Source organism: Nocardioides sp. NBC_00163 (assembly GCF_045206295.1).
Taxonomy (GTDB): domain Bacteria; phylum Actinomycetota; class Actinomycetes; order Propionibacteriales; family Nocardioidaceae; genus Nocardioides.
In genome coordinates this window covers 3,789,135-3,901,419 of the sequence record NZ_CP108155.1, presented here as the reverse complement: position 1 = coordinate 3,901,419, position 112,285 = coordinate 3,789,135, and the positions used below count along the sequence as shown (strand labels likewise).

The following is a 112,285-nucleotide window of genomic DNA, read 5'->3' as shown; positions in this document are numbered from 1 at the left end:
CCAACCCGGCAGCCATCAGCTGGCCGTTCGGGTCACCGATCGCGACGGCAACGTGCAGAGCGACGCGCGAGCCACCCCGTTCCCCGACGGGTCCAGCGGGATCCAGGAAATCGTCGTCACCGTCACCTGATCAGAAATTGGCGAAATCCGATTCGGCCACCGTGCCGAAGCCCTCATGACAGCAAGAGACCAACCCTCGAAAGGCTCTCCCAATGAAGCTCAACACGATCACCCGCACCGGCAGCGTCGCCGCGTCCATGGCGCTCCTGCTGGGTCTCGGTCTCTCGGCATGTGGTTCGGAGGACTCCGCGTCCGGCAGCGAAGGCGGGTCCAGCACCTCCGAGTCGACCGAGGCGGCTCCCGAGGAGTCCGAGAACATGGAGGCCGGCGCGCAGACCTTCGGCGAGGGCTGCAAGCTGATCCCCGCCGACGGCGAGGGCTCGTTCAACGGCATGTCCACGGCCCCGGTCGCCTCCGCGGCGAGCGCCAACCCGCTGCTCACGACGCTGGTGTCGGCCGTCGGCCAGGCCGAGCTCGTCGACACCCTGAACAGCGCCGACGCGCTGACCGTCTTCGCCCCGACCGACGACGCCTTCGCGAAGATCCCGAAGGCCGACCTGGACGCCGTCCTGGCCGACAAGGAGACGCTGACCAAGGTCCTCACCCACCACGTGGTGGCCGGTCAGCTCGGCCCGGACGAGGTCGCTGGTGAGCACGAGACCCTGGCCGGCGACATGATCACCGTCGAGGGCGAGGGCGAGGAGTTCACCGTGGGCAAGGAGAACGCCAAGGTTCTGTGCGGCAACATCCCGACCGCCAACGCCACGGTGTACGTCGTCGACACCGTTCTGATGCCCTGATCGGGACATCGGACCGGATATCCGCGAGGATCGATACATGAGACCGCTCAGCTCAGTTCCCTCCGGCGACTCGTCGCCGGAGGGAGCGGGGTCCCCGGGGCTTCCCGAGCTCCTCCGTCGCGTCGCCAGAGGCGATGAGGCCGCCTTCGCCGCCCTCTACGACGCGACCTCCGCCCGTGTGCACGGACTGGTGCTGCGAGTGGTGCGAGACCCGGCTCAGGCGGAGGAGGTCACCCAGGAGGCGTACCTCCAGGTGTGGCGTACCGCCAGCCGGTACGACGAGAACCTGGGCAGCGCCCATTCGTGGCTGCTGACACTGGCCCATCGTCGTGCCGTCGACCGGGTTCGATCCGCGGAGTCCGCCGGCCGCAACGACACGGCCTACCACGGCACCACCCAGACCCCGCCCCATGACACGACGGCCGAGGCCGTGGAGACCTCCTTGGAGGCTCGCCGCGTCCACACGGCCCTCGAAACCCTGACGGCAGTTCAACGTGAGGCGCTACAACTGGCGTACTTCGGTGGTTACACCCACACTGAGGTCGCCGCCATGCTCGACCTGCCGATAGGCACTGCAAAGACCCGAATCCGGGATGGACTGATCCGGTTGCGCGACGCGATGGGAGTGAGCCGATGACCGCGCATGACATTCACGCCCTCTCCGGGGCGTACGCCGTCGACGCCCTCGACGACATCGAGCGCGCCCGGTTCGAGGAGCATCTCGCCGTGTGCGCCGACTGCCGTGACGAGGTGGCCAGCCTGCGCGACACCACCTGGATGCTCGGCGGCCTGACCGACACCGCTCCCTCGCCGGAGCTGCGCGACCGCCTGCTCGCCGGCATCAAGGAGATCCGGCCGCTTCCACCCGAGACCGCGCCGAAGCACAGAGCGATCGAGACTCCTGAGCCCTCGGACGCGTCGTCCGACCCTCGCCGGTTCGGTTGGCGTACGTTCGCCGCCGCGGCTGCGGTGCTGGCCGTCGTCGGCACCGGCACGGTCACCGCCGTCGAGCTGCTCCGCGACGACTCCAGCCAGACCATGACGACCGCGGAGCGGGTCCTGAACGCGAAGGACGCCACGACCGTTGCCATAGACCTGCCCGGCGACGCCCGGGCCAGGGTGGTCCGATCGGTCTCGGAGAACAGGGCCGTGCTGGTCACCTCCAACATGCCGGCCGCGCCGACCGGCAAGGTCTACGAGCTCTGGCTCCAGCACGACGACGTCATGGTCCCCGCCGGCGTGATGCCCGCCGGCAGTGACCAGACCGTCGTCCTGGAGGGTGACGCCGGGGACGCGAGTGCGGCCGGGATCACCGTCGAGCCCGAGGGAGGCTCCGACGAGCCGACGTCGGCCCCGATCGCGTTGTTCGACTTCGCGCAGGCCACCTGACCTGCGCGAAGTGGGGAACCGGCCGGCTCAGGCGTAGGGGTCGAGGGAGACCCCGGCCGGCTTCCCGCCCGCCAATGCGTTGCCGAAGCGCGCGTCGGTGAGCTTGAACGTGGCGGCGCCGAAGTCGGCCGCGGCGAGGCGGTCGCGGATGCCGGCCGGGTAGTTGTCCCAGCCGACCAGACCCTTGACCTGCCAGACGCCCTCGTGGTTCTCGGGCGGCTCGTCTCCGCCGCCGGTCTTGGGGAAGCGGAAGCAGTGGGTGCTGCCGCCGTCCTTGTGATAGACGGCCTTGGGGTGCGTACCGCCCTCGAACTGCAACTCGGACTCAGACTTGATCTGGTAGCCGGAGTGCTGGGAGACGGACATGAACCTCGCGTGGCCGTCCTGCACCCACACGATGATGTGCTCCCAGTCGTGCCGGTGGCCGGCCGAGCCCGGGCCCCACGAGACCTGGTCCTTCTCGAAGTAGTAGCCGTAGAGGTACGCACACCAGCCGTTGTTGCACTTCGAGCGGGAGTAGACGTTGGTGCTCTGCAGGTCGGAGAGGTCGCGGCACTGGCCGTTGACCGTGCCGCCCATCGCCAGGCCGCCGTTGAGCGTGGCGTCCGGACCGATCGCCGGGGTGCTGTAACAGCCGTCGGTGTCGAAGTCGAGCGCCGGCTGCCAGGTGCGGTCGCCCTCCGGCGCCGAGGCCGGCAGCGCCGAGGGCGGGGCGGCCCAGGCGGCCGCCGGAACGAGGGAGAGGAGTGCGGCGAGCGGAAGCGCGACGGCGAGCTTGCGCGTGAGTCGTTTCCCGAGAGTCATGTGCGGTCCCTTGTTCGTGGGGGAAGGGGGTGCACAGATGCAACCAGTGCCGCGATCGCGTGACAACCCCTTGCGTGTGAACGCGCCGGTAACGCTGCTCGCCGGCCCTGGTTGGATGGACCGGTGGACGCAACGCAGTGGCAGGAACGGATCGTCTCCGAGCTCGCCGGCCTCGGCCAGCAGGAGTTCGTGATCATCGCTGAGCCCTCGCCGTCGGTGCCGGACCCGACAGGCCTCCTGGCCCGGCTCAGGTCGAAGGCGTCACGGTCCGCCCCGCCGTCTCGCTGGGGGCAGGTGCTGTGCGTGGACTCGATCCTCTACGCGGAGTTCGCAGGTACGCAGCACATCGGCGGCACCTGGGAGGCCTCCGCCGAGCAGCACGAGGCGCTTCGCGCGGCCGGTTGGCTGACCCCCGACGAGACCGACCCGGTCGCCCCGGCGTCGGCCGTGCCGCACTACTGGCGCACCGTTCCCCAGGCCGAGGCAGCGCTCGTCGCCGGGCTCCTCGTCGACGCCTTCCGCATCCTCGGCGCCGACTTCGCGACCCTTGGTATCCGAAGGGATCAGTAGGCGCCGAGCTGCTCGCAGAGCATGCGATAGAAGACGGTGTTGGTCATCGGCGTGAGCCTGTCCTCCAGCGCGAGGTGGAGGCCGTCGGGGCCGTTGATGCCGGCGAGCTGCCAGGGGCCGACCGTGATCGACCAGGCGGTGCGGGCACCGAGCTCGGTCAGGACCACGTCGCGAGCGTCCTGGTCCTCGCTCAACAGCTCGGCCATCCGGGCGGTCGGGAACGGGCGTACCGACCCGGCCGCGCCCTTGACCGGGCGGATCTTCAGGGTGCGGACCAGGCTCGGGACCAGGTGACCTCGCGGGAGGTCGAGGGGCTGCGTACGCGTGCCGTCGACGCCGAGCTCGAGGTGGATGCCCGTGGGGTCGACCGCGGCGCGGTGCTCGAGGCGTCCGCCGGGACCGGCGAGGACCCAGACGACCTCCGTGGCAGCGGCGCTCATGCCGGGCTCCAGGTCGCGGCAGCGGCGTCGATCTGGGCGGCCCAGGTCGCATAGTCGCTGGTCAGCACGGTAGCGGTCAGGGTGTGGCCGACTCCGTCGATCGCCACGAACCACTGCTCCATGGTCAGCGCGGAGCCGCCCGGCCCGTCGTACATCGCCAGCCGCCGCCCCGCCTCCTGCCCGGCGATCGTGAGGCGCTCGAGGTCGATCGGCGTGTAGCCCGGCATCATCTCGGTGAAGGCCATCTCGGAGCCGACCTGCCAGTCGCGGAACCCCAGCTCGCCGTTGGTCTGGGCGGTCACCGTGAGGTTGGAGCGGAAGGTGCCACTCGCTGGCGCGAGCGCCAGGAAACGTACGCCCTCGGGTGGCTCGACGCTCTCCCAGCCCTCCGGGATCGTCATCGTCGTCTGATCAGACAAGGTCACTTCTTTCCCGCGGTGCGCTTCTTCTTCGGGCGCGACTCGCGATACCACTTCGGCTTGATGAACGACGGGGTGGGCACGATGACCAGCAGCGGATAAACGAGGCAGGTGAGCAGGAAGAGCCCACCGATGATCGTCCATGCCGCGGTCTGCTCCGGCACCAGCCCGAAGGCCGTCGAGCCGGTGATGGCCAGCGCGGAGATGCAGGGCAGATGGATGAGTACGACGTCCTCGCCCACACCGCCCCGGTTCCACGCGGTCGCCCAGGAACGGGCACGAGCCGAAAGCCCGAGATGTTGCCAGATGCTGACCCCGGCGCCGATGACGCCGGCGGCGAGGATGAGTGCGGCCCAGATCATTGCGGTCCTAGTCCCAGAAGGTGATGGCGTCGCCGACATCGGAGGCTACCTCGCCGGCGCCCTCCGCGAAGTCGCTGACCCCGTCGACCACGGCCTCGCCGAGCTCACCGGCCTCGTCGACCACGAAGTCGGCCGCCTTGCCGGCCAGCCCGGAGCCGATCGCACCACCGATCACGCCACCCACGACACCGCCGATGACCGTGCCCGGGCCGGGGAAGATGCTGCCGATAGCGGCACCGGCCTGGGCCCCGGCCCAGGCCCCACCCGCGGCACCAGCAGTCGTGATCGCCGACGTGCTCACCGTGCGGCTCACCCGCTCCGTCGTCGACAGCGACGGGTCGTCGGCGTCCTTCTGCCACTGCTCCCACCCCGAGGCGCCGGCCGTGACCACCCAGCCGGCCCGGGTCGCCCACTTGCCCGCGGTCAGCCACTTGCCGCGTACGGCTGCCTTGTTGGCCTTCGCGTGCCAGTTCTTGTCGTTGAGAACCTTGGCTGCCCGCTCGAGCTTGGTCAGGCTCGACGGACTGGCGAACCGGCCGTTCACCCGCGGCTGGAACGTGCCGTAACGGCTCTTCACCATCCAGTCGACGCCGACACCGGCGCCCAGACCGGCCAGCCCCAGAGCGTACGCACCGATCTGCATGCCGTCCGAGAAGTCCTTCGGCAGCAGGCCCAGGTCCTCGAGGCGGTCCTCGATCCAGCCGTCGCCGGTCGACTTCGAGATCGCCTTGCCGAGGTCCTCGTGAGCGTTGTCCTCGTCCTTGCGAGCCGTCTCGACCCGGCTGACCAGGTCGTTCCACTTCTCGACCTTGGTGTTGTGAGCCTTGACTTCGCCCTCGGAGGCGTCCTCGCCCGGGTCGGTCGGCGGCGAGATCATGGTGCCGCTGACGGTGAGCCCAGCGCCACTGGCCTCGGTGCGGATCGTCGACATCTTGGTCTCGACCGCCTTCAGGTCACCCGAGAAGGTCGAGAGGCCCTTGCCCATGGCCTCGATCCGCGACTCGAGCTGACGCAGGTCGCTCTTGCGCCTCTCCGCCTTCGACTCGAAGGCGGCGCCGGCCTGGCCCTTCCACGAGCCGGCAGTCTTGATCGCCTTGCCGAGATCGGCGAGGGCCTCACCGACCCCGTCCTTGGCGGTCGTGCACGCGTCCGCCGCTGTCTGCGCTTCCGACGCGTCGCCGTAGACCTTCGTGTCCATCGCCTCAGCCATCTCAGTTGCCCCTCACCCTCTGCTCCTGGCGCCGGCCCGCATCGCCGGCCCCGTGATCGGCCGTGGTCGCATGGTCGAGAGCGTTCTGTACGCCGTCGCTGAGTGACCCGAGGCCTTCCGCCATCCCTCCGACGGCTGCCGCCAGCGACGCGAGCGCGGTCGCGACCTCGGAGGACGACTCGCCAACGTCAGGCGTCTTCTGCAGCGGCTTGGCCTCCTTGAAGAGATCGCCGCCGGCGGTGTCGAGCGTGCTCTTGATGGACCTGAGATCGTCGGGATTGACGTGCATGTCGTCGTCACTCATGCCTTCGTCCTACCCGCTTTCGCCGATTTCAAACACGACGAAAGTAAAAAGCCCTATAGGGCGGCCGCCTCGGCCGGGCTCCGCACGTCGTGCTCACCCTCGACGAACCTGCGGGAGAGCACGGCGAGCGCCTCATCGAGCTTCGCGTCGTCGGCGCCCCAGTCGGAGAGCTCGGTGGCCAGCCACTGCTTGAACGCCGCGACCAGCTTGTCGAGCTCCTCCCTGCCCGCCTCCGTCAGCGCGTACGCCGTCTCGTCGCCGTGGAGGTAGCCCTCCGCCGCGGCGGTGGCGAATGCCGGTGCCAGCACCGCGCCCGGCATCCCGAGGCGATGGCCGATCGCGACCAGCGAGGTCTCGCCGCCGACCCACTCGCGGATCCCGATCTGGCGTACACACCACGCGGTCGCGGCGTCGAGATCGATCGCCGACTCCCGCAGCATGGTGAAAGTCTCCGGCGGCTGGCGGCGGACCAGCTGGGCGACGGCGGTATCGAGGCGCATCGCGCTGTCGGAGGAGTTGGGCATCGCGAAGCCGTCGCCCGTGTCGGTCGCGGCAGCCCTCGAGGTGCCGCGTAGGGGCACTTCCTTGAGGAGGAGCGCGACCACGAATGCCAGCCCGGCGACCGGGACCGCGGCGAGGAAGACGATCTGCAGCGTCTCCGCGTAGGCACCGATGATCGGTGCGCTCTGGGCGTCGGGCAGCGCGTGCAGCAGGGCGGGTGTCGCGACTTCGTTCGGGGAGACTCCGGCCGAGGCGAGGGCGGAGGGGAGCCGGTCGGCGAGCCCGTTGGCGTAGACGGTGCCCATGATCGAGGCGCCGAACGAGCTGCCCATCGTCCGGAAGAAGGTCACGCCGGAGGTCGCGACGCCGAGGTCCTCGTAGGCCGCGGTGTTCTGCACGATGATCGTCAGGATCTGCATGCTCAGGCCGACGCCCATGCCCATGATCAGCAGATACAGCGACATCATCAGGGTGCTGGTGTCGGCGTCCATGGTCGAGAGCAGATAGAGCCCCAGCGCCATGATCAGGGCACCGGCGACCGGGAAGATCTTGTAGCGGCCCGTCCGGCCCACGATCGAACCCGCCACTGTCGATGTCACCAGCAGACCGATGACCATCGGCAGGGTTCGGATCCCGGACGACGTCGCGGAGACGCCGTGGACGTACTGCATGTAGGTCGGCAGGTAGGTCATCGCGCCGAGCATCGCGAAGCCGACGATGAACGAGAGCACGACGCTGACCGTGAACACCCGGTCCCGGAACAGCCGCAGCGGCAGGATCGGAGAGACCGCCCGCGACTCGACCCAGACGAAGATCGCGAACGCGACCGCCGAGCCGATGAACAGACCGATGATGGTCGCCGATCCCCAGGCGTACTCCGTCCCGCCCCAGCTGACGGCCAGCGTCAGCATCGAGGCGCCGAGACCGACGAAGAGGATGCCGAGGTAGTCGATCGAGGGGCGCTTGCCGCGGGCGATCTGCGGCAGCGTGAGGCTGGCGATCGCAATCACGGCGATGCCGAGCGGCAGGTTGATGTAGAACGCCCAGCGCCAGGAGAGGTGGTCGGTGAAGAGACCGCCGAGGAGCGGCCCGAGGACGGTGGTGGCACCGAAGACCGCCCCGAGGGCGCCCTGGTACTTCCCTCGCTCCCGCAGCGGGATGATGTCGCCGATCAGCGCCGTCGCGGTCACCATCAGACCGCCGGCACCGATGCCCTGCACGGCTCGGGCACCGATCAGCCAGGCCATGTCGGTCGCGAACCCGCACGCGGCCGAGGCGAGGATGAAGAGCCCGGCGGAGACCTGCAGCATCAGCTTGCGGCCGAAGAGGTCACCGAACTTGCCGGCGAGCACGGTCGCCACCGTCTCGGCCAAGAGGTAGGACGACACCACCCATGACAGGTGTCCGGCACCCCCGACGTCGGCCACGATCGTCGGCAGCGCGGTCGACACGATCGTCTGGTCGAGCGCCGCGAGCAGCATGCCTAGGAGCACGGTGCCGAAGATGAGATTGATCCGGCGCCGGCTCAGCTGAGGCTCGACGTCCGACGCCGCCTGCGGTGCTGCCATTGCGACCCCCACGGTCTCGACTGGAATCAAACTAGGCCAAACTCCAGGTCGGGGCGAGGGGCCTCGCGGAGTGTCAGGCAGCCTCCTCGTGGTGGTCGGCCAGGTCGCGGATGAGGCTCGCGGCCGGCTCGTGGACGAATTCGGCGAACCCGCCGAGCGCGGAAAGGCCCTCCAGCGGCACGCCCGCGCCGAGCGCCGTGATCGTCTCCGGTCGCATCAGCCACGCGGCCAGACACGCGGGATAGTCGGCAGGATGGTTGAACAGCTCGTCGAGCTCGACCAGGCCGTCGTCATCCGGATTCCTGAACGCATGCAGACCCGCGTCCATGGCGAGGTTGACCAGTCCGTACGGAATGTCGGTGAGCAAGCCGTAGTCGCGCAGCCCGCGGTGGGTCCAGATCTCCCCCGGCTCGTGCCCCGGCCTGCCAGTCCTGTCCCGCAGCGCGTCGATCCACCGCTCCGGCTCATCCGCGACGGCGTACGCCACCTCCTCAGGCACCCGCAGCGGCGCCGTCTCGAACATCAGGCCGTCATCGATCGGCACGATCCTGCCGATCACGCACTCCCCGTCATCTACGAGCAGTCCGGCACCGATGTTGATCGTGGTCAGCTGCTCTCCGGTCCGCGGATCCTCCCAGAGCAGGTGTCGCGGCTCGTGTCCCAGCAGCCGTAGGCCACGCATCGGCGCCCGCGCCCACTCCCAGATCCGGTCGGCACCGGCGATGAGGTCGCCGGACGCGTTGTGGCGCAGGAACGCCTCGAGCCCGCCGAGCTCGTAGAGGAAGGTCTGCCGGTAGACCCAGTCGCGATCCAAGATCTGGATCCGGTCGTCCTCCCGGTCACGTCCGGGGTCAGGGCCGCCACGGACGTCCAGCGCGACACGGATCGCCTTCGACATCCGCCACTGGTTGCGCGCGTGGGTGCTCTGCAGCGCCTGCGCGACGATCCATCGCGAGTGCGCCCACCTCGGCATCAGCGCCTCGAGCAGCCGCAGCTGTTCCAGCCGCTCGAGGCGCGACGGATGCCAGAACTGCTCCTTGTCGAGCTGGTCGCTGGTCGTGTGGATGATCTCCAGGGCCGACTTCACGTCTCCGCGGGCCTCGGCGTCGTTCACCGCGAACATCGCCGGCCAATAGGGACTGTCGACGACCTTCTCCGCGAACGACCGCCGCCGCGGATCTCCGGGCCTGTTCGGTGGACGAGGTGACTTCTCACGCTTCTTTCGTTTGGGCATGACCCCAGCAGACCCCGGATCCCTACGCCCCGCCAGCGCCTATCACCGGCCTGTGGATAACCCTGTCCCGGAGCTCGCCTGTGGACAGTGAACGGCCCGCCGATCAGGCAAGAGCGAGGAAGAGCTTCTCCATCTTCTTGGTGTCGACACTGTCGCGCCCGCCCTCGGCGAGGCACTTCTCCAGCCCGGTGGCGACCAGCGCGTAGCCGCCCCGGCTGACCGCCTTGTTGACCGCCGCGAGCTGGGTCAGCGCGTCTTCACACTCCGAGCCCTCCTCGAGCATCCGAATCACGGACGCGAGGTGTCCGTTGGCCCGCTTGAGTCGGGTGATGACGGCCTTGATCTCGTCAGGCTCGAGCTGCATCGGTGTCCATCTTCTTTCCTGTGAGCGTCTCCAGCCGGCCGAGAAGCCGCTGGCATTCAGGGATTCTATAACCCCCCGGGGGGTTATGCTACCGTCGTCGACGTAACCCCCCGGGGGGTTACGGAAAGGAGTCAGCATGACCACCACGACCGACCACGGCTCACCCCACGGCAAGAGCGTCCTGCGGGACCTGGGGCCGCTCCACCAGGAGCTACGCCGTGCCATCCCCGACGTCTACAAGGGCTGGGGCGGGCTCTCCAAGGCGGCCTTCGCCGATGGTGCGCTCGACCGCAAGACCAAGGAGCTGATCGCCTTCGCGATCGGCGTGGTCGAGGGCTGCGACGGCTGCATCGCCTCCCACGGCCAGGCCGCCGCACGCGCCGGCGCGAGCCCCCAGGAGGCAGCCGAGGCGATCGGCGTCACCTTCCTCATGCACGGCGGCCCCGCCACCATCCACGGCGCGCGAGCCTTCGACGCGTTCTGCGAGTTCGTCGACGCCCTCGACGCCGGCGAACCTCCCGCCTGACACCGACCAGAACCACAGAAGCAGGAACCGAACAATGTGTCGCCCCGTCCGCTGCAAGAAGTGCAAGAAGACCACCTGGGCCGGCTGCGGCCGCCACATCTCCGACATCAAGGCCTCCGTACCCGCCGGTCAGTGGTGCCCCGGCCACTCCGCCGATCCCAAAGACCCCAACGGCACCTTGCTGAGCCGCATCCTCGGCCGCTGACGTCTCGGCGTCTCCAAATAGGTCCGGTCCCGCACCCTTTCCTCGGGTGCGGGACCGGACTCATTCAGTCTTCAGGCTCAGCTGCAACCGGAGGTCGAGCCGCAGCCCTCGCAGACGTAGCAGGAGCCGGCGGGGCGCATCTTGGTGCCGCAGGTGAAGCAGAGCGGGCTGTCGATGGCCATGCCACTGATCGACTCGAGCAGCTCGGCGGTGGTGTGGGCGGTGGCCTTGGGCGCCTCCTCGACGACCTCGGCCTCCTCCTCGACCTCAGCCTCGACCGGCTCGGCGACAGGAGCGGCCTTGCGCTCCGGAGCCGGCTTCTGGACCAGTTCGGCGGCGGTGGTGCCGTTGCCGAGCTGCTCGTAGGAGCCGGTCTCGAGGTAGCGCTGACGCTCGTCGGCGGAGTAGATGCCGAGAGCAGAGCGGTCCTCGAAGGACATGTAGTCCAGCGCCAGGCGGCGGAAGACGTAGTCCATGAGCGACTGCGCCATGCGTACGTCCGGGTCGTCGGTCAGACCGGCGGGCTCGAACTTCAGGTTGGTGAACTTGGAGACGTAGGTCTCCAGGGGCACGCCGTACTGAAGGCCGACGGACACCGCGATGGAGAAGGCGTCCATGACACCGGCCAGGGTCGAGCCCTGCTTGCCGAGCTTGAGGAAGACCTCACCGAGCTCGCCGTCGGCGTGGGCACCGGAGGTCATGTAACCCTCGGCGCCACCGACCGTGAAGGAGGTGGTGCGCGAGACGCGGGACTTCGGCAGGCGCTTGCGGGTCGGCGCGTAGACGATCTTCTCGATGATCTTCTCGATGACCTCGGGCTCGACCTCGGCCTCAGCAGCCACGGCGGCGGTGGAGAGACCCTGGTCCTTCTTGGCGCTCTCCGACTTGCCGTCGGCCAGCGGCTGGCCGACCTTGCAGTTGTCGCGGTAGATCGCGGTGGCCTTCAGGCCCAGCTTCCACGACTCCATGTAGACCTGCTCGATCTCCTCGACCGTCGCGGTCTCGGGCAGGTTGACGGTCTTGGAGATCGCACCGGAGAGGAACGGCTGGGTCGCCGCCATCATGCGTACGTGGCCCATCGGCTGCAGCGCACGCTTGCCCATCGCGGTGTCGAAGACCTCGTAGTGCTCCTGGCGCAGGCCGGGGGCGTCGATGACGTGGCCGTGCTCGGCGATGTAGGCGACGATCGCCTCGATCTGCTCGGGCTGGTAGCCCATCTTCTTCAGCGCGCGCGGGATCACCTGGTTGACGATCTGCATCGAGCCGCCGCCGACGAGCTTCTTGAACTTGACCAGCGAGAAGTCGGGCTCGATGCCGGTGGTGTCGCAGTCCATCATGAAGCCGATGGTGCCGGTCGGAGCGAGCAGCGAGGCCTGGGCGTTGCGGAAGCCGTTGACCTTGCCGATCTCGACGACGTCGTTCCACACGCGGGTCGCCGCGTCGATGATGTTGCGGTCGACCGGGTTGATCGAGCGGACCGCGTCGTTGGCGGCCTGGTGCTTGCGCATGACCCGCTGGTGGGCCTCGGCGTTGCGGGCGTAACCGGCGTACGGCCCGACGACACCGGCCAGCTCGGCCGAGCGCTTGTAGCCGGCACCGGTCATCAGCGAGGTGATGGCGGCGGCCATCGTGCGGCCACCCTCGCTGTCGTAGCCCAGACCCATCGCCATCAGCAGCGCGCCGAGGTTGGCGTAGCCGATGCCGAGCTGGCGGTAGTCGCGGGTGGTCTCGCCGATCGCCTCGGTCGGGAAGTCGGCGAAGCAGATGGAGATGTCCATCGCGGTGAAGACGACCTCGCAGGCCTGCTGGAAGCGCACGGCGTCGAAGGTGTCGTCGTCCTTGAGGAACTTCAGCAGGTTCAGCGACGCCAGGTTGCAGGAGGAGTTGTCCAGCGACATGTACTCCGAGCACGGGTTGGAGCCGGTGATCCGGCCCGTCTCCGGGTTGGTGTGCCAGTCGTTGATCGTGTCGTCGTACTGCAGACCCGGGTCGGCACACTCCCACGCGGCGATCGAGATCTTGCGGAACAGCTCGCGGGCGTCGATCTCCTCGATGACCTCACCGGTCGTACGCGCCCGGAGGCCGAACTTCTTGCCCTCCTCGACGGCGCGCATGAACTCGTCGGAGACGCGCACGGAGTTGTTGGCGTTCTGGTACTGCACGGACGAGATGTCCTTGCCGCCCAGGTCCATGTCGAAGCCGGCGTCGCGCAGTGCGCGGATCTTGTCCTCCTCGCGCGCCTTGGTCTCGACGAACTCCTCGATGTCGGGGTGGTCGACGTCGAGCACGACCATCTTCGCCGCGCGGCGGGTGGCGCCACCGGACTTGATGGTGCCCGCGGACGCGTCGGCGCCGCGCATGAAGGAGACCGGGCCGGAGGCGGTGCCGCCGGAGGACTTCAGCAGCTCCTTGGAGGAGCGGATGCGGGAGAGGTTGAGACCGGCACCGGAGCCGCCCTTGAAGATCAGGCCCTCCTCCTTGTACCAGTTCAGGATCGAGTCCATGGAGTCGTCGACCGAGAGGATGAAGCAGGCCGAGACCTGCTGGGGGGACTCGGTGCCGACGTTGAACCAGACCGGCGAGTTGAAGGCGAAGTGCTGGTTGACCAGCAGCCAGGTGAGCTCACGGCCGAAGAGGTCGGCGTCGGCGTCGGAGGCGAAGTAGTCGTTCTCCTTGCCGGAGGCGACGTAGGTGTTCACGACCCGGTCGATCAGCTGCTTCAGGCTCTGCTCACGCTTCTCGGTGCCGAGCGCGCCGCGGAAGTACTTGGTCGTCACGATCGTCGAGGCGTTGATCGACCAGAAGTCGGGGAACTCCACGCCGGTCTGCTCGAAGACGGTCGCGCCGGTCTTCCAGTTCTTCTGGACGACGTCGCGCCGCTCCCAGGTGATCTCGTCGTAGGGGTGGACGCCCTCGGTGCTGAAGATCCGCTCGATCTTCAGCCCAGCGCCTGCCTTCGCCGATGCCTGTGCCTCTGCTGCCGTGTCTGTCATTTCGTTCCCCCTGTTGTCATCGATCGCTGTGCCGTACTGCTGGTCGGTGCTGATGGTGGAGTCCTTGCTCTGTTCTATCTGTTTCCGCTGGCTGTGCCGTTGATTGGCCCGAGCAGGTCGCTTCCCCACGGCCTGCCCGGGCCGGTCTATGTGTCCCGTGGGACCTAGTCGGAGCCCACTGGGGCCTCGACCGGATGTTCTGCCTCGAAGTCCTGGACTTCCCGTTCCGTACGCAGCATCTGGATCTCACGCTCGAAGTCCTCCACCGACCCGAAGGCCCGGTAGACGCTCGCGAAGCGCAGGTACGCCACCTCGTCGAGCTCGCGCAGCGGCGCGAGGATCGCCAGCCCCACCTCGTTGCTGGGAACCTCGGCCAGCCCCTGGCTGCGCAGCGCCTGCTCGACCTCCTGGCCGAGGCAGGCGAGCTGGTCCTCGGTGACCGGCCGGCCCTTGCATGCCTTGCGTACGCCGTGCACCGCCTTGTCGCGGCTGAACGGCTCCGCTGCGCCGGAGCGCTTGGCCACCATCAGCTGCATCTGCTCGACGGTCGTGAACCGCTTCCCACATTCCTGGCAGACCCGGCGGCGCCGGATCTGGCCACCGTCCTCGGCCACGCGGGAGTCGAGCACCTTGGTGTCGCTGTGTCGGCAGAACGGACAGTGCACGGTAGAGCCCCTCTCGTGAGACCTGTGGATCCAGGCCGTCTCATTGGCGGCCCGAGCCTGTGGAACCTGTGGATATGAGCGTGAGTCCCTGTGGAACAACACCCCCATCGCTGTGGGCCATCCGCCCGTTCATGTGAACTAGATGTGGATAACTACAGCGGTGTAACTACTAGATGTAGTGGTAACCGTACGCCCGCCCCCACGACGATGCAAGCGAGCGTCGGGTTTACCCGCGTGCCCGGCGTGTCGCCGGTCAAACACCGAAAGATTCCGGTTCAGCGGCGACGGACTGGCCTGGATGAGTAAGAATGACCCCCGTGACAAACATCTCCGGAGGAAATCGCGTCGGGTCGCGGAGAGGCACGCGCCCCAGAAGCGGTCCCCGGCCACCTTTCATCTTGCCTGCGATCGCGACACTGGCCTTCCTCGTCATCTGGGGAGTGCTCGTGTGGGTCGCCGTCGGTTTCGGGGCCGACGCACGGGGAGGCGATTCCGGCGCCTGGGCGAAGCTCGCCATCGCGGCGGTCGTTGCAGTCGCCTGCCTCTTCCTGACCTTCACCTTCGCCGGGAAGGCCTGGCGGGCCTTCTCCGGCTCCCCCACCACGCCACCCACCGACGACTACGCCGGAAGCCACTCCAACGCCTACGTCGAGGAGCAGGACTACTCGGCCCCGGCCTACGCCGACCAGGCCTACCCTGAGCAGGCTTACCCGGAGCAGGACTACTACGGCACCGGCTCCTACGGCTACGACGACACCGGCTACGGCCGGCACAGCTCCGACACCGGGAGCCAGCCGCCCTACGGCGACACCTCGAACCGCTCGGCCTACACCGACACCGGCTCCCAGTCGCCGTACGGCTACCCCAGCAGCGATCAGGGCTACGGCAACACCGGCAGCCGGGCCGCCTACGGCGCATCGTCCTACCAGCCGCCGACCAGCCCGCCGCCCACCCCACAGCCCTACTACTCGAGCCCGCCGACACCGACGTCGACGCCGCAGAGCACTCCGGGGTACGGCTCGCAGGGATACGGCACGGACAGCTACCCCACTCAGCAGGCGGGCTCCCCGCAGTATCAGTCCGGCGCCTACCAGACCCCGACCGGCTACGGCCAGACCGGCTCGCGGGCTCGACTGACCCAGGACCCCGCCGCAACCCAGGCGATGCCCTCCCAGCGTCAGCCCCAGGACCCGCCGGTCGAACCGGACGACGAGTGGCCGCCGCGGCACGGCACTCGCAACAAGCAGTGGCCGCCGGCCGAGCCGGACAGCCCCTACCGCGGGCGCCACTGACCCGACGCAGCGAGAGTGCTGCAGACGCTTCCCATCGTCTGCAGCACTCTCACTCTTTTTCCCGGTAGCCGGCCGCCAGGGTCGAAGGAGCAGCCGGACATCTGTGCGGCGCCTAGGGCGCGGTCGGAACGATCAGCGTCTGTCCGGACACGAGCATCGAGGACTCGAGACTGTTGAGCTCCTTGATCCTCTGCTCCATCTCCCGAATCGAGGAGTCGGTGCCGGCGACGGCCTTCGAGGAGATGTCCCAGAGCGTGTCGCCATCGCCGACGACCATCGCGTGGGCGGTGGAGGAGGGACTTTTGTCGGCACCGTTCTCCACGGCGAACGCCACCTTCGCCCCGATCAGCGCGATCCCGAAGAGCACGACGAGCGCGAATGCGAACACGACGACTCGTCCGCGACGAGTGAGTCGCACGGTCGAGCGACGCACCTCCGGCGCCGGACGCGGTGGCTCGGCTACGGGCAGCACATAGACTGTTGCACTCATCTCACGGCCTCCTGATCACCAGTCTCTCGATCACGTGTTCGATCGAGCACATGTTCGAAGGTAGATCACGTGTTCGAACAACGCAAGTAGCGACCCCAAGAATTTTCGAACGCCGACACGCGCCGACCACGAGGTCGAACAAATGTTTGATGTCGTGGTGCCAGAGGGACTAATGTGGTGACATGACCACGCAGAAGACAGGCACCGGATCAGGCGGTTCGAAGAAGAGCCGCGTCCGCGAGCTGCCCGACGGGCCGCCGGACGCGACCGGGCTCACGCCGCGTCAGCAGCGCATCCTCGCTCACCTGCGCGACAGCATCGAGCAGCGCGGCTACCCGCCCAGCATGCGCGAGATCGGCGCCGCGGTCGGGCTGACCAGCACCAGCAGCGTCGCCCACCAGCTCCGCGCGCTGGAGCAGCGTGGTCTGATCCGCAAGGACCCGAAGCGACCGCGCGCCCTCGAGGTCTTCCTCCCGGAGGTGATGGCCCACCGCAAGGCCATGTCCGGCGAGGAGCCCGAGTCGACGATCACCGCCGAGGCCGACATCAACCCCAACCCCGACGCCGCCATGGTCCCCCTGGTCGGGCGGATCGCGGCCGGTGGCCCGATCCTGGCCGAAGAGACCTCGAGCCAGCAGAGCATCGAGGACGTCTTCCCGCTGCCCAAGCAGCTGGTCGGCAACGGCGATCTCTTCCTGCTCTCGGTCTCCGGTGACTCGATGGTCGACGCGGCGATCTGCGACGGCGACTTCGTGGTCGTGCGCCAGCAGCCGACCGCCGAGAACGGCGAGATCGTGGCCGCGCTGATCGACGGCGAGGCCACCGTCAAGACGCTCTCCCGCAAGGACGGCAAGGTCTGGCTGCTGCCGCACAACGCTGCGTACGAGCCGATCGACGGCACCCACGCGACGATCCTCGGCAAGGTGACGGCGGTCCTGCGCAGCCTCTGAGTCCTGCGCCACCTCCCGGAACGAGTCCGGGAACACTGCGTGAAATCCAGCCGCCGGCCCATGACAGGGCCGGCGGCTGCGTCGTTCCCTACAGCGTGACCCAGACGCAGATCGACCGCCGCACCCTCATCGCCGCCGGGCTGGCGACCGCCGCGGGAGCGGGAGCCATCGCGCTCCCTGAGCCCGGCGAGGCCGCCAGCGGCTCGCTCAACCACTTCCAGCACGGCGTCGCCTCCGGCGACCCGCTCCCGGACCGCGTGGTCATCTGGACCCGGGTCACGCCAACGACGGACGCGACTCCCGGGTCCGGGCAGGGCGAGGAGGTCCTGGTCCGCTGGGAGGTCTCGCCCACCGCGGACTTCGGCCGCGTCACCGCGAAGGGATCCCAGCAGACGGGTCCCGACCGCGACCACACCGTGAAGCTCGACGTCACCCGCCTGGCGCCGGAGAGCTGGTACTTCTACCGCTTCACCTACAACGGCCAGACCAGCCGCGTCGGCCGCACCCGCACCGCTCCGGCCGCGGACGCGGTCCCGGAGAACGTACGTTTCGGGGTGGTCTCCTGCTCCAACCTGCAGGCCGGCTGGTTCGCGTCCTACCGCCACCTGGCCGCCCGCGACGACCTGCACGCGATCCTCCACCTGGGCGACTACCTCTACGAGTACGGCCCCGGCGAGTACGGCTACGGCATGGCCAACGAGGACGTCCGGCCGCACGAGCCGGCCCACGAGATGCACACGCTGGCCGACTACCGGATCCGGCACGCGCAGTACAAGCGCGACGTCGACCTCTCCGCCGCCCACGCCCGGCTGCCCTGGATCGTCACCTGGGACGACCACGAGTCGGCCAACGACGCCTGGCTGCTCGGCGCCGAGAACAACGAGCCCGGCGAGTACGACTGGATCGACCGCAAGACCAACGCCAACCAGGCCTACGACGAGTGGATGCCGCTGCGCGTCGATGGCACAGCGACGGTGGAGACCGACGGCCATCTCCACGACCGCATCTACCGGCGGCTGCGTTTCGGCAACCTGCTCGAGCTGAGCATGCTCGACCTGCGCTCCTACCGCTCCCAGCAGGTCGCCCGCACCGACCTCGCCGGCGTCGACGACCCCGACCGCACGATCACCGGCGACGAGCAGCTGGAGTGGCTCAAGGACGGCCTGCTCACCGACGCTCAGTGGAAGATCGTCGGCAACCCGGTGATGATCGCGCCGGTCACCTTCGGTGCGCTTCCGAAGAGCCTGATCACCCCGGTCAACGACGTCACCGGCCTGCTGCCCGACAACGGCATCGCCTACAACGTGGACCAGTGGGACGGCTACACCGCCGACCGCACCGAGCTCTTCGAGCACATCCGCAACAACGCGATCACCGACACCGTCTTCGTCACCGGCGACATCCACTCAGGTTGGGCCTGCGACCTGCCGTACGACTCCGCCGTCTACCCGCTCGGCAAGACCGCCGGAGTGGAGTTCGTCGCCACCTCGGTGACCTCGAACAACCTCAAGGACATCCTCGGTGCGCCGCGCCGTTCGGTCAGCCTGACGGTCGAGAGCATCATCAGGACCGCCAACCGCCACGTCCGCTACCTCAACTTCGACGACCACGGCTTCTCCGTCCTCGACGTGACCCGCAACCGCGCCCAGATGGACTGGTACGTCATCGGCGAACGCAAGGACTCCAATACTGCCGCCACCTGGACCAGGTCGTACGCCACCGCAACCGGAAGCAACAGGCTCCATCACGTCACGCAGCCCGTCTAGGCCATGTCCTAGGCCGTGTCCGCCGGACACAGCGGCACTCTGCGCTTAGACTGCCCAGGTCTGTCTTCCCGAACGTCTGGTATCTCATGCGAAACATTGCCCGCCGGATCAACCGTAAACAACGATCCCTCGTCTTGATCGCAGGCATGGTCGTCGCGACGTTCGTCGCCACCATGCCCGCAACCGGTTCGACGCCGGCGACCTCGGTGAGGACCGGCGGTGACACCAGCGCCGAGCAGCCGGTGACGGAGAAGGCGGCCCGGGAGGCGCTCGCCGCGGCCAAGAAGGTCAAGCGGAACCAGTCGGTGCGCGGCACCCGGCAGGTCGTGCCCGGGCGGCACGTCGCCGGCCGGCCCGACGCGACCATCGCGCTGACCGACCTGTGGAACGCCAAGGATGCCCTGGACGGCTCCAACAAGGCCGCCGCGCGGGAATTGCTCGCCCGCCCGCGCACCGCGGCCCAGACCTGCAGCGACGCGGTCTGCGTCCACTACACGCCAGGCAAGGGCGGCGACCGCGCCTCGACGACGTACGCGACCCAGGTCCGTGACGTGGTCACGAAGGTCCACAACCTCTACGTGCAGGCGGGCTACCGCAAGCCCGCCGCCGACAAGGCGGTCACTCCGGGCAAGGTCGACATCTACCTGGAGAACCTCTACGACGAGGGCTACTACGGCTACTGCGCGCCCGAGACTAAGGTCTCCAAGACCGCCGCGACGGCCTACTGCGTCCTGGACAACGACTACGCCACCAGCGAGTACGGCTCGTACAACACGCCCACCGAGAACCTCCGTGTGACCGCCGCTCACGAATACTTCCACGCCGTCCAGTTCGCCTACGACGCCGGCGAGGACCGCTGGATGATGGAGTCCACCGCGACCTGGGTCGAGGACGAGGTCTACGACAGCATCAACGACAACCGGCAGTACCTGGGCTACGGCCAGCTCGAGGACCAGCGCAAGCCGCTGGACAACTCCTACGCCTCCAACCTCGGCATCTACGGCAACTGGATCTTCTTCCGCTACCTCTCCGAGCGCTTCGCCAGGGAGCGGGGTGGCCTGCCGGCCGTGGTCCTCGATATCTGGAACCGAGCCCCGTCGACCTACTCCACCCTCGCCATCCGCCGGGCGCTCGCCGACCGCGGCACCACCCTGAAGACGCAGTACACCCGCTTCGCCGCCGCCAACCTGGCACCCTCGAAGACCTACAGCGAGGGCGGCGCCTACTACGCGCCGGTCTACGACGGCCGCACCGCGCTGCCCGCCAAGCGACAGACCGTCGACGGCAAGTTCACGCTGAAGCACCTCACCTACGCCTCGCAGCGTCTGGTCCCGAAGAAGGTGGGCAAGGGCTGGAAGCTGCGGGTGAAGGTCGACCTGGCCCGACCCAGCGCCAACGCCGCCGTGGTCAGCATCTTCCGCACCGACGGCACCCGCGGCGTCTACTACCTCAAGCCCAACAGCAAGGGCATCGCCACCAAGACCATCGAGGGCTTCTCCTCGAAGCGGATCCGCAAGGTCGAGGTCACCTTCGCCAACGCGAGCAGCAACTTCAAGTGTGGCCAGGGCACCGCGTTCTCCTGCCACGGCGTCGCGACCCCCGACAAGGCCACCCACCGCTGGTGGGCGAAGACCTACCGCTGACCCAACCCACGCCGAGTCGGCTCGTCTTGACGAGCCGACTCGGCGTGCATTTCGGTCAGGCCGAGGCCATCTCCGAGAGCCGCTTGAGGGCCTTTCGTACAACGTCGGGGTCGGTGGTGGCCCACATCGGCGGCAGGCTGGCCTTGAGGAATCCGCCGTAGCGGGCGGTGGCGAGGCGGGCATCCAGGACGGCCACGACGCCACGGTCGGTGGTGGTGCGGATCAGCCGGCCGGCGCCCTGCGCGAGCAGCAGCGCCGCATGGGTGGCGGCGACCTGCATGAACCCGTTGCCGCCGGCCTTGTCGGCCGCCTGCTGCCGGGCCGACATGAGCGGGTCGTCGGGCCGCGGGAACGGGATCCGGTCGATGATCACGAGCTGGCAGGTGTCGCCGGGGACGTCGAGGCCCTGCCACAGCGACAGCGTGCCGAAGAGCACCGTGTGCGGGTCGGCGACGAACTGCGCGGCGAGTTCGGGCAGCTGTGCGTCGCCCTGGGCCAGCGTGGTCAGGTGAGGCAGCTTCTGGCGCACGACCTCGGCGGCGGCCTCGGCGGCACGACGGGACGAGAAGAGCCCGAGCGTACGTCCGTCGGCGGCGTCGACGAGGTCGACGATCTCGTCGAGGGTCTTGGCGCCCATGCCGTCGCGCCCGGGAGGAGGCAGGTGGCGGGCGACGTAGAGGATCCCCTGCTTGCCGTAGTCGAACGGGCTGCCGACATCTAGGCCGATCCACGGCAGCACGTCATCGGTACGCTGCGCCGCGGCGCCCACCGCGGTGCGCTCCTCCGCCTTGAGCCCGAGGGATCCGGCCACGGGGCCGAAGTCGCCGCCGAGCTTGAGGGTCGCCGAGGCGAAGACGACAGTCTTCTCGGTGAGCAGCTTCTCGCGCATCTGCGCCCAGACCTGCAGCGGCGCGACACAGAGCCGGGGCGGGATCCGGTCGCCGCCCTCGTTGAGCCAGATCACGTCGTGCTCCGACGCGGCGGCCATCCGCTCGGCGGTGGTGAAGACCTCCTGCAGGCCGCCCTTGGCCTGTTGGAAGCCGGGGTCGGCGCCCTCGGAGTCCTTCGGCTTCGGCAGCGCGGAGATCGCGGACCGAGCGGCATCGCGCACCAGCACCAGGGCGTCCGAGACGACCTCGGGCAGCGTGATCAGCCGGCCGGGTGAGGTCTCGTTGATCGCCGCGCGCAACGCGTCGGACGCATCGGCGAGGTCATCGGCCTCGGAGCCCTCGATGTGCTTCTGGGCCCGCCGGGCGGCCCGCTCCACCTCGGCCGCGGTCAGCTCGTCGGTCGCCGCCTGGGTCACCCGGGCGACGAGCTCATGGGCCTCGTCGATCACGACGGCGTCGTACTCCGGGATCATCGGCACGCCCTCGATCGCGTCGATCGCGAGCAGGGAGTGGTTGGTGACGATCAGGTGGCTCTTCTGGGCCTTGTCCTTGGCGACCTCGGCGAAGCACTCCTCGCCGAAGGGGCACTTGGCCGCGCCGAGGCAGTCGCGGTGGTTGACGGAGACCTGGCGCCACTCGCGGTCGGTGTGGCGGGGCGCGGAGTCGCGCTCGCCGCTGCCGCCCTTCTCCGCCTGCTTCTCGGCCCAGCCGCGAAGCTCGAGGACCTTCTCCGCCATCGGGCCCAGCGGGACGTCGACCAGGGTGCCCTGGTCGTCGGGGGCGCCCTCGCGCACCCGGTGGAGACAGGCATAGTTGGAGCGGCCCTTGAGGACGGCGTAGGACGCGTCGATGCCGGGGCGCGAACCGATCGCCTTGACCAGGCGCGGCAGGTCACGCTCGACGAGCTGGTGCTGCAGCGCCAGGGTCGCGGTGGCGATCACGACCCGGCTGTCGTGGAGCAGCGACGGGACCAGGTAGGCCAGCGACTTCCCGGTGCCGGTGCCGGCCTCGACCAGCAGGTGCTCCTCGTCGGCCAGGGCCTGGGCGACCGCGTCGGCCATCAGCACCTGACCCTCGCGGGTGGCCCCGCCGAGGGTCGCGACCGCATCCGCCAAAGCTTCACGTACGGGCGTCTGGGAGGCGGTCTCGGTTACGGTCACCCGGGCCACTTTAGCCGTGGGCGGGGACAGTCTCCGATCGGCTCTCCGCGATCCGGCGGGCGACGATCTCCCCGAACTGCATGTGGCCCGCCACCGTCAGGTGGGTGTTGTCCGCGAGCATGGGCAGTTCGAGGTCGAAGACGTTGATGTACGTCACCCCGTACTCCGCCGAGACCCGCCGCATCATCTTGTTGACGACCCTGATGGCCTTGGCGCGGGAGTTCACCTTGGGCGCGCTGAGCACGATCACCTCATGGCCCTTCAGCTCGTCCAGGGTGGCCCGGAAGCCCTTCTCGACGTCGTCGAGATCGCTCTTGGAGTCGTTGATGCCGCCTTCGAGCACGACCAGGTCGGCCCCCTGCGCCACCGCGTCGGGGACACGCTCGGGGAACGAGATCGGGCCGCACCGCTCCATCAGCTCGTGCGAGTAGCCGGTGCCGCCGAAGCCGGAGACCCGCACCTCGCCGTCGAGATAGCGCGGCCAGGAGAGCCCGGGGTCGTCCAGCCCGAAGCCAGAGGCCCAGGAGTCACCGATCACCACGACCCGCTCGCCTGCTCCGGTCACCACGGAGGCGCGGGTCACCGACTCGGCGGCCAGCCGGGTGCACAGGTCCTGGGTCACCTCGGCCTCGTGGTTCGCCTTCTGCCCTGGGAGGGCGGCGTCGTCCTGGCTGCCACAGCCCGCGAGCGTGGCCACCAGGACAGCACCAGCCAGCGCGCTCACGATCGTGGCGCGCGCCGCGTGGCGTACCTCTGTCCGCATCCCTGCCCTCTCCGAGACTGATCGTCCCAAGTGTGCGGGACGATCCTGGCATCACCAATCTCGAAACGCCGGATCAGAGTGCGCGCTCCGCGCTCAGTTCGTGTACGCAGCCAGCTCGCCGGCCAGGTCCGCGTTGGCGCGGCCCTTGACGACGGTGCCTTCGGCGGTGTGCTCGAGGTGGTCGATCTCGCCGTGCTGGTGGATCCGGTTGACCAGGTCACCCCGCTCGTAGGGAACCAGCGCGGAGAACTCGACGCCCGGCCGCGGCAGGTCGGTCTCGACGGCCTTGATGGCCGCGTCGATGCCCTCGCCGGTCTTGGCCGAGACCGCGACCGAGTGAGGTTCGGCGCGCAACAGCCTGGCGATCACCAGCGGGTCGGAGATGTCGGCCTTGTTGATCACGACCAGCTCCGGCACCTCGCTGGCACCGATCTCGGCGAAGACCTCACGCACCGCCGCCAGCTGACCCTCGGGGTCGGGGTGGGAGCCGTCGACGACGTGCACGACCAGGTCGGCGTCGGCGACCTCCTCCAGCGTCGAGCGGAAGGCCTCGACGAGCTGGTGGGGCAGGTGACGCACGAAACCGACGGTGTCGGACATCGTGTAGACCCGCCCGTCCTCGGTGGTGGTGCGGCGGGTGGTCGGGTCCAGGGTCGCGAAGAGCGCGTCCTCGACGAGCACCCCGGCACCGGTGAGCCGGTTGAGCAGCGACGACTTGCCGGCGTTGGTGTAGCCGGCGATCGCGACCGCCGGGATGTGGTGGCGCTTCCGGTCGGCACGCTTGGTGTCGCGGGTGCCCTTCATCGCCTTCAGCTCACGGTTGAGCTTGGCGATCTTGGTGTTGATCCGGCGGCGGTCGGTCTCGATCTTGGTCTCACCGGGACCACGGCCACCGATACCGGCACCACCGGCGACGCGGCCACCGGCCTGGCGGGACAGGTTGCCACCCCAACCACGAAGCCGCTGCTTCATGTAGCTGAGCTGGGCGAGCTCGACCTGTGCCTGGCCCTCGCGGGACTTGGCGTGCTGGGCGAAGATGTCGAGGATCAGCGCGGTCCGGTCGACGACCTTGACCCCGGTGCGGTCCTCGAGGTTCCTGAGCTGGCTCGGGGCCAGCTCGCCGTCGGCGATCACGGTGTCGGCGCCGGTCGCGGCGACGATCTCCTTGAGCGCCTCGACCTTGCCGCGTCCGATGTACGTCGCGGGGTCGGGCGCCTGGCGACGCTGGTAGATCGCCTCGAGCACCTCCGAGCCGGCCGTCTCGGCGAGGAGCGCGAGCTCGGCCAGGGAGTTCTCGGCGTCGGTCTGGGTGCCGCCGGCCCACACGCCCACGAGCACCACTCGCTCCAGGCGAAGCTGGCGGTATTCGACCTCGGTGATGTCCTCGAGCTCGGTGCGCAGGCTGGCGACGCGCTTGAGCGCGTGCCGCTCGGCGAGCTCCATGGCACCGACGGTCGGGTCGATGTCTTCGGGATCCTCGTCGGCATAACCCGACTCGCTGTACCCAATTTCTTGGTTGTCGTCGAGCGCGTCCCAGTCCTCGGTGGCCTCGAGCTCGTCAGCGAGTGAAAAATCGTGTGCGTTGTTCGTCATATACCAACAAGGATACGGCGCCGCACCACCCGGGGGACAATGCTTATCCACAAGCCCGATCCGGGGCCGGTCTCAGCGTTGCCCGAGCGCCTCTCGAAGGACCTGCCCGACGTCCTCCGGCCGATCGGCGACGTACGCGGCCCCGCCGGTCGCATCGGCGATCGCCTGCAGCGTACCGAGGTCGGCGTCGGCGGTGATCCCGATCCCCAGGACGCGGACCGGCCGCCGTGGGTCGGAGGCAGCCTCGAGCTGGCGTACGAGCTCGGCCACGTCGATCGAGTCGGGGTCGTCGTTGGTGCCGTCGGTGAAGAGGAGCACGTCGTTGGAGGCCAGCGGGTCGTAGGAGGCGACCGCGGCCTGATAGGCCGCCAGGGCGGTGTCGTGCAGGGATGTGCCGCCGCCGGTGCGCGCGGTGAGACCGGCGATCTCCTCGGTCAGCTGCGCGCGCTGGTTCTTCGAGGCCAGCTGACGGGTGGGGACGAGCACCTTGTGGTCGGCTCCCAGCGTGCCCTCGGTCTTCTCGGAGAAGGCCCAGAGCCCGATCGCGGCGCCGCCGGGAAGGAGATCGACGGCCTCCGAGGCCGCCTCCTGGGTGAGCTGGAGGCGGGTGGTGGCGCTGTCGGGAGCGGTCGGCCACGCCATCGAGCCGGAGACGTCCATGACCGCGATCGCCCGGGTCGGCCGAAGCCTGGCGCTCCACTCCGAGGCCGTCTCCGCGACCGCGGCCGAGTCGACGCGGGTGTACGCGCCCACGTTGGGCGCCGGTTTGCCGGCTCCGGTGGTGCGGAACCCGGCCTGGGTCAGCGCGGTGTCGGTGGCACCGCTGTCGAGCACCCTGGCGAAGCTGGTGATCGAGGCGGCGATCGAGTTTCGGCGCGAGGCGTCCGCGGTGATCAGGACCGGGTAGTCGAGGACCACCGTGCCCTCCTTCGGGGCACTGGCCTTCAACGTCGGCGCGTACGTCGACCACTGCTGCTCGCTGGTCGCGGTCACTCCGCCCATGACCGTCTGCAGCTCGGCCAGGCGTCCCGAGTCGGTCGGCCCGGCGCCCTCCTCGCCGGAGGCGAGCCGCTCTGCGAACGGCTCCAGCTTGGCCTCGCTCTGGGGCTTCCCCCGGCTCGCGACGGCCGTGCCGAGAGCGCTCATCATCCGCTGAGGGTCGCCCATCAGCAGGTCGTCCTCGGCGAAGGCCTCGGCGTACGAGGTGCGGGTGAGCCCGTCGCCGGAGACGAGCACGACCGGCGAGGAGGCCATCGAGTCCCGCAGCGTCACCGGCTCGGCGGCCGGGTCGACCCGGTCCAGCCAGACCGAGGAGTCGGGGATCCACACATCGGGGAGATCGCCGTCGAGCGCCAGCGGCGCAAGGACCTGGTCGGCCTTCGCCGACTCCACCTCGATCTGGCCACAGCCGGCGTCCTCGAGGATGTTGCCCACTGCGGTCGCCGCCTCGGGAGCCACCGCGACCGTCATCTCCGGGCCGAGACAGGTCCGGTCGTCGGTCGAGTCCGCGTTGCCGTTGGCGACCAGCGCGGTCGCGATCAGGCACACGGCCAGTACGCCGGCCGCACCGGCGATCACCCCGATCGTCTCCCGCGTCAGTCGTGGCTCGCGCGGGGGCTCGCCCGTTCCCGCCGGCCCCGTGGGCTCGTCGGACTCGATGATCGCGAGCGCTTTCGACGTACTGGTGTCCGCCTTATCGGACATGCGAACTCCTTGCTCCGACATTCCGCGGAGCGGTCTGAAACTGTCCGCGGCTGGCGCACACATTAGCGGTGCGCCAGCCGTCGGGGTACATCTTGCCTTCAGTTACTTCGGTGGCATCCGGATGCCACCGTCGACGCGGATCGTCTCGCCGTTCATGTAGTCGTTGGTCAGACACTCCACGACCATGCTGGCCAGCTCCGCCGGCTCACCGAGCCGGTGCGGGAACAGCACGCTCTCGCCGAGCTTGGCCTTGAACGCCTCCGACTCCGGGCCCTCGCCGTAGATCGGGGTGTCGATCAGCCCCGGGGCGACGGTGTTGACGCGGATGCCGACCGCGGCGAGGTCGCGCGCGAGCGGGAGGGTGAGGCCGACGACGCCGCCCTTGGACGAGGAGTAGGACACCTGTCCGATCTGGCCGTCGAAGGCCGCCACGCTGGCGAGGTTGACGATCGCGCCACGCTGCCCGTTGGCGTCGGGCTCGTTGCGGCTGATGTAGGTCGCGGCCTGGCGGCACATGTCGAAGGTGCCGATCAGGTTGATCGCGATGACCTTCTTGTACGCATCCAGGTCGTGCGCCGAGCCGATCTGGCCGTCGCGTCCGATGGTGCGCTGCGCCCAGCCGATCCCGGCCGAGTTGACCACCGCCTTCAGCGGCGCGATCTCCACGGCCCTCTCCACGGCGTTGGTGATCTGGTCGGTGTCAGTGACATCGACGGGCACGAACAGGCCCTTGATCTCCTCCGCCAGGGCCTCGCCCTTGTCCTTCTGCATGTCCGCGACGATCACCGTCGCACCCTTGGCCGCCAGCGCCCGGGCGGTCGCCGCCCCGATCCCACTGGCCGCACCGGTCACGATCGCTGTGCTATCAGTCAACTCCATGGGCAGCACCATAGACGTGACCACCCTCACGATGGTGAATACCCGTTAACCGTCTCGCAGTCAGAGCGCGGTGGTGCCTTCGGCGATCAGGACCGCCGGCCCGGTGAGCAGCACCCGGTCGTCGGTCGTCCAGGTGACGTGGAGCGTGCCGCCAGGAACATCGACCCGGTACGTCACATCAGCATCGCGCGCGATCGCGAGACCGTCGGCCTCGGCGGCCGCGACCATCACCGCGCATGCTCCGGTGCCACACGAGCGGGTCTCCCCCGCGCCGCGCTCGAAGACCCGCATCGCGACGTGACGCTCGGCGACGCGTTCGAAGAACTCCACGTTGACTCCGTGCGGATAGACCGCCTCGTCGAAGATCGGGGAGTCGTAGAGGTCACCGACGGGACCGTGTGGGTCGATCGAGTCGACCTCGGCGGCGGCGTGCGGGTTGCCCATGTCGACGTTGCAGGCCGACCAGAAGTGGTGGGCGACGGTGACCTGGGTCGACCCGAGCAGCTTCGGCGAGCCCAGGTCGGCGGTCCAGACGTCTCCGGACGCCCGGAGGGTCTTGTCGCCCGCGCGGGTCGCGAAGGTGACCTCGTCGCCGGCGAGCCCGGCGGAGCGCAGATACTCCGCGAAGACCCGAGTGCCGTTGCCGCACATCTCGGCCCGGGTGCCGTCGGCGTTGCGGTAGTCCATGAACCACTCGGCGTCGCTGACCGGACGGTCCTCACCGGTGTAGGCGGCGGTCCGGATCACCCGCAGGATCCCGTCGCCGCCGATGCCGGCACGGCGGTCGCACAGCGCCCGGACCCGGTCGGCCATCGCCTCGTCCGAGAGGGCGCCGTGCACCGACCCGTCGACGTCGGGCAGCAGCACGAAGTCGTTCTCCGTGCCGTGTCCCTTCAGATACGGGTAGGACATCAGTAGAGGGACTTCGAGTAGGTGTCGGTGCGGTAGTAGTCCTCCATCTCGGCAAGCGTACGCGGGTCGTTCTCGACCTGCTTGGCGATGACCGCACGCTTGGGGAGGTGGTCGGGGTCCCACGTCTCCGGGTCCCACAGGCCCGAGCGCAGGAACGCCTTCGCGCAGTGGAAGAAGATGTCGTCGATGTCGACGACCAGGGCGAGGATCGGCCTCTTGCCCTTCACGACCATCTCGTCGAAGAACGGTGCGTCCGAGACCAGCCGGGCACGGCCGTTGATCCGCAGCGTGTCGCCGCGGCCCGGGATCAGGAAGTTGAGCCCGACGTGCGGGTTGGCCAGTACGTTGCGGTAGCCGTCGACCCGCTTGTTGCCCGGCCGCTCCGCGATCGCGATCGTCTTGTCGTCGATGACGTGCACCAGCGACCCGGCCGGGTCCCCCTTGGGCGAGGCGTCGCAGTTGCCGGCGGTGTCCGACGTCGCGAGCACGCAGAACGGCGTCGCGGCGAGCCACTGCCTGTCGATGTCGAGGAGCGCCGGGCGCCCCTTGGTCGCTGCCCGCTCGTGCGGCACGCCGACCAGGTCGACGAGCTCCTCGATTGTGCTGATCTCAGTCCAGGTAGGGGTCACGGCCTCAGGGTACGAGGCGGGCGCGCGGGCGGCCGAATCATTTCGCCGCTCGCTCAGACCGTCGGGACCTCGCCCCGGCGGGCCCGCAGCCACTCGATCGGGTCGCCCCGGTCGACCTCGACACCGGCCATCCGGAGCATCATCCGGGCCAGCAGACGCCGATGGGCTGCGTACGTCAGGACGTGGGCGACCACCGAACCGATCTGGAAGCTCTCCGGCGGCTCGCACAGGGCGTCGATGAGCCGGTCCTCCCAGGCCCCGCGCCGCTCGATGTCGCGTACGACCGCCAGCCACCGCGCCGCCACGGCCTCGTGCCGCTCGACCAGCGCGACGACCGAGTCCGTGCGGCTCCGGACCGGCATCGCGAGGCCCTCGATCGAGGCCACCCAGCACTCCTTGGCCCACACCGTCGCCTCCAGAACCTGCGCGAGCGACTCCTCCGGGCCGTCCCACTCCAGCACCTCATGGCCGGCCAGCCGCACCTGGGTGAGCACCTCCGCGGGCAGTCCCTTGGCGAGGTCGAGCAACGCTCGGGTGTCGTCGAGGTCGTGCAGGACAAGCTGCTCGGTCAGCGGAGAGAGCACCCGCTCCTGGGAGTCGACCCACAGCGACTCCGGCGGATGGAAGTGGATCCCGTTCGGCGCCGGTAGCCAGTGGCTGAGCGCGGCGGTGCTCGGGGGGTGCCCGAAGGCCTTCGCATAGGCCCGCGAGAACCCTTCCACCGACTCGTACCCGGCGGCCCAGGCGGCATCGGTCACCGTGCCACCGTGCTGCAGCTGCCACGCGGCCCGCTCCAGCATCACCCGCCGCCGCATCGCCACCGGCGGCTCGCCCGCGCCCCGGGAGAGCAGCCGGTTGAAGTGATAGGGCGAGGTGTAGGCGTCGCCGGCCATCTGCGCCAGCGTGCGCGGCTCTCCGGCGTCGGCACCGTCGAGCACCGCGTCGAGCAGCTCCCGCAGCCGGTCACGCTCGTTCCCTCTCACGGTGCCACCTCCCGCACGGCCGCGACGGCCTTCTCCATACGGGACGGATCGTCGTACGAGACCCATACGACCCGCGGATCCTTGCGGAACCAGGCGTCCTGCCGGCGTGCGAACTGCCTGGTCTTGATGGCGGTTCTCTCCACGGCATCCTCCAGCGTCGTCTCCCCCGCGAGATAGGCGGCGACCTCCTTGTAGCCGATGGCCTTCGACGCGGTCCGCGACCGCCCCAGACCGGCCTCCAGGAGCCGGGCCACCTCGTCGATGAACCCGGACTCGAACATCTCCGAGACCCGCTGCCGGATGCGTACGTCCAGAGCTTCCCGGGAGATGTCGACGCCGATCTGGATGGAGGCCGGGTCGTGGTAGACCTGCTCGGGCAGTCGTGCGCTGAACGGCTCACCGGTCAGCTCGATGACCTCCAGAGCGCGTACGACGCGGCGACCGTTGTCGATCTCGATCCGCTCCGCCGCGACCGGATCCAGGGCTCGCAGGCGGTCGTGAAGTGCCTTCTCGCCTGCGGTTTCGAGCTCCTTCTCCAGTCGCTCACGCACCTCCTCCGAGGTCCCGGGGAACTCGAACCGGTCCAGGATCGCTCGCGTGTAGAGAGCACTGCCGCCGACCAGCACGGGTGTCTTCCCAGCCTTGCGAAGCGTCGCGATCTCCTCGCGCGCCAGTGCCTGGAAGTCGGCGACGGAGGCCGGTTCGGCGATGTCGAGGAGGTCGAGCAGATGGTGCGGGATCCCGCGCCGCTCCGCGACCGGCAGCTTCGCCGTCCCGATGTCCATGCCGCGATAGACCTGCATCGCGTCGGTGTTGATGATCTCTCCCCCGAGAGTCTCGGCGAGGTCGAGCGAGAGCGACGTCTTCCCTGCTGCGGTGGCTCCGACGACGGCCACGATCGGGGTGGCGGACAGGGGAAAAGATCCCAAGTCGCGTAGTCCGGATGACCCATCCGGGTCGCGTGTCCCCCTGTTGCTGTCGTACTCCATGCAGTTAGTCTGGCCGCAAGTTGGCTCAAACGGGGAGCCACCGATCCAGAGGGGGGAAGCATGAGCTTCTTGGACAAGGCAAAGGATCTCATCGGGCAGGGCGTCGACAAGGTCGGTGCCGACAAGGTCGGCGAGGGCCTGGACAAGGCCGGTGAGTTCGCCGATGAGAAGACCGGTGGCAAGTTCAGCGACCAGATCGACCAGGGCGTCGAGACTGCCAAGAACGAAGCAGAGAAGCTGGACGGCGGCAACTGAGCCCTCCACACGCCACGAGGCGGGGAGCGACCCACACCGGGTTGCTCCCCGCCTCGCGTTTACGTCCCGTTACACCCAGCTGACTTTTTGCGTGTCGACTTTCGAAACACTGTTACGAACCTGTTGCGACTCGTGCCGTCACCTGGAACGGTCTAGACCGTCTCATTCTCGTCTCACCGAATGAGGCAGCCGGGGGGGCGGACGTGCGATGCACGTTCGATTCCGGTCCAATCACAACTACTCGGAAGTGTGGACCAATATGTCTGAGAACTACGGCAACAGCGACGAGCAGCAGAACTACGGCCAGGAGGGTGGCTTCGGCGGCCAGGAGTCCAGCGAGGGCTCGTCCTACGGCTCCGACGAGGGCTCGAGCGAGGGCGGTTCCTCCTACGGCGAGCAGTCCAACGAGGGCGGCTCCTACGGCGGCGGCGAGCAGTCCGAGGGTGGCCAGAGCGAGGGCGGCTTCGGCGGCCAGGAGCAGTCCGAGGGCTCTTCCTACGACTCCGACGAGGGCTCGAACGAGGGCGGCTTCGGCGGCGAGCAGAGCCAGTCGCAGTACTGATCCAGCACTGCTGATCACACACGGATCGAGCGCCGGGCCCGCAAGGGACCCGGCGCTCGGCGCGTATGTCAGGCGACGATCAGGCGCGGTACGCCACCCACCCGTCGATCATGCGCTGCACCTGACCCGGCGTGAACTCGTCCATGCACGCGTCCTCGGTGTAGTCCATGAAGTTGTGGATCGGGTCGAGGCCCGGAGCGGTGCAGGTGTCGGAGCCCTCCGGGCAGCCGAAGGCCGGCGCGGCCTCGGCCGGGGTGTCGGCGACCTGGTCACCCTTGCCACGACAGCCACCCTGGAAGGTGTGGTAGAGGTGCAGCCAGTGGCCGACCTCGTGGGTTGCCGTGTCGCCCTCGTCGTACGGGGCCGCCGAGCCGCCCGGCAGCGACTCGCCAAGGATGACCACACCGTCCTGCGACCCGATGTTCTTGGTCGGGAAGGTCGCCCAGCCGAGCAGACCATCGTCGATCTCGCCGATGTAGACGTTGAGCGCGTTGTCACCGCCCTGGCGCAGGGACGACTTCATGTCCCGCTCCCCGGTCGAGCCGGAGATGATCGGGTACCAGGCCGGGTTGATCGTGGTCTCCTGGCCGGCCACCTCGAAGGAGAACGGCGTGCCGGCGTACGCCGCGTTGAGCACGTCGATCTGGGCGTCGATGTTCGCCTGCGGGACGGCGCCGGTGGTGGCGTTCTCCTGGATGACGTGGATGTAGGTCGGGATGGTCGTCGCGGCGAGGTTGGCGCTGCCGCCCTTCTTCCCCTGCGCGGCCAGCGCGCTGGAGAGCGCCTTCTCCTTGGCGTCGGCCTGCTTAGCGGTCAGATGGTTCGTGTCGCGGACCTGCTTGGCCCCTTCGGCGACGCGGGCGGCGCCGACCTCGTGCGGGTCGAAGCAGGCATCTCCTCCTGCGGACGCCTGCATGGCGCCCGCTGGGGCCGCGGCTGCCAGGCCTGACGCCACGAGAACACCGAGTGCGCCCATCGCCGCTGCTCTGTTGACCAGCTTGGGAATCGACATGGGGGTATCCCTTCCTGAGACAAGTTGCCTCAGGCTAGAGCAGGAATACCCTCAGGGGGAGGGGTACTACGGAGAATTTGCTGTTCGTGCGGCAGCCAGCCGAACGATCATCCGCACGCCGGCGCAGCGGGCAGCGGAGCGGGAACGCCGACCGACGGCATGCCGAGCCCGACCGAAGCGGCCTCGGGCTCGGGGCGGCCCTGGCGCGCCTCCCAGGCGTCACCGGAACGGGTGCGGCGTACCTCGAGCACGGGGTTGTCGGCGACCAGGTGGTGCGGGGCCGCGTAGGTGACCTCGACCTTCACCATGTCGCCGGGACGTACGCCCTCGGCTCCGGCCGCGTTGAAGTGGACCAGCCGGTTGTCGGGAGCACGACCGGAGAGCCGGTGGGTCTCGGCATCCTTGCGGCCCTCGCCCTCGGCGACCATCAGCTCGAGCGTACGTCCGACGTTCTTCTTGTTCTCCTCGTAGGCGATCTCGTTGACGAGGTCGACGAGCCGGCCGTAGCGGTCCTTCACGACCTCGGGAGAGATCTGGTCGGGGAGATCGGCGGCGGGGGTGCCGGGACGCTTGGAGTACTGGAACGTGAAGGCGGAGGCGAAGCGCGACTCACGGACCACGTCGAGGGTGGCCTGGAAGTCCTCCTCGGTCTCCCCCGGGAAGCCGACGATGATGTCGGTGGTGATCGCCGCGTGCGGGATCGCCGCGCGGACCCGCTCGATGATGCCGAGGAACTTGGTCGACCGGTAGGAGCGGCGCATCGCCTTGAGCACGCGGTCGGAACCCGACTGTAGCGGCATGTGCAGCGACGGCATCACGTTGGGCGTCTCGGCCATCGCGTCGATGACGTCGTCGGTGAACTCGGCCGGGTGCGGGCTGGTGAACCGGACCCGCTCCAGTCCCTCGATCTCCCCACAGGCGCGCAGCAGCTTCGAGAAGGCCTGCCGGTCGCCGAACTCGACGCCGTAGGCGTTGACGTTCTGGCCCAGCAGGGTCACCTCGGTGACACCCTCGGCGACCAGCGCCTCGATCTCGGCGAGGATCTCGCCCGGTCGTCGGTCCTTCTCCTTGCCGCGCAGGCTCGGGACGATGCAGAAGGTGCAGGTGTTGTTGCAGCCCACGCTCACCGACACCCAGGCGGCATAGGCCGACTCGCGCTTGGTCGGCAGCGTGGACGGGAAGACCTCGAGGGACTCCAGGATCTCGACCTGGGCCTCCTCCTGCACCCGGGCCCGCTCGAGCAGCACCGGGAGCGAGCCGATGTTGTGCGTCCCGAACACCACGTCGACGTACGGCGCCTTCTTCGTGATCGTCGCGCGGTCCTTCTGCGCGAGGCAGCCACCTACGGCGATCTGGAGGTCCGGGTTGGCCTCCTTGATCGGGGCCAGGTGGGAGAGGTTGCCGTAGAGCTTGTTGTCGGCGTTCTCCCGGACCGCGCATGTGTTGAAGACGACCACGTCGGCCTGCGTGCCCTCGGTCGCCTTCAGATAGCCAGCATCCTCCAGCAGCCCGGAGAGGCGCTCGGAGTCGTGGACGTTCATCTGGCACCCGTAGGTGCGGACTTCGTAGGTGCGCACCGCCGAAGCGGAGCCAGAGGCGATCGACGTAGTCATAGCGCCTTCAAGCGTACGACCGCAGGGGCCGCGTTGAGGAATCCAGCGCGGATGACCGGTGCAGCGGGCGTACCGAATCTTGTTGGTTATCTGGTTGTAACCGATCCCGGGGGCCAAGTCATAGATGTGCAATGCAGGATGTGGTTAGGTCTGCGGCATGACCGTGCTTGACACCGAACCCGCCAGCGCACCTTCGGGAGACGCCTTGGTGGTTCTTGACCATGTCGACAAGCACTACGGCGACCTGCACGTGCTCCGGGACATCAACTTGGAGATCAAGCGTGGCGAGGTCGTCGTGGTGATCGGGCCGTCGGGCTCGGGGAAGTCGACTCTCTGCCGCGCGATCAACCGCCTGGAGACGATCGACTCGGGCACGATCAAGCTCGATGGCAAGGAGCTGCCAGCAGAGGGCAAGGGCCTGGCCAAGCTGCGCGCCGAGGTCGGGATGGTCTTCCAGAGCTTCAACCTCTTCGCCCACAAGACGATCCTGCAGAACGTCACGCTCGGCCCGATGAAGGTGCGCAAGCTCAAGAAGTCCGCGGCTGAGGCCGAGGCCAAGAAGCTGCTCGACCGCGTCGGCGTGGGCGTCCAGGCGAGCAAGTACCCTGCGCAGCTCTCCGGTGGTCAGCAGCAGCGCGTCGCCATCGCCCGGGCGCTGGCGATGAAGCCGCAGGTGATGCTCTTCGACGAGCCCACCTCCGCGCTCGACCCGGAGATGGTCAAGGAGGTGCTCGACGTCATGGTCAGCCTCGCCAAGGAGGGCATGACGATGATCGTGGTCACCCACGAGATGGGCTTCGCCCGCGTCGCCGCCGACCGCGTCGTCTTCATGGCCGATGGCCAGATCGTCGAGTCGAACACCCCGAGCGAGTTCTTCGACAACCCGCAGTCCGAGCGCGCCAAGGACTTCCTCGGCAAGATCCTCAAGCACTGAACGTACGTCTCGGGTGAGCCCTGGGCTCGCGAACCCTGCAACGCACCAACCCTTAACTCCAGAAGGTGGAAACGATGAAGTTCACGAAGATCGCCGCGACCCTGGGCGCTCTCGCGCTCACGGGCTCGCTCGCTGCCTGTGGTGGTAGCGACGACACCGGCTCCGACGCCGGCGGCGACAAGATCAAGATCGGCATCAAGTTCGACCAGCCGGGCCTCGGTTTCAAGGAGGCCGACGGTGACTACTCCGGCTTCGACGTCGACATGGCGGAGTACATCGCCGAGGGCCTGGGCTACGACGACGACCAGATCGAGTGGGTCGAGGCCGTCTCCGCCAACCGCGAGACGTTCCTCAAGGACGGCTCGGTCGACATGATCCTGGCCACCTACTCGATCACCGACGAGCGCAAGGCAGAGGTCGACTTCGCCGGTCCTTACTACGTCGCCGGTCAGGACCTCCTCGTCCGCGCCGACGACTCCTCCATCGCGGGTCCGGAGGACATGAAGGGCAAGAAGATCTGCTCCGTCACCGGCTCTACCTCCGCCCAGAAGGTCAAGGACGAGTACGGCGCCGTGCCGCAGGAGTTCGACTCCTACAGCAAGTGCATCAACGCGCTCCAGGGCGGCCAGATCGATGCCCTGACCACCGACGACATCATTCTGGCAGGCTACGCCGAGCAGTTCCCCGGTGAGTTCAAGATCGTCGGCCAGCCGTTCTCCGAGGAGAACTACGGCGTCGGCCTGCCCAAGGGCAGCGAGGACCGCGACAAGATCAACGACCTGATCGAGAAGTCCTTCGAGGACGGCGCTTGGGAAGAGGCGTTCAACGACAACCTCGGCAACTCCGGCTACGAGCTGCCGGAGCCGCCGACTGTCGACCGCTACTGAGCGAGGCGTTCAGCCAGACCCGAGTCGGCGGATCCTGACCCTATTGCTCGCTTCGCTTCGCACGAAGCGGGTCAGGATCCGCCGACTCGGGGCGAGCCATAAGACGGACCACCAAAGAACCGAAAGTACCCAATGGACCTTTTCTCCGAGTACGGGTCGGCCATCCTCGAAGCGTTCGGGCTGACCCTGAGACTCGCCGTCTTCAGCGGTGTCTTCTCGCTCCTGCTCGGCGTCGTACTAGCCGTTTTCCGTGTCTCCCCGGTGCCGGTTCTCCGCTGGGTCGGCGCCGCGGTCGTCTACACGTTCCGCAACACGCCGCTGACGCTGGTGATGTTCTTCGCGCTCTTCGGGCTCGTTTACCAACTCCACATCTACGGCCCCCCAGACGAAGTCACGCTCTCACTGAGCGAGCAGAATTTCTGGATGGCCGTACTGGCGTTGTCCGTTTACACCTCGACGTTCGTGTGCGAGGTCCTCCGGTCCGGGATCAACACCGTTCCGCTGGGTCAGGCAGAGGCAGCACGGGCGATCGGCCTCACCTTCTCCCAGAATCTCCGGTTGATCGTCCTCCCGCAGGCGCTCCGATCGGTGCTCAGCCCGCTGGCCAGCGTCATTATCGCGATGATCAAGAACACCACGGTCGCCGTCACCATCGGGGTCGTCACCGCCACAGGCGTCAACGAAGCGTCCGGTCAGATGCGGACGATGATGGAGAACGAGGCCGACCAGATTGTGCTGATCTTCATCATCTTCTCGATCGGCTTCATGATTCTGACCCTGCCGGTCGGCTTCCTCGCCGGTTGGGCATCCAAGAAGTTCGCGGTGATCCGATGAGTGCCTCTGTTCTCTACGACGCTCCCGGCCCCCGCGCCAAGGCCCTCAACTGGGTTTACTCGGCGATCGCGCTCGTCGCGCTCGGTGCCGTCGGGTGGTTCATCTACTCGAAGTTCGAGGAGACCGGCCAGTGGGAGGCGGAGAAGTGGACGCCTTTCCTCGACGCCGATGTCTGGAACAACCTTCTGATCCCCGGCCTGATCGGCACGCTGAGCGCGTTCGCGGTCGGCTCGGTGCTCGCGCTGGTCTTCGGGTTCGTCTTCGCCGTCGGGCGGATCTCAGACCTGAAGATCATCAGTGTCCCGTGCGGTGTCGTCGTCGAGTTCTTCCGCGCGATCCCGATGCTGCTGCTGATGTTCTTCATCTACTTCATGCAGCCCTCGCTCGGGATCACGCCGACCAGCATCTTCTGGGCCGTCGTGCTCGGTCTGATGCTCTACAACGGCTCGGTCATCGCCGAGATCATCCGCGCCGGCGTGCACGCGCTTCCAAAGGGCCAGAAGGAGGCTGGCGTCGCCATCGGGCTGACGCAGGGCCAGGTCATGCGTACGATCCTGCTGCCACAGGCGGTTCGGTCGATGCTGCCCGCGATCATCGCTCAGCTCGTGGTGCTGTTGAAGGACACCGCACTGGGCTACGTGCTCGGCTACAGCGAGCTACTCAGCCAGGTCAAGCAGCTCGACGGCAACTTCCACAACCTGATCCCCGCAGCGATCGTGGTGGCAGTCATCTACATCGTCCTGAACACGATCCTGGGCCTGGTGGCCACCTGGATCGAGGCACGTACGCGGCGGGTGGGACACACCGCCGGCCCCGTCGGCCACGCCGAGGATCCGAACCTCGACGTCAACGCGCCGCATCTCCTCAACGAGGAACCGCCGACCAAAATCTGAACCCTCCGTACGCCGCAACGGCCCGCTGCCTCTCTCGGGCAGCGGGCCTCCTCGCTTACGGAGTGGGATCTTTCTAGAACCACATTCTCAGCGGGGAGGCCTGGACCGCATACATCGACACCGCGTTGACCTGATATCGCCGTGGCCCGAATGAACAAGCGGCCGGGATACGCACCTATCGGATTGAAGAGCATGGGCGCGGGGTTGCTGGCCGGCTACGCCCGATTCCCCAAACGGGAGTCCTAGGTCGCCAAGTAAATGGACTCCGCGGCCGTGCATGAGCGACTCATTCGGCGCGCCGCCGCATCATATGCGCATGCCTTAAAGAACATCGCGCCGGGCTCGGCCAGATTTTTGGTGCACTTCACCCACCTGCCGGCTCCAAGCCTGTTTCTGCAAACGAACTTCGTGGTACGCGATCCACCGGCGATCACAGACACTCTCGCGATGGCCGAGCGTCCGTCTGCTCTCATGTCTTTGACCCACACGACGTCACCGGCGCGTCGCCAGCAGGCGACTGCGCTTGATCCGCCAGCGTCAGCGTAGCTGTTGCACGTCATTCCCCGAGTTGAGGGCGCGCCAGAAGCTGACGACGGTGTGATCCAACTGAAACCAGCGAAATTGGCGGGCACCCCCCACGCCGCGAACGCCGATCCCTGCCCAAGACTAGGAGAAAGGGCGATCGCCAGGGAGAGAATGGCCAACGACAGTAAGCGAAGAAGTCCCGAATTCATTCTCCTTTAATATCAGCCAAATGGACCCTAGGAGACGGAAACGCGTAAAGACCTTCTAGCCACGCGAGAGGCCCTGAGACCCGGGATTGGTTGGGCAAGAGCGCTGATGCACGGGCCACAGAGTCGACGAACCATCCCGGAGACGCCACCACATTGGCGCGCTCTTACTTCTTCTTCGGGGTCACCCAGAGGTTGATCGTGCCCTCGATGGCCACGGTGCCGTCCTCGCGGATGCCCTTGACGCGCACTGCGAGGTCACCGTCGGCGGTGTCCCACTCCTCCTGGTCGGTCTCCGCGATGCAGGTGATGTCGGTGGAGGCCTTGGCGGTGTAGGAGACGGTCATCCCCTTCGGGATCCAGCGCTTGTCGCGCGGGATGGTGACCTCCGCAAGGGCACCCATGGCCATCTCGAGACCGTTGCACAGCGCGATGGCGTGAACGGTGCCGATGTGGTTGTGGTTGCCCTTGCGGTTGGGGACGATGACCTCGGCGTAGTTGGGTCGCAACTGGTTGACCAGCGGGTGGATGGACCCGAAGTAGGGCGCCTTCTTCGCGAACGCGACCGAGAATGCTCGCTTGCCGACAACCGGGACACGGTTGAAGGACTTCCAGAGGTCGTAGAGCTGGCTCATGGCAGTCAGGTTACCCGAGGGTAACCTCCTCCCCTCTCCTGGCCCGAGATCAGGAGAGGGAGAGGAAGACCTTCTCGAGCTCCTCGATCTGCTCCGGGCGATCCCCGTCGGCGTGCGCGCGGCGCAGCTCGTTGGAGAGCAGCGCGAAAGCCGCCTTGTCGAGGGCGCGAGTCACTGCCTTGAGCTGGCCGACCACATCGGCGAGCTCACGGCCGTCTTCAATCATGCGGAGCACGCCACCGAGCTGGCCTTGAGCCCGGCGGACTCGATTGACCACGCTCGTCGTCTCCGCGTCCCGAGGCTGGGGGACGGTCACGTCGTCAGTCAAAGTCTTGCCTTCCATCGTTTCTGGCATCATTCCTGGCTCGTTGTTGTATCCCCCGGGGGACAACGGTCCAGACCAGTTGGCGTTACGGTTCTTTTTGGTTGATTCCGGTTTTCGCCTACACGGGACGGAAGTTCGTGCTAGTTGCCCGTCGGCCACACGATCTCGACGCGGTTGCCGAACGGATCACGGACATGAAAGCGCTGGAAGCCCTCGGCGTTGTAACGCTGGCTCCAGTCGACGTCGAAGCCGAGGTCGGCCAGCCTCGCGCCCATGGCCTCCAGGCCTGCCTCGGTCTCGACCGCCAGCGCGGGATGGGCCTTGGCCTGCGGTCGGTGCGGATCCTCGACACCGAGGTGAATCTCCGCGCCGCCCGGTGAGCGGAACCAGGCGCCACCACGCTTCGCCAGCTCGGCCGGCTTCGGGACCTCGGTCAGCCCGAGCCCGTCGGCATAGAAGGTTCGGGCCTCGTCCTCGTTGCCGGCGGGCATGCCGACCTGTACGTGATGGATGCGCATCATGCCTCCAGTCTGCGGGCGACCACGAAGACGCGACGGAACGGGAGCAGGACGAAACTGTTTCCTACCGAATCGTTTCGTACCGGATAGGCCCGTGCCAGACGGTTCTTGAGCTCCTCGGCGAACGGCTCGAAGAGACCGGCCCCCTCCAGCGCGGCAGCGGTGGGACGGAGGCTCGTGCCGGCGATCCAGGTGAAGACCGGGTCCTCGCCGGTCAGCACGTGGAGGTACGTCGTCTCCCAGGCATCGACCTCGAAGCCCGCTTCCACCAGGACGTCGTAGTAGTCGGCCGGGTCGTGCGACCCGGGCGCCTCGAGGTGACGGGTGTGCTCGGCGTACGGCCCCTCGGCGGCGAGCTCCTCGCGGAGCCGGTGGCTGGGCTCGTCGAAGTTGCCCGGGACCTGGAAGGCGAACCAGCCACCCTTCCCGACCGCGCCGGCGAGCGCAGGGAGCAGGTCCAGATGACCAGGGACCCACTGGAGCGTGGCATTGGAGAGGAGTACGTCGACCGATCCCGACACCGCCGAGTCGGCCCAGTCACGAAGGTCCACCACCGCGAAGTCGACGCCGTCGATGGTCGAGCACGCCTTGTCGATCATCGGCGCACTGGAGTCGAGGCCGACAACCCTGGCCTCCGGCCAGCGACCGGCCGCGAGGGCGGTCAGGTTTCCGGGACCACAGCCGAGGTCGACCACGGTCTTCGGACGATCCGCGTCGACCCGGCGAAGGAGATCGACGAACGGCCGACCTCGCTCGTCGGAGTAGGTCAGGTAGCGCTCGGGATCCCATGCGGTCATGGCGTACGTCCTCTCGATTTCTCTTGACGTCAAGATATTCAGATCGTCCCTCCGACTTGTCTCGATGTCAAGATTCTCGATGGGGTGAACTTGGGCTACGCTCTCGCCATGCGCGACGAAGTCGACGACCTGAGCGAGGCCTGGGCACACGAGCGGCCCGACCTGGACCTGGGTCCCGTCGAGATCTTCTCGCGTCTCTCCCGCCTCTCGCGTCACCTCGACCTCGCTCGGCGCGACGCATTCTCGGGTTCAGGGATCGAGTCGTGGGAGTTCGACGTACTGGCCGCCCTGCGCCGAGCGGGCGACCCCTACGAGCTCTCACCCGGCAGGCTGCTGCGCGAGACCCTGGTGACCAGCGGGACCATGACCAACCGCGTCGACCGGCTCGCCTCGCGCGGTCTGGTCGAACGGCTGCCGGACCCGGCCGACCGGCGGGGCGTCCTCGTCCGGCTCACCCCCGACGGCAAGGCGACCGTCGACAGCGCCTTCGAAGCGCTGCTCGCAGCCGAGCGGGAGTTCCTCGACAGCCTCTCCGGCGACCAGCAGAGCCAGCTCACCGACCTCCTGCGCCGCCTGCTGGTCCCCTTCTCATCCTGACGAACTCCCCGCCGCGCGGATCCGCGAGCCGTGTAACACGCTGTTCGTAGGACTATCCGGTCGTTCTCATAGGGCGAGTAGTCGTACGAACAACGTGTTACACGCTGCGCGAGCCGCCGACCAGCACTCCCTCGGAGGCGCTACTCCAGGACTTCGGCCGCTTCGAGCCACTCCAGCTCGAGGTCGTCCTTCTCCGCGGCGAGCTGATCCAGCTCAGCGCTGAGCTCGGCGAGCCGGGTGTAGTCGTTGACCGACTCGGCCATCGCGAGCTCGAGCTTCTGCTGCTGCTCGCCGATCCGCTCGAGTTGCTTGTCGATCCTGGCGATGACCTTCTTCGCCGCTCGCTCGTCGGCGGAGCCGGGCTTGGCCTTCGACGGGCCACCCACTGCCGTCTCGGCCGACGCGCGTGACGCCTCGGCCCGCGGGGCTGACGCCTCGGCAGGGATGGGGAGGCGGCGCTCGAGATACTCGTCGACGCCACGCGGGAGCATGGAGATCTGGCCGTCGCCGAGGAGGGCCCAGACGGAGTCGGTGACGCGCTCGAGGAAGTAGCGGTCGTGGGAGACGACGATCAGGGTGCCGGGCCAGGCGTCGAGGAAGTCCTCGAGGACGTTGAGCGTCTCGATGTCGAGGTCGTTGGTGGGCTCGTCGAGAAGCAGAACATTCGGCTCGGTCAAGAGCAGGCGCAGCAGCTGGAAGCGGCGGCGCTCGCCGCCGGAGAGGTCGCCGATGCGGGTGACCAGCTTGTCGCCGGTGAAGCCGAATCGCTCGAGCATCGAGGTCGCCGAGAGCTCCTGGCCGTCTGTCGTCTTGGTGACGCGCTTGATCGACTCGACGGTCGGGAGAACCCGCGCCTCCGGGTCGAGGTCGTCGAGCTGCTGGGTCAGGTGCTGGAGAGCGATGGTGCGGCCGTGGCGTACCTTCCCCACCGCGGGCGGGAGGGAGCCGTCCAGCAGCGACAGCACCGAGGTCTTGCCGGCGCCGTTGACGCCGACGATGCCGATCCGGTCGCCCGGACCGATGCGCCAGGTGGCGTGCGACAACAGCTGCCGCTCGCCGCGGAAGAGGTCGACGTCCTCGACGTCGATGACGTCCTTGCCGAGCCGCTGGGCAGCGAACTTCTGCAGCTCGAAGCGGTCGCGCGGCGGAGGTACGTCCTCGATGAGCTGGTTGGCGGCGTCGATGCGGAACTTCGGCTTCGACGTACGCGCCGGGGCGCCGCGGCGCAGCCAGGCCAGCTCCTTGCGGACCAGGTTCTGGCGGCGTACCTCGGTGGCGGCGGCCTGACGGGACCTCTCGGCCTTGGCGAGGACGAAGGCGGCATAGCCACCCTCGTAGGCGTCGACCTGGCCGTCGTGGACCTCCCAGGTGAACTGGCAGACCTCGTCGAGGAACCAGCGGTCGTGGGTGACCACGACGAGCGCGGACGAGCGCGCGGCCAGGTGTGAGGCGAGCCAGGCCACGGCCTCGACGTCGAGGTGGTTGGTGGGCTCGTCGAGCACGATCAGGTCGTGGTCCCCGAGGAGCAGCTCGGCCAGGGCGCAGCGACGGCGCTCGCCACCGGAGAGACCCATGACGGAACGGTCGAGGTCGATCCCGGCCAGGAGCTGCTCGACGATCTCACGGAGCACGGGGACGCCGGCCCACTCGTGGTCGGACCGCCCGCCGAGCACCGCCTCGCGGACGGTGTGGGAGTCGATGAGCTGGTCACCCTGGTGCAGGAACCCGACCAGCAGGCCACGCTGACGCGAGACGCGACCGGAGTCGGGCTCCTCCAGACCGGTCATCACCTGCAGCAGCGTCGTCTTCCCGTCGCCGTTGCGGCCGACGATGCCGATCCGGTCGCCGGCACTGATGCCGAGGGAGACGTCGTCGAGGAGGGGCCGGATGCCGTACGCCTTGGAGACGTGCTCGAGGTTGAGGAGGTTCGCCATATCGTCTCCCATTGTCCCCGAGGGCGGTGAGGCAGCCAGCATCGCGGCGGCCACCCAGCGGCACACCGGGCGGACGAAGCGCCCCTGACCTGCTTAGACTCGGTGCAATGGCCGAGAAGACGCTCCGTGAGCACACACAGGGCTCGCGTCAGATGATCCTCGAAGCAGCGCTGCGGCTGGCCGCCGAGCGCGGCTATGTCGGCACGACGATGGCGCAGGTCCGCCGCGCGACCGGTCTCCCGCCGTCCTCCCTCTACTGGCACTTCTCCAACAAGGACCAGCTGCTCGCCGAGGCGCTCGAGCACGGCTACACCCGCTGGAACGACATCGCCCCGCGGTGGGAGCCGACACCGACCGGCGACGACCTGCGCGAGGGGCTGCTGGCCAACCTGCGGCGTACGACGTCGGACATCCACGGCGCCAAGGCCGACTGGTGGCGGATGGGCCTCATGCTGGCGCTCGAGTCCGGACCGACGGTCGGCGACGGTCCGCGCGAGCGCTTCCTCCAGATCCGCACCCAGACGCTCGCCGAGTTCGAGCGGTGGTGGGCACAGGCGGTCGACCTTCCGACCGCGCACATCGAGACCCTCGCGCGGCTGACGCTCGCCGCCCACGACGGTCTCTTCATCCACGCCCAGACCGACGAGTACGCCGAGCTCGACCCGCTCCGGCAGCGGCTCGCCGACGGGCTGGCCGAGGTCGCGGAGCACCTCCGTAAGCAGGACCCGGCCGTCGTCCCCGAGACCGTGGAGCTGCCGCCGGTGACGTACGAGGGCAGGAGCAGCAGCCGCGAGAAGCTCGTCGCGGCAGCGCTGGAGGTCGCCGCCGAGAGCGGCTACGAGGGCGCCTCGATCAGCCGGATCTGCGCCGCGGCAGAGCTGCCGGCCTCCTCGGTCTACTGGCACTTCACGAACAAGGACGACCTGTTCTCGGCCGCGGTCGACGACTCCTACCGCGCCTGGATCAGCACCCAGTCCTCCTGGCAGCCGCCGCCGAGCGCGGACTGCGACTGCGCCACCGAGCTCCCCTTGATGCTGAGGCCACTGGTGGCCAGCCTGCGCCGGCTGCCCCCGTTCCTGCGGATCGGCTTGATGCTGGTGCTGCCGAAGCGGTCCGAGCCACTTCCCGGCCGCGACCGGTTCCTTGCCGTACGCCGCCAGTCGCGCGACGACTTCACCGGCTGGTTCCGTGGAGCTCTCGGTGACGACGGGTCGGCGCACGCGGACGAGATGGCCGCGCTGCTGCTGGTGATCGCAGACGGACTTCTCTTTGCCGAGGCGCTCGACAGCGCCGACATGCCACCGGCCACGACCTCGGACCTGCTGGCGCGACTGGTGACGGCTACGCCGTTTCATACACAGATCAGTCACTGACCTACTACCGTAGGTCCACAGAGGGTTTACGGCGCTAACGGGCGGAAACGCATCGAACTGTATGCCGTGTCATCTATTTCCGCAGGTCAGGAATGAGATTTATCCAACATTTGCTCCACAACCTCCGGAACGATCGTTACAGTGACTGCTGTCACAGAGAGTTGGAGGCCCCAGATCCCCCCTTCGTGGTGCCTCCGTCTCAATTAAGGAGATCCCCCCATGAGCGTCACTGCTATCCCCACCCTGGCTAGTCAGCACGACCATGAAGGTGCCCCGAGGACGACCTCCTCGGCGACCCCGTCTGCGACGAAGGCCCTCCAGATCCTGGAGGCATTTCTCGGAGCCGGCCCCAAGCTCGGTGTCAGCGAGATCGCTCGCACCGCGGGGCTTCCCAAGTCCACCGCGTTCCGCCTCCTGCGCCACCTCGAGCAGAGCGGGTACGTGGAGCGCACCGGCCGCCACTACGTACTCGGCCGGCGGCTCTTCGAGCTCGGCAACGCGGTGCAGATCTGCCGCCCGCAGGGCATCCGGGAGACCGCGATGCCGCATCTGGCCGAGCTCTACGTGGCGACCGGCAAGACCGTGCACCTCGCCATCCTCGAAGGCACCGACATCGTCATCCTGGAGAAGATCACCGGTCGCGGTGGCATCCAGCCGGACACGTACGTCGGCGGGCGAGCGCCCGCAGCCTGCTCTGCCCTCGGCAAGGCGATCCTCTCGTTCAGCGACCGCAACCACATCGCGGCCGTACTCGAGTCCGGCCTGGTGAGGCGCACCCGCCACTCGCACGGCGACCCGGCGAAGTTCCTCGCCGAGCTCCGCCGCGCCAACAGCGAGCGCATCGCCTTCGACCGCGAGGAGGCCCAGCTCGGCATCGTCTGCGCCGCGGTCCCGATCATGATCGAGGGCCGCGCCATCGCCGCCGTCTCCGTCTCCGGCAGCGCCGCCGGGTTCAACGCCGCCAGCATCACCCGGCACCTGCGCCGCGCTGCCGCCGCGATCTCCGACGAGGTCGTCTCCAGCGCCGCCTGACCCGGCCGAGGCGTCGCGTACGTCGGTCGAGACGTCACGCACGTCGGCCGAGATGGCTCAGCGCTGCCATCTCGGCCGACGCGGCTGACGCCTCGGCGGGGTGGGGTCAGTAGGTGACGACGTGGGCGCCGGCGACGGGGCCCGGGGCCGTCCAGACGCGGTCGTACGCCTTGGCCTGCATCGCTCCGGCGACCTCGCGGGCGTGGGCGGCGTCGCGGCACAGCATCAGGACCGTCGGGCCCGAGCCGGAGAGCTGCACGGCCAGGGCACCTGCCTCGGCGCCATCGGCGAAAGTCTGGGCGAGGTCGGGACGTAGTGCGAGCGCCGGGGCCTGCAGGTCGTTGGTGAGCGCCTCGGCGAGGAGGGCCGCGTCGCCCTTCTCCAGCGCCATGAGCAGGCTCTCGGGCACCTGCGGGTCGCCGACCTCGGTCCCGGCATGCTCGTCGAAGGCGCGGTAGACCGCGGGCGTCGAGAGTCCCTGCTCGTTGCCGACCGCGACCCACCACCAGGCACCGTTGTCGGTGACCGGCTCGACGATCTCGCCGCGGCCGCCGCCGATGGCGGTGGCGCCGATGAGCGCGAACGGTACGTCGGAGCCCAGCTGCCCCGCCAGGCTCAGCAGATCCTCGTCGGAGGTCTCCAGCGACCACAGGCGGTCGAGGGCGACGAGCGTCGCGGCCGCGTCGGCAGATCCACCGGCGAGGCCGCCGGCGACCGGGATGCCCTTGTGGATCGCGACGTTCGCGGCCTTGTCGATGCCGTGGTGGGCGGCGAGAGCCTTGCCCGCCCGCACGACGATGTTGTCCTCGCCGGTCGGGATCTCGCCGAGCGCGATGTGGTCCTCCGCGGTGAGCGTGACCTGCCACGCGGCGGCCTCGCTCACGGTGACGTCGTCGTAGAGCCCGATCGCCTGGTAGACGGTCGCCAGCGGATGGAACCCGTCCTCCCGAACCGGCCCGACGCCGAGGTGGAGGTTGAACTTCGCGGCCGCGCGGACGGTGATCGTCATGAGGGAACCTTTTGCAGCGATTCGGTGATGCGTACGAAGTCCGCGATGGTCAGCACCTCGCCGCGCGCCAGCGGGTCGATCCCGGCCGCGACCAGCGCCTTCTCGGCGGCGTCGGCGGAGCCGGCCAGAGGCTTGAGTACGCCGCGCAGCGCCTTGCGACGCTGCGCGAACGCGGCGTCGATGACCGCGAAGACCTCTTCGCGCGAGACGGCGGTCGACGGCGGCTCACGGTGACGCCAGTAGACGAGGCCGGAGTCGACGTTGGGCGCCGGCCAGAAGACGTTGCGGCCGATCGCGCCGGCGCGGCGTACCTCGGCGTACCAGGCGGCCTTGACCGAGGGGACGCCGTAGACCTTGGAGCCCGGCTTGGCCGCCAGCCGGTCGGCGACCTCGGCCTGCACCATCACCAGCCCGTGGCGCAGCGAGGGCAGCAGCGCCATCAGGTGCAGCAGGACCGGCACCGAGACGTTGTAGGGCAGGTTGGCGACCAGGGCCGTGGGCGGCGGACCGGGGACGGAGTCGACCCGGAGGGCGTCCGCGCGGAGCAGGCGGAACGCGTCGGCCTGGTCGGGGGCGTACTCCTGGATGGTTCTCGGCAGCCGCTGCGCCAGGACCTCGTCGATCTCGATCGCGGTCACCTTCGCGCCGGTCTCGAGGATGGCGAGGGTGAGCGATCCGAGGCCGGGGCCGACCTCGACGACGACGTCGTCGGCGCCGACGCCGGACTCGCGCACGATCCGGCGCACGGTGTTGGCGTCGATCACGAAGTTCTGCCCGCGCTGCTTGGTGGGGCGGAGATCGAGCTCGGATGCGAGCGACCGCACCTCCGCCGGGCCCAACAGGCGCGGCGGGGTGCGGTCGGTCATGGGTACAGACTATGGCCCGAGGGCCGAAAGAGCCTTACTGCGGCAGACCGAGCTGCTGCGAGCAGTGCGGCCAGGCGCCGTAGCCACCGTTGGCGTCACGGAGCTTGCTCGCCACCGCGATCTGGGTCTCGCGGCTGTTCTCGCTCGGGAGGCCGGAGCCGCCGTAGGCCTGCCAGGTCTGCAGGTTGAACTGCAGACCGCCGTAGTAGCCGTTGCCGGTGTTGATCGCCCAGTTGCCACCGGACTCGCACTGCGCGAGCTGGTCCCAGACGGTGCTGCCACCGGCGAAGTTGGCCGCAGGGGCTTCCTTCTCCTTGGTGCCTACCTTGACGATGCGCGGCTCGGCCTTCTCGAGGACGTTCTGCTCGAGGACCTTCTTGGAGACGGCCTCACCGTTCTTGAGGACGATGCGGTACGTCACCGAACGGACCCCGTCGGAGCCCTCCTCGACGACCTCGGTCTCACCCTCGTACATCGAGGAGTCCTCGCGTTCCTCGACCGGCGCCTCGACGGTCTCGCGGGCGACCTTCTGGTTCTTGGCGGAGAAGTCGGTGAAGACGATCTTCTGACCGGTCTTCAGAGCCTTGTCGGAGGCCGGGGAGACCTTGTCCCGGCGCTCGAGGTCGACCCCGAGGTCCTTGAGCGCGTCGCCGACGGTCAGCGCGGTCACGCTGACCTTCTTGGCCTTCTTGCCGGCCAGCTCGACCTTGACGTTCTTGGGAGTGACGACGTCGAGGGACATCCCGTCGCGGCCGATGTAGGCACCACGGCTGGTCGAGAGCTCCGCCCGGTCGTAGTCACGGCCGAGCTCAGCGAGAGCGCCGCCCACGGTGGTCGCGGTGACCCAGTGGTCCTGGGCCTTGCCGTCGACCTCGAGGCTCAGCTGACGGGCGTAGCGGACGCTGATCGCGCTGCCGTCCTCGACCTCGGTGTCGACCGATGGGGCAACCGCGTCACGGTCGCCGATCTCGATGCCCTCGGCCTCGAGGACCTCACCGACGGTGTCGGCGTTGACGCTGACGTCCTTGGCCTTGCCGTCGACCGAGACGATGACATCGGTCTGGGAGGTCTTGACCCCGTACGCCGCGCCGCCTGCGGCGACCACTGCTGCGGCGAGTCCGCCGACCAGAACAGCCTTGCGGCGGCGGGTTGAAACGATGTTGCGGAACCACGAGTTGGTGCTGCTGACGGGCACGATGCTCCGATGTTCGTTCTCCCCGGGCACGGGCGAACGGTGTTGCGAGATCAGGTGATCTACGCGCTGAGGCCCACCCCCAACACCGTCCGGATCTATCCCGATCCCGGCTATCTCGCCGGACAGCGGAACAAATACGGTCGGTTAAATGCAAGTCCCCCGCCCGATCCGCAGGCAATTACAAGCATGCAATCTCGGCATCAAATGAGGGCCAGGGAGTGCTGTCAATACCTGTCGTAACGAATGACAGGTGTGCGATTCAACACGTCGAAATCGCTGGTCAAGCGGGTCGATCAGAGCGCATGTCGTAATCCCGCCACGAAATTTCGTTCCCTCTGGCCAATAGGCGACAAATCCTTTACAGGTAACTCCATTGCTTGGTGTTGTACTCCGAAGCCATCTCTGTCGTGATGGCCCGTCGTGCCGGTCAGTTCTCGGGGAAGGCAGATGTGCGCGATGTCACCAGACTCCGGAGGAACGATGAACAGACGCCTTACCAGCGTTCTCGCCGCGGTTGCGGTCGCCGGCGTGACGCCGGTGGCCCTGACCCACTCGTCGGCTAGCGCCGTCGAGGACTCGGGGACCCCCGCCGCCGCTGCTGCGGTGAAGCAGAAGGTCGATGACAAGCCCGACGCGCTCAACACCAAGCGCCGCGAGCTCAAGACCAACGCCGCCACCGCCGTCGCCACGGGCGAGAAGCAGACGGTCACCAAGAACGGCAGCGAAGTCGTCAAGATGGGCTCGGGCAAGAACACCCGCTGGGTGGAGCACGAGCCCACCGAGAAGTCCCAGCTGCTGAGCTTCCTGGTCGAGTTCGGCGACGGCGGCAACCCGGCCTTCCCCGATAACACCTCGGGCCCGCTCCACAACGAGATCGCGCCGCCCGCCGAGAACGACAACTCCACCTACTGGGAGGAGGACTTCTCCCGCGAGCACTACATGGACATGTTCTTCAACCAGAAGAAGGGCAAGGAGTCGTTCCACAACGTCTACAAGGAGATGTCGAGCGGCCGCTTCGACCTCCAGGGTGACGTCAGCGACTGGGTGACGCTCCCGCACGCGGAGTCCTACTACCAGAACGACAAGGGCGACGAGACCGCCGCCGCGATGAAGAACTACGTCCAGGACAGCGCCAACGCCTGGTACGACGCACAGAAGGCGGCCGGCAAGACCGACGCCGAGATCACTGCGTACCTCCAGGACTACGACATCTGGGACCGCTACGACCTCGATGGCGACGGCAACTTCAACGAGGCCGACGGCTACATCGACCACTTCCAGGCGATCCACTCCGGTGCGGGCGAGGAGGCCGGCGCCGACCCGTGGACCATCTGGTCGCACCGCTGGGCCGCCAACGCGTCCGGCTCCGACGGCCCGGCCGACTTCCCGAAGGCCGGCGGCGTCAAGATCGGTAACACCGACATCTGGATCCGCGACTACACCACCGAGCCCGAGAACGGCGGCCTGGGCGTCTTCGCGCACGAGTTCGGCCACGACCTCGGTCTGCCGGACTTCTACGACACCGCGGGCGGCGAGAACGGCACCGGCTTCTGGACCCTGATGAGCTCGGGTTCCTGGCTCGGTCACGGTGACGGCACCATCGGCACCACCCCCAACCACATGGGCGCCCCGGAGAAGCTCTTCCTCGGCTGGCTCAACTACGACACGGTCGAGGCCGGTACGTCCAAGAAGCTGACCCTGGGGCCGAGCTTCCACGACACCGGGGCGAAGACCCCGCAGGCACTCGTGGTCAACCTGCCCGACGGGCAGACGACCCACGACGTCGGCTCCGGCACCTCGGGCAAGACGTTCCTCTATTCCGGCAAGGGCGACGACCGCACCGCCACCGCGGTCAGCCCGGAGATCGCGGTTCCCGCGGGCGGCACGCTCTCGGCCAAGGTGAAGTACGACCTCGAGGCGGAGTACGACTTCACCTTCCTGGAGGCCTCCACCGACGGCGGCACCACCTGGTCGACGCCGCTGGCGACGAACCTGTCCTCGGCCGAGTACAACAACGGCATCCACGGCACCTCCGACAGCACCTGTGACGGCAACTGCGCCGACCACGACCCGCAGGAGTACGTGGACCTGACCGCTGACCTGGCGGCGTACGCGGGTCAGAACGTGAAGCTCCGCTTCCGCACCGCGAACGACGGCGGCGTCGCCTACTACGGCTTCGCCATCGACGACCTCTCGGTCGGCTCGGCCTACACGACGGACTTCTCGTCCTTCGACGGCTGGACCAACAAGGAGTACATGGGCATCACCGACGGGACCTACACGTCGACGTACCCGCGCTTCTACATCGCCGAGAACCGGCAGTACAAGGGCTACGACAAGACGCTGGCCGAGGGTCCGTACAACTTCGGCTACGGGGTCACCGCGCCTGACAAGGTCGACCACTACGCCTACCAGGACGGACTGCTGGTCTGGTACCAGAACGGCGCCTACGGCGACAACAACACCTCGGAGCACCCCGGCGGCGGCCAGGCGCTGGTCGTCGACTCCACCGTGGGTGTCCAGAAGTGGTCGGACGGCACCCTGTCGCGCAACCGGATGCAGGGTTACGACTCGACGTTCGATGTCGACCGCACCGACCGGCTCCACCTCGAGAACGAGGTCGCCGGTGCTCCGAGCAACGTCCTCGACGTGCCGCGGCGCAAGAGCGTGCCGACCTTCTACGACAGCTCTGAGACGGCCTACTGGGACGCGTCCAACCCGGCGCACTCCACCAAGACCGCCGGCAGCGGCGTCAAGATCAAGGTGCTCTACTCGGACGAGCGCAGGGGCACGATGAAGATCAGCGTCTCCTGACCTGATCACAGCAATGAGAATGGCCCGAGGCGATCGCCTCGGGCCATTCTCATGTCAGTGCCGGTGGGTCACCAGGTGCCGCCGAAGGCCGTCTCGGTGTTGGTGTTGACGGCGTTGCACAGCGCCTCGAGGTCGTCGCCGCGTACCTCGGCCATCACCCGCATCGTGGCCGGGATCATGTAGCTGGAGTTGGTCGCGCCGCGGTGCGGGTGGGGCGTCAGGAACGGGGCGTCGGTCTCGACCAGGATGCGGTCCTGGGGGGTGATCGCGAGGGCGTCGCGGAGGTACTGCGCGTTCTTGAACGTCACGGTGCCGGCGAAGGAGAGGTAGGCGCCCCGGTCGAGGCACTGACGGGCGAACTCAGGATCACCGGAGAAGCAGTGCATCACCCAGCGCTCGGGCGGTCCGACGCTGTCGATCACCTCAAGCACCGCCGCGTGGGCGTCGCGGTCGTGGATCATCAGGGTCTTGTCGAGACGCTTGGCGATGTCGATGTGGCGCCGGAACGAGTACGCCTGGGTCTCCCGGCCCTCCTCGTCGGTGCGGAAGAAGTCCATCCCGGTCTCCCCCACCACGCGCACCTTGTCGTGCGCCCCGGCGAGCTTCTCGATCTCGTCCAGCGCGGCCTCGAGATCGGGCTGGCGAGGAGCGTCGTTGGGGTGGAGCGCCACACCGGCGACCATGTTGTCGTACGTCTCGGCCGCCTCCACCGCCCAGCGCGCTCCCGGCAGGTCGCAGCCGATCTGGACCACCCTGGTCACGCCCACCGCCGCCGCCTGCGCGAGCGCCTCCTCGACCGGGAGACTCTCGTCCCCCCTGACGATGTCGAGGTGGGTGTGGTTGTCGACGACCGGTGCGGGCAGTGGCTCGGGTGCCGGGGCGAAGCTCATGCTCCCAGTCTTCTACACGCTCTTGTGGACGAGGTCGTAGACCTCGCGTTTCGGTACACCGGCGAGCCTGGCCACCTCGGCGATGGCTTCCTTCTTCGTGTGACCCTCACCTTCCAGGTCGGCCACGGCGGCGCGGAGGCTGTCGGGGTCGCTTCCGATCTCGGCGGACGGGTCGGCGCCGGTGACGACGATGGTGACCTCGCCGCGTACTCCCTCGGCGGCCCAGTCGACGAGCTCGGCCAGTCCCCCGCGGCGTACTTCTTCGTGGGTCTTGGTCAGCTCGCGGCAGACGGCGGCGGCGCGGGTGTCGCCGAAGGCGTCGCGCATGGCTTCCAAGGCGGCCTGGGTGCGGTGGGGGGCTTCGAAGAAGACCATGGTGCGCTCCTCCTTGGCCAGCGAGGCGAGGCGGCGCGAGCGCTCACCGGCCTTGCGGGGCAGGAAGCCCTCGAAGCAGAACCGGTCGACAGGGAGGCCGCTGACGGCCAGGGCCGTCAGGACGGCCGAGGGGCCGGGCACCGCGGTGACGCGTACGTCCTTCTCGACCGCGGCGGCGACCAGGCGGTAGCCGGGGTCGGAGACCGAGGGCATCCCGGCGTCGGTCACCAGCAGCACCCGGTTGCCGTCGAGGAGATCGGCGAGCAGCGTGGGCGTACGTGAACTCTCGTTGCCCTCGAAGTAGGAGACGATGCGACCCTTGATTTCGACGCCGAGATCCGTCGTCAGTCGACGCAGCCGGCGGGTGTCTTCGGCGGCGATGACATCGGCGGTGGCGAGCTCGGAAGCCAAACGGGGTGGGGCATCCTCGATGCGCCCGATCGGGGTTGCCGCTAGTACGAGCACGCCATCGTTTGGATCTACCACACCGATATTGTCGCAGGCTTATAAGGTTCCCTCGTGACGACGACGGTGACCGAGGAGCCGGAGCCCATGGAGGGCCTGGCCAGCACCCCCTCTGGTCACTTCCTTCCGACCGCCTGGGAACGCGCCCGGCGCCGCATCAACGGCTCGCCGCGGGCCGGCTGGGCGGCGACGATCGGGATCACCGCGCTCGCGTTCCTGCTGCGGCTGTGGCACCTGGGCACCCCGAAGGTCTTCGCCTTCGACGAGACCTACTACGCCAAGGACGCCTGGGCGCTGCTCGAGTTCGGCTACGCGCGCAACTTCATCGAGGGCGCCGACGAGAACATCCTGGCCGGGCAGCTCGAGGGGCAGTTCGCCGACGGGCCGTCGATGATCGTCCATCCCGACGTCGGCAAGTGGCTCATCGCGATCGGCATCAAGCTCTTCGGGATGGACCCGTTCGGCTGGCGGATCGCCTCGGTCGTGGTCGGGTCGCTGCTGGTGCTGCTGACGATCCGGTTCGTACGCCGCGTCTCCGGCTCCATGATGCTCGGTCTCGTCGGCGGCATCCTGATCACCTTCGACGGGCTCGCGTTCGTGCTCTCGCGCCTGGCCCTGCTCGACCTCTTCGTCGCCTTCTTCCTGCTGCTCGCGGTGCACCTGATGGTGATGGACCGCGACTGGTGCCGGCGGCGGTTCTCCGCGCTCGCGCCCACCCAGCTCGCCGCGCCCGGCGCGTGGGGACCCGTCCGGCAGATGCTGTTCCGTCCGTGGCTGCTGTGCTCGGGCGTCGCGTGGGGTCTGGCGATCGGCTCCAAGTGGGAGGCGCTCTACCCGCTGGCCGCCTTCGGTCTCCTCTATGTGGCCTGGTCCGCGGGGATGCGGCGCTCCTTCGGCGTACGTCTGTCCTGGCTTCGTGCCTGTGTGGCCGACGGGCCGACGGCCTTCGCGCACCTGGTGGGCGTCGCGCTCGCGGTCTACGTGATGACGTGGATCCCGTGGATGACCCACGCGGACGTCTACGAGGAGTCGCTCTCGGCGACGCAGTACACGCGCTACACCGGCGAGGGCCACTGCGAGAACAAGTCGTACGTCCCCGAGAACCTCAACGACAAGCGCTGGCCGACCGCCAAGGAGCCGGATGCGTCCGGCCTCGGCGAGGTCAGTCAGTCGCTGCGGTCGCTGTGGTACTACCACCGAGACGTCTTCACCTTCCACACCCACTTCCTGGAGTGTGCCGAGCACACCTACGGGTCCCATCCGATCGGCTGGCTCGTCCTGAACCGGCCGGTCGGGGTAGCCGCCGACACCGGGATCCTGTCCGGCGCGAAGTCGCGCGGCGAGATGTGCGACGCCTCCCCCTCGACCGATCCCGACGGTGACGGTCCCGCCGAGGCGGGGACGTGCCTGCGGCAGGTGCTGCTCCTGGGCACCCCGGTGCTGTGGTGGGGAGCGTTCGTGGCGCTGATCGTCTCGGCGTTCATGTGGGTCGCCGCGCGGGACTGGAGGTTCGGGGTCGCCGTGGTCGGGGTGCTGTCGACGTGGCTGCCGTGGCTGCAGTACGCCGGGCGGCCGATCTTCTCCTTCTACATGATCATCGCGCTCCCGTTCCTGGTGCTCGGCCTGTGCCTGTGTCTGGGCAAGCTGCTCGACCGGCCACCGCCGCTGGCCGGTGGAACGCCGGCCACCCGGCGTCGCGTCGGGGGTGCCGTCGCCGGTGGCATCTTCGTCGTGCTGGTGATCTGCAACTTCGCCTGGTTCTGGCCGATCTACACCGATGAGCTGCTCACCCGGCAGGAATGGCTGACAAGGATCTGGTTCAAGCGATGGATCTAGAACATGTGGTACGCGGCCGAGTGCCGCGGCCGGGCGGCTTCGACGACGTCGTCGTGACCGTGTCCGCGGGGCTCGTCTCCGAGGTGCGGGCTGCCGTCCCCGGCGACCCGTCGTCTTCAGGGATCCTGCTCCCGGGGCTGGTGGACATCCACAACCACGGCGGTGGCGGTGCCTCGTTCCACACCACGTCGCCGGACGAGATCGCCACCGCGGCCGGCGTTCATCATGCTGCCGGCACGACCACGCTGCTGGCCTCGACCGTGACCGACTCGCCTTCCCGGTTGCTGTCGGTCGTCGCGGCGCTGGCCACGGCTGCCGAAGCCGGGCTGATCGCCGGCATCCACATGGAGGGGCCGTTCCTGGAACACTCCTGCCGCGGGGCGCACGATCCGGCGCTGCTACTCACGCCCGACGCCGGGCTCGCCCGTGAGTTCGTCGCCGCTGCCCGTGGCCACCTGCGGGTGATGACCCTGGCCGCGGAGCTCCCCGGGGCCGACGAGGTCGCCTCGGTGCTCACCGAGGCCGGGGTCGTGGTGGCGCTGGGGCACACCGCGGCGTCGGCTTCGCAGGCTCGGGCTTTCCTTTCCGGACCGGGGAGCCTGGTCACCCATCTCTTCAACGGGATGCCACCCGCGCACCATCGCGACCCCGGCCCCGTGCTCGGATCCTTGGGCGCCGCCGGTGTCGGCGATGCCTGTGTGGAGCTGATCGCTGACGGCGTACACCTCGACGACGAGACGGTCCGGGCCGTGATGTCGATGGTGCCCGGCTCGGTCGTACTCGTCACCGACGCGATGGCCGCGGCCGGGATGGCCGACGGCGACTACCAGCTCGGACCGCTGTCCGTGGAGGTACGCTCCGGGGTCGCCCGAGTGGCCGACGGGACCGGCAACGGGTCGATCGCCGGCGGCACGTCGCGACTCATGGACCAGGTACGCCGCCACGCGGCCGCCGGGATCGACCTGGCCATGCTGATGAAGGCCGCGAGCCTGCGGCCGGCATCGGTGGTGGGCATCGACGTTGGCCGCCTCGAGCCCGGCGCTCGCGCCGACCTCGTGCTCACCGACGAGTCGCTGCAGCCGACCCGCGTCATGCGCGGCGGAGCCTGGCTGATCCCGTAGACCTGAATCGCCGGCCGGGCTCGTATTCTGGGCACCATGTCCTCCACGAAGCCCGACGACTCCTCCCCACTCATCGCCGGGCTCGTGCCCAAGTGGGCGGTCGCGGCCTTCGCCGTCGACGTCTTCTTCGTGCTCCTCTTCGCCTTCGCCGGGCGCCAGTCGCACGACTCCGGCCCGGCGCTCGTCGTGCTCCGCATCGCCTGGCCCTTCCTGATCGGGCTCGTCGTGACCTGGGCCGTCCTGATCTGGCGCCGCTGGCCGGCCGCTCGCGCCTGGCCTGCCGGCGTGGTCGTCTGGCTCGGGACGTACGTCATCGGGATGGTGCTTCGCGGCCTCTCCGGCGAGGGCCTGGCGCCGGCTTTCCTGGTCGTCTCGCTCCTCTTCCTCGGCCTCACCCTGGTCGGCTGGCGCGGCTACGTCAGCGCCAAGCTCCACTACCGCTCCCGCCGAGTCGGCTAGAGGGTGGCGGCTGCCGCGACCGGGTCGAAGCCGAAGGGGAGCTCGAGGCGGTGGGCTCGCATCAGGTCGGCGTTGGAGAGTACGTCGACGGTGCGGCCCTCGGCGGCGACGATGCCGCCGTCGAGGATGATCGAGCGCTCGCAGAGCTCGAGGGCGTACGGGAGGTCGTGGGTGACCATCAGGACGGTGACGTCGAGGTCGCGGAGGATGTCGGCGAGCTCGCGGCGGGAGGCCGGGTCGAGGTTGGAGGAGGGCTCGTCCAGGACCAGGATCTCGGGGTCCATCGCCAGCACGGTGGCCACCGCGACCCGGCGGCGCTGGCCGAAGGAGAGGTGGTGCGGGGGCCGGTCGGCGTACTCCTCCATGCCGACCTTCGCGAGCGCCTCGGTCACCTTCGCGTCCAGGGCCTCGCCGCGCAGGCCGAGGTTGGCGGGGCCGAAGGCGACGTCCTCGCGGACGGTGCCCATGAAGAGCTGGTCGTCGGGGTCCTGGAAGACGATGCCGACGCGGCGGCGGATCTCCTTGATGTTGGCCTTGGTCACGGGGAGCCCGCTCACCGAGACGGATCCGGCTCCGGCGAGGTGGATGCCGTTGAGGTGCAGGACCAGCGTCGTCTTGCCGGCCCCGTTGGGGCCCAGCAGCGCGACCCGCTCACCGCGGTGGACGTGCAGGTCGACACCGAAGAGCGCCTGATGGCCGTCGGGGTAGGCGAAGGCGAGGCTGTGCACATCAAGAACCGGCGTACTCATCGTCGCCCCACCCTGTCCATGGTCGGCATTCTCCCTGTGTAGCCGCGCGAGACCATAGCCAGGTGCACCCGCTCGCCCCGCTCGAAGGAGCGGATGAACAGCGCACCGACCGAGCGCGCGAGCACCGGCCAGTGGAGCGGGTTGCGGGCCTCGAAGCCTCGTGAGGCGCGCGCCACCGCCATCCGGCGCATCTCGTCGGTCACCACCTCCAGGTAGCGCACCATGAACGCCATGATCTGCACGAGCTGCTGAGGCAGCCGCAGCCGCTCCAGGCCGTGGACCAGCTCCTGGGGCGTCGTGGTCGCGGCCAGCAGCAGCCCGGCGATCACGCCCAGCGTGCCCTTGACGAGCAGTCCCCACGCCGAGAGCAGGCCCGACTCGCTGAGGCTGAGCCCGAGCACCTCGACCCGCGGCCCGTGCGCGATGAACGGCATCAGCACCGCGAAGACCACGAACGGCGTCTCCACCACCATCCGCTTCAGCACCCACCCAGGGCGCACCCGCGCCACCGCGCCGACCGTCACCAGGACCGCGAGGAAGAAGGCGTACGCAGCGAACCACTCCCGCGGCGTCGCCACCACCACGAGCATGAAGCCGATCAGGGCGAGCACCTTCAGATGGGCGGGCACCGGCTCAGGCCTCGTCGGAGGAGCCGGTGGATCGGCGGCGTACGACCAGAGCGAGGCCACCGGCGAAGACGAGCACGACGACGGTGCCGATCACGCCGGCGAGTCCACCGGAGAGCCGGGCGTTGTCGACGCCCTTGGTGCCGTAGTCGGCCAGCGGGCCGTCGGCCGCGCCGTGCTCCGAGGCGCTGTCGAGGAAGCCGGTCTTGCCGGCGACGTACTCGAGGCCGTCGGGGTTGGCGGAGGCGTAGTAGGAGACCACTCCGGCCAGGAGCAGCGCGACGACGGCGATGCCGACGGCGACCCACCTGAACCGGACGCGCTTCTTCTCGGCGGTGCTCATGCCACCGACTCCTTCGGCTTGATCACCAGGTCACGCTCGGCGATCACGCCTCGCGCGGCGTAGACGAGGTCGGGGCGTACGGACAGGATCGCGCCGACCGCGAGGAACGTGATCGCGCCCTCGCCCAGACCGATCACCGTGTGCCAGCCGAGCATCGCGGTGGCCAGTGTGGTCAGCGAGATGTCGGCGGTGCCGCCGACCGCGTAGAGCGCGGTGAAGACGGCCGCCGCAGCGGGGACGGAGAGGAAGGCGCCGATCGCCGCCGCCGGGGCGACCAGGCCGACCCGCTTCGGCAGCACCTTGATCAGCACCCGGCTCACGAACCAGCCGACGAGCACGGTGGTGACGGCCATGAGGAGGATGTTGGTGCCGAGAGCGGTGATGCCGCCGTCGGCGAAGAGCAGGGACTGCACGATCAGCACGACCGAGACGCACAGCACCCCGGTCCACGGCCCCACCAGCACCGCCGCCAGCGCGCCGCCCATCAGGTGACCGCTCGTGCCCGCCCCCACCGGGAAGTTGAGCATCTGGGTCGCGAAGACGAACGCGGCCACGAGGCCGGCCAGCGGGGCGGTCTTGTCGTCGAGCTCGCGGCGTGCGCCGCGCAGCGCGACGCCTACCGCGACGACAGCGACTGCACCGGTGGCGATCGACGTCGGAGCGTCGAGGAAGCCGTCGGGGACGTGCATGGTCACCTCTTGATCTGCGTGGGGGTCGGTCGACGTGTCGCCCGAGAGAGAACTGCTAACGCGAACTTATCGCAATAGCCTCGCCCGCGCACTGTCCGGTCAGACGGGTGATAAAGACTTCAGAGGTGTCAATCGACGCCAAATGAATACTTCTCAAGTCATGACTGCGCGCGTACCGTCGGTGGCATGAGCAGCTCCGCCAACGACATCGTCATCTGTGAGCCCCTCCGCACCCCTGTCGGCAGGTTCCTCGGCGCCCTGGCGCCGCTGACCGCGACCGACCTCGCCACGACGGTCCTGCGCGAGCTGGTCGAGCGCACCGGCCTCCAGGAGGGCGACGTCGACGACGTCATCCTCGGCAACGGCTACGCGAGCGGTGAGAACCCTGCGATCGGGCGCATCGCGGCCCTCGATGCCGGGCTCGGCAACGGCGTCCCCGGCCTCCAGATCGACCGTCGCTGCGGTTCGGGCCTTCAGGCGATCCTGTACGCCGCGGGCTCGGTCGCCACCGGCGCCGCGAACCTCGTCGTGGCCGGTGGCGCGGAGTCGATGTCCAACGTCGAGCACTACGCGCTCGGGCTGCGCGGCGGGTTGAAGCAGGGCGGCATCGAACTGCTCGACCGCCTCGACCGGGCTCGCGAGACCGCGGGCGGCAAGGACCACCCGATCCCCGGCGGCATGATCGAGACCGCCGAGAACCTGCGTCGCGAGTACGGCATCGGGCGCGAGGAGCAGGACGAGTTCGCGCTGCGCTCCAACCAGCGTGCCATCGCCGCCCACGAGGCCGGCAAGTTCGCCGACGAGCTGGTCCCGGTGACCGTCCCCGGCGGCCGCCGCAAGCCCGATGTCGTCGTCGACCGCGACGAGCACCCGCGTGCCGACATCTCCCTGGAGAAGCTCGCCTCGCTCCGCCCGATCCGGCTGAAGGTCGACGAGGAGTCGACCGTCACCGCCGGCAACGCGTCCGGCCAGAACGACGGCGCCGCGATGTGCGTCGTGACCACGCGCGCCGAGGCCGAGAAGCGCGGCCTGACTCCGCTGCTGGCGCTCAAGTCGTGGGCCGTCACCGGCTGCGAGCCCGAGCGGATGGGCATCGGGCCCGTCCTCTCCAGCAAGGCGGCGCTGTCCCGGGCCGGGCTCACCCTCGACGAGATCGACCTGATCGAGCTCAACGAGGCCTTCGCGGCCCAGGTCCTCGCCGTCCTGCGCGAGTGGAAGATCGACGCCACCGACGAGCGGCTCAACCCCAACGGCTCGGGCATCTCGCTCGGCCACCCGATCGGTGCCACCGGCGCCCGCATCCTCGCCACCGCCGCCCGGGAGGCGCAGCGGCGCGAGGCCCGGTACGTCCTGGAGACGATGTGCATCGGTGGCGGCCAGGGGCTCGCGGCGGTCTTCGAGTCGGTTCGCTGAACCGGCACCAAGCGGACGTACGAATTTCCTTCGAGAGAGCAGAGAAGACATGGGTCTGGACAAGGTGGTCGGGTCGGCCGCGGAGGCGGTTGCCGACATTCACAGCGGGGCCAGCCTCGCCGTCGGCGGCTTCGGGCTGGTGGGAATCCCGTGGTTCCTGATCGAGGCGCTGCGCGAGCAGGGTGCGGACGACCTGATGGTCGTCTCCAACAACTGCGGCGTCGACGGCGCCGGGCTCGGGCTGCTGCTCGACGACCACCGCATCTCCCGGGTGATCGCGAGCTACATCGGCGAGAACAAGGAGTTCGGGCGGCAGTACCTGGCCGGCGAGATCACGCTCGAGCTCACCCCGCAGGGCACGCTCGCGGAGCGGATGCGCGCGGGCGGCAGCGGGATCGGCGCCTTCTACACGCCGACCGGCGTCGGCACGATGGTCTCCGACGGCGGCCTCCCCTACCGCTACAACCCCGACGGAACGATCGCCGAGGCCTCCGAGCCGAAGGAGGTCCGCGAGTTCCACGGCAAGCAGATGGTGCTCGAGGAGGGCATCATCACCGACTTCGCGCTGGTCCGCGCGACCCGTGTCGACCGGGCGGGCAATGCCCAGTTCAACGCTTCCACCCGCAACTTCAACGTGCCGGCCGCGATGGCCGGCCGGGTGACCGTCGTCGAGGCCGAGGAGGTCGTCGAGGTCGGTGAGATCGCCCCGGCCGACGTCCACCTTCCGGGGATCTTCGTGAAGCGGATCGTCGCGCTGACGCCCGAGCAGGCAGCGCGCAAGGACATCGAGAAGCGTACGACGCGCGGCGAGCGCCCGACCACAGCGAACAAGGAGGCCTGAGTCATGGCTTGGGACCGCAACCAGATGGCCGCGCGCGCCGCGCAGGAGCTGCAGGACGGCGACTACGTCAACCTCGGGATCGGCCTGCCGACACTGATCCCCGACTACATCCCGGAGACCTCGACGGTCGTGCTGCACGCCGAGAACGGCATCCTCGGCGTCGGTCCGTTCCCCTACGAGGACGAGGTCGACCCCGACCTGATCAACGCCGGGAAGCAGACCGTGACCGTGCTCGCGGGTGCCTCCTACTTCGACTCCGCGACCTCGTTCGCGATGATCCGCGGCGGCCACATCGACGTCGCCGTCCTGGGCGCGATGCAGGTCTCGACCAACGGCGACATCGCCAACTGGATGGTGCCCGGACAGATGGTCAAGGGCATGGGCGGCGCGATGGACCTCGTCTCCGGCGCCGGGCGGGTGATCGTGCTGATGGAGCACGTCACCAAGAAGGGCGCCCCCAAGCTGCTGGCGGCCTGCGACCTGCCGCTGACCGGTCGCGGGATCGTGAAGCGGGTCATCACGGACCTGGGTGTACTTGACGTCGCCGGTTCGTCGTTCGAGCTCGTCGAGCTCGCTCCCGGGGTGACGTACGACGAGGTCGTGGCGGCCACGGGCGCGCCGGTCGTCGACAAGACCGTCGCCGTGACTGCTTAGTCTCACTATTCAAAACCCGGAACCGGTTACGTAACTCGCGTTTGCACTCCGTCGTTCGAGGTGTGACATCCAACACACCCCTGGAGTGAGTCGTGAAACTCGGCAGACTGGCATTCCTCGTATCGTTCCTGGCTCTGGTCGCGACCTTCCTGCCACCGGCGCACTCCGCGACCGCCGCCCCTGCGACGGCTTCTGTCGGAACCGCCGCGGCGCAGGCGCCCCAGGCGCGGGCCGGGGCGTGGAAGCCTCGCCCGGCGACGTACGGCGTGGTGGTCGAGAAGGACATCCAGCTGACGATGTCCGACGGGGTGGTGCTGCGCGCCGACGTCCACCGTCCCGCGAAGGCGGACGGGACCGCGGCGCCGGGCCGGTTCCCGGTGATCCTGACCCAGAACCCCTACAACAAGAACGTCTCCGGCGGGAGCGGCGGGGACTACTTCGTGCAGCGGGGCTACGTCTTCGTCCAGACCGACGTACGCGGCACCGGCTCCTCCGCGGGCCAGTGGGAAGCGTTCGGCGACCGCGAGCAGAGGGACGGCCTCGAGGTCGCCAACTGGGCGACCTCGAAGAAGCGCCCGTGGAGCAACGGCGAGCTCGGCCTGTGGGGCCCGTCCTACATGGGGATCAACCAGTTCTTCACCGCCGCTCAGCACCCGCGCGGGCTGAAGGCGATGTTCCCGATCGTGCCGGCCGGCGACGTCTACCGCGACGTCGTCGCCTCCGGCGGTCAGATCGACGCCGGGTTCATCCCGCTGTGGTTCGGGCTGGTCACGGGCGCCGGGCTGGTGCCGCCGGCCGTCAACCAGGCCCGTCCCGACGCCACCTTGACCACCCTGCTGCAGCACGTCAGCGGTGCGCTCGGGTTCCAGGTGCCGATGCTCGTCAGCGCGGTGATGGGCAGCGATGCCGGCTACGACGGGCCGTTCTACCGGAAGCGGTCGCCGCTGAGCGTGGTCGACGAGATCGACGTACCGACGTTCGTGACGGCCGGGCAGTACGACATCTTCCAGCGCGGCACGCCCATGCTCTTCGACCGGATGCAGAAGAACGGCGTGGACACCAAGCTGCTCGTCGGACCGTGGACGCACGCCGAGGCCGCCACAGGCGCCGGCCTGGAGGGCAGCGGGATCAACAGCATGGCCGAGATGGCCCTGCGGTGGTTCGACACGCACCTCAAGGGACTGCCCGACACCACCCTCGACCGTGACGTCGCGCCGGTGACCTACCACGAGATCGGCTCCGGGAAGTGGCGCACGATGCAGTCGTGGCTCGGCAGCGAGGTCCGTGCGAAGTCGTACGCCCTCGGGTCGGCCCTGAAGCCCGTCGGCGGCGACACCATCCTTCCGCTGCCGGTGCAGGGGCTGTGCTCGCGCAGCACCGCGCAGTGGACCGCCGGCGCCCTCGCGATCCCCGGCTGCGAGACCGACAACCGGATCAACGACGCGCTCGGGGTCTCCTACGAGACGGAGCCGGCGACGTCGGACCTGGCCTTCTCCGGCCCGCTCAACGCCGACCTGTCCGTCTCCACGACCGGCACCGACGGCCTGATCTCGGTCTCGGTCGAGGACGTCGCGCCCGACGGGTCCGTCGACCGCATCACCGGCGGCTGGCAGACGCTGCGTCACCGTGCTGTCACCGCGTCGAAGTCGCGGACGCTGAACGGTCAGGTCGTCCAGCCCTGGCATCCCTTCACCCGTGAGGCCGAACAGCCGGTCAGGCCTGGTCAGGTCTATCGCGTGCCCGTCGAGGTCTTCCCGACCGGCGCGGTGATCGAGAAGGGCCACCGCCTCCGGGTCACCGTCCACTCCTACGACGTCCCCCACCTGCTGCCCAACGTGAAGCAGCTGGTCCGCGGCATCGCCGGCGTGGTCACGGTCCACCACACGAAGACGAACCCCTCGACGCTGGTCCTCCCGGTCCGGAGGTAGCGCCGAGGGGCCAGATTCTGACGTCGAGACGTCAGAATCTGGCGGCTTCGTCCGGCACGCGCTCGGAGACCTTCGGGTCCCGGGCGCGTGCCGCGTCCACGAGCAGGTACGCCGCGACCGCGGCTCCAGTGGCCAACGCGATCGCGGCCGAGGCGTAGGCGGCGCCGTAGCCGACGGTCGTGACCAGGCCGGCCGCGATCAGGGTGCCGAGGAACCCGCCGAGCTGCTGGGTGGTCGTGGTCAGACCGGAGCCGATCCCGGCGTGCTCCGGTGCCAGCGCGCCCATCGCCAACGCGGTCACCTGCGGCATCGCGAGGCCGAAGCCGAGGGCCATCACGACCGCTCCGGGGAGAACGTCGAGGGGGAAGCCTCCGGCTTCGGGGATGCGGACCAGGTAGACCATGCCGGCGACGAAGGCGAGCACACCGACGAGCAGGACGCGCTCGGACCCGAACCGTTCGGCGAGCGTGGCGCTGAAGCCGAGAGTGGCGATGGCGATCACCACGGTGACCGGAAGGAACGCCAGGCCGGTCGAGAGTGCTCCGAAGCCGAGGACGTCCTGCAGGTAGAGCGTCGTGACGAACTGGAACGTGAAGCCGCCGAAGGTCAGGGTCAGCAGGATCAGGTTCGCGAGCGTGAACCTGCGCTGGGCGAACAGGCCGCGCGGGAGCAGGCCGCCCTTGGCGCCGGTCGGCGGCGTACCCTCCACCGCGCGGAGCGCGACGATCAGGGCGATGATCCCGAACGGCACGTTGATCAGGAAGGCCCAGCGCCAGGAGGCGACGTCGGTGAGTACGCCACCCAGGACCGTCCCCACCGACGCACCGATCGAGCCGACGAAGGCGAGCACCGCGAAGGCGCGGAGGCGCTCGCGGGGCTCGGCGTAGAGGCCGGCGATCATGCCGAGCACCACGGCCGAGGCGATGCCGCCGCCGAGGCCTTGGACGAATCGTGCGAGGACCAGTGAGATCGGGTCCCAGGCGACGCCGCACCATGCCGAGGCAAGGGTGAAGATGCTCAGCCCGGCGAGGAAGACCGGGCGGGTGCCGAACGCGTCACCGGCCCGGCCCGCCGGGAGCAGGACGAGCGCGAAGGCGAGCAGGAAGCCGTTGACGACCCAGGACAGCGAGGCGTCGCCGAAGCCTAGGTCGTCGCGGATTGCGGGAAGGGCGACGGTCACGACCGTGCCGTCGAGGATCACCATCAGCTGAGTGGCTGCGAGGGTCGCGAGCGCGACTGTCTTGGTCGTCATAGATACGACCATAGAAGATTGTTTGTTATGAAACAATCTATTTCGGGATATTCAGTTGTGAACCCATCCCTAGCGGGACGAGGCAGGCGCGCGACGCCGCAGCGTCATCGTGTGCGACGGCGTCGCCCACGGCCCCTCGACGAGGTGCTGCAGCGCCTCGATGAACGCCTCGCCCTCACTCGGCGCCAGCCCCTCGAGCGCCTTGGCGACGGTCGCGTTGTAGGCCTTCGAGGCCTCCTCGAGCGCCTTCATGCCGGCCGGCGTGAGCGCGACGATGCGGGCACGGCGGTCGGTGGTCGAGACCCGTCGCTCGGCCAAGCCGCGGCGCTCGAGGTTGTCGAGGGTGGTGACCATCGTGGTCTTGTCCAGCATCGCCATCTCGGCCACGGCGTTCTGGGTGTACTCCCCCTCGGCGGCCTTCATCAGCACGCAGTACTCCCGCACCGAGAGCTCCAGGTCGGCCAGCGCCTCGCCGACCTGGGCCGCAAAGGCGTGCGCGGACTGGTTGAGCAGGAACAACAGATCAATACGCGGTCCGGTCATGAACTAGATCTTAACGAACCATCCGATACCGAACTATCTTCTGCCCAACTATCTAATCCAAACGGCGCCCGACCCCGCGGTCATCGGGATCGAGCGCCGTCCGGCATCGCCTCAGAGATACTGCGCGAGGTCCGCCTGGATCTCCTCGGGCGTCACCTGCGGCTCGTACCGCTTGACGACCTCGCCCTCGCGACCGATGAGGAACTTGGTGAAGTTCCACTGGATGTCGCCCGGCGCCTCGGCACGCAGGAACTCGTAGAGCGGAGCAGAGTTCTCCCCGTTGACATCGACCTTGGAGAGGACCGGGAACGTCACGTCGTAGGTCGTCTTGCAGAACTCCTGGATCTCGTCGTCGGTGCCGGGCTCCTGACCCATGAATTGGTTGCACGGGAACCCGATGACCTCGACGCCGGAGTCGCTGGTGGCGCGATAGAGCGCCTCGAGGCCCTCGTACTGCGGCGTCAGACCGCACTTGCTGGCTACGTTGACGATCAGCAGCAGCTTGCCCTTGTAGTCGCTGAGCGAGACGGTGCTGCCATCAGCGGCCGTCACTTCGAAGTCGTACGTGGTGGTCACGGGTCTCTCCTCGATCGAGTTGCGGTGCAGGGGGACAACCTTGCTCGGCCCGAGGTTATGCCCCGCGCTGGTGCGGAACCGACGAGGCCTCCTCGGCCAGGCGCCGGTCACGCGCGACCGTCATGATCGCGGCAGACATCCATTCCAGCGCCTCGGGCATCTCGAAGGCGATCTCCTCGAGCAGCGTCGGCATGTCGTGCCGGCCGACCGAGAGGAGCATCTCGCTGAGCGAGCCGTCGGGCGCGGTGACCATGAACCGGAACTCGATCGCCTCAGGGGTCACCGTCGCGGCGCACCGACTGGTCTCGAACGTCCACGGCGCACGGCGGGCACTGCCGTGGGTGCCGGGAGTCGTCATGACCGGGCATCCTATTCAGGTTGCCGCCCCGACCGCACCCCTTTCACGCCTCGGATCAGCCCTCGAACAGTGATTCGAATCTCGTCACCAGACACACCACCCCGACGCACGCGAAGCGGCCCGAGGACCGGTACGTTCGTCCGCGGTCATTCAGCGGGGGAACACTGGAGAGGGACACAACTTCACATGATGGGCGGGCATCACGCGGCCTCTGGGGCTGCCGCGTGGATCGCAGTGACATCGTCGGCACCGATCGCGTTCGGGTGGTATCCCGGCGTCTCGGACATAGGCGTGATGACCGGCACCCTGGTGTGCGCCGGCGCCGCGCTGCTGCCGGACGCGGACCACCACAACGGCACGATCGCCCACTCGCTGCCACCGGTCTCCGAAGGCTTGACCAAGATCGTCGGACAGATCTCCGGCGGCCACCGCAACGGCACCCACTCGATCCTTGGCGTACTCGCCTTCACCGCCCTCGCCTGGGGCGCAGGGAAGCTCTCGCTCGAGACCGAACGCTTCGGCAGCGTCCTGATCGGCCCGGGCATCATGTGCGTCCTTCTGGTCGCCTTCGCCATGGACGCGCTGAAGCTCACCCGTAAGGGCGTCCACTGGCCATGGATCCCGGCGGTGGCCCTGGCGGCGGTGATCGCCATCTTCGCCCCCGAGGAGTGGTGGTGGATGCCCTTCTCCGTTGCCCTCGGCTGCGTCGTGCACCTGCTCGGCGACTTCGTGACCACCATGGGGATCCCGCTGTTCTGGCCGATCGCACCGAAACCGCCGAGGTGGGTCCGGCGCAACAAGTGGCTGCCGTTCGACAACATGTGGACCCGGGGCGGCCACTTCGCCCTCCCGATCCTCGGCGACGCCGGCTCCATCCGGGAGTGGGTCGTGATGACCCCGATCAGCCTCTACGCCGTCGTCGGCTTCGGCTGGGCGCTGCTGAGCCAGATGGGCTTCGACGTCGACAGCCGCTGGGAAGCCCTGGTCTCGAGCCTCAGCACCCTCGTCTGACGACGTCTCGCCGCTCAGCTCTCGACGGACCGCCGGCGCCCGCGGAGCGGGCGGACGAGGTACATCCCGGCCAGCAGCGCGATCGCGGCTAGGAGCGCGGCGACGGCGAGCACCCCGCTCAGGACGACCTTCGTCTGGATGCCGCGGTGCTCCTCGCCGACATCGTCTGAGACGATCAGCGTCATCGACACGATGGTGTCCTTGAGGAGCTGGATGAAGCGGGTCATGTCCTCGGACCAGACCTGCGCGGCCGGCCGCCCCGGAGCGTGGGACTCCAGGTCCCGGACCGCGCCCGCGAGAGAGCCGTCGTTGATGACCTGGACGACCGCGTTCTGCGACACCAGGCCCCGGGATCCGTCGGCGAAGGTGCCGTCCGAGATCTTGTCCAGCGCCTTCTGGGTGGCCTTCGGGGCGTCGCCGTAGAACGAGCGTGAGGTGAGCTGCCAGGACGTACGCGCCTCGCTCATCGCCTCCATCGACTCCTCGTCGATCTTCCCGGTCATGAGCGCGGGCACCATCACCGTGCGCTCGATCCCCAGCGACTCGGACGCCGACCTGACGTACTTGAGGTTGGTGACCTGCTTGTAGATGTTCTCGTTGCGGATGTTGGGCATCTCGGTCGCGAAGTCGAGCAGCTCGTAGGCGGTGTCGGTGTAGGCAGCGACCGCCGCCTCCGTGCTCGCCTTGTCGCCTTCCTCGAGGTCGGTGCGGTAGGCGTCGATGCTCTTGAGGACCGTGTAGGTGCGCTCGACGCGCTCCCGCAGGCTCGGGGTGTCGGCGAGGTCGACCTTGGTGATGTCGTCGTGCCACGCCTCGATCGAGTCGTCGGTCACCTGGCGATAGGCCTGCCGGACCGCGTCCGGGACCTGGTCGGAGCCGAGCGCGTCCCGCTCGAAGATGAGGTCCATCCCGAGCTCGTAGCTCTCCGGGAGCGCTCCGGCGATCATCACCGCGCGACTGGAGACGGCACGCTCTTCGAGCGCATCGGCGAAGGTCAGCCCGCCGAGCACCAGGGCGATCAACACCGGGACCAGCAGCACGCCGAGCACCCGGGTGCGGAGGAACCTCGGCTTCGGGGCGGCATGAGACCGAGGCGTACGCTGCGCCGACTCGACCACGCCGGCGACCGCCGTCACCGACGAGACCGAGGCGGCCGAGGAAACCGAGGAGACCGAGGCGGCCGAGGACGTGGACGATGACGATGAGAGCGCCAGGGGCTTGAGCCCGGCGGGCAGCTCGCGGCTGCCGGCCGGAACCGGGGGCACGACCTCGGGCCGGCGCGCGAAGGCGACGACCTCGCCCGCGGTGGGTCGACGGGAGGGGTCCTTGTCCATCATCGACGCCACGAACTCGTCGACATGGGACGGCACGGTGACCACGTCGTTGACGTGCGGGACGGGCGCGGTCACGTGCTGGTAGATCATCGAGACCGGCTCGGAGCCGGCGTACGGGGCGCGTCCGGTGAGCAGCTCGAAGTACACGCAGCCGAGCGCGTAGATGTCGCTCGGCGGGCCGACCACGTTGTCGGCGGCCTGCTCGGGCGAGATGTAGGGCAGGCTCCCCATCACATGGCGGGTCGAGGTGAGCCGCTCGGCCTGGTGGCTTGCCAGCTGAGCGATGCCGAAGTCGAGAACCCGGATCCGGCCGTCGCCGTCGTAGACGAGGTTGGACGGCTTGATGTCGCGATGGATGATCCCGGAGGAGTGGACCGCGGTGAGCGTACGCGCGACCTGGACCATCGCCTCGCTCGCCTCCTCGACGGTGAACCGCCCCTGCTTCTCCAGGCGGTCGGCCAGCGTCGGGCCGGGAAGCAGCTCCATGACGAGGTAGACGATGCTGCCGTACTCGGTCTGCTCGACCCCGACGTCGTGCACCTGCACCGTGCCGGGGTGGCTGGCCGCCGTCGTCGAGAGCGCCTCACGCCGGAAGCGCTCGGTCACCTTGGGGTCGGCAGAGGTCTCCACGACCTTCACGGCGACCCAGCGTTCGAGCCTGATGTCGGCCGCCTGCCAGACCTCGCCCATCCCGCCGCGGCCAAGCAGTCGGTGCAGGCGGTACCGGCCTGCGATCGGGGGGCGCGTTCGCATGCGCATATGTTGTCGGACTCACACCCCGTGCGTCTCGTGTACGCACCGATGAAATCCGCCGATCTTTGCTATTGTCGCCGGTTTACGCATCAACTGATCGCCCTCGCGCGCGGAGCAGCGCGACCCCGAGCCCGGCCAGCACCGCCAGCACGATGCCGGTGAAGACTCCCCAGGCGATCGTCTGGTTCTGGGCGTCCCTGTGCTCGCGCTCGATGTCGTCGGCGAGCCGGCTGGCGGCGTCGACGACCACCTCCTTGAGGTCCTGGACGTAGCTGGCGGCATCGGCCAGCCAGAGCTGTTCCACGGACCTGCCGTCGGCGCTGTCCTCCAGCTGTCTGACGACGTCCTCGACGTCACGAGCGTTGAGCACCCGGATGACGGCACGCTGGGAGGAGACCGCGTAGGACCCGAACTCGAACGACCGGCCCGAGATCCTGTCGAGCCGCTGCCGCGTCGCGGCATCGGCGCGAGTGTAGATCGACTCCGAGTGGGTCGCCCAGGAGTCCTGGGCCGCGCTGAGGTCGGCGATGCCCTGGGCACTGATCCGCTCGTTCCGCAAGGCGTTCGCCATGATCCTCCGCTCGAATCCAAGCACCTCCGAGACGGACCCGATCAGCTCCAGGTTCCGGGCCTGTTTCGCCAGCTCGTCATCCCGGAACGAGGGCAGCTCGGCGGCGAGGTCGAAGAGCCCGTTGACCGCGTTCGTGTACAGCTCGACGGCCGCCAGCTTGCCGGCCCTGTTCCCCGCCCGGGCAGCCGCGCGGATGTCCGAGAGCCGCTCGAGGGCGGCCGCGGACCTCTCCGTACGCCGCCGCAGACCCGGATCGCCGGCGGTGTCCAGCTTCGCGACCTCGGCGGTCCAGGCCTCGATGGACCGGTCGGTGATCTGGAGGAAGTCCTCGGTCAGCGCTGCGTCGGTCCGGAGCGCATCGCGCTCGATCGAGAGATCGAAGGCGAGCTCGAAGCTGGTCGGCAAGATGTTGGCCAGCGGCGCGGCGCTGCCGACGCTCGACATCGTGTCGCCGGCCCGGAGCGTGCCCCAACCACCCAAGACCAACCCCGGCAGGACCAGGACCATCAGCACACCCAGCAGCGTGGGCGAGAGCCGCGGGCCCCTGATGTCGGGCGGACGTACGATCCGCTTCGGCGGCGGAGCGACGCCGCTCTCGAGCACCGTCGCCACCTCGTCGGCTCGGGGACGCTTGGCAGGGTCCGGGTCGAGCATGGCGGTCGTGATGCCATCGAGGTGGCCGGGCACGGTCACCAGTGTGCCGACCCGCTCGGGCTCGAGCCCGGCGTACGGCGGGCGGCCGGCGAGCAGCTCGAAGAACACCGCGCCGAGGGAGTAGATGTCGCTCGCCGGGCCGATGCGCTGGCGGTCGATCTGCTCGGGGGACATGTACGGCAGGCCCTCCCCGCCGCGGGGCGCAGGCGCACCGAGCAGTGCGATCCGGCCGTCGGGGCCGTACCCGATGCTGGCCGGTCTGATGTCTCCGTGCACCTGCCCGGCGGCGTGGGCTGAGGCGAGGAGCCGCGCGACCTGCGCGACGATGCTCGAGGCCTCATCAGGGGAGAACGGGTGCTGCTCGACAAGCCGGCCGGCGAGATTCTGGCCGCTCAGAGCGGGTCCGCCCTGTCCGGTCAGATGGTTCAAATGCTGGCGACCGGCGCGTGGGGGACGGATACGCATGGGTCCATGGTCCCTGGTGAGCACCCCTGACGCCCCGGCCTCAGCCGAGAGTTTTCCTGGACTTGGCCAAGAGTTCGACTCCCCCGCGGACTAGCTCGGCCGAAGCCTGATCCCGTACTGCTGCACCTTCCGGTAGACGGTGGCGCGCGACATCCCGAGCTCCGCGGCCGCTTCCTGCATGGTGATCCCCGGTCGGGTCAGGACGCGGACGATCTCGCCCCGTTCGAAGGCATCGATGCGCGACAACGGCCGCCTGGTGTCGGAGAGTACGTCGGCGGGAAGGTGACGCAGGTCGATCAGGTCACCGGCGCTCACGGCCCGCTGGACGACATGGACGAGCTCGGCGACGTTTCCCGGCCAGCCGTGGTCGTGCAGCGCCCGCTCCGCAGCCGGGGTCAGCGCGATCTCCCGGCCTCGCACCCGCAGCCCGACCTGATGCGCCAGCGGAAGTACGTCCTCGGGCCGCTCCCGCAGCGGCGGCACCTCGACCACGGTGTCGACGAGATCGGCCAGGGCCGCCGGAATGCCGTCGAAGGTCTCGGCGGTCATCGCGAACGGCACCCCTGCGACCGCCCCGGGCGCCGCCTCGACGAGGAGGGCGTGCAGCCGCTCGGCCACCCAGGCGGGGAGCGTGTTCACGTCGCGTACGACCACCGCGGTGTCCTGCTTGGCGAGCTCCGGCGTCCACAGCGACAGCCAGGCCTCGGCGTCGGCCGGCTCCGGGGCGGAGGCCGCCAGGATCCGGTCGCGGGGCCGCAGGTCGCGGAACGCCTGGGCGACCAGAGTCGTACGCCCCACCCCCGGCTCCCCCACCACGGCGACCCGCCGGCCGACCCGGAGCGCATCGCGGACGCTCCCCAGCGCCTCGCACCACGCGGAGGAGAGGTCGCGGAGGCTGCCGGCGCCCGGCTCCAGCCGGGGCGCCTCGACCCGGAAGACCTCGCCGCGAGGAGCCGGTCGCGGGAACCGGCCGTGGGCGCGGGCGAGCATGAGCGACGCGGTGTTGCTGGCCGCCGACTGCGCCAGGGCGAGCAGCAGATCGTGGGACGACTCCGACCAGGTGGTCAGGTTGACGCTGCCTTCCAGGCGTCCGCTGATCGGGTCGATCACCGGCGCGGCGGCACAGGTGTAGCTGCACAGCGAGAGCGAGTAGTGCTCCTCGGCCCGGACCACCGTCGGCGTCCGGTCGGCCAGCGCGAGCCCGAGCCCGTTGGTGCCCGCCGCGCGCTCGGCGTAGCTGAACCCCGGCGCCAGGTGGACGGCGTCGAGGTCCCGGAGCAGCTGCTGGTCGCCGCTGAGCCGGTTGAGCACCAGGCCGACGGGGTCGGTGAGCATCAGGCTGACCGGCTCGCCGACGAGCGTCCGGTGGAGGTCGTCGAGCACCTCCTGGCCGCACTGGAAGAAGAGCGACTCCTGGTCGTAGGCGCCGGAGAAGACCGGGTCGACCTCCTCGACGGAGACCCCGTACTCCTGGCTGCGCTGCCAGGAGGCGCGTACGCGTGGCGCCAGTGCCGACGCGTCGACGGCCGCGGTGCGCTGCGCGATCGGATGACGCCCTGTCATGTGATCGACGTTACATCCGCGGGCCGACGGAGACAGCCGGGCAGCGTCTCAGATTGAGACGGTCGAGGTCTCACATTGAGACGCCGCACCCCTGATCTGCGCGTCGCAGCCGCCCTAGCGTCCTGTGACGAAAGCCACAGATCGGAGGAACCGATGTACACCAAGAACAACGAGTCGTACTTCATCGTCGACGCCCACGTCGCGCTCTGGGACGCCCGTCCGGAGAACCAGCGCAACATCCACGGCAAGCAGTTCATCGACTGCTTCTACGACTACCACCGCAACCTCTCCCCCGAGTCGGAGCACTGGTCCTACGAGGACTACCTCTACCAGGGCGGCGAGCGGCTGATGCACGACCTGTTCGAGGTCGGCTACGTCGACCACGCGATCTTCCAGCCGGCCCACCTGGGCGAGTTCTACACGAACGGATTCGGGCAGACCGAGGAGGCCTCACGGCTGGCCGCGAAGCACCCCGACAAGCTGACGTACAACCACCACTTCGACCCACGCAACGGCGAGGCCGGGCTCGAACAGCTCCACGCCGACGCCGAGCGGTTCGGGCTCAAAGGCGTGAAGCTCTACACCGCCGAGTGGCACGGGGAGTCGCGCGGCTGGAAGCTGACCGACCCGTGGGCGTACCGCTACTTCGAGGCCTGCCGCGAGCTCGGGATCACCAACATCCACATCCACAAGGGCCCGACGATCCGGCCGCTGGACCGCGACGCGTTCGACGTCGCCGACATCGACCACGTCGCCAGCGACTTCACCGACCTCAACTTCATCGTCGAGCACGTCGGCCTGCCACGGCTGGAGGACTTCTGCTGGATCGCCACCCAGGAGCCCAACGTGCACGGCGGGCTGGCGGTCGCGATGCCGTTCATCCACACCCGGCCGCGCTACTTCGCGCAGATCCTCGGCGAGCTCGTCTACTGGATCGGCGAGGACCGGATCCAGTTCTCCTCCGACTACGCGATCTGGACGCCGAAGTGGCTGATCGAGCGGTTCGTCGACTTCCAGATCCCGGAGGACATGACCGAGTACGCCCCGCTCACGGTCGAACAGAAGAAGAAGATCCTGGGCCTCAACGCCGCGAAGATGTACGACATCGAGGTGCCCGCCGAGCTGCGGCTGCCCGAGGCGGACGAGACCGCGACAGGTCCCCGTGAGCCCGAGCGGGCCGACCTCGCGGCGGTGTGACATGTCGCTGCTGACCCAGGAGAGCACCCGCGCCGCGGAGGCGTACGCCGCGCTCCACGCCGTCGTCGACCCCGAGCTCGACGAGCCCATCACCGACCTCGGCTTCGTCCGGTCGCTGACCGTCTCCCCGACCGCGCCGGACGGCGAGACGGTCAGGGTCGAGGTCCACCTGCGGCTGCCGACGTCGTTCTGCTCGCCCAACTTCGCCTACCTGATGGCGAGCGACGCCAAGGACGCGCTGACCGCGTTGCCGTGGCCCGACCAGGTGGTCGTCGAGCTCGACGACCACCACGACTCCGACCTGATCAACGCCGGACTGGCGGCCGATGCCGGCTATCTCGGCACGTTCCTTCACGAGGCCGAGTCGTCCCTGGACGAGCTGCGGACCACGTTCCACCGCAAGGCCCACACGGCGGCGCTCGAGCGCTGCCTGACCCGGCTGTTGAGGGGGCGGCCGGACCTGGCCGAGGACGCCGTGGGCGAGGTCCGTCTCGAGGACCTGCCCGACGACGAGTTCACCGCCTCGCTCCGGCGGCGCCGGGCGGTCCTCGGGCTGCCCGACCTGCCGGAGGCGTACGTCCTGGTCGACCACGACAACGAGCGACCCGGCGACATCCCGCTGGCGTTGCGGCGGGCGCGTTCGACCCGGATCTCGATCGATGGGAACGCGCACTTCTGCCGCGGCCTGCTGGCCACGCGCTACGGCGAGGAGGTCACCTCGCCCGCCTTCGTACCTCTGACCGACCTGCACCGAGAAGGAGCATCATCATGAGCACCATGCGAGCCGTCCAGGTGGTCGGCTACCACCAGCCGCTGGCGATGGCCGAGGTCCCGGCCCCCGAGCCGACCGGGCCGTTCGACGTCGTCGTCAGGATCGGCGGCGCCGGCGTGTGCCGCACCGACCTGCACATCCTGGAGGGGCAGTGGGAGGAGAAGTCCGGCGTCACGCTGCCCTACACGATCGGCCACGAGAACGCCGGGTGGGTGCACGCGGTCGGTGACGCCGTCACCAACGTCGCCGAGGGCGACAAGGTGATCCTGCACCCGCTGATCACCTGCGGGCTGTGCCGCGCCTGCCGCTCGGGCGACGACGTGCACTGCGAGCTCAACCAGTTCCCCGGCATCGACACCAACGGCGGCTACGCGGAGTATCTGAAGACCTCCGCGCGCTCGGTGGTGAAGATCGACGACTCGCTGGAGCCGGCCGATGTGGCCGCCCTGGCCGACGCCGGCCTGACCGCCTACCACGCGGCCGCGAAGGCGGCCCGGCGCCTGACCCCGCGCGACAAGTGCGTGGTCATCGGCGCCGGCGGGCTCGGCCACATCGGCGTCCAGGTCCTCAAGGCGCTCAGCCCAGCCGAGCTGATCGTCGTGGACCGCAACCCGGACGCAGTGAAGCTCGCCCTCGACATCGGTGCCGACCACGGCGTCGTCGCTGAGGGCACGCAGGTCGACCAGGTGCTCGAGCTCACCGGCGGCCACGGCGCCGAGGTCCTGGTCGACTTCGTCGGCGAGGGCGGTGCGACCGCGGAAGGTGTCCGGATGCTCCGCCAGGCGGGCGACTACCACGTCGTCGGCTACGGCGAGAACATCGATGTGCCGACCATCGACATCATCTCCGCCGAGATCAACTTCATCGGCAACCTGGTCGGGTCCTACAACGACCTGTGCGACCTGATGGCGCTCGCCGCTCGCGGGGCCGTCACGCTGCACACGCAGAAGTACGACCTCGACGACTTCCAGTCCGCCATCTCCGACCTCGACGCCGGCCGGGTCCGCGGCCGCGCGATCCTGGTCCCCTGAGGAGGCGACGACATGAAGAAGCTCCTCGGAATCGGCATCTCGGTCGGCGTGCTCGCGGGCATCTGGACCCAGGTGAGCATCGAGCTCACGCTGATCACCTGGGTCGGGTTCGTCGCCTGGGCCTGCTACTTCGCCGCCGGAGGTGGACGTGAAGGCTTCCAGAAAGGTCTCGCGGCCAACCTCGCCGGCGCACTGTGGGGGTACGGAGCGAGCCTGGTCCTGACGTACGCCACCTTCACCGGCGCGGTGGCCCTGGTGGTCACGGTCGTCGCGTTCATCCTGTGCCTGCAGGCGGCCGTGGATCTGCTGTCCTTCATCCCCGGCGCCTTCGCCGGGACGGCAGTCCTCTTCGGCACCTCCTTCGACCTCGGCGGCACGCTCATCGCGCTGGTGGTCGGCGCCTGCCTCGGCTGGCTCTCGGACATCGCCGGGCGCCGGATCCAGGCCGCGGTCGAACGACCCGGGCAACCGGTCCGCGCCGCCCAGCCCTGATCGTCACCCGAACGCACCGATCCCGCTTGACCAGATTCCAGGTCAAGCGGGATCCGTACGTCATCCGCGTGCCGCGGTGCGCCTTCCCAGGTAGGCGAGGCAGGCGACGGCAAGCGCGACGCCCCAGAGCGGCCAGAGCATCTCCGGCGCCCATGCGCCCCAGTCAGAAGTGGCTCCGGGGACCGTCCAGAGGTCGTCCGCGATCGCCATCCGCCAGAAGGAGATCCCGGCGGACATCACCGTGCCGGCGACCAGGATCCCCGGCACGAGGGCCATCGCGACCGGGACCGGACGGCCGCCGATACGGGGCACCCAGCTCCAGAACACCTCGCCCCAGCGCGCCACCAAACCCCAGGTCAGAACCGCCCCGACCACGGCGAAGGCCGCGAGCCCGAAGCCGGACCACCTCGCCTCCCCGAGGTCATCCAGCATCTCGCGACTGATCCCGAGCGGGATGTCCAGCGCCCAGGCGATCCGGGTAGCGGCGTAGAGAAGAGGTACGACGACAGCGACCGCCACCGCAGGACGCCCCCAGCGTGCCCAGCGGCCCCAGTCCAGACGCCTTCCAGGCTCGGCCTTCCCGAGCAGGGTGACACCGGCGACGACCATGGCCAGCCCGCCAGCAGCATGCGCCAGAGCGACACCCGAGTCGACGAAAAGACCCCACTCGAGCTGTCCGGCGCCCGGTCCGAGCCCGACCATCGCAAGCAGGACCTGAGGCAGATAGCCGAGGAACATCAGCGCGCGGACGTCCGAGACGACCACGGCAATGACGAGCCCGAGAACGATCAGGAGCCACCCTGTCGCTCTCGTCGTACCCCGCGTCCGCACGTTCGCGACCGCGCCCCCGGCAACCAGGGCGAGGAGCGCGAGCACCGCTATCACCCAGGACATCTGGGTGCCACTCAGAGCGCCGAGCGGCGAAGCCGCATCGGGGACCCACGGGTCCGGCGCCCTGCCCAGCAGGGCGAGCCCCGCCAGGGCGCCGAAGACGAAGGCCCAGGCGCCGGCCACCCAGGGCGCAGCGCGCAGCACGACGGAGCGCTGCTGCGTACGTTCCGTACGTTCCATCAGGGCGCTCATCAGGCCACGCTCCTGGCCATGTCCCAGCGCTGCCCGACCGTACGCAGCAGGGCCGGATAGACGATGGCGTGGCGGAACGGCTTGATGAACCTCATGTAGGCGTCCCCGAGCAGTCCGTTGGGCCGCACCAGCACGCTCATCTGCGCGCTGTAGCCGTCGGGCGAGCTCTCGTCCCGGACCCAGCCGAGGTGCAGGACACCGTGCATCGTGCGGTTGGCGATCTCGGCGGCGTACTCGCGATCGGTCAGATAGAGCGGCCGGAACGGGCTGTCGTCGCGCTCGGGCGCGGGGTGGTCGCGGAGGTCGTCCGGCAGCCGGTCGCTCAGCGGAGCGACGCGGCCGCCGAGGCCGTGCTCGGCCTCGTCGGCGCCGAGCATCCGGCCCAGCGCCCAGCGGAGCGCGAAGAGGAGGCGGTACGCCGCCGGGAAGTCGCGGTCGTCGCTGCTCATCATCGCCTCGACGAAGGCCCGGAAGTCGTCGGGTCCGCCCTGGACCGGGAGGGCCCAGACGTCCTCGAGCTCGAAGTCGTGGGTGATCTCGTGGATGCGCCAGGACTGGCAGGAGTAGGCGCCCGACGGTATCGGGCCCGTCCGGATCGGGCTGAGTCTGATGGGTGCGTGTGTGGTCATGTCTCCACACTGGTCCGCGAGCGCCGGGGGTTCGTCGCCCTCAGGTCGCGGGCCTCTCAACCTCTGGGATGAGACTCAGCTCCGGGGACCGACCAGCCCCGTCTCGTACGCCAGGACGACCGCCTGCACGCGGTCGCGCAGGCCGAGCTTGGCGAGCACATGGCCGACGTGCGTCTTCACCGTCGCCTCGGAGAGGTGGACGCGCCGGGCGATCTCGGCGTTGCTGTCGCCGGTGGCGAGCTCGAGGAGCATGTCGAGCTCGCGGGGCGTCAGCGTTGCCCGGATCTCGGCGCCCCGGCCGTTGTCGGGCGCCGGCGCGGTCGCCACGTGCTCCAGCAGACGGCGCGTCGTCGACGGTGCGACCACCGCGTGACCTGCGTGGACGGTGCGGATCGCGGCCACGATCTCCTCGGCCCGGGCGTCCTTGAGCAGGAAGCCGCTGGCCCCGGCCCGGATCGCCGGGAACGCGTAGTCGTCGAGGTCGAACGTCGTCAGCGCGACCACCCGCGTGTCCGGCTGTTCCCCGGTGATCGCCGCCGTCGCCTGGATCCCGTCGAGGCGGGGCATCCGCAGGTCCATCAGGACGACGTCGACCCGCTTCGTACGCACCAGGGCGAGCGCCTCGTGTCCGTCGGCCGCCTCCCCGGCGAGCTCGAGGTCCGGCTGGCTCTCGACCATCATCCGGAGCGCCGAGCGCATCAGCTCCTGGTCGTCGACGATCGCGACACGGATCGGGGTCTCTTCCTCGTTCACAGCGGCATCATGGCGCGCACGCGCCAGCCATCGCCGCTCGGCCCGGCCTCGAGGCTTCCGCCCACCGCCGCCACCCGTTCGCGCATCCCGCGCAGGCCGCGGCCGGGCGGACGCTGGATCCCCACGCCGTCGTCGCTGACCTCGATCGTGAGCTGGCGTGCGGTGCGGGTCACCGACACCGTCGCGACGGCTCCCGAACCTGCGTGGCGGGTGACGTTGGTGAGCGCCTCCTGCACGACGCGGTAGGCGGTCAGCCCCACGGCAGGCGCGACCTGACCGGGCTCGTCCGCCTCGAGCCGGACCGTCAGCCCTGCCTCACGCATCCGCTCGACGAGGTCGCCGACGTCGGCCAGCCCCGGTTGCGGCTCGGTCGAGGACTCGCCGCCGAGCACGCCGAGCAGCCCGCGCATCTCCATGAGCGCCTCGCGGCCCGTGGTCGCGATGGTGTCGAGGATGCCCGAGGCCCGTTCCGGCTGCTGCCCGACGACCATCCGGCCGGCCTCGGCATGGCTGACCACGACCGCGAGCGAGTGCGCGACCACGTCGTGCATCTCGCGCGCGATGCGCTGGCGCTCCTCGGCGGCGGCGCGGTCGGCGAGCTGGTCGATCCACGCGGCGCGGGTCGCCCGGAACCGGCCGAGCGCCCAGGCCGCCACCGTGGCCGCCACCGTCGCGGTGGCCACCATCAGCCACCACGTCCACCCCTGCAGGCCGGTGCCGTCGAACCCCGACAGACGTACGACGGTCAGCAGGCATCCCACCAGCCCGATGCCGAGCACGATCCCCGGCCACGGTCGCCGGTCCTGCGCACTCACGGCGTAGAGCAGCACGAAGAAGCACAGGCTGCTCGGCAGCAGCACCGGCCCGTAGGCGCTCCCCGCCGCCTCGGCCGTCGGACCACCCAGATCCGGAGCGGCGACCAGGACCAGCTCGGCCAGAGCCCCGACGGCGTACGACGGCAGCGGCCAGCGCCGGGCGGTGGCCACGGCGGCGTGAAGCGCCACCAGCGCGACCAGGAGCGCGATCTGCCACGCCGTGCTGACCTCGCCGTCGACCACCGAGGTCCACCCGACCGGCAGCAGCACCAGCGCCAGCGCCCCGGCCAACGCGACCTGGCCCGCGTCCCCGAGCCAGCGGGGTCCGGGAGCAGCTGCCACGGTCATGGGCTCACCCTAGGGCCTGTTTGAGAACGACCGCAGGCCCTCTCCGATCGGAGAGGGCCTGCGGGCTGTCCCGGCTCAGCGGGACTGTCGACGAAGCGTCACATGCTGCGCGGACCGGTGGCGTCGTCGCGCTCCTTCTCGGTCATGCTGCGCGACTTCAGGAGGCTCAGGATGGTCGTGATGGCCAGGATGCCGATGATCACGCTGAGGGAGACCTCGATGGAGACCTCCGGGGCCCACTCGACGTGCTGGCCACCGTTGATGAACGGCAGCTCGTTCTCGTGGAGCGCGTGGAAGACGAGCTTGAGACCGATGAACCCGAGCAGGATCGCCAGGCCGTAGGAGAGGTAGACCAGCCGCTCCAGCAGACCACCGATGAGGAAGTAGAGCTGGCGCAGACCCATCAGCGCGAAGATGTTGGCGGTCAGGACCAGGTAGGCCTCGTTGGTCAGACCGTAGATCGCCGGGATCGAGTCGAGCGCGAACAGCAGGTCGGTGGTGCCGAGGGCGCAGATGACCACGAACATCGGGGTCGCGATCCGCTTGCCGTTCTCACGGACGAACATCTTGGCGCTGTCCCAGCTCGAGGTGAGCGGGATGTGGCGCTCGAGGAACTTCACCACGGCGGGCTCCTCGTACTCGTCCTCGTCCTCGCCGCCCTCCATGGCCAGCTTGACCGCGGTGTAGATCAGGAACGCGCCGAACAGGTAGAAGACCCAGCTGAAGTTCTCGATGGCCGCCGCACCCACGGCGATGAAGATGCCTCGGAAGACCAGCGCCAAGATGATGCCGATCAGCAGCGCCTTCTGCTGGAACTGCCTCGGCACCGCGAACTTCGACATGATGATGATGAAGATGAACAGGTTGTCGACCGACAGCGAGTACTCCGTCAGCCAGCCCGCGAAGAACTCCGTGCCGTACTTCGGGCCGGAGAACACGAAGACACCGATGCCGAACAGGATCGCCAGGCCGATGTAGACGCTCAGCGCGACGATCAGCTCCCGACGCGAAGGCTCGTGCGGTCGCCGGCCGATGACGAGCACATCGAAAAGCAGCACAGCGCTGGCGATGCCGATGGTCAACCACCAGATGAGAGGGGAGACGTCCACGAAGGGACTCCTTAGATCGTGAGGCAGAGCGGTTCTTTGGGAAGGTTAGGCGACCGAGGTCAAACCTTCGAAGTCGTAGCGGGCGCGGCGTCCATCGACGGCATCGGCGACGGAAGCGGAATCGGCGTACGTCGGCACACCAACCCGAGTTGTATGACAAGCGAGCAGCTAGTCTAACAAGTTGCACTCCCGCTGATCCCCATGATCCCAGCCATGGACAAGCAGATGAGTCGACGATCACAGCGTGGATGACTGGACCTCAACCGGACTTGATGTTTTAGCGTCACTGCCAACAGAGAGAGGAGGGGGTGTGAGCGACACACTCACCGACCAGTTCAAGGCCGGCTTCCGTCGATATCCCACCGGCGTGGCCATCGTCGCCGCATCGACCGAGACGGGACCCGTCGGGGCGACGGTGTCGAGCGTGGCCTCGGTCAGCGCCAACCCGCCGATGCTGTCGTTCTCGGTCTCCCGGTCCGGGCGGTCCGGGCCGGCACTCACCGGAAGCGACCGTCTCGCGGTGCACGTCCTGACCGAGTCCCAGGCCCAGGTGGCCGCAGCCTTCGCCGACCGGACCGCGCCGCGATTCACGGTCACACAGGGCTGGACGCTCCCGCACGGGGAGCCGCCGGCCCTGGACGACGCCGCGGCCAGCTTCTCCGGGCGTGTGGCCCGCGTCATCCCCGCCGGCGAGGCATGGCTGGTGCTGCTCGAGGTCGACGCGGTCAGCCTCGGCGAGTCCGCCGACCCGCTCCTACACCACGACCGGCGCTACTGGTCGCTAGGTCCGTCGGTCAGCACCCTCGATCGCATCCTGCCCGAGAAGGCTTCCTGACCGTCGACCTCGACGGTCTCTCCACCACACCACCGAAGGAACCAAACATGCGTCTGTTCGCTCCCACCATCGAGGTCTCGGCCCACTGCGACCTGCCCTGCGGCGTCTACGACCCCGCCCAGGCCCGCATCGAGGCCGAGTCCGTCAAGGCCGTCATCGCCAAGGCCCTGGACAGCGACGACCCCGACTTCCGCACCCGCGCGGTGATCATCAAGGAGCAGCGCTCCGAACTGGTCAAGCACCACCTCTGGGTGCTGTGGACCGACTACTTCAAGCCCCCGCACTTCGAGGCCTACCCCCAGCTCCACACCCTCGTCAACGAGGCCACCAAGCTCGCCGGCGCCTCCGGCACCAAGGGCACCCTCGACCTCGAGGTCGCCGACAAGCTCCTCGCCAAGATCGACGAGATCGCCGAGATCTTCTGGGCGACCAAGAAGGCCTGACCCACCCAGAACCCACGCAAGGAAGCCAGGTTCCGGCAGCCAGCCGGGACCTGGCTTCCTCCATGCTCCACCCCCGCGAGGGCATAGACGTATGACAAGTTGGTCACTAGTGTGACAAGTGTCACCGTCCCCCTCGCGGCGGCCCTGGGCCGCCGTCGGAGCTCTCGAGGAGCATGCATGCGTCACATTCGAAAGCGCGCGACACCCCTCCTGCTCGCCCTCGGTCTGGTCGGCTCGCTGACCGCGACCACACCGGCCGTCGCAGACCAGAAGACGGACCGGGCCGTACGCGGCCCGGATGCTGCCGCGATCGCGAAGATCGTCGACCGCATCGAGGAGCCCTCGATCCCCGATCGCGACTACGAGATCACCGACTTCGGTGCTGTCGGAGACGGCACGACAGACGCTCTGCCGGCGATCAGGGCCGCGATCGAGAAGGCGTCGGCCGACGGCGGCGGCCGGGTCGTACTCCCTGAGGGCACCTGGCTCTCCGAGGGTCCGGTGCACCTGGCGAGCAACATCGATCTCCACGTCTCCGACGGGGCCACGCTGCTGTTCGGGACCGATACGGACGACTACCTGCCCGTGGTGCGTACGCGCTGGGAGGGCACCGAGCTGGACGGCTACTCGCCGCTGATCTACGCCAACAACGTGCACGACGTCGCCATCACCGGGTCGGGCACGATCGACGGCAACGAGGACTCGGAGTTCCACGCCTGGAAGGCCGACGAGAAGCCCGACCAGTTGCGGCTGCGCCAGATGGGCTTCGACGGCGTACCCGTCGAGGAGCGCGTCTTCGGGAAGGGTACGTTCCTGCGGCCCAGCGCCATCCAGTTCTTCCACGCCGAGCGGGTGCTGCTGGAGGACTACCGGGTCACCAACTCACCGTTCTGGATCAACCACCTCGTCTACACCGACCAGGCGACCGTGCGCGGACTCGACGTCGACAGCCACCGGGCCAACAACGACGGCATCGACGTCGACTCGAGCACCAACGTGCTGATCGAGGAGAACCGCTTCCGGACCGGCGACGACTCCGTGGTCGTGAAGTCCGGACGTGACCTCGACGGCCGCACCATCGCCCGCCCCAGCGAGAACGTCGTGATCCGCCGCAACGACATGGGCGGCGAGGACGGCATCGCCCTGGGCAGCGAGATGTCCGGTGGCATCAAGGGCGTCTACTTCACCGACAACGTGCTGCGCGACGGTGCCTCGGCGATCCGGTTCAAGGGCAATCTCGACCGCGGCGGCACGGTCGAGCACATCCGGGTGAGCAACATGGAGATCGGCAACTTCGAGACCTTCATCTGGTTCCAGCTCGACTACCCCGGCGAGCTCGGCGGCAACTACCCGCCGGTCTACCGCGACATCGTCTTCTCCGACATCACCGTCGCCTCCGCCAAGACCGGCCTCGACATCCACGGGCCTGCCGACGCACCCCTGAGCGATGTCACCCTGCGTGACGTCACGGTCGAGAAGGTCGAGACGCCGATGGTCCTGGAGAACGTCGAGGACCTGCGCTTCGACAACGTCCGGTTCGGTGACCAGTACGTGGACGGCGAGCTCGACTGGCTCTCCTGAACCGGTCCCCCACCCCGCCCGCCGCGCGCCTTTTGCGAGGATCTCGCGGCGGGCGGGTCATCCGGTCGACTCCGTACCCATCGTCTCGGAAGGAAGAGTCATGAACACAGTCCGACAGGTCAGCGCCTTCGTGGGGCGTTGGTTCGCCCTGATCGTCCTGATCGCCGGCGCCATCGCACTGGCAACCCCCAGCACCTTCGACGGGTGGGCGGCCCAGGTGCCGTTGCTGCTCCAGATCATCATGCTCGGGATGGGCATGACCCTCAGGCCCGCCGACTTCGCGATCATCGGCCGGCGGCCGTGGGCTCTGCTGCTGGGTGTCGCCACCCAGTTCACCGTGATGCCGCTGCTCGGCTGGGGCATCGCGAACGCGCTCGGCCTCTCCGCGGTGCTCACCGCGGGCATGATCCTGGTCGGTTGCGCACCCGGCGGCACCGCCTCCAACGTCATGGTGTTCCTGGCCCGTGGCGACACCGCGCTGTCGGTGGCGATGACGTCCGTGTCGACGCTGCTCGCGCCTCTGCTGACGCCGCTTCTGGTCCTCTTCCTGATCGGCGAGGACCTGCCCGTCTCCGCCAGCGATCTGTTCGTCTCGATCGTGGAGATCGTGCTCGTCCCGGTCCTCCTCGGACTGGTGCTCCGGCTGCTGCTGCCGCGTCTCATCGAGAAGGTCATCGATGTGCTTCCGCTGATCTCGGTCGCCGGCATCACCGGGGTCGTGCTCGCCGTCGTGGCCGGAAGCGCCGACACCCTGCTCTCGGTCGGCCTCCTGGTCGTGCTCGCCGTGGTCCTGCACAACATCGCCGGCCTGAGCCTGGGGTACGCGGTCGGGCGAGTCTGCGGCATGCCGATCTCGAGCCGCCGCGCCATCAGCATCGAGGTGGGCATGCAGAACTCGGGGCTGGCCGCCGCCCTCGCCACCGTCCACTTCTCACCGGCCGCGGCGCTGCCTGCCGCGATCTTCTCGGTCTGGCACAACGTGTCCGGCTCGATCCTGGCGAGCTACTGGTCGCGGCGCCCCATCGAGGCCGCAGACGCCCCGGACCCCCTCGCCGCACGGTCGTCCTGAACTGAGCGCCGGACGGCGGGTCGCCTTCCGCCGCGGCGCCGTGGGTGACCTGTTGACCAGGAAGCCAGCCAGGAGCAGGGCGATGACGAGGAGTGCCGCCTCGACCTGGCACGCCCGAACAATTCTGAAGAAGTACGCGTAAAGGTTACCCACTTCCGCCTTGCCAAGGGCGTCAGAGGCTCCTTCACCGCCCGAGGCGCATTGGCAAAAAGTCTTCCTTCGATAAGTCGATACCCCAGCCCGTATGGGCATTATCACTTCACAATGCACTCGCGCCAGCGGCGGAAAAGGGTGAACGACAACAAGGCGTTACGGGGGTGTTGCAGCCACCCCAATTCCCTGAACACCAGCGTTAAGAGCACTTCACTCAGCACTTTTCTTTGTTACCGGCGACATTCGCATGCGTAACTGCTCCGCAACCGGTCTGAGTTCAACTATAAGTGCCAACTTTCGGAACCAACCAATGCACATCGTCGTGCACGTTCGCGAACACAAAATGGGTACTCGCCATGCAGAAGGTTATCGCCCGCAGCACTGCCGCCACCCCATCCCATTCGTCGTCGCCACCGGCGACCACGGTGATCGCAGCCACTCCCGCGTCGGCACCGACACGGACGGCGGGAAGAACCACGAGCCGGATCACGGGCACATGGACCACCCCTAGTTCGATGACTCTCGAAACCTCGCTTAGGTGGAAGCAATGTCGAATGCTTCAACACGCGGATCGCAGCGCCTCGCCACGGCGTTCGCAGCGACGATCTTCGCGCTCTCGTTCTTGATTCCCATACTATTCGCAGCGGCGCCAGCGTCCGCGCACGCCCACTTGGTCAAGAGCCTTCCGAGTGCCGGCGCCGTGCTCGCCGGCCCATCGGAGGTGGTGCTCACCTTCGACCAGCCGATCCAAGCGTTCCCCGGCGCTAACGGAATAGTGGTGACCGGACCACAGAGCAGCCACTGGGCGTGTGGTCGTGCTCGTATCAACGGGAACACCCTGACCGCCTCGATGAGTGAGGTCGGGCCTACGGGCCGCTACCAGATCCACTACCGGGTGCTCGGAGCGGACGGTCACCCGATCACCGGGTCAGTGCCGATCAACATCCGGCGGTCGGCGTCCACCGCTTCCACCGCTTCCACCGTTTCCACCGCGTCCGCAGCCACCGCGTCCGCTTCCACCGCGATGACGGCGTTCGACGTAGATCGGCCGCGTGGTCTGGCAGCGATGCCCACGTGGCTGTGGATCGCGATGCTGGCCGCGATCGCGGTGTGCGTCGGGGCTGTCGGTCGCAAGACCGCACGCCGAACGGATGCGACATGAACGAACGTACCTGGCTCCTGCAGGTCTCTGCGCTTGTCGGCGCGAGCCTCGTCGTGCTTGCCTTCGGGATCCTGGTCACGCTGCCCCAGCCAGTCGTCGGCATTCCGGAGCCGTCGGTGGTGGTGCGCACCGGGATCCCGCTGCTCCGCTGGATCGCCAACGTGTGCGCGATCGGAGCTGTGGGCTCCGTGCTGGTGCTGGTGCTACTGGGTGAGGCTGGTCGCGACCGTGCCCCTGCCTTGGCCCGACGTACTTCAGCGGCGGCGGTGTGGGCCGCAGCAGTGTGGGCGGTCGCGGCGCTGCTGGGTCTCTGGTTCAACGCGGCGGAGATCTCTCTCCGCCAGCTACGGGTGCCGGTCGGCGGCGTGCTCGGCTACGGCGGAAACGTCAGCCTAGGTGTCGCACTGCTGATCAGCGCCGGGTCGGCGGGAGCGTTGACCGCCTATTCGGCTGCCCGCTTGCGGCGGCCGTCGCTGCCACCGGACGTGGGCTTGCTGATCGCACTGTCGGGCCTGGTGGCCGTGTCGATGAGCGGGCACGCTTCGCAGGCTGAGCCGCCGTTGCTGCTGATGACGGCCAGCGCCCTCCACGTGACCGGAGCGTCACTCTGGGTGGGCGGACTGGCAATCACCGCTCTGATCATCAGCGCCGACCGGCAGGCGCTGGCCGTCGTTCTTCCCCGGTTCTCGCGGGTCGCCGAGGCGAGTTTCGCGCTGGTGGCGGTCAGCGGCCTGTTGTTGGCCGCGCCCCGGCTGACCGGCGACGTGACGCCGTCACTCGGAGAGGCATTCGACGCGTTGACACAGACCGGTGCCGGCTGGCTGGTGATGGGCAAGCTCGCCTGCATGGTCCTGCTCGGCTGCTCGGGGGCGTACATCCGTACTTCCGTGGTCGACCGCGTGGCGCGCCAGCAGCCCACGCCACTCATCGTGTGGGCCGGGCTCGAGCTCGCCGTGATGGCGGTCGCGGTCTCGCTGGCCACGGCGCTCGGGCGTCCCCTCTGATATGTGACGACCTCTTGCCAAGCGCAGGGTGACGCGCCGCCGAGGCCTTGACGGCCTTCGGCGGCGCCTCTGCTGCCCATGGGCCTCAGGCAGCGCTCACGCGGGCACGGCGCCGCCGCAGTGAATTCACGGTGCCGTCGATGAGGACGAATGCGACGAGGGTGACGCCGAAGACCGGCATCGCCCAGCCCAGGGCACCCGCCACGAGAAGCACCACGACCAGCATCGGCACCGGCAGGTTGCGCCACACCGGTGCCGGGGAGGAACGCCCGGACCGGGTGGGCCGGCGCTGCCACCACATCCGATACCCCAGGCCCAGGAGCGCGAGCGATCCCAAGGCCAGCAGGGCCAGCGCGAGCTGGTTGGCCAGACCGAACAGGGTGCCGCTGTGGGCATCGACACCGACGCTGGTGAGCTTGGCCATCAGGGGGTAGTCCTCCCAATCCTGGCGGGCAGTGACCTGCTCGGTGTAGGGATCGATGACGACGGAGGTCTTGCGGATCGGCAGCCCGTCGGACGACTCCGCAACGGTGAAAGGCCCTCCGGCGGCGTGCGGCGGGACGAGGGTGAGTTCACCCTGCAGGCCTTCCGACCTGGCCACCTCGACAGCACGGTCGAAACTGATCGGCTCAACACTGTCCACGGCCGTCACCTCCGGCGCGGAAAGCAGAGGGGTCTTGCCGTTCAGGGCGGTGATCGCCGCGTCGACGCGGCCACCGGCATAGTTCGACCAGGTCAGGCCGGTGATGCTGATGCCGAGCAGCCCGACCGCCAGCCAGAGGCCCATGACCCCGTGCCAGGACCGATTGCGTGCACGTCCCTTCGCGGTGAAGGACGGAACCAGCACGGCCCGCAGGGATCGGCCACGGGCGCGCTTGCTGAGCCACAGCACCAGGCCACCGAGCACGATGAAGGGCAGCCAGCTGGCAACGAACTCGGAATAGAGCCGACCGAGGTCGCCCAGGTGCAGGTTGCCGTGCAACTCGCGCAGCCACACCTGCGCGGGTGGCCGGTTGTCCACGGTGACCAGTTCACCGTTGACGCCACCGGTGTACGGATCGACGTACACGGTCAGCGACTCCGAGGAGAAGTGGCTCCCTGTCTGTTTCAGGCCTTCGATGCCCGCGAGCACGACCTGGGCGGTCCGGTCGGGCTCCTCCGCCGGAATGACCGTGGTGACGTGTGCGTCCGGATGGACGGCGAGGGCGGCCTCGACCTGCTCCGACAGCGGTCGCGGGCTTCCTGTCTGCGCCTCCACGTACAGCTTGTCGCCGTACAGCACATCGTTGATCTGGGGAGTGAAGGCATAGGCCAGGCCGGTCAACGCCAACACCGCGAGGAACGGCGCGACCAGAAGGCCCGCCACGAAGTGCACGCGTCGGGCGAGCAACCACAGCAGGGCACTGGAACGCTTTCGATCGGGCGTGCCGACACCAGCCCGGGGCTGTGAGGGTTCGGTGGGGATCGTGGTCATGCCAACTCCATCGGTACGACGTAGGTAAGACTGGGCATGGCCCCTCCTTCTTTACTTTTCCCTCGTTATACCCAATTGGTTTTGGATGTTTCAGAGGTTTGTTTTGGATGTTTCAGGGCTTCCCAGAAACGCCATTTGGGCCCCGATAGCCAGTAGGCCGACCAGGTATGTCTGATTCGTCGCTGCCACGTAACGCGACAGTAAAAGAGCCCGCCAGTGCCCAATTTTGCCTTTTCGGTGGCTGTTTCCAGGCGCGCATTAGAGGTCTCGAATAAGCACCCGGGGGTATTATCGAGGCGAAACCACCCGGGGTATTATCGAGAAAAAAGCCGCCCGTTTCTAATTCCCTCGTGAGGTTGTGAGGTCCCATTAACGATTAGATTTCAGCCAGGGTTCTGGGCCCTTAATGAGCGCGGGATTAAGTGGATTGCACTCCTCGGAATCCCCAAACTTGTCCCTTGGAGCTCGAAATCAATGCGCGAAACGGAGAGGCATTCTTATGTCTGAATCAGCTCCCCAAGGCTTCTTGGGGCCCAGGAAGCGACGGCGACGGCTCGGCGCAGTGGCCGTGGTGGCGGCCTCGGCGATCACAGCGGCGGGTCTCACCACGATGCCGGCGGCAGGCCAGCAGCCGGTTGGGGTGGGCCCGCTCCCCATCACCTTCGACCTGACCGACGAGAACGGAGGATGGTTCGACTCCGGTCTGAACCTCTTCGGCAGCAAGTCCCTTGCGGTCGGCGTGCTCCCCCGGGTCGGCGTACCTGCTGGCGGACTGCCCTCTATCGGTGGCCCGGTGCTGCCGACTGACGCGTCGTTGGTGGAGAACCTCCTCGGCGGGCTCGGCACCGCCGGCGGGTCGGGTGCCCCGACCGACCCGCTGGCCCTCGACACGACCCTGGCCACCGTGCAGGGCATCGCGAAGTCCTCGCCGGAGGCAGCTTCCAAGGCCGCCGAGGCCGAGGATCTGATCGGCCAGCTCGAGGCGACGGTCGCCGACATGCCGGCGGACGAGCCGATCGACCTGACCTCACTGCCGGTCGGCGTGGACCTGGCGGGTGTCCTGGACTCCCTCCAGGAGTTCGCGGTCGAGGGGCCTCCGGTCACCGTCAAGTTCAACGTGGACCCGGCCAAGTCCCAGGGAATCCGCAACCCGATCGGGCTGATCGGCCCGGAGGGGGCGGACGGATTCCCGTACATGGATTCCAAAGGCGCCTTCTTCGGCGAGAAGACGATCCAGCTCACCGAGCCGGGGCTGTATGCATTCACCGACTCGGTCGCGCCCTACATGCTCGGCGCCGTCGTGGTCGACGACCCGCTCACGTTGGGTCTCGACTTCGGCGAGAAGCTGGTGGTCAACGGCAAGCCCGAGCCCGTTCCGTCGAACGCCGACATCATCCAGCGGCTGGTGAACGCCTTCTTCACCATCACCAACCCGAACAACTGGCAGCAGTTCAGCAGCACGAAGGAGGTGTCCTGGAACCCGGTCCAGCCGCCCGCCCCGATCCTGCAGTACGACGCAGACGGCAAGCCGGTGCTGATCCCGAACCTGGACGCGTACTTCGACCAGAAGTTCGAGTACCCGAGGAAGCTGCCGGCGTTGAAGAAGCCGACCACCCCTGGTGTGGGTGAGGTCTGGATGGCCACTCAGATGGAGGACTTCGCAGGTAAGGAGAAGCACGGCTCCATCACGAAGATCAACGCCGAGGACTGGACGATCGATCGGAAGATCGCAGCCCCCGAGATCAACATGAACAACGTCCACAACATGTGGTCGGACAAGAACTACAAGTACGTGTACGGGAACGAGTGGTTCGACAACGAGACCGACGTGTTCGATCGGGAGACCGGCAAGTTCGTGCGGAGCCTCGAGGTCGGGCCCAACCCGGCGCACGTGATGACCCGTCCGGGCAACGACAACCTCACGATCGGCATCAACGCCGGGACGGACATCGTCGAGGCGTCACCCGGCGCCACGAAGATCGTCAAGCGCATCCACGCCGACCCGGACAGCGGCATGACTCCGCACCCGCACGCGCACTGGACCAGCCATGACGGCAAGACGGTCGTCGCGCCGAACACGATGACCGAGGAGGCCGTCATCGCCGACATGGACTCGGGGACCGTCAGGCACGAGCCCGTCGGGGCGTTCCCGATCGCCACGTCGATGACGCCGGACTCGAAGAAGGCGTACCTGTCCAACTTCCTGGGCATGAGCGTGTCGTGCGTGTCGCTGAAGGAGGACGCGTGTGCGACCCCCGACGGCGGTGTGGCCAAGAACTCCACGATCGACCTGTGGCAGAACTACGACGCAAAGACCGGTCCTGAGAAGGGCAAGCCGTGGGGCGGTCTGACCATCCAGCTCCCGGTGAGCCCGGACGGTAAGGCGCTGCTGGCGGTGAACACCCTGTCCCAGACGGTCAACGTGATCGACCCGAAGACACACAAGTTGATCAAGGATCTGCCGTGCAACGCCGGTTGCCACGGCGCCAACTTCGGCGCCAAGGAGGGTGGCGGCTACTACGCCTACGTCTCCAACAAGTTCTCCAACGCCATGCAGGTCATCGACGTCGACCCGAACAACGATGGCGACATCTCCGATGCCGCCGTCGCCGGCCAGCTGACGCTGGGGCCGACGTCGGACACCAAGATGGACGACGAGCTCGTCGCTCACCCAGGTGTGGGTGGACAGGGCGTCCTGGCCCTCCCGCTGGTCTACAACGGCTGGTCGCAGGAGATCCCGGAGGCCTGGCGAAAGGGCCTGACCTGCGAGCAGATCAACCCGATCGACGAGTCGGCCTGCTGATCACCATCTGACACCACCGACGGTCCGGGGCTGTGCAGCGCAGCCCAGCCCCGGACCGTCTCCGCCGGGCCCCGGCATCCCGACGAAGTCAAGTCGGGTGTCGCCGGGGCCCGACATTTCCCCAAGAGTTCCCAATCATGCAGGAGGCTGGCCGATGACGGCGCAGGAGATTCGCCCACAGGCTGTCAAGATCCCACCCCGCCCCGGGCTCCGTCGGCGCGTGATAGGGCTGATTGTGTTGGTTGCAGTCTGCTGGGGAGTGTTGCTCACGGTGCTGCCGTCGCCATCCGGTGACCCGGTGCTGGTCTCGTTGAGCCCGACGGACGGCGAGACGGTCAAGTCCCCCGACGAGGTCCGGATCACCTTCGACCGGCCTGTCCCCGCGGAGCTCGCGACGGTCCAGATGACCGATCCCGCAGGCGAGCGCATCGTGTCGACCCGGCCGTACAACCCTCCGGGGGCCGACGACACGATTGCCGTGCCGATGCCGAAGACCCGCTACGAGGGGATCTACTCGGTCGTCTGGTCGGTGCCGTCCAGCACCCTCGAACCGATGGTCGGGTCTTCGTCCTTCTCGGTGTTCTCCGCGGCGAGGCTCACCGCGGTCCCCGGGCTCGTCGTCGACCGCGACCCGGTGGTCGTCACGGTGTACACGGTGGCAGGAATCCTTGCGACAGCCGCCCTGGTGCTCGGTGTCGGGACCGTGTTCGTGCTCGGGGTCGTCTGGCCTGAGGGCGCCCGCCGCCGGGGATCGCGCCGTCTGCTCCGGTACACGTGGGCGACCATGGTGCTGGCGACGCTCGTGTCATTGCTCTCGTTCGGCGGTTACGCCGCCCGGACCTCGCTCGGTGACGCGTTCGACCCGGCGCTCCTCGCCGGGACGGTCAAGTCAGACATCGGGGCGGCGCTCATGGCCAGGCTGCTCATCCTGCTGCCGCTCACGCTCGGCTTCTTGCAGCTCCTGCGGAGCGCCCCCGCCCGGACCTCGGTCGAGCGCGGGACGGCCGCGGCGACGGTGCTCGGTGCCGCCTCGGCGTTGGCGGCCACCTGGGTCTTCGCCCGCCCGCACGCACCGGCGGGACCGGCGCCGCTCACAGTGGCCGCGGACACCGCGCTTCTACTCGCGGCTGCGGTCGGCGTCGGTGCCGCGGTGATGCAGTGGACGGTCCTGCGTCGAGCCGGTGGACCGGCGGCGCCCGCCAAGCGGCTACTTGCCCGGATCATGCCGGTGGCCGGTGCGGTGCTGCTGCTCGCGGCGACCACGACCGACGGCTGGCAGCTGGCAACGTACGGCGCGCTGGCGGTGGTGACCTTCGGCACGGGGGTGGCACTCCTGTACCGGGAGCGGCGCCGCAGATCCAAGCCCGACGAGAGCGACGGCCGGCGCGACAAGCCCGGTCGCCGGCGGCTGCAGAAGGTAGCCGCGGTGTCAGCCTCGGCCACCGTCGTGGCGCTCGCAGCGCTACCCGGTTCGGGCCTCCCCGGTTAAACCCGCGACTCACACGAGAGATACCCATGTCTATGCACCACCGCCACCCTCTCGGGCGATTCAGCATCACCATCGCTGCGACGTTCACACTCGTCCTCGCGCCCGCCGCGTGCGGAAGCGCCGAGAACACCGCCCCACCGGCCGAGCCGACCGACGCGACGTCCTCCGTGACCCCCTCGGCTGCCTCATCGCCGGCAGCTCCGGTCAGCCCCAGCTCCGAGTCAACCGATCTCGGTCCGCTGCTCACGATCACCATCGACGGAGAGGAAGTGTCACCCAATGCGGAGGAGATCCATCTCGGCACCGGAGAGAAGCTCCTCGTGGAGATCGACTCCGATCGGGCCGGCGAACTACACATCCACTCTGCCCCTGAACAGTTCGTCCCGTTCGCCGAGGGGACCACGGACAGCGAGATCGTCGTGAACACTCCTGGCACCGTCGAGGTCGAGGACCACGACACGAGCGCCGTCGTCGCCCTCATCGAGGTGCACTGACTTTGTTTCCCCTGATCCTGCCCATGCATGGCTTGGGCGGGGGCGCCGACCTGCCCATCCCCGCCTCCTACGCGATCGCGGGCGGCACCGCCGCACTCGCGCTGTCCTTCGTCGTGCTGCTCCTGGCCTGGCGTACGCCGCGGTTCTCGACCGCCGGCGGCGAGCGAACCGTCCCAGCCGAGCTCGCCGCGTTCCTGGACAGTCGCGGCTGGACCATGAGCATCCGCACACTCGGGATGGCGTTCTTCTGTTTCATGCTCTGGCCCGCGCTGTTCGGGCCGGACCTGCTGAACAACCCCACCTTTGGCGTGGTCTATGTCTGGCTCTGGGTCGGCATCGTCCCGGCTTCGCTGCTGTTCGGCCGCTTCTACCGTGCCGTCAGCCCGGCCCGCACCCTCCACTTGATCCTCGCGAAGGTCGCGGGGCGACCACCTGGCGAAGGCGTACGCCGATATCCGGCCCACCTGGGGTACTGGCCCGCAGCGATCGGTCTGTTCGCCTTCGTCTGGCTCGAGCTCGTCTCACCCCAAGCGACCTACCTGGGCTCGGTCCGCGCGTGGTTCGCGTGCTACCTGGCAGCGATGTTGCTCGGCGGCGCGATCTTCGGCGAACGATGGCTCGAACGGGCCGACCCTTTCGAGGTCTACTCCACCCTGCTGGCCCACCTCTCACCCTGGGGACGCAACGACGAAGGCGACCTCGTCTGGATCAGTCCGCTACGCCACCTTGCCCGGGTGCCGGGCGAAGCTGGACTGGTGGCCACGGTCGCCGTCCTCCTCGCAAGCACCGCATACGACAGCTGGCGCGAGAGCGTGACCTGGATCCGGTTCGTCCAGTCCAGCGGCATCGATCCGGCCGTGTTGGGAACGGCCGGGCTCCTGACGGCGGTCACCGTCGTCGGAGTCGTCTTCATGGCGGCGTCGATGGCAACAGGGGTCGATGAGAGCGTCGATCGCTGGCAGATCCCGCGTCAGCTCGCTCACTCCATCGTCCCGATCGTCGTCGGCTACATGGTGGCGCACTACCTGAGCTTCTTCGTACAGGTCGGCTCACAGACTCTGATCCAGATCAGCGACCCCATCGGAACCGGGGCGAATCTGTTCGGGACCGGGGAATGGGAGGTCAACTACTGGTTCTCCGAGCATGCGACCTTCCTGGCCACAACCAAGGTGGTCGCCATCGTGACCGGGCACGTCTTGGGCGTCATCGCAGCTCACGACCGTGCCCTGGAGATCCTCCCACGGCGTCACCAGGTCGCCGGTCAGCTGCCGCTACTCATCGCGATGGTGCTCTACACCTACATGGGCCTCTACCTGCTGTTCGGAGCCTGACACGGTCAGCCGACGGCTCCCCACGCTGGCGGGGTGGTTGCGTACGTCGCAACCAGAGGTGGGCTCAGCGGACCAGGTCGTTGACGCAGCGGTTCCAGGCCACCAGGTCGAGCCGGTTCACGCCGTTCGCCGTGCATCGCGTGATCGCCTGGGTCAGCGTCAAGACTTGATCGACAGGTTCGCTGACAGGGGCTGGAAGTGGCTCGATGACCTTCTCGAGAGTCCCCTCGGCCTCGTCCTGTCCCGGCTTCGGCGGCGAAGACGGAGCCTCCGAAGCAGGTGACTCGGGCTTGGCCTCAGGCTCGTCTTCCGTGCCTGCCTGACCACCACGATCCGGGTCCGGAGCGGAGGTCGGGCGAACCGTGGCGCCGTCGTCACCCCGCGGGAACCGCCCTGCTTTCGGCGCCCCATTCTCGCCGATGGCAGCAGCGTCAGCCCGCCGATAGGAGCCGGACATGGAGGTCGCCGGCACGGTTTGGTCGGGAACGGCGGCGTAGTCACCCTTCAGGTACGCCACCCGAGTCCGCAGCACCTGGTCGGCGTAGGACCGCGACCGGTTGTAGCGGAGGACCGCTTCGTGGCGGCCAGCCTCGCTACCAAGATCATCGGGCCCTGAGCACAGGTACACCGCTGCCGCCAGCACAGCGTCATTGATGTTCTGCGGGTTCCTCTGCCCGTCGCTGTCGGCGTCCACGCCGACGGCCGACCATGTGGTGGGGATGAACTGCATCGGACCGACAGCACGATCCCAGATCTTGTCTCGGTCGTACTGCCCGCCGTCGGTGTCTTCGATCGCCTGGGTGTCATTCGTACCGTCAAGAGGGATGCCATAGATGCCTGGACGGGAGACGCCGTCGGCGCCCAGGGTGCTGCCGCCGAAGCGGCCGTGGTCCGACTCCACGTAGCCCACGGCCCCAAGCAGCTGCCAGTCGATGTTGCACGTCTCGTCGGCAGCGTTGATGACGGTCTCAGCGCGCTGGTACGCGGCAAGCGCAGCGCTCGGGATTCCACTTGCCGAAGCGGCCGACGCAACCTGCACAACACGCCTCTGCGGCACGCCAGCCCCGACGACCGCGGGTAGGGAGTAGCTCGCTGGTGCCTGCGGCGCCGCCGCCGGCACCGAGATACGACTGGAAGGCGTGGCGCCCTGCCCGTTTGCGCTAGCGAGCGCGTATGGACTCATCAGGTGCGCGGTCCATACGAACGACAGGACGACCAAATCGATGTGTGCGACAACGCGCCGCTTCGTGCTCGACGTCGGCGTCTCGGCACTATCCGTGGCAAACATGGCACCTCCGTGGGGTCTACGGTCGATGTTGAATCGAGGTCCATCCGTCCGCTCAGTAGTCCGTCGCCCAGAATCAGTCCACCGACGCACGATCTGCCAGAGCAGGATCGCGCCGTTGCGACCGAAGAGGGGTGGGTCCTACGAAGGGGCCACATCCGTCGGTGGCTCTGACTCGAGCGGGGCAACGGGAGGCGCCGGACCTCTTGACCGTCAATGCTCGCGAGCCGGATCGCTCCTACAACCACGGCGGCGTAAACATGCGGCGCTCCTAGGTCTCACAACCTCACACCACGCCGCTCGCTCAGCCGGCGGGGCGTACCAGCCGATCGTCGGGGATGACGGCGACGCCGAGGATCTCGACCATCGCCTCCGGCTGCCACAGCTCGGTGGTCCCGATCCCGGCCATCGCCGGGTAGACCGGGCCGGCCAGCTCACGCCAGACCGCGCCGATCTCCTTGCCGTGTGCCTGGTAGTCGGGGATGTCGGTCAGGTAGATCGTGATGGACACCAGATCCTCGGCGATACCGCCCACCTCCCGCAGCGTGGACAGTACGTTGCCGAACGCCTGCCGGAACTGCTCGACGATGCCTCCGGGGACGATCCGCATGTTCTCGTCCAGCGCCGTCTGGCCGCCGAGATGGAGGGTGTTGCCGCTGAGCGTGCCGTGCGAGTAGCCGCGCGGCGCGGGCAGAGCCGCGGGGTTCACCGGTACGGGCGTGAGGTCCGTGTTCATGATTCGACCGTAGGGCATCTATTGACATGCCTACAACGTTCGTGCAGAAAATGAAACACCTCCTGAATCGAACGGACAGGACCTCACATGGACCCCACCTCCGACACCTCTGGTCTCGTCGTCCCGGTCGTAACCCGCGCCGGCTTCGAGCCCGACCTGACCGGGCAGAGCGAGGGCGCGACCCGGATCAGCGGCGTCAGCATCCAGCACACGCCCGCGACCAAGCTCTGGTTCGGCAAGGTGCACAACCTCGCCGGCTATCGCTCCGTCCCCCATCACCACGGCGAGGCCGAGACCGGCGGCTACGTGCTGTCGGGGCGGGCCCGGATCTACTTCGGCGAGAAGTTCGAGGACTACCTCGACATGTCCGAGGGCGACTGGGTGTTCGTACCCCCGTTCCTGCCGCACGTCGAGTGCAACCTCGACCGCAACCACCCGCTGACCTGGATGACCACCCGCACCCCGGACAACATCGTGGTCAACCTCCCCCAGGTCGACGACGCCGACCTCCGCGACTGGGCTGACCGGCCATGACCGCCGGCTCCCAGACGTTCACGGACGCCGTCACCCTCAAGGAGTGCGAGCCGGAGATCTTCGACCTCGCCTTCACCGCGACCACCCAGCCGTGCCCGTGGCCGAAGGCGTACGGCGGCGACATGGTGGCCCAGGCGCTCGTCGCCGCGTCCCGAAGCGTGACCGACGGCAAGACGATGCACTCGATGCACTCCTACTTCATGCGGCCCGTCGACATCGGCGCCGAGGTGCGCTACGAGGTCGAGGTGCTGCGCGACGGCCGCGGCTACAGCACCCGCCAGGTGCGCGGCTTCCAGAACGGCAAGCCCGTCTACGTGTGCATGGCGAGCTTCGCCGTCGGGGAGCCGAGCGGCAGCTTCCAAGCCACGAGGCCGGCCGACATCCCCGGTCCCGAGACGTTGCCGACCTCCGCGGCCTACCTCGCCGAGCGCGCTGGCGGCACCATGACAGAGACCTCCAAGGCGTACTGGTCCAGCGGACGCAGCTTCGACATGCGACACGTGCCGGGTCCGGTCTATCTGACGGTCGAGGGCGAGCGGTCGCCGCACCAGGCCATCTGGGTCAAGCCGTACGACACCCTGCGCCCGGTCGAGGGGCTGACCGACCAGCAGCGCGACGCCGCGGCCCTCGCCTACGTCTGCGACTACACGATCCTGGAGCCCGCTCTGCGGGTGCTCGGCCTGGCCTGGGCCGACGAGGGTCTGGTGACCGCCAGCCTCGACCACGCGATGTGGTTCCACCGCCCGGTCGCGATGGACGACTGGCTGCTCTACGCGCAGGAGGCCGTCTCCGTCGAGGACGGCCGCGGCACCGGCCTGGGCCGCTTCTTCACCACCGACGGCGTGCTGGTCGCGACCGTCGTCCAGGAAGGCATGATCCGAGCCGCAGGAGCGGCGTCATGACCGCGCTCAGCCCGACCGGCTACCAGGACACGTTCGCCCGCGACCACCTGCCGCTGGCGGATCTGTGGCCGAGGCTGGAGTTCACCACGCCGCTCCTGGACTACCCCGAGCGCCTCAACGCCGCGACCGAGTTGATCGACGCGCCCGTCGCGGAACATGGCCCGGACCGTCCTGCCCTCCGCACCCCCGACGGCACGGTGTGGACCTACGGCGAGCTGCTCACCCGCGCGAACCAGATCGCTCACGTGCTGGTCGACGACCTCGGTCTCGTCAGCGGCAACCGGGTGCTGCTGCGCTCCCCGAACAACCCGTGGACGGTCGCGGCCTGGCTCGGCGTACTCAAGGCCGGGGGCATCGTCGTGACAACCATGGCTGCGCTCCGGGCGACCGAGCTCGGGCCGATCGTCGCGAAGACCCGGCCCGCGGTCGCGCTCGTCGACCATCGGTTCGTCGAGGACGTCCACGCGGTCCGGGACACCGTCGCACCCGACCTGACCGTGGTCGCCTACGGCGGGGACGCCGAGGACGACCTGACCCGCCGGATCCTGGCCAAGCCCGGCGACTTCACCGCGGTCGACACCGCGGCCGACGACGTCGCGCTGTTCGGGCCGACCTCGGGGACGACCGGCATCCCGAAGATCACCACCCACTTCCACCGCGACATCCTCTCGATCGACAACACCTTCGGCCGAGCGACCCTGCGGCTGGAGCCCAGCGACGTCGTCGCGTGCACGGCGCCGTTCGCGTTCACCTTCGGACTCGGCATGCTGGTCGTCTTCACGCTGCGGGCCGGGGCCTGTGCCCTGCTCACCGAGGCCGCCTCGCCGGTCCAGCTCGCAGACCTGATCGCGACCCACGGCGTCACCGCGCTCGCGACCGCGCCGACGGCGTACAAGCAGATCCTCAAGTCCGGCGCGATCGAGCAGCTCAAGGGGCTGCGGGTCGCCGTCACCGCGGGCGAGCACATGCCCCAGGCGACCTGGGAGGAGCTCGAGCGGGAGCTGGAGCTGCGGGTCATCGACGGCATCGGCGCGACCGAGATGCTGCACATCTTCATCTCCGCGGCCGGCCACGAGATCCGCCCCGGGGCGACCGGCAAGCCGGTGCCCGGCTACCGCGCCACCATCCTGGACACCGAGGGCAACGAGGTCGGACCGGGCGTCGAGGGGCGGCTCGCGGTGATCGGCCCGGTCGGCTGCCGCTACCTGGACGACGCGCGCCAGCGCGGCTACATCGTGAACGGCTGGAACGTCACCGGTGACACCTTCGTCCGCGACGAGGACGGTTACTACTGGTACCGCTCACGCACCGACAACATGATCGTGTCCTCGGGCTACAACATCGCCGGGCCCGAGGTCGAGGAGGCGCTCGGCACCCACCCGGATGTCGTCGAGGCGGGCGTGGTCGGCGGACCCGATCCTGACCGCGGTGCCGTCGTCTGCGCCTTCGTCGTGCTCCGTGAGGGCGTGGACGGCGACCCCGCGAAGGCCGAGGAGATCCAGCAGTACGTCAAGGGCCGGCTGGCTCCCTACAAGTACCCGCGCGACGTGCGTTTCGTCTCGTCCCTGCCGCGCAACACCAGCGGCAAGCTGCAGCACTTCAAGCTGCGGCAGCTGATCGCCTCGGAGAGCGGGACATGAGGATCGCGATCGTCGGAGGTGGTCCCGGCGGGCTCTACTTCGCCACGCTGATGAAGAGCCTCGACCCGAGCCACGAGATCACCGTCTGGGAGCGCAACGCCCCCGACGACACGTTCGGCTTCGGCGTCGTCTTCTCCGACGAGACTCTCGGCAGCATCGAGGGCGCCGACCAGGTCGTGCACGACCGGATGGAGGAGCTGTTCGCGCGCTGGACCGACATCGATGTCGCGATGACCGACCGGCAGGGTCGGAGCCACGCCTTCACCGTCGGCGGGCAGGGGTTCGCCGCGATGTCACGCAAGGACCTGCTGCAGATCCTGCAGGAACGCGTCGCCGAGCTGGGGGTGGCCGTCCACTTCCGGACCGCGGCTCCCGACCCCGACGAGCTGCGCGCTTCGTACGACCTGGTGCTGGCCGCGGACGGCGTCAACTCGGCCGTCCGGACCAAGTACGCCGACCGGTTCGGGCCCAGCCTCGACCGCCGTCGGAACAAGTACATCTGGTTCGGCACCGACCTGGTCTTCGAGGCGTTCCAGTTCTTCGTCAAGCAGACGGAGTGGGGCACGATGCAGATCCACGGCTATCCCTTCTCCGACCGCGGCTCCACGTTCATCGTGGAGATGCACGAAGACGTGTGGCGCCGCGCCGGCCTGGACAGCACCGAGCACCAGGTCCTCGCCCCCGGCGCCTCCGACGAGCACGCCGTCGGCCGGGTTGCCGAGATCTTCGCCGACGAGCTCCACGGGCACACGATCCTGACCAACAACTCCAGGTGGATCAGCTTCCAGACCGTCCGCAACGAACGCTGGTACGACGGCAACGTCGTGCTCCTCGGCGATGCCGCCCACACCGCTCACTTCTCGATCGGCTCGGGCACCAAGCTGGCGATGGAGGACGCCCTCGCCCTCGCGGCCTGCCTGCATGAGCACGCCTCGCTCGACGAGGCGCTCAAGGCGTACCAGACCGAGCGGAAGCCGGTGGTGGAGTCGACCCAGCGCGCGGCCCAGGCCTCCCTGGAGTGGTTCGAGAACATCGAGATGTACGCCGACCAGGACCCCGCGCAGTTCGTCTTCAACCTGCTGACCCGCTCGCGCCGGATCACATCTGCGAACCTCGAGGAACGCGACGCCGACTTCGCGCGCCTGATGGAGGCGGAGTTCGCTCGCCACCAAGGCGGCCAGGAGGTGGCGCCGGCGATGTTCCAGCCCGTCCGGATCGGCGAGCTGGAGGTGAAGAACCGGGTCATGCTCTCCCCGATGGACATGTACTCCGCGACCGACGGCGTCCCCGACGAGTTCCACCTGGTCCACCTCGGCTCCAAGGCGCTCGGCGGGGCGGGGCTGGTGATGACCGAGATGACGTGCGTGTCTCCCGAGGGCCGGATCACGCTCGGCTGCCCGGGCATCTGGACCGACGAGCAGCGCGACCACTGGCGCCGAGTGACCGACTTCGTGCACAACCACTCCACCGCCAAGATCGGCATGCAGCTGGGCCATTCGGGCCGCAAGGGCTCGACGAAGCTGATGTGGGACGGCATGGACGATCCGCTCGATGACGGCAACTGGGAGGTCATCGGCCCCTCCGCGCTCCCTTACGGCGAGGGTTGCCACGTCCCGCGGGAGGCGAGCCGTGCCGACCTGGACAAGGTGGTCGCGGACTTCGTCTCCGCGGCTCGGCGCGCCGTCGACGCCGGCTTCGACCTGGTCGAGATCCACGCCGCGCACGGCTACCTGCTCAGCTCCTTCCTCTCCCCCGTCGCCAACCATCGCGACGACGAGTACGGCGGACCGCTGGCCAACCGCCTCCGCTTCCCCCTGGAGGCCTTCGACGCGGTACGCGCCACGGTGCCGGCCCCGATCCCGGTGACCGTACGGATCTCGGCCACCGACTGGATGCCCGACGGCAACACCGACGACGACGCCGTCGAGATCGCCCGAGCGTTCGTCGAGCACGGCGCGGCTGCGATCGACGTCTCCTCCGGCCAGGTGAGCAAGGAGGAGAAGCCCGCCTTCGGGCGCTCGTACCAGACCCCGTTCGCCGACAAGATCCGACACCTTGTCGCCGAGCCGGCCGGGGTGAAGGTGATCGCCGTGGGCGCCATCTCGTCGTACGACGACGTCAACTCGATCCTGCTCGCCGGCCGCGCCGACATCTGTGCGCTCGGCCGCACCCATCTGTTCGACCCGAACTGGACGCTGCACGCCGCTGTCGAGCAGGACTACGACGGCGCCGCGGCCGGATGGCCGGTCCAGTGGGCGGCCGGGCGGCGCAAGCCACCGACGTCGCGCAGCGACAAGATCCCGCCCCGGCTGCAGCTGCTCAGGGCCGGTGAGACCGACCAGGTCCACGTGCGGTGGGTACGCGGGAAGCCGACGGAGGATCCGGCAGAATGCCGCGGGTGACGAAGGCGGGGTCTGCACCGGCAGCACAGGTCAACCGACAATCGCGCACCACCGTGGTGACGTTCCTCGGCGCCGTCGTGCGACCGCTCGGCGACTGGATGCCGATCGCCGGCGCGATCGACCTGCTCGCCCAGGTCGGGCTCGACGCGCCATCCGTACGCACCGCCGTACACCGCCTCAAACGGAACGGCTGGCTCGACTCGGAGACTCGCGACGGCACCCGCGGATACGGGCTCACGTCCGTTGCCCGCTCCACGCTCGCCGCCGGCGACGAGGTGATCTGGCACGCGCGCAAACCAGCGGACCTGGCCGACGGCTGGTGCATCGTGCACTTCGGCGTACCCGAGTCGATGCGCGCCAAGCGCCACCAGCTGCGCGCCCACCTCTCCCACCTTGGCTTCGGCAACGTCGGCACGGCACTGTGGATCGCGCCCGCACGGATGCGAGACGCCGCCGAGCGAGCGGTGACCGAGCTCGGGCTCGAGTCCCACGCCGCGATCTTCGTCGGCGGCTATCACGGCACCCAGGACCTCACCGAGCTGCTCTACAGCAGCTGGGACCTCGACGCGATCGACCAGAGCTACCGCGACTTCATCGCCGCCCACAGCGCTCTCGCCACCCGGCTCGAGGACACCGCCCCCTCGGGCCAGGACGCCTTCGCGACCTATCTAGGCGTCGTCGGCCAATGGCGCAAGCTCCCCTTCCGCGACCCGGGCCTGCCCCACCACGTCCTCGCCCCGAACTGGAGCGCCCCCGCCGCCGTCGCGCTGTTCGAGAAGCTGGTCGCGGACCTGGAGAAACCCGCACTCGCGCACGCGAGCGCCCACTGGCCGTCGAGCTGACGACGACTCACTCCACCGGGAGCGGCTGGGCGTGCAGGTCCGAGATCCTCGCGGCGGCCCTGCGTACCGCCGAGGTGAGCTCTGATCGTCGCTGCTCGTCGACGAAGTGGGCGGGGGTGCCGCTGATCGACACGGCCGCGACGCACCGGTCGGTGCCGGCGAATACGGGCGCACCGATGGCGGCCACACCGTAGGTGTTGTCCTCGGAGCTGATGGACACACCGGTGGATCGAATGCGTGAGACGAGCGTGTCGATCTCTCGGGCCGTGGTCGGGGTCTTCGTGGTCAGCGCGACCGCCTGCCCGCGATCGAGGACAGCCTGCCGCCAGCGGTCGTAGACCGCTGACCCACTGAAGGCGAGCAGAACGCGCGGCCCGGCACCGGCGTGCAACGGAAGAGATCCGCCGATGCGCAGGCCGTGTCCTTGGAGGGTTCGACCGTCGAGCCGTTCGACGCAGACAGACCGAAGGCCACGGAGGACGTTGAGGTAGACGGTCATCTGCGTCTCGTCGCGCAGCGCACGCAGGACCGGCATCGCGATGCGCCGGTTGACCTCCTGGTCCATGGCCGCACGGCTGAGATGCAGCAACCCGAGACCGAGCGCGTAGTGACCGCGCTTCTGTGGCTCTTCGATCCAGCCCATCTCGCGGAGCGTGCTCAGGAGCCGATAGATGGTCGAGCGCGGCGTACCGGTGGCCTCGGAGAGCTGGACGACCGTCTGCGCTCCGCGGAACGCCATCACTTCGAGCAGCTGACCTGCCTTGGTCAGCACGGCGACCTGGTCCTCGGGCATCCCTTTTCCTTCCCACGATCCGGACAGAAAGTTACCACTCCCCGGGAACTTTCCGGCTGATCGCCCGGAATGACGGCGATCAGGGCCAAAACTCCCGGTGTCACTTCCGAGTGATGACCGTCACTGCGAACACCGACTGCAAGGAGATCTACGGACATGACCACCGCAACCGCCGCCGGCGCGAGCGAGTCGCTGGCCTATCAGGGCGAGCAGCCGTTCGGGAAGACCGACGACCTGGTGCTCCTGGGAGCGCTGAACCTCGACTGCGACGAGCGCCTCTGGGTGCCCCAGTCGGAGAGCGTCTCCTTCCGGCCGCTCCTGCTGTCGGTGAGCCAGGGCTACTTCGTCAACATCCTGCGGGTGCGCAAGAGCGGCATTCTGTCGCGCCATCGCCACGCCGGCCCGGTTCACGCCCTCACCCTGAAGGGCCGCTGGCACTACCTCGAGCACGACTGGTGGGCCGAGGAGGGCGGCTACAGCTTCGAGCCTCCGGGCGACATCCACACCCTCGAGGTCCCGGACGACGTCGAGGAGATGGTCACCCTCTTCCACGTCTCCGGCGCTTACATCTACGTCGACCAGGACGGCACCCCCAACGGCGTGGAGGACGTCTTCACCAAGCTCGAGAACGCGCGCCAGCACTACGAGTCGAACGGGATCGGGCTCGACTACCTCAATTCCCTCGTTCGCTGACCTCCGGAAGGCCGACCATGCACGCGCTCGTCAAGCACAGCCACTCCTCGCTCGACGTCACTGTCACCCGCAGACGCCGACCTTCCCCGGGCCCCGGTCAGGTGCTGGTACGAACCGAAGCGGTGGGGCTGTGTGGCAGCGACGTCCACGCATGGCGCCAGGATCCTGGCTACGAGTGGGTCGCCCCGCCGGTGACCCTTGGCCACGAGGCGGTCGGCATCGTCGAGGACACCGCTGACGATGTCGACCCCGCCTGGCGGGGCCGCCGAGTGGTGCCGATCTCCATCGACGGCTGCGGCACCTGCCGCGTCTGCGGCGGCGGTCAGCGCCAGATCTGCCCGCGACGTACGGTGCTCGGTCTCTCCTTCGACGGTGCGGCCGCCGAGGCCTTCACCGTGGATGCGGATCGACTGGTCGCCGTGGACCCGCAACTGCCGGCCACGGCACTGGCGCTCACCGAGCCGCTGGCGATCGCCGTCCACGCCGTGGCGCGCCTGACCACGCAGGCCGGGCCGACCCCGATGGAGGTCGTGGTGACCGGACCCGGCCCGATCGGGCTGATGGCCGCCACCCTCCTCCACGATCAGGGACACAAGGTGACGGTGGTCGGAACAGCACAGGACCGTGCCGTACGCCTCGAGCTCGCGGCCGGCCTGGGGCTTCGCACCAGCGAGGGCGAGGACCTGCCAGTGGACCCGCCGCTGTGGCTCGAGGCCTCCGGGGCCGGCGCGGCGCTGGCCACGGCGGTGGGCCGCACCGCGGTGGGCGGAACCATCGTGGTCCCGGCCCTGTTCGCCCGGATCCCGACCGTCGACATCAACCTGATCACCCGCAGGGAGCTGAGCGTTCGTGGCAGCTACGGCGCAACTCGCAAGGACTACGAAGCCGCGGCGGCCCACATCGGATGCGACCCCGAGCGGTGGGCGCGGTTCGTCAGCGTCTTTCCGCTGGCCGAGGCCACCTCGGCGCTCGAACGCATCAGCCAGGGCGACGTCAACAAGGCCGTCCTGCTCCCGTGAACCTACGACAGAAAGCCATCATCATGACTGACGCACGCCCCCATGCCATCCCGCCCGGGGAGGAACAAGGCCACCAGCCTCCGGCGCAGCGATCGATCGGACGCGTTGTCTTCGCGAGCCTGATCGGCACCACTGTCGAGTGGTACGACTTCTTCCTCTACGGATCTGCCGCCGCCCTCGTCTTCGGGCCCCTCTTCTTCCCCGAGAACGACCCGGCCACCGGCGTACTCCTCGCCTTCGGCACGTACGCCGTGGGCTTCGTCGCTCGCCCCGTGGGCGGACTCGTCTACGGCCACTTCGGGGATCGCATCGGGCGCAAGAAGATGCTCGTGACGAGCCTTCTCCTCATGGGTGCGGCAACCGTCGCCATCGGACTCATCCCCGGCTACGCCACCATCGGCATCGCCGCGCCCATCCTGCTGATCGTCTGCAGGCTGCTGCAGGGGTTCGCCGTCGGCGGTGAATGGGGCGGAGCGGTGCTGATGGCCGCCGAGCACAGCGATCCACGACGGCGAGGCTTCTGGGCGTCCTGGCCGCAGGCGGGCGTACCGCTGGGCAATCTGACCGCCGCGGCGGTGCTCTGGCTCATGGCCGTGGTCCTCAACGACCAGCAGTTCATCCAGTGGGGCTGGCGCATCCCGTTCCTCCTCAGCGCCGCGCTCGTGTTCATCGGCCTGTGGGTTCGGCTGAACATCTCGGAGTCGCCGGTCTTCACCGAGCTGCAGCAGGACAAGCAGAACCATCCCAGGATCCCTGCCCTGCAGGTCATCAAGCAGCACCCCAAGGAGCTGCTCCTCGCCATGGGCATGCGGTTCGCGGAGAACATCGGCTACTACGTGTTCTCGGTCGTCGTCCTGACCTACCTGGTCAACTACCTGGACGCGCCGCGGTCGCTGGCGCTGACCGGGGTCTTCCTCGGCTCGACGGTGCAGTTCCTGCTGACCCCGCTCATCGGTGCGCTCTCGGACCGGGTCGGCCGACGCCTGCTCTATCTGATCGGCGCCGCGGGCACCGGGATCTGGGGCGGCCTGATCTTCTTCCCCCTGGTGGACACGGAGAACCAGGTCGTGATCACCCTCGCCATCGTCGTCGGCCTGATGTTCACCCAGCTCATGTACGCACCCCAGGCGGCCTTCTACTCGGAGCTGTTCAGCACCGAGGTCCGCTACAGCGGTGTCTCCATGGCCTCCCAGATCGCCTCCGTCTTCGCCGGCGGCATGGCGCCCCTCATCTCGGTCGCCCTGCTCGGCACCGTCGACGAGCGCAACACCACCGCCCTCGGTGCGTACGTCATCGCTGCAGCGGTCCTCACCTTCACCTGTGCGTGGTTCGCCCGAGAGACCTCGGGCTCCTCGCTCCACCAGGACCGCAAGGCCGCCTGATGAGCTCGTCACCGTCCGTGATGGACCAGCTCCGGCTCGACGGCAGGTCCGCCCTGGTGACGGGTGGCGCGCAGGGGCTCGGCAGGGCGATCAGCGTCGCCCTCGCCGAGGCCGGTGCCGACCTCGTCGTGCTCGATCGCCTGCCCGAGAGCTCACCCGAGGCGAGCGCCCTCCGAACCGAGCTGGAGGCTCGCGGTGCCACGCTGCGCTACCGCCAGGTCGACCTCGTGTCCCTGACCAGCTCACAGGCGGAAGAGCTCATCGCCTGGGCGGAGGGCGACGAAGGCGATCTGTCCGTGTTGGTCAACAACGCCGGCATCGTCGACCGCGGGCCCGCGGTCGAGACCAGCGAATCCGACTGGCGACGGGTGATCGACCTGGACCTGACGGTTCCTTTCCTGCTCAGTCAAGCGTTCGCCCGCCGTCTGATGCCCGAGAACCGCCCCGGCAATGTGATCAACCTGGGCTCCATCAACAGCTTCCAGGGCGGGATCGAGGTGGCCAGCTACGCGGCGGCCAAGCACGGCCTCCTCGGGCTCACCAAGGCCCTGGCCAACGAGTGGACAGCCACCGGCATCACGGTCAACGCCATCGCGCCCGGATACATGCGGACCCAGTTCACCCAGGCACACCGCGCCGACCCCGAGCGGTACGCCACCATGTCCGCGCGCATCCCCGCCGAGCGCTGGGGCGAACCCACCGACATCGCCGGAGCTGCCGTCTTCCTCGCCTCACGAGCCTCGGCGTACGTCACCGGCACCACCCTGACCGTCGACGGCGGCTGGCTCGGCCGCTGAGCCGGTTCACGGCCGGCGGGGCGGCTGAGATCCAGGACTCTCGGTGAGCGCCTGGCGAGTCTCGATCAGCCAGTCCTTGTAGTCGAGGTGCGCCTTCCGCAGCGCGGCACCTGGCCAGTCTGCGGGAAGCAGCTCGTCGGGCAGGACGGGATCCGCGAGCAGGTGACGTACGGAGGTGGCGCAGGCGGTGAACCGCAGCACGGGGTCGTCGGTTTCGGTGGCTGCCAGCAGCTCGCGCGCCCGGTCAGCCCAGCCGGCCAGATCCCACAGCCTGCCGGCAAGTTCCGCGGGGTCGGTCGTGGGCCGCATCGTCAGCCGCTCGCCCAGACCGGCGAGGTCATCGGACCACTCGAGGTCGAGGTTCGCCGGGCGTATCCAGACGCCCTCACGCAGCTCGGCCAGACGGAGCTCCGTGAGCGTCGCCCGGAGGCTCGCCCGGTCGGCGGCGGAGCGGCCGGTAGCGGTCACCACGACCATGTCCCAGTCACCGTCCCAGGCGCCGGCCTGCACGTGGATCGCCGCCTCCTGACGGCGCTGGCGGTGGCTCAACCTCTCGGAGAGCCGGTATCTCCCGTCCGCAGTTCGGACCAGGTCGTCGGCGGCGACCATGCGGGAGAGCGCGACCCGGACCGTCGTCTCCGAGAAGCCGACCAGACGGCCACCCGCGACAAGCTCGCGGGCGGACAACGTCGGCACCTCGGCGCTCATGAGCAGACCCAGGAGCGCAGAACGGGCGGACACAGGACGAAGGGCGCTCGCATCGGCATGGGTCGGTGGCATCCCTCGGGATGTTACATGAACCCTGCACCCGCAGGCGATGTGTTATTTACATCATTGCCACAGTCGCAGGATATCTGTAACGTCCCCAGGCATGAGCCTCACTGGACGCACCATCATCATGTCGGGCGGCAGTCGCGGAATCGGCCTGGCCGTGGGCATCGCCGCGGCCAAGCTGGGAGCCAACGTCACGCTGCTGGCGAAGACGGACAAACCCGACCCACGCCTCCCCGGCACGGTTCACACCGCCGCCGCGGAGATCGAGGAAGCGGGCGGTCAGGCGCTGGCAGTGGTGGGCGATGTCCGCGACGAGGCATCGGTGGAGAACGCCGTCGCACAGACCGTCGAGCGGTTCGGCGGCATCGACATCGTGCTCAACAATGCCTCCGCGATCGCGCTCGACGGCACCGAAGACCTGCCGATGAAGCGCTTCGACCTGATGACCCAGATCCAGCTGCGCGGGACGTACCTGCTCACGAGCAAGTCGCTTCCCCACCTGCGCGCATCGGCCAACCCGCACATCCTGTCGCTGTCGCCGCCGATCAACCTGTCGCCGCAGTGGCTCGGCGCACACCCGGCGTACACCCTGGCGAAGTACGGAATGAGTCTGCTGACGCTCAGCTGGGCGGCGGAGTACGCCGAGCACGGCATCGCCGCCAACTGCCTGTGGCCGGAGACCCTCATCGCCACGGCCGCTGTGCAGAACCTCCTCGGCGGAGACGCAGCGGTGGAGAGGTCGCGTACGCCCGAGATCGTCGCCGACGCCGCGGTGGAGATCCTGGGACGCCCCTCGCGTGAGTGCACCGGCAACTCGTTCCTGGATGTGGACGTGCTTCGGGATGCGGGAGTCACGGACTTCTCGAAGTACGGCGGGACCGGCGAACTGGAGTACGACATCTTCGTGGACCGGCCATGACCAGCCTCGTGCGGGAGCGGCGCGGAGACGTCGAGATCCTCCGGCTCAACCGTCCCGAGAAGCGAAACGCCCTCGACACTCCGACGCTCCGCCTGCTCAACGACGCGTTGAGAGAGCTGTCGGATGACGGCGAGATTCGCGCGGTGGTGCTCTCGACGACATCTCCCGACGCCTTCTGCGCGGGCGCGGACGTCACCGAACCCCTGGACGCGGCGGGCGGAGTCGCCCGGATGGAGGCGTTCGCGGAGCTCTATCGGCTCGTCGAGCAGGTGCCCGTGCCGACGATCGCTGTCTGCGTCGGCAACTGCGTGGGCGCCGGTGCCGAGATCATCGCCGGCTGCGACCTGCGCGTGGCCGGGGACAACCTGAAGCTCGCGTGGGCGGGCGCTCGGCTGGGCGTTCCGGTCGGCCCGGCCCGGCTGACCCAGCTCGTCGGTCTCTCACGCGCCAAGGAGCTGATCTACACCGGGCGCCCCGTCGGCGCGGATGAGGCTGTCGCGATGGGCCTGGCCCTGCGCACAGCCCCGGCCGGCGAGGCCGAGGCGGTGGCTCTCGAGCTGGCAGGACTCATCGCACGTCAGTCGTCCGATGGGATTCGCACCCTCAAGGAGATGTTTCGCGAGCTCGAGAGCACTGCCCACCGGATCACCTACGAGAACGAACGGCTGATCGACTTCCAGAGGAACAGCGTCGGCTTGCCGCAGGGCTAGCGGTCCAGGACGTACGACCTAGAGGAAGCCGGCTGTGATCTGTTCGCGATATGGGCGACGGGTGAATGCGACCCTGGTCGGATGGATTTGATGCGGAGGTCGTGTTGAGTTGACGCCATGAGCGTGCGTACTTTCCGGCACACCTCGACGATCGCTGCCCCGCTCGACGAGGTGTGGCGCCGGGTGACCGACTTCGAGGGAATCAACGATGAGCTCATGCCGGTGATGCGCATGCGGGTGCCGCCCGGCCTTCGCGACGCGACGATCGATACCGTGCCGCTCGGGGTCCCCCTGGGCAGGTCCTGGATCTTCTATCTCGGGTTCCTGCCGCTCGAGTACGACGACCTGGTGATCACCGAGCTCGCGCCCGGCTCTCACTTCCAGGAAGCCTCCAGCATGGCGTCGATGCGTCGCTGGATGCACCGTCGCGAGCTCCATGCCGTCGACGCCGACCGCACGGAGGTGACCGACGTCGTCGGCTTCGAGCCGCGACTCCCGCTGCTGGCCAGTCCCCTGGAGCCAGTGATCCGCCGCCTTTTCGTCCACCGGCACCGGCAGCTCGCCCGCCACTTCGCGAACAGCTAGAAGGCGGTACGGGCCGCGAGCCCTCGAGGCCGTGCCGTTCTCAGAGGATGCCGAGACCGGTGGCGTGGCGACGTACCGCCTCGCTGTCGGCGACGAGCACGAGCGGCACCTCGTCGCCCATGGAGCTCCACACGCGCTCGACGCGGCCGTCGTGAGGATCGAGCCGCACCTCGCGGATGTAGACCGCGAGGATCCGCCCAGGATGGCGGCGGACGGCGTCGGCGTAGATCTCCGGATCGTGCTCACCGGAGTCGCCCAAGAGGACGAACGGAAGGCTGGGGTGGAGCGCGAGGACCTCGTCGATGCGCCCGCTCTTCGGCTCCCGGCCGTCGGCGCTGCCGAGCAGATCGCGCAGCAGCAGCGGGCCTCGGGGGAAGTCGCGGTGGCGCACGAAGGCGTCCAGGAACGCATGCAGGTTCCACGGGCTGGAGGAGATGTAGAACACCGGGTTCGCGCTGGCGGCAAGGTCACGGTAGAGCTCGGGCGCGCCAGGGAACGGCGTACGCGTGAGCTCCGATCCGGTGAGGGTCTGACGCACCATCCGCCCGACGCGCTGCACCCCGGTCTCGAGGATCGTGTCGTCGATGTCCGAGATCACGCCGAACTGCGCCTCACCGACAGGCACGCGTACCTCCACCGCGACTCGGTAGTCGTCGGTCAGACCGCGGTACTCGCCGGACAGCTCGACGGCGCCGCGCGTCAACGGAGCCTCCAGCGTTTCCGGGTCGGGCCGCAGCCGTGCCACGAAGTAGCCCTCGTCATCGGTGACCGCGTCCACCGTGGCATCACCCACGGTGACCCACAGCGGCACACCCGGCAGCTCGTCGGTCACGAAGTGGCGGATCATGCGGCGTACGGCGGCC

111 protein-coding genes (2 of these 111 only partly in view) are annotated in these 112,285 nt (G+C 68.6%); 55 read left to right on the top strand and 56 right to left on the bottom strand.

Features of this window, described 5'->3' with window-relative positions; all coding sequences use genetic code 11:
- The 4 genes from OG801_RS18765 to OG801_RS18750 form a co-directional block, all read left to right on the top strand.
- Positions 1–130, top strand: partial view of a molybdopterin-dependent oxidoreductase gene (locus tag OG801_RS18765; protein WP_406030450.1) — the end only. The gene continues 1,409 nt to the left of window position 1, outside the view; 130 of the gene's 1,539 nt are visible here — the last part of the coding sequence; its start codon lies off the left edge, out of view; the stop codon is at positions 128–130.
- Between the two features lie 82 nt (positions 131–212).
- Positions 213–860, top strand: a complete 648-nt coding sequence (locus OG801_RS18760) for a fasciclin domain-containing protein (RefSeq protein WP_355019922.1) — start codon at positions 213–215, stop codon at positions 858–860.
- 37 nt (positions 861–897) lie between these two features.
- On the top strand, positions 898–1,497 hold the full coding sequence (gene sigK, locus OG801_RS18755) for an ECF RNA polymerase sigma factor SigK (protein ID WP_355019923.1): 600 nt from the start codon (positions 898–900) through the stop codon (positions 1,495–1,497).
- Positions 1,494–2,249 (top strand): anti-sigma factor domain-containing protein, encoded by a 756-nt coding sequence (locus OG801_RS18750; protein ID WP_406030447.1) that lies wholly within the window; start codon positions 1,494–1,496, stop codon positions 2,247–2,249. The genes sigK and OG801_RS18750 overlap by 4 nt, the downstream gene beginning before the upstream one ends.
- Before the next feature lie 27 nt (positions 2,250–2,276).
- On the opposite strand, the gene OG801_RS18745 is transcribed toward OG801_RS18750, so the two are convergent.
- Positions 2,277–3,053 carry an NPP1 family protein gene (locus OG801_RS18745; protein WP_406030445.1) on the bottom strand — a complete coding sequence of 259 codons (777 nt, stop codon included), beginning with the start codon at positions 3,051–3,053 and terminating at the stop codon, positions 2,277–2,279.
- 123 nt (positions 3,054–3,176) lie between these two features.
- Between OG801_RS18745 and OG801_RS18740 the strand changes: the two genes are divergently transcribed.
- Positions 3,177–3,623: a TY-Chap domain-containing protein gene (locus tag OG801_RS18740; protein WP_406030443.1), complete on the top strand. Its 447-nt coding sequence runs from the start codon at positions 3,177–3,179 to the stop codon at positions 3,621–3,623.
- Here OG801_RS18740 and OG801_RS18735 read toward each other — a convergent pair.
- The 8 genes from OG801_RS18735 to OG801_RS18700 form a co-directional block, all read right to left on the bottom strand.
- On the bottom strand, positions 3,617–4,063 hold the full coding sequence (locus tag OG801_RS18735) for a hypothetical protein (RefSeq protein WP_406030441.1): 447 nt from the start codon (positions 4,061–4,063) through the stop codon (positions 3,617–3,619). The two genes, OG801_RS18740 and OG801_RS18735, sit on opposite strands and share 7 nt — an antisense overlap.
- A complete protein-coding gene (locus tag OG801_RS18730; RefSeq protein ID WP_406030439.1) occupies positions 4,060–4,482 on the bottom strand; it encodes a hypothetical protein in 423 nt (140 codons plus the stop codon). Before OG801_RS18730 ends, OG801_RS18735 begins: the two co-directional genes overlap by 4 nt.
- 2 nt (positions 4,483–4,484) lie before the next feature.
- Positions 4,485–4,844 (bottom strand): hypothetical protein, encoded by a 360-nt coding sequence (locus tag OG801_RS18725; RefSeq protein WP_350663671.1) that lies wholly within the window; start codon positions 4,842–4,844, stop codon positions 4,485–4,487.
- A gap of 7 nt (positions 4,845–4,851) precedes the next feature.
- Positions 4,852–6,054, bottom strand: a complete 1,203-nt coding sequence (locus OG801_RS18720) for a WXG100 family type VII secretion target (RefSeq protein ID WP_406030437.1) — start codon at positions 6,052–6,054, stop codon at positions 4,852–4,854.
- 1 nt (position 6,055) lies between these two features.
- Positions 6,056–6,358, bottom strand: a complete 303-nt coding sequence (locus tag OG801_RS18715; protein ID WP_355019934.1) for a hypothetical protein — start codon at positions 6,356–6,358, stop codon at positions 6,056–6,058.
- Positions 6,359–6,411: 53 nt separating this feature from the next.
- On the bottom strand, positions 6,412–8,427 hold the full coding sequence (locus OG801_RS18710) for an MDR family MFS transporter (protein WP_406030435.1): 2,016 nt from the start codon (positions 8,425–8,427) through the stop codon (positions 6,412–6,414).
- A gap of 73 nt (positions 8,428–8,500) precedes the next feature.
- A complete protein-coding gene (locus tag OG801_RS18705) occupies positions 8,501–9,550 on the bottom strand; it encodes a hypothetical protein (protein ID WP_406030433.1) in 1,050 nt (349 codons plus the stop codon).
- Positions 9,551–9,764: 214 nt separating this feature from the next.
- Entirely contained in the window at positions 9,765–10,025 is a 261-nt protein-coding gene (locus OG801_RS18700) for a metal-sensitive transcriptional regulator (protein ID WP_141802705.1), read from the bottom strand.
- A gap of 136 nt (positions 10,026–10,161) precedes the next feature.
- Here OG801_RS18700 and OG801_RS18695 point away from each other — a divergent pair, with 136 nt between their 5' ends.
- Positions 10,162–10,551 carry a carboxymuconolactone decarboxylase family protein gene (locus tag OG801_RS18695; protein WP_350663661.1) on the top strand — a complete coding sequence of 130 codons (390 nt, stop codon included), beginning with the start codon at positions 10,162–10,164 and terminating at the stop codon, positions 10,549–10,551.
- A 34-nt stretch (positions 10,552–10,585) separates the two neighbouring features.
- Positions 10,586–10,756: a hypothetical protein gene (locus OG801_RS18690; RefSeq protein ID WP_406030430.1), complete on the top strand. Its 171-nt coding sequence runs from the start codon at positions 10,586–10,588 to the stop codon at positions 10,754–10,756.
- A 77-nt stretch (positions 10,757–10,833) separates the two neighbouring features.
- Here OG801_RS18690 and OG801_RS18685 read toward each other — a convergent pair whose 3' ends face one another.
- Together OG801_RS18685 and nrdR are read right to left on the bottom strand one after the other, a co-directional pair.
- Positions 10,834–13,749: a vitamin B12-dependent ribonucleotide reductase gene (locus OG801_RS18685; protein WP_406030428.1), complete on the bottom strand. Its 2,916-nt coding sequence runs from the start codon at positions 13,747–13,749 to the stop codon at positions 10,834–10,836.
- A 164-nt stretch (positions 13,750–13,913) separates the two neighbouring features.
- Positions 13,914–14,414: a transcriptional regulator NrdR gene (gene nrdR, locus OG801_RS18680; RefSeq protein WP_160025421.1), complete on the bottom strand. Its 501-nt coding sequence runs from the start codon at positions 14,412–14,414 to the stop codon at positions 13,914–13,916.
- A gap of 398 nt (positions 14,415–14,812) precedes the next feature.
- On the opposite strand from nrdR, the gene OG801_RS18675 reads away from it, so the two are divergent.
- Positions 14,813–15,706, top strand: coding sequence for a hypothetical protein (locus OG801_RS18675; RefSeq protein WP_355019941.1), 894 nt, complete (start codon positions 14,813–14,815; stop codon positions 15,704–15,706).
- 112 nt (positions 15,707–15,818) lie between these two features.
- Here the strand turns inward: OG801_RS18675 and OG801_RS18670 are convergent, their stop codons facing one another.
- Positions 15,819–16,196: a LysM peptidoglycan-binding domain-containing protein gene (locus OG801_RS18670; RefSeq protein ID WP_406030426.1), complete on the bottom strand. Its 378-nt coding sequence runs from the start codon at positions 16,194–16,196 to the stop codon at positions 15,819–15,821.
- 182 nt (positions 16,197–16,378) lie between these two features.
- On the opposite strand from OG801_RS18670, the gene lexA reads away from it, so the two are divergent.
- From lexA to OG801_RS18655, 3 genes are all read left to right on the top strand, one after another.
- Positions 16,379–17,146 carry a transcriptional repressor LexA gene (lexA, locus tag OG801_RS18665; RefSeq protein WP_160025424.1) on the top strand — a complete coding sequence of 256 codons (768 nt, stop codon included), beginning with the start codon at positions 16,379–16,381 and terminating at the stop codon, positions 17,144–17,146.
- A gap of 95 nt (positions 17,147–17,241) precedes the next feature.
- Positions 17,242–18,912, top strand: coding sequence for an alkaline phosphatase D family protein (locus OG801_RS18660; protein WP_406030424.1), 1,671 nt, complete (start codon positions 17,242–17,244; stop codon positions 18,910–18,912).
- Positions 18,913–19,046: 134 nt separating this feature from the next.
- Positions 19,047–20,555 (top strand): MXAN_6640 family putative metalloprotease, encoded by a 1,509-nt coding sequence (locus OG801_RS18655; protein WP_406030422.1) that lies wholly within the window; start codon positions 19,047–19,049, stop codon positions 20,553–20,555.
- Between the two features lie 55 nt (positions 20,556–20,610).
- On the opposite strand, the gene OG801_RS18650 is transcribed toward OG801_RS18655, so the two are convergent.
- From OG801_RS18650 to miaA, 9 genes are all read right to left on the bottom strand, one after another.
- Positions 20,611–22,605, bottom strand: coding sequence for an ATP-dependent DNA helicase (locus tag OG801_RS18650; RefSeq protein ID WP_406030420.1), 1,995 nt, complete (start codon positions 22,603–22,605; stop codon positions 20,611–20,613).
- A 10-nt stretch (positions 22,606–22,615) separates the two neighbouring features.
- A complete protein-coding gene (locus OG801_RS18645; RefSeq protein WP_406030418.1) occupies positions 22,616–23,368 on the bottom strand; it encodes an SGNH/GDSL hydrolase family protein in 753 nt (250 codons plus the stop codon).
- 93 nt (positions 23,369–23,461) lie between these two features.
- On the bottom strand, positions 23,462–24,961 hold the full coding sequence (gene hflX / locus OG801_RS18640; RefSeq protein WP_406030416.1) for a GTPase HflX: 1,500 nt from the start codon (positions 24,959–24,961) through the stop codon (positions 23,462–23,464).
- 72 nt (positions 24,962–25,033) lie between these two features.
- Positions 25,034–26,665 carry a VWA domain-containing protein gene (locus OG801_RS18635; RefSeq protein WP_406030414.1) on the bottom strand — a complete coding sequence of 544 codons (1,632 nt, stop codon included), beginning with the start codon at positions 26,663–26,665 and terminating at the stop codon, positions 25,034–25,036.
- Between the two features lie 102 nt (positions 26,666–26,767).
- On the bottom strand, positions 26,768–27,544 hold the full coding sequence (locus tag OG801_RS18630) for an SDR family NAD(P)-dependent oxidoreductase (protein WP_091051594.1): 777 nt from the start codon (positions 27,542–27,544) through the stop codon (positions 26,768–26,770).
- Between the two features lie 60 nt (positions 27,545–27,604).
- Positions 27,605–28,456: a diaminopimelate epimerase gene (gene dapF, locus OG801_RS18625; RefSeq protein WP_355019949.1), complete on the bottom strand. Its 852-nt coding sequence runs from the start codon at positions 28,454–28,456 to the stop codon at positions 27,605–27,607.
- Complete coding sequence (locus OG801_RS18620; RefSeq protein WP_355019950.1) at positions 28,456–29,085, bottom strand: pyridoxamine 5'-phosphate oxidase family protein; 630 nt, start codon at positions 29,083–29,085, stop codon at positions 28,456–28,458. The genes dapF and OG801_RS18620 overlap by 1 nt, the downstream gene beginning before the upstream one ends.
- A 53-nt stretch (positions 29,086–29,138) precedes the next feature.
- Positions 29,139–30,068 (bottom strand): helix-turn-helix transcriptional regulator, encoded by a 930-nt coding sequence (locus OG801_RS18615; protein ID WP_406030411.1) that lies wholly within the window; start codon positions 30,066–30,068, stop codon positions 29,139–29,141.
- Positions 30,065–30,997: a tRNA (adenosine(37)-N6)-dimethylallyltransferase MiaA gene (miaA, locus tag OG801_RS18610; RefSeq protein WP_406030409.1), complete on the bottom strand. Its 933-nt coding sequence runs from the start codon at positions 30,995–30,997 to the stop codon at positions 30,065–30,067. Before miaA ends, OG801_RS18615 begins: the two co-directional genes overlap by 4 nt.
- Before the next feature lie 120 nt (positions 30,998–31,117).
- Between miaA and OG801_RS18605 the strand changes: the two genes are divergently transcribed.
- Together OG801_RS18605 and OG801_RS18600 are read left to right on the top strand one after the other, a co-directional pair.
- Positions 31,118–31,312 carry an antitoxin gene (locus OG801_RS18605; protein ID WP_091051581.1) on the top strand — a complete coding sequence of 65 codons (195 nt, stop codon included), beginning with the start codon at positions 31,118–31,120 and terminating at the stop codon, positions 31,310–31,312.
- A gap of 259 nt (positions 31,313–31,571) precedes the next feature.
- A complete protein-coding gene (locus tag OG801_RS18600; protein ID WP_406030407.1) occupies positions 31,572–31,874 on the top strand; it encodes a hypothetical protein in 303 nt (100 codons plus the stop codon).
- 79 nt (positions 31,875–31,953) lie between these two features.
- Here OG801_RS18600 and OG801_RS18595 read toward each other — a convergent pair whose 3' ends face one another.
- Together OG801_RS18595 and miaB are read right to left on the bottom strand one after the other, a co-directional pair.
- A complete protein-coding gene (locus tag OG801_RS18595; protein WP_355019954.1) occupies positions 31,954–32,886 on the bottom strand; it encodes a zinc metalloprotease in 933 nt (310 codons plus the stop codon).
- A 107-nt stretch (positions 32,887–32,993) separates the two neighbouring features.
- Positions 32,994–34,499 carry a tRNA (N6-isopentenyl adenosine(37)-C2)-methylthiotransferase MiaB gene (miaB, locus tag OG801_RS18590; RefSeq protein WP_406030405.1) on the bottom strand — a complete coding sequence of 502 codons (1,506 nt, stop codon included), beginning with the start codon at positions 34,497–34,499 and terminating at the stop codon, positions 32,994–32,996.
- A 157-nt stretch (positions 34,500–34,656) separates the two neighbouring features.
- On the opposite strand from miaB, the gene OG801_RS18585 reads away from it, so the two are divergent.
- The 4 genes from OG801_RS18585 (at position 34,657) to OG801_RS18570 (ending at position 38,047) form a co-directional block, all read left to right on the top strand.
- Positions 34,657–35,433, top strand: a complete 777-nt coding sequence (locus OG801_RS18585; RefSeq protein WP_406030403.1) for an amino acid ABC transporter ATP-binding protein — start codon at positions 34,657–34,659, stop codon at positions 35,431–35,433.
- 74 nt (positions 35,434–35,507) lie between these two features.
- Positions 35,508–36,320 (top strand): glutamate ABC transporter substrate-binding protein, encoded by an 813-nt coding sequence (locus OG801_RS18580; protein ID WP_406030401.1) that lies wholly within the window; start codon positions 35,508–35,510, stop codon positions 36,318–36,320.
- Positions 36,321–36,452: 132 nt separating this feature from the next.
- Positions 36,453–37,154, top strand: a complete 702-nt coding sequence (locus tag OG801_RS18575; protein WP_406030399.1) for an amino acid ABC transporter permease — start codon at positions 36,453–36,455, stop codon at positions 37,152–37,154.
- A complete protein-coding gene (locus OG801_RS18570; RefSeq protein ID WP_406030397.1) occupies positions 37,151–38,047 on the top strand; it encodes an amino acid ABC transporter permease in 897 nt (298 codons plus the stop codon). The genes OG801_RS18575 and OG801_RS18570 overlap by 4 nt, the downstream gene beginning before the upstream one ends.
- 898 nt (positions 38,048–38,945) lie before the next feature.
- On the opposite strand, the gene OG801_RS18565 is transcribed toward OG801_RS18570, so the two are convergent.
- The 4 genes from OG801_RS18565 to OG801_RS18550 form a co-directional block, all read right to left on the bottom strand.
- Positions 38,946–39,413, bottom strand: coding sequence for a hotdog fold domain-containing protein (locus OG801_RS18565; RefSeq protein ID WP_355021759.1), 468 nt, complete (start codon positions 39,411–39,413; stop codon positions 38,946–38,948).
- A gap of 49 nt (positions 39,414–39,462) precedes the next feature.
- Entirely contained in the window at positions 39,463–39,639 is a 177-nt protein-coding gene (locus OG801_RS18560) for a metal-sensing transcriptional repressor (protein ID WP_406030395.1), read from the bottom strand.
- Between the two features lie 239 nt (positions 39,640–39,878).
- Positions 39,879–40,259, bottom strand: a complete 381-nt coding sequence (locus OG801_RS18555) for a VOC family protein (protein WP_406030393.1) — start codon at positions 40,257–40,259, stop codon at positions 39,879–39,881.
- A complete protein-coding gene (locus OG801_RS18550) occupies positions 40,256–41,053 on the bottom strand; it encodes a methyltransferase domain-containing protein (RefSeq protein WP_406030392.1) in 798 nt (265 codons plus the stop codon). Before OG801_RS18550 ends, OG801_RS18555 begins: the two co-directional genes overlap by 4 nt.
- A 108-nt stretch (positions 41,054–41,161) precedes the next feature.
- Between OG801_RS18550 and OG801_RS18545 the strand changes: the two genes are divergently transcribed.
- The gene (locus OG801_RS18545; RefSeq protein ID WP_355021756.1) at positions 41,162–41,650 is read left to right on the top strand and encodes a MarR family transcriptional regulator; all 489 of its coding nucleotides are present in this window, start codon (positions 41,162–41,164) and stop codon (positions 41,648–41,650) included.
- Positions 41,651–41,790: 140 nt separating this feature from the next.
- On the opposite strand, the gene OG801_RS18540 is transcribed toward OG801_RS18545, so the two are convergent.
- Positions 41,791–43,584 carry an ATP-binding cassette domain-containing protein gene (locus OG801_RS18540; RefSeq protein ID WP_406030389.1) on the bottom strand — a complete coding sequence of 598 codons (1,794 nt, stop codon included), beginning with the start codon at positions 43,582–43,584 and terminating at the stop codon, positions 41,791–41,793.
- 107 nt (positions 43,585–43,691) lie between these two features.
- Between OG801_RS18540 and OG801_RS18535 the strand changes: the two genes are divergently transcribed.
- Positions 43,692–44,957: a TetR/AcrR family transcriptional regulator gene (locus OG801_RS18535; RefSeq protein WP_355021754.1), complete on the top strand. Its 1,266-nt coding sequence runs from the start codon at positions 43,692–43,694 to the stop codon at positions 44,955–44,957.
- 219 nt (positions 44,958–45,176) lie between these two features.
- Positions 45,177–45,989 (top strand): IclR family transcriptional regulator, encoded by an 813-nt coding sequence (locus OG801_RS18530; protein WP_160158759.1) that lies wholly within the window; start codon positions 45,177–45,179, stop codon positions 45,987–45,989.
- 106 nt (positions 45,990–46,095) lie between these two features.
- On the opposite strand, the gene OG801_RS18525 is transcribed toward OG801_RS18530, so the two are convergent.
- Genes OG801_RS18525 through OG801_RS18515 form a run of 3 tightly spaced genes read right to left on the bottom strand, consistent with a single transcriptional unit; the run spans position 46,096 to position 49,089 of the window.
- Entirely contained in the window at positions 46,096–46,998 is a 903-nt protein-coding gene (locus OG801_RS18525) for a 4-(cytidine 5'-diphospho)-2-C-methyl-D-erythritol kinase (protein WP_406030387.1), read from the bottom strand.
- Complete coding sequence (rsmA, locus tag OG801_RS18520) at positions 46,995–47,864, bottom strand: 16S rRNA (adenine(1518)-N(6)/adenine(1519)-N(6))-dimethyltransferase RsmA (protein WP_406030385.1); 870 nt, start codon at positions 47,862–47,864, stop codon at positions 46,995–46,997. Before rsmA ends, OG801_RS18525 begins: the two co-directional genes overlap by 4 nt.
- A gap of 34 nt (positions 47,865–47,898) precedes the next feature.
- Positions 47,899–49,089 (bottom strand): ubiquitin-like domain-containing protein, encoded by a 1,191-nt coding sequence (locus OG801_RS18515; RefSeq protein WP_406030383.1) that lies wholly within the window; start codon positions 49,087–49,089, stop codon positions 47,899–47,901.
- Between the two features lie 450 nt (positions 49,090–49,539).
- Here OG801_RS18515 and OG801_RS18510 point away from each other — a divergent pair, with 450 nt between their 5' ends.
- Complete coding sequence (locus OG801_RS18510; RefSeq protein WP_406030381.1) at positions 49,540–51,873, top strand: immune inhibitor A domain-containing protein; 2,334 nt, start codon at positions 49,540–49,542, stop codon at positions 51,871–51,873.
- Positions 51,874–51,941: 68 nt separating this feature from the next.
- Here OG801_RS18510 and OG801_RS18505 read toward each other — a convergent pair whose 3' ends face one another.
- Positions 51,942–52,763, bottom strand: a complete 822-nt coding sequence (locus OG801_RS18505) for a TatD family hydrolase (RefSeq protein WP_406030379.1) — start codon at positions 52,761–52,763, stop codon at positions 51,942–51,944.
- Positions 52,764–52,775: 12 nt separating this feature from the next.
- Positions 52,776–53,624: a 16S rRNA (cytidine(1402)-2'-O)-methyltransferase gene (gene rsmI, locus OG801_RS18500; RefSeq protein WP_406030377.1), complete on the bottom strand. Its 849-nt coding sequence runs from the start codon at positions 53,622–53,624 to the stop codon at positions 52,776–52,778.
- Positions 53,625–53,657: 33 nt separating this feature from the next.
- On the opposite strand from rsmI, the gene OG801_RS18495 reads away from it, so the two are divergent.
- The 3 genes from OG801_RS18495 to OG801_RS18485 are packed head-to-tail and all read left to right on the top strand — an operon-like array spanning position 53,658 to position 57,019.
- The gene (locus OG801_RS18495; RefSeq protein ID WP_406030375.1) at positions 53,658–55,439 is read left to right on the top strand and encodes a dolichyl-phosphate-mannose--protein mannosyltransferase; all 1,782 of its coding nucleotides are present in this window, start codon (positions 53,658–53,660) and stop codon (positions 55,437–55,439) included.
- A complete protein-coding gene (locus tag OG801_RS18490; RefSeq protein WP_406030373.1) occupies positions 55,430–56,560 on the top strand; it encodes an N-acetylglucosamine-6-phosphate deacetylase in 1,131 nt (376 codons plus the stop codon). The genes OG801_RS18495 and OG801_RS18490 overlap by 10 nt, the downstream gene beginning before the upstream one ends.
- A 36-nt stretch (positions 56,561–56,596) precedes the next feature.
- Positions 56,597–57,019 carry a DUF3054 domain-containing protein gene (locus OG801_RS18485; RefSeq protein ID WP_355021745.1) on the top strand — a complete coding sequence of 141 codons (423 nt, stop codon included), beginning with the start codon at positions 56,597–56,599 and terminating at the stop codon, positions 57,017–57,019.
- On the opposite strand, the gene OG801_RS18480 is transcribed toward OG801_RS18485, so the two are convergent.
- Genes OG801_RS18480 through OG801_RS18465 form a run of 4 tightly spaced genes read right to left on the bottom strand, consistent with a single transcriptional unit; the run spans position 57,016 to position 59,426 of the window.
- Complete coding sequence (locus OG801_RS18480) at positions 57,016–57,768, bottom strand: energy-coupling factor ABC transporter ATP-binding protein (protein WP_406030371.1); 753 nt, start codon at positions 57,766–57,768, stop codon at positions 57,016–57,018. The genes OG801_RS18485 and OG801_RS18480 overlap by 4 nt on opposite strands.
- A complete protein-coding gene (cbiQ, locus tag OG801_RS18475) occupies positions 57,765–58,397 on the bottom strand; it encodes a cobalt ECF transporter T component CbiQ (protein ID WP_406030369.1) in 633 nt (210 codons plus the stop codon). Before cbiQ ends, OG801_RS18480 begins: the two co-directional genes overlap by 4 nt.
- A 4-nt stretch (positions 58,398–58,401) precedes the next feature.
- Positions 58,402–58,737, bottom strand: a complete 336-nt coding sequence (locus OG801_RS18470) for a PDGLE domain-containing protein (protein ID WP_406030367.1) — start codon at positions 58,735–58,737, stop codon at positions 58,402–58,404.
- Complete coding sequence (locus OG801_RS18465) at positions 58,734–59,426, bottom strand: energy-coupling factor ABC transporter permease (protein ID WP_160025460.1); 693 nt, start codon at positions 59,424–59,426, stop codon at positions 58,734–58,736. Before OG801_RS18465 ends, OG801_RS18470 begins: the two co-directional genes overlap by 4 nt.
- 186 nt (positions 59,427–59,612) lie before the next feature.
- Between OG801_RS18465 and OG801_RS18460 the strand changes: the two genes are divergently transcribed.
- The 4 genes from OG801_RS18460 to OG801_RS18445 all read left to right on the top strand — a co-directional run bounded on the left by OG801_RS18460 (position 59,613) and on the right by OG801_RS18445 (position 64,262).
- Positions 59,613–60,839, top strand: a complete 1,227-nt coding sequence (locus tag OG801_RS18460; protein WP_406030365.1) for an acetyl-CoA C-acetyltransferase — start codon at positions 59,613–59,615, stop codon at positions 60,837–60,839.
- 49 nt (positions 60,840–60,888) lie between these two features.
- Positions 60,889–61,680, top strand: a complete 792-nt coding sequence (locus OG801_RS18455) for a CoA transferase subunit A (protein ID WP_350663562.1) — start codon at positions 60,889–60,891, stop codon at positions 61,678–61,680.
- 3 nt (positions 61,681–61,683) lie between these two features.
- Positions 61,684–62,334, top strand: coding sequence for a CoA transferase subunit B (locus OG801_RS18450; protein WP_406030363.1), 651 nt, complete (start codon positions 61,684–61,686; stop codon positions 62,332–62,334).
- A gap of 92 nt (positions 62,335–62,426) precedes the next feature.
- Complete coding sequence (locus OG801_RS18445) at positions 62,427–64,262, top strand: CocE/NonD family hydrolase (RefSeq protein ID WP_406030361.1); 1,836 nt, start codon at positions 62,427–62,429, stop codon at positions 64,260–64,262.
- A gap of 31 nt (positions 64,263–64,293) precedes the next feature.
- On the opposite strand, the gene OG801_RS18440 is transcribed toward OG801_RS18445, so the two are convergent.
- The 4 genes from OG801_RS18440 to OG801_RS18425 form a co-directional block, all read right to left on the bottom strand.
- The gene (locus tag OG801_RS18440) at positions 64,294–65,514 is read right to left on the bottom strand and encodes an MFS transporter (protein WP_406030359.1); all 1,221 of its coding nucleotides are present in this window, start codon (positions 65,512–65,514) and stop codon (positions 64,294–64,296) included.
- A gap of 69 nt (positions 65,515–65,583) precedes the next feature.
- Complete coding sequence (locus OG801_RS18435; RefSeq protein ID WP_355021737.1) at positions 65,584–66,057, bottom strand: MarR family transcriptional regulator; 474 nt, start codon at positions 66,055–66,057, stop codon at positions 65,584–65,586.
- Positions 66,058–66,168: 111 nt separating this feature from the next.
- Positions 66,169–66,633, bottom strand: a complete 465-nt coding sequence (locus OG801_RS18430; protein ID WP_357357456.1) for a glutathione peroxidase — start codon at positions 66,631–66,633, stop codon at positions 66,169–66,171.
- 55 nt (positions 66,634–66,688) lie between these two features.
- Positions 66,689–66,991, bottom strand: coding sequence for a hypothetical protein (locus tag OG801_RS18425; RefSeq protein ID WP_355021735.1), 303 nt, complete (start codon positions 66,989–66,991; stop codon positions 66,689–66,691).
- A gap of 234 nt (positions 66,992–67,225) precedes the next feature.
- Between OG801_RS18425 and OG801_RS18420 the strand changes: the two genes are divergently transcribed.
- Complete coding sequence (locus OG801_RS18420; protein ID WP_406030357.1) at positions 67,226–68,002, top strand: metal-dependent hydrolase; 777 nt, start codon at positions 67,226–67,228, stop codon at positions 68,000–68,002.
- A 14-nt stretch (positions 68,003–68,016) separates the two neighbouring features.
- On the opposite strand, the gene OG801_RS18415 is transcribed toward OG801_RS18420, so the two are convergent.
- The 3 genes from OG801_RS18415 to OG801_RS18405 form a co-directional block, all read right to left on the bottom strand.
- Positions 68,017–70,089, bottom strand: coding sequence for a protein kinase domain-containing protein (locus tag OG801_RS18415; protein ID WP_406030355.1), 2,073 nt, complete (start codon positions 70,087–70,089; stop codon positions 68,017–68,019).
- An 82-nt stretch (positions 70,090–70,171) separates the two neighbouring features.
- Positions 70,172–71,779: a serine/threonine-protein kinase gene (locus tag OG801_RS18410; RefSeq protein WP_406030354.1), complete on the bottom strand. Its 1,608-nt coding sequence runs from the start codon at positions 71,777–71,779 to the stop codon at positions 70,172–70,174.
- Between the two features lie 90 nt (positions 71,780–71,869).
- On the bottom strand, positions 71,870–73,342 hold the full coding sequence (locus OG801_RS18405; RefSeq protein WP_406030352.1) for a GAF domain-containing protein: 1,473 nt from the start codon (positions 73,340–73,342) through the stop codon (positions 71,870–71,872).
- 153 nt (positions 73,343–73,495) lie between these two features.
- Between OG801_RS18405 and OG801_RS18400 the strand changes: the two genes are divergently transcribed.
- The 4 genes from OG801_RS18400 to OG801_RS18385 are packed head-to-tail and all read left to right on the top strand — an operon-like array spanning position 73,496 to position 76,834.
- On the top strand, positions 73,496–74,539 hold the full coding sequence (locus OG801_RS18400; RefSeq protein ID WP_355021730.1) for an amidohydrolase family protein: 1,044 nt from the start codon (positions 73,496–73,498) through the stop codon (positions 74,537–74,539).
- Between the two features lies 1 nt (position 74,540).
- On the top strand, positions 74,541–75,311 hold the full coding sequence (locus OG801_RS18395; protein WP_406030349.1) for an iron-sulfur cluster assembly protein: 771 nt from the start codon (positions 74,541–74,543) through the stop codon (positions 75,309–75,311).
- The gene (locus OG801_RS18390; RefSeq protein WP_406030347.1) at positions 75,308–76,342 is read left to right on the top strand and encodes an NAD(P)-dependent alcohol dehydrogenase; all 1,035 of its coding nucleotides are present in this window, start codon (positions 75,308–75,310) and stop codon (positions 76,340–76,342) included. The genes OG801_RS18395 and OG801_RS18390 overlap by 4 nt, the downstream gene beginning before the upstream one ends.
- Positions 76,343–76,354: 12 nt before the next feature.
- Positions 76,355–76,834, top strand: a complete 480-nt coding sequence (locus OG801_RS18385) for a DUF1097 domain-containing protein (protein ID WP_406030346.1) — start codon at positions 76,355–76,357, stop codon at positions 76,832–76,834.
- 60 nt (positions 76,835–76,894) lie between these two features.
- Here the strand turns inward: OG801_RS18385 and OG801_RS18380 are convergent, their stop codons facing one another.
- The 5 genes from OG801_RS18380 to OG801_RS18360 all read right to left on the bottom strand — a co-directional run bounded on the left by OG801_RS18380 (position 76,895) and on the right by OG801_RS18360 (position 81,571).
- Positions 76,895–77,917 carry a hypothetical protein gene (locus OG801_RS18380; RefSeq protein ID WP_406030344.1) on the bottom strand — a complete coding sequence of 341 codons (1,023 nt, stop codon included), beginning with the start codon at positions 77,915–77,917 and terminating at the stop codon, positions 76,895–76,897.
- On the bottom strand, positions 77,917–78,546 hold the full coding sequence (locus OG801_RS18375; protein WP_406030342.1) for a DUF2867 domain-containing protein: 630 nt from the start codon (positions 78,544–78,546) through the stop codon (positions 77,917–77,919). Before OG801_RS18375 ends, OG801_RS18380 begins: the two co-directional genes overlap by 1 nt.
- Before the next feature lie 75 nt (positions 78,547–78,621).
- A complete protein-coding gene (locus OG801_RS18370; protein WP_406036287.1) occupies positions 78,622–79,245 on the bottom strand; it encodes a response regulator in 624 nt (207 codons plus the stop codon).
- Between the two features lie 50 nt (positions 79,246–79,295).
- On the bottom strand, positions 79,296–80,462 hold the full coding sequence (locus OG801_RS18365; protein ID WP_406030340.1) for a sensor histidine kinase: 1,167 nt from the start codon (positions 80,460–80,462) through the stop codon (positions 79,296–79,298).
- 98 nt (positions 80,463–80,560) lie between these two features.
- Positions 80,561–81,571 carry a TerC family protein gene (locus OG801_RS18360; protein ID WP_355022117.1) on the bottom strand — a complete coding sequence of 337 codons (1,011 nt, stop codon included), beginning with the start codon at positions 81,569–81,571 and terminating at the stop codon, positions 80,561–80,563.
- A 310-nt stretch (positions 81,572–81,881) separates the two neighbouring features.
- On the opposite strand from OG801_RS18360, the gene OG801_RS18355 reads away from it, so the two are divergent.
- The 4 genes from OG801_RS18355 to OG801_RS18340 all read left to right on the top strand — a co-directional run bounded on the left by OG801_RS18355 (position 81,882) and on the right by OG801_RS18340 (position 85,499).
- Positions 81,882–82,406, top strand: a complete 525-nt coding sequence (locus OG801_RS18355; protein ID WP_406030337.1) for a flavin reductase family protein — start codon at positions 81,882–81,884, stop codon at positions 82,404–82,406.
- Positions 82,407–82,453: 47 nt separating this feature from the next.
- Complete coding sequence (gene sodN, locus OG801_RS18350) at positions 82,454–82,849, top strand: superoxide dismutase, Ni (protein ID WP_400459977.1); 396 nt, start codon at positions 82,454–82,456, stop codon at positions 82,847–82,849.
- Positions 82,850–83,026: 177 nt separating this feature from the next.
- Positions 83,027–84,430: a glycoside hydrolase family 28 protein gene (locus tag OG801_RS18345; protein ID WP_406030335.1), complete on the top strand. Its 1,404-nt coding sequence runs from the start codon at positions 83,027–83,029 to the stop codon at positions 84,428–84,430.
- Between the two features lie 100 nt (positions 84,431–84,530).
- Positions 84,531–85,499: a bile acid:sodium symporter family protein gene (locus OG801_RS18340; RefSeq protein ID WP_406030333.1), complete on the top strand. Its 969-nt coding sequence runs from the start codon at positions 84,531–84,533 to the stop codon at positions 85,497–85,499.
- Between the two features lie 430 nt (positions 85,500–85,929).
- Here the strand turns inward: OG801_RS18340 and OG801_RS18335 are convergent, their stop codons facing one another.
- Positions 85,930–86,142, bottom strand: coding sequence for a hypothetical protein (locus OG801_RS18335; protein ID WP_406030331.1), 213 nt, complete (start codon positions 86,140–86,142; stop codon positions 85,930–85,932).
- Positions 86,143–86,199: 57 nt separating this feature from the next.
- Between OG801_RS18335 and OG801_RS18330 the strand changes: the two genes are divergently transcribed.
- On the top strand, positions 86,200–86,814 hold the full coding sequence (locus OG801_RS18330; protein WP_406030329.1) for a copper resistance protein CopC: 615 nt from the start codon (positions 86,200–86,202) through the stop codon (positions 86,812–86,814).
- Positions 86,811–87,818, top strand: a complete 1,008-nt coding sequence (locus tag OG801_RS18325; RefSeq protein WP_406030327.1) for a copper resistance D family protein — start codon at positions 86,811–86,813, stop codon at positions 87,816–87,818. The genes OG801_RS18330 and OG801_RS18325 overlap by 4 nt, the downstream gene beginning before the upstream one ends.
- An 85-nt stretch (positions 87,819–87,903) precedes the next feature.
- Here OG801_RS18325 and OG801_RS18320 read toward each other — a convergent pair whose 3' ends face one another.
- Positions 87,904–89,292, bottom strand: coding sequence for a PepSY-associated TM helix domain-containing protein (locus OG801_RS18320; RefSeq protein WP_406030326.1), 1,389 nt, complete (start codon positions 89,290–89,292; stop codon positions 87,904–87,906).
- A 562-nt stretch (positions 89,293–89,854) separates the two neighbouring features.
- Here OG801_RS18320 and OG801_RS18315 point away from each other — a divergent pair.
- The 4 genes from OG801_RS18315 (at position 89,855) to OG801_RS18300 (ending at position 95,409) form a co-directional block, all read left to right on the top strand.
- Positions 89,855–92,095, top strand: coding sequence for a YncE family protein (locus tag OG801_RS18315; RefSeq protein ID WP_406030324.1), 2,241 nt, complete (start codon positions 89,855–89,857; stop codon positions 92,093–92,095).
- A gap of 259 nt (positions 92,096–92,354) precedes the next feature.
- Positions 92,355–93,584, top strand: coding sequence for a copper resistance protein CopC (locus tag OG801_RS18310; protein ID WP_406030322.1), 1,230 nt, complete (start codon positions 92,355–92,357; stop codon positions 93,582–93,584).
- A gap of 26 nt (positions 93,585–93,610) precedes the next feature.
- The gene (locus OG801_RS18305; RefSeq protein ID WP_406030320.1) at positions 93,611–94,078 is read left to right on the top strand and encodes a hypothetical protein; all 468 of its coding nucleotides are present in this window, start codon (positions 93,611–93,613) and stop codon (positions 94,076–94,078) included.
- A gap of 23 nt (positions 94,079–94,101) precedes the next feature.
- Positions 94,102–95,409, top strand: a complete 1,308-nt coding sequence (locus OG801_RS18300) for a hypothetical protein (protein WP_406030318.1) — start codon at positions 94,102–94,104, stop codon at positions 95,407–95,409.
- Positions 95,410–95,473: 64 nt separating this feature from the next.
- On the opposite strand, the gene OG801_RS18295 is transcribed toward OG801_RS18300, so the two are convergent.
- Both OG801_RS18295 and OG801_RS18290 read right to left on the bottom strand, forming a co-directional pair.
- On the bottom strand, positions 95,474–96,697 hold the full coding sequence (locus OG801_RS18295) for a lytic murein transglycosylase (RefSeq protein ID WP_406030316.1): 1,224 nt from the start codon (positions 96,695–96,697) through the stop codon (positions 95,474–95,476).
- 301 nt (positions 96,698–96,998) lie between these two features.
- Positions 96,999–97,430, bottom strand: a complete 432-nt coding sequence (locus OG801_RS18290; protein ID WP_406030314.1) for a RidA family protein — start codon at positions 97,428–97,430, stop codon at positions 96,999–97,001.
- 87 nt (positions 97,431–97,517) lie between these two features.
- Between OG801_RS18290 and OG801_RS18285 the strand changes: the two genes are divergently transcribed.
- Genes OG801_RS18285 through OG801_RS18265 form a run of 5 tightly spaced genes read left to right on the top strand, consistent with a single transcriptional unit; the run spans position 97,518 to position 103,750 of the window.
- Positions 97,518–97,964 carry a cupin domain-containing protein gene (locus OG801_RS18285; RefSeq protein WP_355020885.1) on the top strand — a complete coding sequence of 149 codons (447 nt, stop codon included), beginning with the start codon at positions 97,518–97,520 and terminating at the stop codon, positions 97,962–97,964.
- A complete protein-coding gene (locus tag OG801_RS18280) occupies positions 97,961–98,866 on the top strand; it encodes an acyl-CoA thioesterase (protein WP_406030312.1) in 906 nt (301 codons plus the stop codon). The genes OG801_RS18285 and OG801_RS18280 overlap by 4 nt, the downstream gene beginning before the upstream one ends.
- Positions 98,863–100,506 (top strand): AMP-binding protein, encoded by a 1,644-nt coding sequence (locus OG801_RS18275; protein WP_406030310.1) that lies wholly within the window; start codon positions 98,863–98,865, stop codon positions 100,504–100,506. The genes OG801_RS18280 and OG801_RS18275 overlap by 4 nt, the downstream gene beginning before the upstream one ends.
- Positions 100,503–102,908 carry a bifunctional salicylyl-CoA 5-hydroxylase/oxidoreductase gene (locus tag OG801_RS18270; protein ID WP_406030307.1) on the top strand — a complete coding sequence of 802 codons (2,406 nt, stop codon included), beginning with the start codon at positions 100,503–100,505 and terminating at the stop codon, positions 102,906–102,908. Before OG801_RS18275 ends, OG801_RS18270 begins: the two co-directional genes overlap by 4 nt.
- Positions 102,896–103,750 carry a PaaX family transcriptional regulator C-terminal domain-containing protein gene (locus tag OG801_RS18265; RefSeq protein WP_406030305.1) on the top strand — a complete coding sequence of 285 codons (855 nt, stop codon included), beginning with the start codon at positions 102,896–102,898 and terminating at the stop codon, positions 103,748–103,750. The genes OG801_RS18270 and OG801_RS18265 overlap by 13 nt, the downstream gene beginning before the upstream one ends.
- Positions 103,751–103,757: 7 nt before the next feature.
- Here OG801_RS18265 and OG801_RS18260 read toward each other — a convergent pair whose 3' ends face one another.
- The gene (locus tag OG801_RS18260; protein WP_406030303.1) at positions 103,758–104,543 is read right to left on the bottom strand and encodes an IclR family transcriptional regulator; all 786 of its coding nucleotides are present in this window, start codon (positions 104,541–104,543) and stop codon (positions 103,758–103,760) included.
- Positions 104,544–104,699: 156 nt separating this feature from the next.
- Between OG801_RS18260 and OG801_RS18255 the strand changes: the two genes are divergently transcribed.
- Genes OG801_RS18255 through OG801_RS18240 form a run of 4 tightly spaced genes read left to right on the top strand, consistent with a single transcriptional unit; the run spans position 104,700 to position 108,434 of the window.
- Positions 104,700–105,236, top strand: coding sequence for a 2,4'-dihydroxyacetophenone dioxygenase family protein (locus tag OG801_RS18255; protein WP_406030301.1), 537 nt, complete (start codon positions 104,700–104,702; stop codon positions 105,234–105,236).
- A 17-nt stretch (positions 105,237–105,253) separates the two neighbouring features.
- Positions 105,254–106,255, top strand: a complete 1,002-nt coding sequence (locus OG801_RS18250; protein ID WP_406030299.1) for a zinc-binding dehydrogenase — start codon at positions 105,254–105,256, stop codon at positions 106,253–106,255.
- Positions 106,256–106,278: 23 nt separating this feature from the next.
- Complete coding sequence (locus tag OG801_RS18245; protein WP_406030297.1) at positions 106,279–107,637, top strand: MFS transporter; 1,359 nt, start codon at positions 106,279–106,281, stop codon at positions 107,635–107,637.
- Positions 107,637–108,434, top strand: coding sequence for an SDR family oxidoreductase (locus OG801_RS18240; protein WP_406030295.1), 798 nt, complete (start codon positions 107,637–107,639; stop codon positions 108,432–108,434). Before OG801_RS18245 ends, OG801_RS18240 begins: the two co-directional genes overlap by 1 nt.
- A 6-nt stretch (positions 108,435–108,440) precedes the next feature.
- On the opposite strand, the gene OG801_RS18235 is transcribed toward OG801_RS18240, so the two are convergent.
- Positions 108,441–109,214, bottom strand: a complete 774-nt coding sequence (locus OG801_RS18235) for a PaaX family transcriptional regulator C-terminal domain-containing protein (RefSeq protein WP_406030293.1) — start codon at positions 109,212–109,214, stop codon at positions 108,441–108,443.
- Between the two features lie 91 nt (positions 109,215–109,305).
- Here OG801_RS18235 and OG801_RS18230 point away from each other — a divergent pair, with 91 nt between their 5' ends.
- From OG801_RS18230 to OG801_RS18220, 3 genes are all read left to right on the top strand, one after another.
- Positions 109,306–110,127: an SDR family oxidoreductase gene (locus tag OG801_RS18230; RefSeq protein WP_406030291.1), complete on the top strand. Its 822-nt coding sequence runs from the start codon at positions 109,306–109,308 to the stop codon at positions 110,125–110,127.
- Positions 110,124–110,837: an enoyl-CoA hydratase/isomerase family protein gene (locus tag OG801_RS18225; RefSeq protein WP_406030289.1), complete on the top strand. Its 714-nt coding sequence runs from the start codon at positions 110,124–110,126 to the stop codon at positions 110,835–110,837. The genes OG801_RS18230 and OG801_RS18225 overlap by 4 nt, the downstream gene beginning before the upstream one ends.
- A 117-nt stretch (positions 110,838–110,954) precedes the next feature.
- Complete coding sequence (locus tag OG801_RS18220; protein WP_406030287.1) at positions 110,955–111,422, top strand: hypothetical protein; 468 nt, start codon at positions 110,955–110,957, stop codon at positions 111,420–111,422.
- A gap of 40 nt (positions 111,423–111,462) precedes the next feature.
- Here OG801_RS18220 and OG801_RS18215 read toward each other — a convergent pair whose 3' ends face one another.
- Positions 111,463–112,285, bottom strand: partial view of a phosphatase domain-containing protein gene (locus OG801_RS18215; RefSeq protein ID WP_406030285.1) — the 3' portion only. It continues 197 nt past the right edge of the window; only the last 823 of its 1,020 coding nucleotides appear in the window; its start codon lies off the right edge, out of view — the gene reads right to left on this strand; its stop codon occupies positions 111,463–111,465.

Coding starts and splice junctions, on each gene's coding strand:
- OG801_RS18760 (WP_355019922.1), top strand. CDS start 213: ATGAAGCTCAACACGATCACCCGCACCGGCAGCGTCGCCGCGTCCATG.
- sigK (WP_355019923.1), top strand. CDS start 898: ATGAGACCGCTCAGCTCAGTTCCCTCCGGCGACTCGTCGCCGGAGGGA.
- OG801_RS18750 (WP_406030447.1), top strand. CDS start 1,494: ATGACCGCGCATGACATTCACGCCCTCTCCGGGGCGTACGCCGTCGAC.
- OG801_RS18745 (WP_406030445.1), bottom strand. CDS start 3,053: ATGACTCTCGGGAAACGACTCACGCGCAAGCTCGCCGTCGCGCTTCCG.
- OG801_RS18735 (WP_406030441.1), bottom strand. CDS start 4,063: ATGAGCGCCGCTGCCACGGAGGTCGTCTGGGTCCTCGCCGGTCCCGGC.
- OG801_RS18725 (WP_350663671.1), bottom strand. CDS start 4,844: ATGATCTGGGCCGCACTCATCCTCGCCGCCGGCGTCATCGGCGCCGGG.
- OG801_RS18720 (WP_406030437.1), bottom strand. CDS start 6,054: ATGGCTGAGGCGATGGACACGAAGGTCTACGGCGACGCGTCGGAAGCG.
- OG801_RS18715 (WP_355019934.1), bottom strand. CDS start 6,358: ATGAGTGACGACGACATGCACGTCAATCCCGACGATCTCAGGTCCATC.
- OG801_RS18710 (WP_406030435.1), bottom strand. CDS start 8,427: ATGGCAGCACCGCAGGCGGCGTCGGACGTCGAGCCTCAGCTGAGCCGG.
- OG801_RS18705 (WP_406030433.1), bottom strand. CDS start 9,550: ATGTTCGCGGTGAACGACGCCGAGGCCCGCGGAGACGTGAAGTCGGCC.
- OG801_RS18700 (WP_141802705.1), bottom strand. CDS start 10,025: ATGCAGCTCGAGCCTGACGAGATCAAGGCCGTCATCACCCGACTCAAG.
- OG801_RS18695 (WP_350663661.1), top strand. CDS start 10,162: ATGACCACCACGACCGACCACGGCTCACCCCACGGCAAGAGCGTCCTG.
- OG801_RS18690 (WP_406030430.1), top strand. CDS start 10,586: ATGTGTCGCCCCGTCCGCTGCAAGAAGTGCAAGAAGACCACCTGGGCC.
- OG801_RS18685 (WP_406030428.1), bottom strand. CDS start 13,749: ATGACAGACACGGCAGCAGAGGCACAGGCATCGGCGAAGGCAGGCGCT.
- OG801_RS18670 (WP_406030426.1), bottom strand. CDS start 16,196: ATGAGTGCAACAGTCTATGTGCTGCCCGTAGCCGAGCCACCGCGTCCG.
- lexA (WP_160025424.1), top strand. CDS start 16,379: ATGACCACGCAGAAGACAGGCACCGGATCAGGCGGTTCGAAGAAGAGC.
- OG801_RS18645 (WP_406030418.1), bottom strand. CDS start 23,368: ATGCGGACAGAGGTACGCCACGCGGCGCGCGCCACGATCGTGAGCGCG.
- hflX (WP_406030416.1), bottom strand. CDS start 24,961: ATGACGAACAACGCACACGATTTTTCACTCGCTGACGAGCTCGAGGCC.
- OG801_RS18635 (WP_406030414.1), bottom strand. CDS start 26,665: ATGTCCGATAAGGCGGACACCAGTACGTCGAAAGCGCTCGCGATCATC.
- OG801_RS18630 (WP_091051594.1), bottom strand. CDS start 27,544: ATGGAGTTGACTGATAGCACAGCGATCGTGACCGGTGCGGCCAGTGGG.
- dapF (WP_355019949.1), bottom strand. CDS start 28,456: ATGTCCTACCCGTATCTGAAGGGACACGGCACGGAGAACGACTTCGTG.
- OG801_RS18605 (WP_091051581.1), top strand. CDS start 31,118: ATGAGCTTCTTGGACAAGGCAAAGGATCTCATCGGGCAGGGCGTCGAC.
- OG801_RS18600 (WP_406030407.1), top strand. CDS start 31,572: ATGTCTGAGAACTACGGCAACAGCGACGAGCAGCAGAACTACGGCCAG.
- OG801_RS18595 (WP_355019954.1), bottom strand. CDS start 32,886: ATGTCGATTCCCAAGCTGGTCAACAGAGCAGCGGCGATGGGCGCACTC.
- miaB (WP_406030405.1), bottom strand. CDS start 34,499: ATGACTACGTCGATCGCCTCTGGCTCCGCTTCGGCGGTGCGCACCTAC.
- OG801_RS18585 (WP_406030403.1), top strand. CDS start 34,657: ATGACCGTGCTTGACACCGAACCCGCCAGCGCACCTTCGGGAGACGCC.
- OG801_RS18580 (WP_406030401.1), top strand. CDS start 35,508: ATGAAGTTCACGAAGATCGCCGCGACCCTGGGCGCTCTCGCGCTCACG.
- OG801_RS18575 (WP_406030399.1), top strand. CDS start 36,453: ATGGACCTTTTCTCCGAGTACGGGTCGGCCATCCTCGAAGCGTTCGGG.
- OG801_RS18570 (WP_406030397.1), top strand. CDS start 37,151: ATGAGTGCCTCTGTTCTCTACGACGCTCCCGGCCCCCGCGCCAAGGCC.
- OG801_RS18565 (WP_355021759.1), bottom strand. CDS start 39,413: ATGAGCCAGCTCTACGACCTCTGGAAGTCCTTCAACCGTGTCCCGGTT.
- OG801_RS18560 (WP_406030395.1), bottom strand. CDS start 39,639: ATGATTGAAGACGGCCGTGAGCTCGCCGATGTGGTCGGCCAGCTCAAG.
- OG801_RS18555 (WP_406030393.1), bottom strand. CDS start 40,259: ATGATGCGCATCCATCACGTACAGGTCGGCATGCCCGCCGGCAACGAG.
- OG801_RS18550 (WP_406030392.1), bottom strand. CDS start 41,053: ATGACCGCATGGGATCCCGAGCGCTACCTGACCTACTCCGACGAGCGA.
- OG801_RS18545 (WP_355021756.1), top strand. CDS start 41,162: ATGCGCGACGAAGTCGACGACCTGAGCGAGGCCTGGGCACACGAGCGG.
- OG801_RS18540 (WP_406030389.1), bottom strand. CDS start 43,584: ATGGCGAACCTCCTCAACCTCGAGCACGTCTCCAAGGCGTACGGCATC.
- OG801_RS18535 (WP_355021754.1), top strand. CDS start 43,692: ATGGCCGAGAAGACGCTCCGTGAGCACACACAGGGCTCGCGTCAGATG.
- OG801_RS18530 (WP_160158759.1), top strand. CDS start 45,177: ATGAGCGTCACTGCTATCCCCACCCTGGCTAGTCAGCACGACCATGAA.
- OG801_RS18525 (WP_406030387.1), bottom strand. CDS start 46,998: ATGACGATCACCGTCCGCGCGGCCGCGAAGTTCAACCTCCACCTCGGC.
- rsmA (WP_406030385.1), bottom strand. CDS start 47,864: ATGACCGACCGCACCCCGCCGCGCCTGTTGGGCCCGGCGGAGGTGCGG.
- OG801_RS18510 (WP_406030381.1), top strand. CDS start 49,540: ATGAACAGACGCCTTACCAGCGTTCTCGCCGCGGTTGCGGTCGCCGGC.
- OG801_RS18505 (WP_406030379.1), bottom strand. CDS start 52,763: ATGAGCTTCGCCCCGGCACCCGAGCCACTGCCCGCACCGGTCGTCGAC.
- OG801_RS18490 (WP_406030373.1), top strand. CDS start 55,430: ATGGATCTAGAACATGTGGTACGCGGCCGAGTGCCGCGGCCGGGCGGC.
- OG801_RS18485 (WP_355021745.1), top strand. CDS start 56,597: ATGTCCTCCACGAAGCCCGACGACTCCTCCCCACTCATCGCCGGGCTC.
- OG801_RS18480 (WP_406030371.1), bottom strand. CDS start 57,768: ATGAGTACGCCGGTTCTTGATGTGCACAGCCTCGCCTTCGCCTACCCC.
- OG801_RS18470 (WP_406030367.1), bottom strand. CDS start 58,737: ATGAGCACCGCCGAGAAGAAGCGCGTCCGGTTCAGGTGGGTCGCCGTC.
- OG801_RS18465 (WP_160025460.1), bottom strand. CDS start 59,426: ATGCACGTCCCCGACGGCTTCCTCGACGCTCCGACGTCGATCGCCACC.
- OG801_RS18460 (WP_406030365.1), top strand. CDS start 59,613: ATGAGCAGCTCCGCCAACGACATCGTCATCTGTGAGCCCCTCCGCACC.
- OG801_RS18455 (WP_350663562.1), top strand. CDS start 60,889: ATGGGTCTGGACAAGGTGGTCGGGTCGGCCGCGGAGGCGGTTGCCGAC.
- OG801_RS18450 (WP_406030363.1), top strand. CDS start 61,684: ATGGCTTGGGACCGCAACCAGATGGCCGCGCGCGCCGCGCAGGAGCTG.
- OG801_RS18440 (WP_406030359.1), bottom strand. CDS start 65,514: ATGACGACCAAGACAGTCGCGCTCGCGACCCTCGCAGCCACTCAGCTG.
- OG801_RS18435 (WP_355021737.1), bottom strand. CDS start 66,057: ATGACCGGACCGCGTATTGATCTGTTGTTCCTGCTCAACCAGTCCGCG.
- OG801_RS18425 (WP_355021735.1), bottom strand. CDS start 66,991: ATGACGACTCCCGGCACCCACGGCAGTGCCCGCCGTGCGCCGTGGACG.
- OG801_RS18415 (WP_406030355.1), bottom strand. CDS start 70,089: ATGCGAACGCGCCCCCCGATCGCAGGCCGGTACCGCCTGCACCGACTG.
- OG801_RS18410 (WP_406030354.1), bottom strand. CDS start 71,779: ATGCGTATCCGTCCCCCACGCGCCGGTCGCCAGCATTTGAACCATCTG.
- OG801_RS18405 (WP_406030352.1), bottom strand. CDS start 73,342: ATGACAGGGCGTCATCCGATCGCGCAGCGCACCGCGGCCGTCGACGCG.
- OG801_RS18400 (WP_355021730.1), top strand. CDS start 73,496: ATGTACACCAAGAACAACGAGTCGTACTTCATCGTCGACGCCCACGTC.
- OG801_RS18395 (WP_406030349.1), top strand. CDS start 74,541: ATGTCGCTGCTGACCCAGGAGAGCACCCGCGCCGCGGAGGCGTACGCC.
- OG801_RS18390 (WP_406030347.1), top strand. CDS start 75,308: ATGAGCACCATGCGAGCCGTCCAGGTGGTCGGCTACCACCAGCCGCTG.
- OG801_RS18385 (WP_406030346.1), top strand. CDS start 76,355: ATGAAGAAGCTCCTCGGAATCGGCATCTCGGTCGGCGTGCTCGCGGGC.
- OG801_RS18380 (WP_406030344.1), bottom strand. CDS start 77,917: ATGAGCGCCCTGATGGAACGTACGGAACGTACGCAGCAGCGCTCCGTC.
- OG801_RS18375 (WP_406030342.1), bottom strand. CDS start 78,546: ATGACCACACACGCACCCATCAGACTCAGCCCGATCCGGACGGGCCCG.
- OG801_RS18370 (WP_406036287.1), bottom strand. CDS start 79,245: ATGCGCTCGGCGCTCCGGATGATGGTCGAGAGCCAGCCGGACCTCGAG.
- OG801_RS18365 (WP_406030340.1), bottom strand. CDS start 80,462: ATGACCGTGGCAGCTGCTCCCGGACCCCGCTGGCTCGGGGACGCGGGC.
- sodN (WP_400459977.1), top strand. CDS start 82,454: ATGCGTCTGTTCGCTCCCACCATCGAGGTCTCGGCCCACTGCGACCTG.
- OG801_RS18345 (WP_406030335.1), top strand. CDS start 83,027: ATGCGTCACATTCGAAAGCGCGCGACACCCCTCCTGCTCGCCCTCGGT.
- OG801_RS18340 (WP_406030333.1), top strand. CDS start 84,531: ATGAACACAGTCCGACAGGTCAGCGCCTTCGTGGGGCGTTGGTTCGCC.
- OG801_RS18330 (WP_406030329.1), top strand. CDS start 86,200: ATGTCGAATGCTTCAACACGCGGATCGCAGCGCCTCGCCACGGCGTTC.
- OG801_RS18325 (WP_406030327.1), top strand. CDS start 86,811: ATGAACGAACGTACCTGGCTCCTGCAGGTCTCTGCGCTTGTCGGCGCG.
- OG801_RS18320 (WP_406030326.1), bottom strand. CDS start 89,292: ATGACCACGATCCCCACCGAACCCTCACAGCCCCGGGCTGGTGTCGGC.
- OG801_RS18305 (WP_406030320.1), top strand. CDS start 93,611: ATGTCTATGCACCACCGCCACCCTCTCGGGCGATTCAGCATCACCATC.
- OG801_RS18300 (WP_406030318.1), top strand. CDS start 94,102: ATGCATGGCTTGGGCGGGGGCGCCGACCTGCCCATCCCCGCCTCCTAC.
- OG801_RS18295 (WP_406030316.1), bottom strand. CDS start 96,697: ATGTTTGCCACGGATAGTGCCGAGACGCCGACGTCGAGCACGAAGCGG.
- OG801_RS18290 (WP_406030314.1), bottom strand. CDS start 97,430: ATGAACACGGACCTCACGCCCGTACCGGTGAACCCCGCGGCTCTGCCC.
- OG801_RS18285 (WP_355020885.1), top strand. CDS start 97,518: ATGGACCCCACCTCCGACACCTCTGGTCTCGTCGTCCCGGTCGTAACC.
- OG801_RS18280 (WP_406030312.1), top strand. CDS start 97,961: ATGACCGCCGGCTCCCAGACGTTCACGGACGCCGTCACCCTCAAGGAG.
- OG801_RS18275 (WP_406030310.1), top strand. CDS start 98,863: ATGACCGCGCTCAGCCCGACCGGCTACCAGGACACGTTCGCCCGCGAC.
- OG801_RS18270 (WP_406030307.1), top strand. CDS start 100,503: ATGAGGATCGCGATCGTCGGAGGTGGTCCCGGCGGGCTCTACTTCGCC.
- OG801_RS18265 (WP_406030305.1), top strand. CDS start 102,896: ATGCCGCGGGTGACGAAGGCGGGGTCTGCACCGGCAGCACAGGTCAAC.
- OG801_RS18260 (WP_406030303.1), bottom strand. CDS start 104,543: ATGCCCGAGGACCAGGTCGCCGTGCTGACCAAGGCAGGTCAGCTGCTC.
- OG801_RS18255 (WP_406030301.1), top strand. CDS start 104,700: ATGACCACCGCAACCGCCGCCGGCGCGAGCGAGTCGCTGGCCTATCAG.
- OG801_RS18250 (WP_406030299.1), top strand. CDS start 105,254: ATGCACGCGCTCGTCAAGCACAGCCACTCCTCGCTCGACGTCACTGTC.
- OG801_RS18245 (WP_406030297.1), top strand. CDS start 106,279: ATGACTGACGCACGCCCCCATGCCATCCCGCCCGGGGAGGAACAAGGC.
- OG801_RS18240 (WP_406030295.1), top strand. CDS start 107,637: ATGAGCTCGTCACCGTCCGTGATGGACCAGCTCCGGCTCGACGGCAGG.
- OG801_RS18235 (WP_406030293.1), bottom strand. CDS start 109,214: ATGCCACCGACCCATGCCGATGCGAGCGCCCTTCGTCCTGTGTCCGCC.
- OG801_RS18230 (WP_406030291.1), top strand. CDS start 109,306: ATGAGCCTCACTGGACGCACCATCATCATGTCGGGCGGCAGTCGCGGA.
- OG801_RS18225 (WP_406030289.1), top strand. CDS start 110,124: ATGACCAGCCTCGTGCGGGAGCGGCGCGGAGACGTCGAGATCCTCCGG.
- OG801_RS18220 (WP_406030287.1), top strand. CDS start 110,955: ATGAGCGTGCGTACTTTCCGGCACACCTCGACGATCGCTGCCCCGCTC.